This window comes from Caulobacter sp. Root1455 (assembly GCF_001426905.1).
In the GTDB taxonomy this organism is placed as follows: domain Bacteria; phylum Pseudomonadota; class Alphaproteobacteria; order Caulobacterales; family Caulobacteraceae; genus Caulobacter.
Genome location: NZ_LMFQ01000023.1, coordinates 166543 through 279519, shown reverse-complemented (window position 1 = coordinate 279519; position 112977 = coordinate 166543). Strand labels below are relative to the sequence as shown.

Sequence of the window (112977 nt, the reverse complement as noted above, 5' to 3'; positions counted from 1 at the left end):
CCGCCTGAAGGCCCAGGTGGCGGGCGCGGACGTCGTTCTGGCGCGTAATCTGGAATGCCTGGCCCTCGCCGCCTGGGCTCGCGAGCTCCACGCGCCGGGCGCGAGCCTGGTCTATGAATGCCTCGACATCCATCGGACCCTGTTGGGCGCCGGGTTCGCGTCGAGGTCCCTGCGCGCCGTCGAGCGGGGCCTGCTGGCTCGCTGCGCCCAGGTGATCGTCAGTTCTCCGGCCTTCGTCGAGCGCTATTTCGCGCCTCGGCAGGATTGTCGCGCCCCCGTCCTGCTGATCGAGAACAAGGTGCTGGCGGACGTGGCGGCCCCCGCGCGACCGGACCCGGACGCCGCGTCGTCCGGGCCGCCTTGGCGCATCGGATGGTTTGGCATGATCCGCTGCCGCAAGAGCCTGGACCTGCTGACCCGGCTGGTTGAACGCGGCGACGGGCTGATCGAGGTGGTGATCCGCGGGCGGCCGTCCTACGACGTCCTGAGCGACTTCGACGCGGTGATCGCCCGAACGCCGGGCCTGCGGTTTGGCGGGCCCTATCGGCCCGAGGCGCTTCCGGACCTCTATCGCGGGGTGCATTTCACCTGGGCGGTCGACTATTTCGAGGAGGGGCTCAACTCCTCGTGGCTGCTGCCCAATCGCCTCTATGAGGGCGGCCTGAACGGCGTGCCGGCCATCGCGCTGGACGAGGTCGAGACCGGCCGCTGGCTGGCGCGGCGCGGCGCCGGGGTGCTGATTTCCGATCCGGAGCGGGAGCTGCCGGCCTTCTTCGAGGGGCTGACCGAGCCCGACTATGTCCGTCGACGACGCGCGACCTGCGCCATTCCGCTCTCCGACCTGGTAGCCGATCGGGCCGATTGCCGCCGCCTGGCGACCAGCCTGGGAGGCGCGCGCTGATGGCCATCGGCGGACGCGACGTTCTGATCGTGGTCCCCTGCCTCAACGAGGCGGCGAACCTGGCGGGTCTCCTGGACCACCTGCTGGCGGACACGGCCGTCCGCGAGGCGCTGATCGTCGTGGCCGACGGCGGCAGCACGGACGCCAGCGTGTCGATCGTCGAGGCGATCGCCGCCCGGGAGCCGCGCGTGCGCCTGCTGGCCAATCCGGACCGCATCCAGAGCGCGGCGATCAACCTGGCCGTCGCGCGGTTCGGCGGGGACCGCCGCTGGCTGGCCCGCATCGACGCCCATGCCGGCTATCCGCCGGCCTATGTGTCACGCCTGGTCGCCGCGGCCGAGGCAACGGGCGCGGTCTCGGTGGTGACGCCCATGCGCACGGTGGGTCGCGGCTGCTTCCAGAAGGCCGCCGCCGCCGCCCAGAACTCCAGGCTCGGAACCGGCGGCGCGGCCCACCGCGGCGGCGCGGGCGGCGGCTGGGTGGATCACGGCCACCACGCCCTGATGGCGATCGAGGCTTTCCAAGGCGCCGGGGGCTATGACGAGGGCTTCAGCCATAACGAGGACGCCGAACTGGACTTGCGGCTGGCCCAAGGCGGCGGGCGGATCTGGATGGCGGCCGACCTGGCCATCGACTACCACCCCCGCTCGGACCCGGGGTCGCTGTTTCGGCAGTACCTCAACTACGGCCAGGGCCGGGCCAAGACCGTGGCGCGTCATCGGACCCCGCTGAAGATCCGCCAATTGGCTCCGCTGGCGGTCGCGCCCGCCGTATTGGCCGCGGTTCTGGCCGCGCCCCTGGCGGCGCTGACGCCGTGGGCGCTGGCGGCGGCGCTGCCGGCCCTGGCCTGGGCCGCCCTATGCCTGGCGGGCGGCGCGCTGGTCGGCTGGCGGACCAGGGAGCCCTGCGCTTTCGGCTCGGGCCTGGCGGCGATGATCATGCACCTGGGCTGGTCCGTCGGCTATTGGCGATGGCGGATCACGGGTCGGCCCCCGCCGCGTCGGCTGCCTTTCGCGGAAGTCGATGTCGCTGGCTGAACCGATTTGCCGCCGGCGCAAGAGCCGCGCGTTTGCAGCATTCCAGTGGACCATGGCTTCATGCCGCATCGCGTCCCGGCGTCCGTGGGGCGGACGATGGCGCATGAGATCCGGCGCGTCCTCAAGCCGGAGGGGCGCGCCTTGCTGGCGGACTTCGGTCCGCCCAAGGCCTCCGAGCGCGGCGTGTTCCTCCCCGGGGCGTCGTGACCAACGAGGGCGACTCGTGGAACTACGCCGCCTCGCCCCCCTCCAACGGCAACCTGCCGATCGGGACCAAGGTATGGAACACTGCGGTTGTAGCCGGCGGCGCTCCGGGCTGGGTGAGGGTGTCCGGAGCCTGGAAGGCTATGGCGAACGTCGCCGCTTAGTGCTTCGTCGCCCTGTAGGTGAAGTCCTGGCGGAAAGCCTTGGCTTCACCGCACAGGGCATAGTCAGACGTCACGGCGCATAGGGCCTCGGCCATGATCACCGCTCGCTCCTGGCCGTAGTCGGCCATCGCGGGAAAGTCGCGGGAGTAGCCGAAGTAGCCCTCGGGCCGACGCTGCAGCGGGAGCCAATGCGCCATTGTGGTGATCCCGGCCTCAATCGGGACGTCGTACCGGTTCGACTTGGTGATTCGACGATACTCCAGCATGGCGAACAGCGCCCCCATGTGGCCGTTGTAGACCCCCAGGGCCTTGGTGCCAGCGATGACCTCCTCGAACCACAGGTAGCCCCCTGAATCGACCGTGAAAAGCCTCTGGCTCCCGCTGGTGTCGGTGATCCCGTCCAGCATCTTCTGCGCCTTCAGCAGATAGGCGGGCTTCTGCGTCATCTCGTAGAAGTGCATGTAGCCAATCGCCGTCATGGCGTTGGCGAACGCCCCTCGGAACCCCGGCGGCATGGAGATCTCATCTCCGACGTCATAGCCGAACTTGTGGACGATCTGAGTGGCTCCCGATGGCAGGGTCTCGGTCCGCTCCGCGGCGACGGCGTCGAGGTTGAGCGCCATCCGCTCATAGACCGGTAGGACGCCCTTGCGGTGGCTCTCGCCCAGAATAACCCCTGCGTTCAGGGCGAAGGTGTACGGATTGAAGGACTGCCCCCTCTTCACCCAATCAGCCGGCCAGGGCACCGGGTAGTCGGTCGGACTCTGAGGGGTCCAGCCGTCGTTGGTCGAGGGGGCTAGGCTGATGGGCCCCGCTGCGTCAAAGCCAAGCTGCAAGGTGTAGTCGTAGCAATTGACCTTCACGCCGCCGACGAGGGTCACAGGACCGGCCGCAGCTGGGACGGCCACTACCAAGGCCAGAATAAACACAAACGCGCGCAAACGATCGTTTCCAAAATTACCAGGTTGACGAGACGCCGATCGGGGCGGTGTAGAACTGGACTGTGATTTGACCCAGCCTCGCTTCGGCGGGGCTGGGCTTTTCGCGTTTCACCCGCTCGTTCTGGATGGGGTGCGCCGCCGTATGCCGGACCTGTTCGTGTTAGGACTATCCACCCAACCCCTCCCGCGTCTCCATCTGCGAGGGCACCCGGGCGAGTATGAGGTCGACAGCTACCGAACGCGGGGTAGACGGCTGCGATCCCAACACTGCTGGCGTTCGAGCAAGATGGTAGACCGCCGCTCTCCGAAAAGTCGAGCTCCAATCAGGTGATCGATCACTGGCTGAATATGTCTCTTGGCTCGGGAAGTCGCGCACGAGCGCCCCTGGGTCGTCGACGGCGCCATCAGCCCCCGACCGGTGGTGACCATTACAATCGCCGCCGATCATCGCGTGAGCGACGGTCATCGGGGTGGGCTGTTCCTCGCTGAGATCGGCCGGATATCCCCGATACCGACGCCGCCGAGTTGGCGACGATCAATGGCGCGGTTGCCTACTTGACGCGCAAGCGCGGCGCTACGCTCTCAGGCTGAGGCGGCGGCAAGGCGCCGACCAGCCTCTGTTCGATTGATGAAGGACACGGGGACACCTCCTGAAGGCGGTGCGCAGTCCTGGTCCAGGCACGCCTTGAAGGCGATCAAGATCTCGCGGGACCGGCTGAGCCGAGCTCAGAGCGGCTTTGGCCGAAACCGCCGCCAAAGCTCGAGGCTTCCCAGCAGGTCCTGCAGGGCTACGACGCCGACCACCGATCCAAGATGCACCACCGGCATGCGCTGGACGCAAGGGACCAGGCGGTGACCAGCGCCATGATCACCCAGCTCATGTGGATCCGGGCCTGCATGCCGAGCACGGAGAACGGCGCGGGCGGCTTGGCGCGGGCCTTGGGCATGGGGTCAGGTTCCGACGGCTTTGGCGATCGAAGGACCTGGTGATGCGACGATCGAAACGGAATTTTCCGCATCGAACGCCACCGCGAGCGTTCGCGGCAGGCTCTGCGGATTGACGCTGATGGAATCGATGCCCAGGCCGATCAGGAAGGCCGCAACCTCTGGATAGGTGGCCGGCGCCTCCCCGCAGATGCCGACGTGGCGGCCGTTTCTGTGCGCGCCCACCACCGCCTGCCGAAGCATCTCCATGACACCGGGATCGCGTTCGTCGAAGTCGAAGGCGACGGTCTCGGAATCCCGGTCCACGCCGAGCACCAACTGGGTCAGGTCGTTCGAACCAATGGAGAAGCCGTCGAACAGTTCAGCGAAGGCGTCGATCTCGATGACATTGTTGGGGATCTCGCACATGACGTAGACTTCCAACCCGTCCTCGCCGCGCTTCAGACCGTTCACGGCCATCGCGCCGAGCACCCCGCGGGCCTCGTCCGTGCGCCGGCAGAAAGGAACCATGACCTTCAGGTTGGTCAGCCCCATCTCCGCGCGGACCCGCCGCAGCGCCTCGCACTCCAGCGCGAACCCCTCCGCGTACAGCGGATGGGCGTACCGCGCGGCGCCCCGAAAGCCCAGCATCGGGTTCTCCTCCACGGGCTCGAAGGCCTTGCCGCCCAACAGCCGGGCGTACTCGTTCGTCTTGAAGTCCGAGAGTCGAACGATCACCGGCCGCGGGTGGAAAGCGGCGGCGATGACGCCAACGCCTTCCGCAAGCCTTTCCACGAAGTAATGCCTTGGCGAGGCGTAGCCCTTGCTCAGTCGGCTGACAGCCGCGCGCTCGCGCGCCGAGACGACGCGATCCGGATGCGCCGCCGCCATCGGGTGCAGCCGGATCTGCTCGCCGATGATGAACTCCAGGCGCGCGAGACCGACGCCGGCGCTCGGCAATTGGGCGAACCGAAACGCCAGGTCCGGCTGCGCCAAGTTCAGCATGACAGGGGTCTTGGGCTGCTTGAAGTCCGAGGCCTTCAGACGCTGCACCTCGAAGGGCACGTCGCCCTGATAGACGCGGCCGGTGTCGCCCTCGGCGCAGGAAACGGTCACGCGAGCGCCGTCGACCAGACGTTCGGTGGCGTCGCCTGTTCCAACCACCGCCGGAACGCCCCGCTCACGCGCAACGATGGCGGCATGGCAGGTCCGCCCGCCGCGATCGGTCACCACGGCGCTCGCGCGCTTCATCACCGGCTCCCAGTCCGGGCTGGTGGCGGCCGCCACCAACACCTCGCCCGGCTGAAAGGCGGCCAGATCGGCCGGACCTCGAATGACCCGGATCACGCCGCTGGCGATCCGCTCTCCGACCGCCTTGCCGGAGGCCAGCACGACGCCGGAGCCCGTGAGCCGAAAGGTCTCCAGGCTCGCGCCGCGCTGCGAGGCCACCGTCTCCGGCCGCGCCTGCACGATGTAGAGCCGGCCATCGCCCTCGTCCTTGGCCCATTCGATGTCCATGGGCGTTGGTCGCCCGGCGCGCTGCGAGTAATGGTCCTCGATACGGATCGCGACGTCAGTGAGCGCCAGGACCTCCGCGTCGCTCAGGCAATAACGATCGCGCAGACGCCGCGCGACCGGGAGCGTCAACAGACCCGCGCCGTCACCCTTCGGATCACAGACCATGCGGCTCTGCTTGGCCCCGAGGCTGCGGCGCAGAACGGCACGGAATCCCTGCCGAAAGGTGGGCTTGTGGACATAGAACTCGTCGGGATCGACGCGCCCCTGGACGACGCTCTCCCCCAGGCCATAGGCGCCGGTGACGAACACCACGTCGCGGAAGCCGCTCTCGGTATCGAGGGTGAAGATCACGCCGCTCGCCGCATGATCGGACCGGACCATCCGCATCACCGCCACCGAGAGGAAGACCTTGAAATGGTCGAAGCCGTTGTTCACGCGATAGACAATCGCGCGGTCGGTGAAAATCGAGGCGAAGCAGCGGCGGCAGGCCTCCACAAGCGCGTCCTCGTCACGGATGTGCAGGAAACTCTCATGCTGGCCCGCGAAGCTGGCGGTCGGCAGGTCCTCGGCGGTGGCCGAGCTGCGCACGGCGACGTTGAGGTGGGGACCGGCGGCCTGCCGCAAGAGGCGGTAGGCGGCGATGATCTGAGCTCGCAGGGCCTGTCCGCCCGTGGCCTGGTAGACGATTTCGCGGGCCTGCGCCGCACGCCGGCCGAGCTCGGCCACGTCCTCGATGTCAAAGGCCAGCAGCGCCTGGAGTTTCGGCCAGGCGTGCGCCTCCGACAGCGCATCGCGATAGGCGGCGGCGGTGATCGCAAAGCCGTCCGGAACCCGAACTTCCCCGTCCCGGAGCAACTGGCAGAGTTCGCCCAACGAAGCCGTCTTGCCGCCTACGCGAGAGACGTCGCTCAGCGTGAGAGCGTCGAACGGCGCGATGTAGTCGGCACGAGGCATGTCCGTCTCCAGACTTGATCTGACGCCGCAGGATGGGCTTGGGAAATGCTCTCGCCTTGAGCAGGATCAACGCCGAACGGACCATCGCGCCATGACCTCGAGATCAACGGCGGGCCGGCGCCCGCGCGCGGTCGGGGCGCGGGATCACCTTTGGGGCCTATGGGGCGCCGCGGACCCAAAGCATCCGCCGGAGAGTATCGTCGCGGTTCAGCAGCAGGTGCTTGAGCGCACCGGCCACATGCAGGACGATAAGCGGCCAGAAGAGCTTGGTCACCGCGCCGTGGATTTCCTCGGCGGCTTCGTGCAACCCGTCTAGACGGGTTGCGAACGGGCTCGGGATCGCGAAGAGGTCGAACACCTCGATCGGCCGGCCGGCGGACCAGATCACCAGCGGGCCGGTGATTAGCAGCGCCGCGATCATCAGCAGGAACAGCCCCTGGACCACCTTGGCGGCGAGCCGCAGCGCCCGTTGGCGCTCCAGAGGGCGGGGCGCAGGTTGCGAGGCGCTCCACAAGAGCCGCGCCAGAAGGAAGGTGAACAACAGGACCGCCACCGAGACATGCAGGTGCTGCGCCTGGAGCTTCTCCGCCCGTCCCGCCGCGGCCTCCATCCGTTCGCCCAGGAGGTAGAGGCCGACGACGCCGACGGCGCTGATCCAGTGCAGGGCGATGGCGATCCAGCCGTAGGCGACGCGGGTGTTACGAATCTGCATGGGCGGCCTCCTGGCTCCGCGCCGAAGCGGATCACGGCTTCGCCACCGGAGCCTTGATCTGGCGCAAGCTGGAGCTTCAGGGTGTCCGCTGGCGCACGCGGACGCCGTCCGCGACCTTATCGGAGGGGAAGACCACCAGCCGTTCGCCGCCGCGGAGCCCCTTGCGGATCTCCGCCTCGCGGTCCGTCATCGCGCCGACCTCCACAGGCGTCAGGCGCGCCCGGCCATCGGCGACGCGGAATACGGCCCAGCCGCCGTCCGACCGTACGAGCGCGCCGAGCGGCGCCTTCACGGCGCTGGCTTCCCGGCGCAGGATCACACGTCCCCACAGGCGGTAGCCCGGCCCCAGCCGTGACCATCCGGCGGGCGGGCCTTCGAACCGCAACAGCACCAGCACCCGCTGCTCCTCTACGCCCAGGGCGGATACCTTGGTGAACCCTTGGGGCTCCACACGTCGAACGATCGCCGGAAGACTCCCCTCGCCGCCCCAGTCGAACACCTCCGCCCGCATTCCCTCGCGGATGCGCACCGCATCCTGGCTCAGGAACTCGACCGCGGCCTCCAACCCACTTTGATCGCCGATCTCGACGAGCGGCGTGCCCACCGCCATCGTGCGCTCACTTTCCTGCAGCACGCGGGTGACATAACCGGAAGCCGGGGCGAGCACGGGAACGGCCCGAGCGCGCTCGGCTTCTGGTCCCATCAAGGCCGACCGGGCGGCGGCCAGCTCTGATTGGCGCACGCTCAGTTGCGCGGTCGCCGCGCGCACCGCGGCCCGGGCGGCGCGCGCGCGGGCTTCCGCGGCGTCGAGAGCCTGTTGGGCGGCGAAGCCCTGGGCGGCCAGGGCCTGCGCGCGGGCAAGCTCGCCGTCGGCGCGGTGGCCTTCGGCCGCATAACGATCCAGATCGGCCCGCGCCGCGCCGACGGCCGCCTGAGCGGCCGAGACGCCCGCCTGCGCCTGGGCGCGTGACTTGGGATCCAGGAGGTCCGGGCTCGCCGGCTGGATGCGCGCCACCACCGTCGCGCCCGCCGTCACGCGGTCGCCGACGTGCAGGTCGACCCGCTCCAGCCGTCCCGAGACCGGCGCGGCGACCACATAGGCTTCGAGCACCCGCGCCGCGCCCTGATCCGCGATGCTGTCGGCGATCGGACCTAGGCGGACGGTCTCGATGTCGACGGCGACAGGCCGGGGGGCAAGCAGGAGCCCGAGCATCGCCGCGACGACGACCGCGACCGCCGCGCCCAGGCCCCACCGCACCCACTTGATCCTGGACATCGTCAGTCCCTCGTCTTCAGCACGGATACGAGGTCGAAACTCCAGATTCGACGCGCCACCAGGACGCCGGCTCCTGTGACGGCGGTCAGATAGGCCAGGAGCGAGATGCCGTAGCTGCGGGCGCCGATGATCGGCGGCAGCCGCACCTCGTCGCGCGAATAGGCCGCCACCAACCCGTGGGCGAGCGCCTGGCCGCCCAGCAGGCCGAGCGGGATCGCGACAAGCGCCAGCACCGCCAGTTCGCCAACCAGGATGTAGGCGCACTCACCCTGGCCGAAGCCTAGCACCCGAAGGGTGGCCAGGTCGCGCGCGCGCTCGGAGAGCGCGATGCGGCTGGTGTTGTAGGCAACCCCGAAGGCGATAGCGCCGGCGAAGCCCACATAGAAGCTGACGGTGACGCGGAACGCCTCGGCCATGGCCCGCCGCCAGTTCGCCACCGTCTCGTCTCGGGAGGACGAACCCACGATCTGCGGCGTCCGCGCGATGGCGCGGTAGAAGTCGGCGCGACGATCCTCCGCCACCTGCAGGTGCGCGCCGCTGGCCAGATCACCCTCACCCATCAGGTCGTTCAATCGCCGGCGGTCCATATAGGCGGAGAAGCCGCTGTAGTCTCGCGCCAGGCCGGTGATCGGCAGCACCGCCGCCGGGCCGCGTCCGTCGATCACCTCCACGCGGACGGAATCGCCGGGGCGCAGGCCGAGCCGGTCGGCGAGCGCCTCGCTCACGACCAGCCCACGGCCCTTGAACGGCGCCCGTCGGTCGTGGTCGTCCAGGGGCCGGTCAAGAACTCCGTCGGGTTCGAGACCGACGACGCGGGTGAGTTCCGCTCGGCCGTTGGCCTTCAATCGGGCGGCCACGACACGGACGGGTTCAGCCGCGAAAGCCCCCGGCAGGCGGGAGATCTCGCCGAGCGCCACGATGCTCCGCGCCTCCGCGAAGCTGATTGATTCACTCCAGCGCTGGGTGCGGTAGTAAGCTTGGTCGACCACCTTATCGAGGCTATCGAAGAGAAACTGGGTGCCCACCAGCAGGTTCAGACTCGCCGCCAAGCCGAGGGTCGCCAGCAGGCCGCGCACCGGGAAACGCTCAAGATTGCGGATAATCACTCGCGTCGCCTGGTCGACCGCTGGACCTCGGATCAGCCGGTCCAGGGGCCCCGCCCGGTAGGTCGCCGGCCGCAGGGGTTGCATGGCCACGGCGGGGGAGAGCGCGGCCGCGCGCCGCACGGCCGCGAGCGACCCGGCGAGCGTCGCCATCACGCCCACGGCCGACGCGCCGGCGAAAGCCAGCCCGTGAAAGCGCACAGCCAGGACCGGGAAGCGGAAGTACTCGCGATACTGGTCGACGATGGCCGCTCCCAGCGCCCCCCCGACCAGGCCGCCGGCGAGAGCGCCTAGCAGGCCGATCGCCGCCGCCATCCGCAAATAGGGCGCCGCGGCCTCTCCATCGCGATAGCCGAACGCCTTGAGCAGACCGATCTGCTCGCGTTCGGCGTCGACCAGCCGCGACACCGTCAGGTGAACGAGACCCGCGGCGATGATCAGAAAGATCGGCGGCAGGATGGAGGCGGAGGTCGAGAGTTCCTTGAGCTCGGCGGCCAGAAAGGCATGGGAAGCCTGGTCCTCGCGTGCGTAGGCCGCCCGACCGCCGTAGGGCGCCAGGATCCGGTCCACGTCCGCCAGCACAGCCGGGACCGAGGCGCCGGGCGCAAGCTTCAGCGCCACGGTGTTGAATGCGCCGTCCATGCCCGCCGCCCGTTCGACCGCCGGCCGGGGCGCCCACAGGACCGCTTGGTGAGCGTCGTCCGGCATGAACGACTCCGGTGCGGGGACGTAGACGTATTCTGGCGACAAGACCGCGCCGACGACGGTGAAGGTGAAGGCGCGGCCCTGCACTACGGCGGTGAGCCGGTCGCCCAGCTTCACTCCGGCGGCGTCCATGAAGGCCTTGAGGGCGACCGCCTCGTCGATTCGCCGCGGCTCCGGCATCCGGCCGCGGGTCAGGCGGACGCGGTTGAGGGCATGGTCCTCGTTCTCCGGGAGGGAGATGAGGCGCGCCACCACCGGCCGCGAAAGCCCTGGGACATTCATGAGCCCGGCTTCAAGGATGCGGACGTCCGCCGCCGTGACACCGTCGATCCCGGTCAAGTCCCGGAGGCGGGAGATCGGCGCGCGCTTGGTCTGAGCGAAGGCGTCGGCAAATCGGGTGTCCGAATAGAAGGCCGCCTGTGCGTCCATGAGCGCTCGTTGGGCGGAGAACGACATCACCGCCACCGAGACGCCGCAGGCGATCAGCAGCGCGATGGCCATCATCTGCCACTTGAGGCGCCACAGATCGCGCAAGAGCTTGCGGTCGAGCGGCTTCACCAGGTCATCTCCCGCGGAGCGCGCTTGTTTCTGTTGCGCTCGACCTCGGTGATCCGCCCGTCGCGGAAGCGGATCACGCGATCGGCCATGCCGGCGATGTCGGCGTTGTGGGAGACGATCATGGTCGTTGCGCCCACGTCCCGGGTCACCTCGGCGATCGCCTCCAGCACCCGCACCCCGCTCTCGCTGTCGAGCGACCCGGTGGGCTCGTCGCACAGCAGGAGCCGCGGCCGCTTGGCGATGGCGCGCGCCACCGCCACGCGCTGCTGTTGGCCGCCCGAGAGCTGTGCCGGGAAATGGTCGAGCCGGTCCGACAGCCCGACGCGCGCCAGGGCGTCCTCGGGGGTCATGGGATCGCGGGCGATCTCGGTGATCAGCGCCACGTTCTCCCGCGCGGTCAGGCTCGGCACGAGGTTGAAGAATTGGAAGATGAAGCCGACCGACGCGCGCCGGTAGCGGGTCAGCTCGCGATCACTGGCCTGGGTCAGCTCCAGGTCCTGAAAGCGTGCCGAGCCCGAGCTCGCGCGATCTAGGCCGCCCAGGATATTCAGAAGCGTCGACTTGCCCGATCCCGACGGCCCCAGCAGGACGAGCGTCTCGCCGTGGACGATTTTGAGGTCGACACCCCGCAAGGCGTGTACATCGCCGGCCGAGGTCGAATAGACCTTCGCCAGATCGCGCACGTCGAGAGCAGCTTCGATCATGCGGACACGGTCTCCGGAGCAGGGCGGCTGCCCCTGATCGCTACAGACCCGCCCTGGACCTGCCTTGACCTGACGCAAGTTCGACATCGGGGCCGTCGCGCAGCTTGCCCTTCATCAAGGAGCACCCCGCGCCCGCCGAGATTTGTCGGCATTGCGCCCCGCCATGCGGGACGGGCTCGTCGGCCAGGGCGCCGAAGGTCTCAAGGACCGCATCAGGGAGTTGGAGGCGATCAAGGTGGAGGCCAAGGCCGACGCCGATCGCGCCGAGGCCGCGATCGAGAAGCTCGGACCCATGATCACGCCCGAGAGCATCGAGCGCATGGCGACAGCGGCCCGCGAGGGCCTACGAGACGCGGACGGCAAGTATCGCCGCGCCCACGTGCGCTCGGCGCGTAGAGGTGCTGTCCACGGTCGAGATCAAGATCATGGGAGGTCGAACCGAACTGCTTCGCACCATGGCCGCCTCGGCAGGCGAGCACTCCGTGCTTGTCGAAGTTCGCAGTTCTAAACCGAAGTGGCGCACCCGACACGATTCGAACGTGTGACCTTTGCCTTCGGAGGGCAACGCTCTATCCAGCTGAGCTACGGGTGCTTCCGCCTTGCGGAAGCGCGGTCTTAGCCGAAAGGCCGCGCCTGCGCAAACGGGTCTTTATCAGCCTTTCGCCAGATAGACGAAGCGGACGACGAACAGCGCCGCCAGGATCAGCAGCAGCCAATCGCCCTTGCCGATCTTGCCGGTCAGCAGGCGCAGGACCGCGTAGCTGGTGATGCCGAACGCCAGGCCGTTGGCGATCGAGAAGGTCAGCGGAATGGTGATCAGGGTCAGGAAGGCCGGGATCGCCACGGTCGGGTCGGCCCAGTCGACGTCGACCAGGGCCCCGACCATCATCGCCCCGACCAGGATCAGGGCCGGCGCCGTGGCGGCGGCCGGAATGGCCTGGACCAGGGGCGCGAAGAACAGAGTGACCAGGAACAGAACCCCGACCACCACCGCCGTCAGGCCGGTGCGGCCGCCCGCCGTGACGCCCGCGGCGCTCTCGATATAGCTGGTCACCGTCGAGGTGCCCGCCGCCGCGCCGATCATGGTCGCCGCCGAGTCCGCGATCAGGATGCGGTTCAGGCGCGGGATCGAGCCGTCGGGGGCCTGCAGGCCGGCCTTCTTGGTCACCGCCACCAGGGTGCCGACATTGTCGAACAGGTCGACGAACAGGAAGACGAAGATGATCTCCAGCAGGGCCAGGCCGACCCCGCCCCGCAGATTGAAGGCGCCGACCACGTCCATCTTGAAGGCCGTGGCGGTCAGGTCGGCCAGGCTGGAGGTGGCCGGGGCGATCTTGGCCAGGCCCAGGGCCCAGCCGGCGGCGGTGGTCAAAAGTATCCCGATCAGGATCGCCCCCTTGACCCGCCAGGCCTGCAGCACGGCGATCAGCACCAGGCCCATGATGGCCACGGCGGCGGTCGGGGTGGTCAGATCGCCCAGGGCGACGGTGGTGGCCGGGTTGGCGACGATGATCCCCGCCTCCTTCAGGCCGATGAAGGCGATGAACAGCCCCACCCCGGCGGCGACGGCCGAGAACAGCGGCTTGGGGATGGCCGCGACGATCATCTGGCGCACGCCGACCAGGGTCAGGATCAGGAAGGCCACGCCCGACAGGAAGACGCAGCCCAGGGCCGTCTCCCACGGCACGCCCATGCCCTTGACCACGGTGTAGGTGAAATAGGCGTTCAGCCCCATGCCCGGCGCCAGGGCCAGCGGGTAGTTGGCGATCAGCCCCATCAGGATCGAGCCGAGGCCGGCGGCCAGGCAGGTGGCGGCGGCCACGGCGGCCACCGGCAGGCCGGCCTCGCCCAGGATCGCCGGATTGACCACGACGATATAGGCCATGGTCATGAAGGTGGTGACGCCGGCCAGCAGCTCGGTGCGGACGTCGGTTCCCTGGGCCTTGAGGCCGAAGAGGCGTTCGAGCATGGCTTAGCGGCTCCGGCCGGATTGGGGAGAAGAGGCGGCGGTGGGGATTTCGGACGCGTAGCGGTCCCAGTGAGCGGTCAGTTCGCGGACCACGACGCCGCCCACGCGGAACGCGGAGTCGAAGCTCGCCTTCAGACCGTCCTCATGGAACACGTGAGGCAGGCTGGTCTGGCCCAGCGGCGCGCGCGAATAGTTGCTGCCGGTGCGCAGCACCAGGACCCGCCGGCGGTCGATCTTTCCGGACGCGGCGTGGGCGTCGAGCACGTCGAGGATCCCCTGGTCTTCGCAGTCGGTCATGGTGAAGGTTCCGGCCCCGTCGGTCCAGAGCTTGACCCAGTCCTCCGCCCACTGGGTGCGCCGCGCGCCGTGCCAGAAACGCACCGTGCCCAGGGCGTCGCCCCGCAGCACGAACGGCGGCCGCTGGCCCTCGGGATCGCCCGCATAGGGGGCGCGCATCGCCCGCAGGCCCGGCGAGTCGGGCAGCTTGACGTCGCGGGTCAGGCCGTAGGCCCAGTCGACCAGGCCCCGGTCCAGCGTCCAGACCATGGCGCTGGAGCCCTCGGCCTTGCCCTTCACGTTGGGGCGCTCGGCGTCGTTCGAATAGAGGCCGTAGGGCCAGTCGGCCGGCATGTCGCGCTCGTCGACCTCGTAGATCGGGTCGGCGTCGACCACGTAGCGGGCCCAGGCGGCGCTGCCGACCGAGGCCGCCTTGGGATCGACCCCGGCGATGCCGCTGACGATCCAGTAGGCCTTGGAGAGGTCGAACTGGTCCGACAGGATCAGGGCCGCGACGCTCTCGCGGGTCCGGCCGCGCATGTCGCTGACGATGGCCAGCACGCCGTCGTCGGAATAGCGGGCCACGTGGCGGACGCCGGGGATGGCGATCTCGTGCGTCAGCGGCCAGCCCTCGACCCAGGGCTGGAACTCGCCGGCGAAGTCGCCGGTGTCGGCCCCGATCTCGAAGGTGGTGACGACGACGACCCTGATCGGCAGGCGATCCGCCGCCTGGGCGGAGGCCAGGCCCATGCCGAGCGCGATGGCCAGAGCCAGGACGATTCGAAACCACAAAGCACGCATGCGACGCCCCACCAGAAATCCGGCGGTGAACCTCCACCGATGCGGCCGGCGATGCAATCGGGGATCGGCGGGAGAGCTGGACCCGACTTCCGCTGCGCCTGAGCGAGGCGGCGGCGCCACGGCGGCGAACACTTCCCCCCTACGGACCGCTTCGCGGTCGTCTTCCCCCACAGGGGGAAGAGGGGCGTTGCGGCGCGTCCTCCGCCCCCTCGCCGCGACAGGCGGCGAAGCCGCCAGGTGGGGGCAAGTTCAGGTCCGCCCCTCAGGCCTTCAACGGATCCTTGGCGCTCGGATCGCCATAGGTCAGCGACACGAACACGTCCTCCAGGTCCGGGTCCTCGGTGGCGATGTCCTTGATCTTCAGGCCCTCGGCGCGGACCGCCGCCAGCACCTGCTCCACGCTGGACTGGCCGGTGCGGTAGGAGACCGAGAAGGCCCCGGCCCCGCGCAGCCTGGTCTCGAAGCCCGGCAGCAGCGGGGCGGCGGTCACCGGCTCCTCCGGCGTGACCACCACGTTGCGGATGTCCATCCGGCGCAGCAGGGTCGCCGTGGGCTCGCAGACCACCACCTCGCCGCGGTTGACGATGGCGATCTGGTCGCACAGCTCCTGGGCTTCTTCCAGATAGTGGGTGGTCAGCACGATGGTCACGCCCAGCTGGTTCAGCCCGGTCACATAGCTCCACAGCTGCCGGCGCAGCTCGACGTCGACGCCGGCGGTCGGCTCGTCGAGGATCAACACCGGGGGCTGGTGGACCATGGCCTTGGCCACCATCAGCCGGCGCTTCATGCCGCCCGACAGCTGGCGGACATAGGCGTTGGCCTTGTCGCCCAGGCCCAGGGCGTTGAGCAGTTCGTCGGTGCGGCGCTCGTTCTTGGGCACGCCGTAGAAGCCGGCCTGCACCTCCAGCGACTCGCGCGGGGTGAAGAACACGTCGGCGGCCAGCTCCTGCGGCACCACGCCGATGGCGGCGCGGGCGTCGCGCGGGCGCTCGTCGATGTCGCGGCCCCAGATCCGCACCGTGCCGCTCGTCTTGCGGGTCAGGCCGGCCAGGATGTTGATGAAGGTCGACTTGCCCGCGCCGTTCGGGCCCAGCAGGCCGAAGATCGAGCCGCGCGGCACCTTCAGGTCGATGCCGTTGAGCGCCCGCTTTTCCGGCGAGGTCTTGGAGGCGGGATAGGTCTTGAACAGGCCTTCGGCTTCGATCGCGTACGCGGGCAGGTCCATGGAACGTCCAGATGGGCAAAAGGAACACGCCGCGCGAATTGACGGCGCCGCGACAGGTCGCATAGGTATGCCTGCATCGCCGCCACGCCAAGGCCGCGTCTGGATTTCAAGGGTTTTACGAACATGGCGCGCAAGGCCAAGACCACCGCTCCCACCGCCATGGAGCCGACTGTCGTCGCGGTCGGCGCCGGTCCCGCGCCCGAAACCATCATGGTCCGCTCGCACCGCATCGCCTGCGACGGCGTCGGCGGCGCCCTGGGCCACCCGCGCGTCTGGCTGGAGATGGGCGCGGCCGGCTTCGTCGACTGCCCCTATTGCGACCGCCGCTTCGTGGCCTCGACCGCCGCCGGCCACGACGAGGACGAGCGTCTGGCCCCGGGGGTCTACGAAGGCTCCGGCGGCCACTAGGCTCCGCGCAGCGTGAGCGATCCCACGACCCAGCGCGCCGAATCCCTGGCCAAGGCCTGGGAGGCCGCCGAGTGGCCGCACGAGGCCCCGGTGCTGCGGGCCATCGCCATGCCGTCCGACACCAATCCCGAAGGCGACATCTTCGGCGGCTGGCTGCTGTCGCAGATGGACCTGGCGGCGGCCTCGATCGCCTTCCACCGCGCGGCCGGCCGCTGCGCCACCATCGCCATCGACGGCATGACCTTCATCAGCCCGGTGTTCGTCGGCGACGAGGTCAGCCTGTTCGCCAAGGTCGTCCACGTGGGCCGCACCTCGCTGAAGGTCGAAGTCGAGGCCTGGCGCCGCCGCCGCGACGGCGAGCAGGCCCACAAGGTGACCCAGGGCGTGTTCACCTTCGTGGCCATCGGCGAGGACCGCAAGCCGCGGCCGCTGCCTTAGGCGGCCCTCCGCCCCCTGTGGGGGCGGACAGACCGCGAAGCGGTCAGGTGGGGGCAAGTGTTCACCGGCACGGCGTTGCAAGCTCACGCGATCTCTCGCTGAGGAGTTGGAAAGGGTCGCGGAGCGCCGGACACCGTCCGGAGTGTTTGTAGTTGTTACCGTTTCGACGAAGCCCGATCGCTCCGCGCCATCGTTATCCGGAAGCCCGCGACGCTGAGCCNCAGGTGGGGGCAAGTGTTCACCGGCACGGCGTTGCAAGCTCACGCGATCTCTCGCTGAGGAGTTGGAAAGGGTCGCGGAGCGCCGGACACCGTCCGGAGTGTTTGTAGTTGTTACCGTTTCGACGAAGCCAGACGCTCCGCGCGGTCGTTATCCGGAAGCCCGCGACGCTGAGCCCTGTTAGGGCCTCGCCGCCTTGAAGCCTCCGACGGGCGGGCCAGGTCAACGAACCCAAGTCCCGGACCGCGAGCGCGTCACCGCCCGCCTGTTGCTAAGCCAGCCCTCACGCCACGCCGTTTTAGTGTTCCATGCCCGGCCGGCCCTGGAGACGTGAGGTTTGACGAGGTCCCTACGCACGCGAACCGCGCCGCCGACAGAGCTTCCCGCTCGATCGCCCCCCGCCGCCGCATCGGTCGCTGGCCNGGAGACGTGAGGTTTGACGAGGTCCCTACGCACGCGAACCGCGCCGCCGACAGAGCTTCCCGCTCGATCGCCCCCCGCCGCCGCATCGGTCGCTGGCCTTGCGCCCTTTCCCTGCGGCGAGGTGAGATAAGGATACGGGCGGTTTGGAGGGTGAGGACCAAATCGGGTCGAGAAAGTTTATCGCGTTGGAATCGCGGGGGTTTGTTGGCTATGCGCCGAGCGTAAGTGCCTTCCCTCCCCCTCGCGGGGAGGGTGGCCCTGGCAGCGCCAGGGTCGGGTGGGGGGCAGCTGAGTCAGCAGAACAACCCCCGTCCGACACCCTGCACCGATCCCCCACCCGTCGGCTTCGCCGCCACCCTCCCCGCAAGGGGGAGGGACTGGGTCCTTTCCGGCAAACACCCCTGACGTCCTCCGCCAGCGGCGAGGCCGCGCCTTGAAACCTTGATGGCGAGCCTGCTCTGGCGTCTGGCCGTGTCAAGGACCGCCTCCGGCGGCCGCGTCGCGGCTGGCCGCAGGCCAGTCCTTGACACGGCCAGACGCCAGAGCTCCGATCCACCAAGGCTTTAAGGCGTGGCCCCATCCGGAGCGGATGGGGGCCTGCGCCAAGCCGCCGTTTCAGAGGTCCGAGATGGGTGGCTGTCGGACCATCGCGGTCTTGGATCAGTCGTCCAGCGGGACAAATCTCAGATCCAGATATTGCTGGATCCAGTCCTTGAACGACGGCGCTACCACCACGATCTCACCCGTATCGTGGTCGAAGAACCACACTTGGGAACTTTGGTTTAGCGCGACGCTCCCAAAGGCGAACAAGTTACCCATGCAATCCGAGGCGAAAGCGATTTTGTCTTCCGGCAGTCCCATCTCTCGCCAAACCTGGGTGGATGAGATCATCTCGTCTGGTGAGAGAAAATCTGCCACATCAGCGAAATCGGCCTCCTCTTCGCAGACGCTATGCAGGAGCGCGCCTGTCGGCCGTGGCAGGCCAGTGCCGATTACCGCTTCGCGATAGTCAGCAGGTAAGCGGCCGCCGAGTTGCTCCTCCGCTCGCGCCAAATCGGCAACAAGGACGGGTTCCGGCTGGTATTCGGGATGCGACCATTTTGATGCAAAATCGACGAACGCGCGCATGTGATCCCCAGAGCGTTGCCGGCATGACCTGCCGGAGCGTGGCCGTACGCTAATCGACGTTGTGAAGGTCGCCTATGGGTCGCAAGCCGACATCAGCGTCTGACCCCCAAACCGGACACCACTCCGCAAACCGCCGCCCCTAGACACCACCGCCCCCCGCGCGCCATATCCGCCCATGCGCGACCACGACGCCGACGTCATCATCGCCGGAGCCGGCATGGCCGGAACCACCCTGGCGCTCGCCCTGGCCTCGGCCGGGGTCAAGGCCCTGCTGGTCGATCCCCAGCCGTTCGACGCCCAGCTGGCCGAGAGCTTCGACGGGCGCTCGTCGGCCATCGCCTATTCGTCGTTCCGCCAGTGGCGGGCGATCGGGGCCGGCGAGGCCCTGGCGCCCAACGCCCAGCGGATCGAGCAGATCCTGGTCACCGACGGCAAGACGCCGGGCCCGGCCTCGGGCGGACCCTCGCCGTTCTTCCTGCGCTTTGACAGCAGCGAGATCGCCGACCGGTCCGAGGGCGAGCCCCTGGGCTATCTGATCGAGAACCGCCAGATCCGCGCGGCCCTGGCCCGGACCGTGATCGACAAGGGGATCACCGTGCTGGCCCCGGTCGGCGCCCAGGCCCTGGACGTCACCCCGGCCGGCGCGACCCTGACGCTCACGGACGGCCGCACGCTGTCGGCCCCGCTGGTGGTCAGCGCCGAGGGCCGGGGCAGCGTGCTGCGCAAGGCCGCCGGCATCGGCGACATCGGCTGGAGCTACGGCCAGAGCGGGGTGGTGGCCACCGTCCGGATGGAGCATCCGCACCAGGGCGTGGCCCACGAATACTTCCTGCCCAGCGGGCCGTTCGCCATTCTTCCGCTGACGGATAATCGCGCCAGCCTGGTCTGGACCGAGAGCACCGACCGGGCCGAGGCCCTGCGCCACGCCTCGCCGGAAGCCTTCCACAGCCATTTGATGCGGCGGTTCGGCGAGTTCCTGGGCACGGTCGAGATGGCTGGCCCGACCTTCGTCTATCCGCTGTCGCTGTCGCTGGCCGAGCGGCTGGTCGCCCCGCGCCTGGCCCTGATCGGCGACGCCGCCCACGGCGTGCACCCGATCGCCGGCCAGGGGCTGAACCTGGGCCTGAAGGACGCCGCGGCCCTGGCCGAGGTGGTGGTCGAGGCCCTGCGCAACGGCGAGGACATCGGGGCCGAGGCGACCCTGGAGCGCTACGCCCGCTGGCGGCGGTTCGACAACGTCTCCAACGCCCTGGCCTTCGACGGCTTCGTGCGGCTGTTCTCCAACGACAATCCGCTGCTGCGCCTGGCGCGCGGGGTGGGCATGGCGGCGGTCAACCGCATCGCCCCGGCCCGGCGGTTCTTCATGCACGAGGCCGGCGGCGGGGTGGGCGACCTGCCGAAGTTGTTGCGGGGCGAGGGGATTTAGGAGCCGAAACCTTCCCTCCCCTTCATGGGGAGGGTGGCCCTGGCAGCGCCAGGGTCGGGTGGGGCTTGCTGAGCCAGCCGCCCTGCACCGATCCCCCACCCGTCGGCTTCGCCGACACCCTCCCCACAAGGGGGAGGGAAGAGATTTCACCTAGACCTTCACCACCCACCCGCGCTTGCGCATGTAGGCCACCACCATCCAGATCAGGCCGACGAAGATCGCCACCGGGATCAGGGCCGCCGCCCTGTCGCCGACGAAAGGCGTGGCCCAGACGTAGGGGATCTTCAGCAGGTGGGCGGTCAGCATGATCGAGGCCAGCATGTGCAGGCTGTAGGCGAAGATCGCGTTGATCCCGAAGTCGGTCAGGAAGCCTGATCCCGGAAGCCGCCGGCCCTCGACGTCCAGCGCCTGGTGCAGGCCGGCCAGCAGGACCAGGGCGACGCCGGTCGACAGCAGCACGAAGCTTGAGGTCCACAGTTCCTTGGAGATCGGGAACGCCAGGCCCCAGACCAGGCCGCCGGCGATGCAAGCCGTGCCCGCGATCAACAGGCCCAACGCGCCACGCCCATTTCTCGATTGGGGGGCCATGAGCCATTCGCCGGCCGCCACGCCCAGCAGGGCCTGGGCGACGGCCGGCAGGGTCGAGAGCAGGCCCTCGGGGTCATAGCCCAGCGGCCCCGGCACATAGACGTGGCCGCCCAGCACCAGGCGGTCGAACCAGCCGACGAAGTTGGCGCCGGGCTTGAGCAGGTCGGTCGCGCCGTCCGGGAACGGCAGGAGGGTCAGGGGCCAGTAGAGCGCCAGGATCGCCACGGCCAGGATCAGCCGGGCGCGGGGCCCGAGGGTCTTGTAAAGGACGGCGGCGGCCAGGAAGCACAGGGCCAGGCGCTGCAGCACGCCCATCGGCCGGAACGGCACGCTCTCGGGCGTCGCCATCCAGTAGAGGTTGGACAGGATCAGGCCCAGCAGGAACAGGCGTCCGGACCTGACCAGCAGCCGGCGCAGGGTCGGTCCGTCGAGACCGCCGATTCCCTGTTCAGGCGCGCCGCGCGCGGCCAGGGCCAGGGGGATCGAAGCCCCGGTCATGAACACGAAGGCCGGGAACACCGCGTCGGCGAGCGTGAAGCCACGCCAGGCGGCATGCTCCAGGCCGGCGAACTGGGCGTAGCCGCTGACATAATGCAGGTAGGAGGCGCTGTTGACGACGATCATGCCGACGATCGTCAGTCCACGGAGCACATCCAGTGAAGCCAGGCGGGGCGGCCGCTGATCCACCGCCTAGTCGTCCAGGCTGCGGGCTTCCTCGGGCAGCATGATCGGCACGCCGTCGCGGATCGGATAGGCCAGCTTGGCGGCGTTGCTGACCAGCTCGCCCCGGGCGCGGTCGTAGAACAGCGGCGCGCGGGTGACGGGACAGACCAGCACCTCCAGCAGGCGCGGGTCGAGATCGGCGGGCGGGGGAGGCGGTTGGGCGGTCATGGGTGCTTTGTAGGGGGTTTTCCAACTGATGAGAACTCCCTCCCCTTCATGGGGAGGGTGGCGGCGAAGCCGACGGGTGGGGCTCGCTGAGTCATCAAACCCCACCCGACCCGCTACGCGGGCCACCCTCCCCGCAAGGGGGAGGGAAAGACTGTCACTGGATCATCGTGGGGTCTTCATCGTCCCCCGCCGCGTCGATCTCCAGCAGGGCCACCAGGGTCTCGCGGCGTTCGACCAGGGTCGGGGCCTCGAGCAGGGCCTGCTTCTCGACCGGTTCGAACGGCAGGGCCATGGCCAGGCTGTTGATCAGGGCGTCGGACGGGGCGGCCTCGGCGCTGCTCCAGTCGATGGCCAGGCCGCGATGGTCGAGATAGCGGCGCAGGGCGTCCAGCAACGGCGAGGCGTCGCTCCCCGTGGCCGTGTGCGGCGAGGCTTCCCGCAGGTCGTCCTCGAAGGAGGTGAAATCGGCGCGCACCTGGCGGTAGGGCGAGCGGGTGGGAAGCTCGTCGCCGACCCGGAACCGGCAGACCCCGGTCAGGGTGACGAGGTAGCGGCCGTCGCTGGTCTCGGCGAAGCTGGTCACCCGGCCCGCGCAGCCCACCGGCGCCAGGTTGGGCCGCTCGTGATCGCCGCCCGGCCGGGTCTGGACCATGCCGATGATCCGCTCGCCCGACATGGCGTCGTCGAACATGTTCAGATAGCGCGGCTCGAAGATGTTCAGCGGCAGCTGGCCGCCGGGCAGCAGCAGGGCGCCGTCCAGCGGGAACACCGGGATCACCAGCGGCAGGTCGTCCGCCCTTCGATAGGATCCCGGCATGCGACGCTCCTCTTGAAGCCTAACTGAACAGGATGGCGGACAGCCGCTTGCGGCCGGCCTTGGCCACCTCGGACGCGTAGCCGGCGGCCTCGAACACGGTCAGCAGCTGCTTGCGGGCGGCCTCGTCGTTCCAGGCACGGTCGCGTTCGATGATGGTCAGAAGATGGTCCGACGCGGCCTGAAGATCGCCGGCGCCGGCCAGGGCCTTGGCCAGCTCGAGGCGGGCCTCGTGGTCGTCGGCGTCGGCGGCCAGGCGCCTTTCGAACGGCGCGGTTTCGGACGGGGCGTCCTCGGCCAGGGCCAGGGCCGCGCGGACGCTGTCCAGGTCCGGGTCCTTGGCGCCGGCCGGGGCCGTGGCCGCGACTTCCGCCGCGCCTTCCAGGTCGCCGCCGGCCAGGTAGCATTTGGCCAGGCCGCCGATAGCCTTCACGTTGACCGGATCCATCTGCAGCGCCTGGGCGAAGGCCTGGGCCGCGCCGCCGATGTCGCCCAGCTCGACCGACTCCTTGGCCAGGGCCAGCAGGGCGTCGATGTCGCTCTCGGGCGGCGGTCCGGCCAGGCGGTCGATGAACTGCTTGATCTGACTCTCGGGCACCGCGCCCTGGAAGCCGTCGACCGGCTGGCCGTTGACGAAGGCGTAGACGGTCGGGATCGACTGCACGCGCAGCTGGCCCGAATAGCCGGGGTTCTTGTCGACGTCGATCTTGACCAGCTTGACCGCGCCGCCGGCGGCGTTGACCGCCTTTTCCAGGGCCGGGGTCAGCTGGCGGCACGGGCCGCACCAGGTGGCCCAGAAGTCGACGATCACCGGCTGGACCTTGGAGGCCTCGATCACGTCGGCCATGAAGCTGGCGTCCGTGCCGTCCTTGATGTGCTCGCTCTTGGCGCCCCCTTGGCTATTGGGGCCGCCGGCTCGAATGGGAGGGGGAGTGTCGCCAATCAGGGCCATGGGGTCTCTCTAAATACGCGGGTCTTGAACGCTCGAAGCGCCGAAGGGATCGGCGGGGGAGGACTGGAGCGTCCGTCTTGGCGGCCAAGATGGTCTCTCGGCGCGCGGTTCGCAATCGGGCGAAGCGCTTATTGAACAACCCGCATGGCGGCGAAATCGACGATCATCGGCGTGATTTCCAGCGCCGCCAGGAACCGCCGAAGACCCTCCTGCGACACCGCCGTGGTGGCGTCGTTGGCCAGCGGGTGGAAATTGACCGGATCGGCTTTCGCCAGGTCCGCGTCGAGCACGAAGCGCACGCGATGCGTCGTGTCGTTGATCAGGCCGAAGGCGGTGACCGAGCCCGGGGTCACGCCCAGGGTCTGGGCCATCAGCTCGGCGCTGCCGAACGACAGCCGGGCCGAGCCTATCACCGTGTGCAGGCGCTTGAGGTCGATCGCCGTCTCGCCCAGGGCCGAGATCAGCCACAGCTGGCCCTTGGCGTCCTTGAGGAACAGGTTCTTGGTGTGGCCGCCGGGCAGGGCGGCCTTGATCTCCAACCCCTCCTCCACCCGGAACACCGGCGGGTGGTCGAGCGTGGAATGGGCGACGCCGTGGGCGTCGAGGAAGGAAAACAGGTCGGCGCGGCTCTTCATGGGGGACTTCCTAGCCGAGCCGTGGCCCGCTAGACCAGACTCAAGACCAGCTAGGGAAGAAGAGAGCCGGCATGGAACTGGAGTGCTACCCCACCGAGAACCGGCCGCCCGAGATCGTGCCAGGACGGCCGCAGCGGGCGTGGATGGACCACTTCGCCGACCGCCACCCCTATCGCTGCCTGCCCCTGACCATGGCCAACACCACCGGCTGGGAGATCCTGTGCCCGGTCGGCTTCACGGCCACCTGGGACGGCGGGGCGCACCAGAACTGCATCACCTTCAAGGCCGACCATCCGCATCCGGGCTTCGACGACTTCGTCAAGTCGCACTTCTCGCGCGGCACGGTCACCTTCCACACCGGCTACCTGTTCCGCACGCCGCCGGGCTGGTCGATCTGGACCATGGGTCCGCCCAACCACATCAAGGACGGCATCCAGCCGCTGGCCGGCCTGGTCGAGACCGACTGGCTGCCCTTCCCGTTCACGATGAACTGGCTGTTCACCCGCCCCGGCACGGTCCGCTTCGAGAAGGGCGAGCCGTTCTGCTTCTTCATGATGATCCAGGACAAGCCGCTGGAGCAGGTGCAGCCGGTGATCCGGTCGTTGAATTCCAATCCCGACCTGCGCAAGCAGTACGACGCCTGGGCCGCCCAGCGCGGCGAGTTCAACGCCCGGATCTTCAAGCGCGAGCCCGAGGCGATGAAGGAGGCGTGGCAGCGCTTCTACTTCAAGGGCGAGTATCCCGAGGAGGTCGAGGCCCCCGCCCCGGCGGCGCATGTGAACAAGCGCCGGCTGAAGGCGCCGAAGGTCGGGTGAGGACGCGATCACACCGCACGCCGCTGTCCATCTGGGTCGTGGTCGGAATCCTGGGCTTGCTGTTGGCCGGACATGCCGCCTCACTCTTGGCGTTTTTGCTCGGAAAGCCGCTCCCTCAGTCTTGGCCGGAGTTTCTTCTGGCGGTGTTTCTCGTGACGTTCCAGATCGTGGGCCTTGTCAGAATGAGCCGCTGGCCGGTCATCGTTCAGACCGTGATGGTGTTGGGCAACGTCGCCATCCAGTACGCGACCAATCCCCACTGGACGGACCGCTATCCAATCTTCGGCGTGTTCGCTGTGATCATTCCCTTGGTCGCCTACCTCGCTTGCACCCTGCCTCACTGGCGCAAGATGAACTGGGCTCTGTTGGGCCGGTCATACCGGCGAGCCGAGGATCAGGCCGAGATCTTCGCCTAAGCGCGACTTCCCAAACAGTTGTCATCCCGGGCGTAGCGAAGCGCAGACCCGGGACCGCCGGAAGCGCCGCGTTCACGCGTCGGTCCCGGATCGGCGCGCTGCGCGCTTGTCCGGGATGACAACGCGGGGAGATCACTTGAGCGCGTACGCGATCACCTGGTCCCCGATCGGGGTCTCCATGAAGTGGTGGCCGCCGGTCATGATGACCACGTACTGCTTGCCGCCGACCGCGTAGGTCATCGGCGTGGCCTGGCCGCCGGCCGGGAGCACGTCCTGCCAGACGGTCTTGCCGGTCTTCAGGTCGATGGCGCGGATCAGGTTGTCGGTGGCGGCCGCCACGAACACCAGCCCGCCGGCCGTGACCACCGCCCCGCCGTTGTTGGGCGTGCCGATGTTCAGCGGCAGGTGCGAGGGAACGCCGAACGGGCCGTTGGTGCGGGCCGTGCCCAGCGGGCGGTCCCACAGCGTCTTGCCGGTGCGCAGGTCGATGGCCCGGATGCCGCCGTAGGGGGGCTGCTTGCACAGCAGGCCCGTCAGCGGCAGGCGCCAGCCGGCGTTGACGTCGATGGCGTAGGGCGTGCCGACCTGCGGGTCGCCCGCCCCTTCCGCGCCCTTCTTCATCGAGCCGCCGCGGGCGTCGCCGCGCGGGGTCCAGCCCTTGGCGTCGGCCACCGCGCGGGGCACCAGGCGGTTGTAGTTGGGCATGTCGTTGTAGTTGGCGACGATCACGCCGCGGCTGGAGTCGACGGCCACGCCGCCCCAGTCGGAGCCGCCGTTGTAGCCGGGATATTCGACATAGCGGCGGTCGGCGACCGGCGCGGTGAAGAAGCCGTCGTACTTGGCCCGCTTGAACTGGATTCTGCAGATCATCTGGTCGATCGGCGACATGCCCCACATCTGCTTCTCGGTCAGGTCGGGCTTGCGCAGGGAGTGGTACAGCGAGAACGGCTGGGTGGGCGCGCGCTGCTGCGGCTCCAGGCCGCCTTGCGGCACGGCCCGCTCCTGCACGCCGGTCAGCGGCCGGCCCGTGCGCCGGTCCAGAATGAAGATGTCGCCGCGCTTGCTGGGCAGGACCACGGCCGGGACGGGACCGCCGGCGGTGGGGAAGTCGACCAGGGTCGCTTGCGAGCCCAGGTCGTAGTCCCAGACGTCGTTGCGCACGGTCTGGAAGCTCCAGCGGGGCTTGCCGGTGGTCACGTCCAGGGCGACCAGCGAGGTCGAATACTGCTTCTCCAGCGGCGAGCGGCTGGAGCTCCAGTAGTCGGCGGCGGAAACGCCCAGGGGCAGATAGACCAGGCCCAGGGCCTCGTCGCCGGTGGCCGTGGTCCACATGTTGGGCGTGCCCTTGGTGTAGGTCTGGCCCTGCGGCGGCAGGGTGGTGATGTCCGGACGGGCCATGTCCCAGGCCCAGCGCAGGGCGCCGGTGACGGCGTCAAAGCCCTGGATCGTCCCCGACGGCGCGTCGCGCCGCTGGCCGTCCAGCACCTGGTGGCCGGTGACGATCACCCCGCGCACGATGGTCGGGGCCGAGGTGATCGACAGCATGCCGGCGGCCGATGGGCCCATGCCGACGGCGGTCGAGACCTGGCCGTTGGTCCCGAAGTCGGCGCAGGGGACGCCGGTCGTGGCGTCCACGGCGATCAGACGGGCGTCCAGCGTGCCCTCGATGATCCGGGCCGCGCAGGCCTTGGCCGGATCGGCGCCGGGCGCGGCGTAGTAGGACACGCCCCGGCAGGCGGCGGTGTAGGGAATGGCCTCGTCCGGCACCTTGGGGTCGTAGCGCCAGCGGGTCTGGCCGGTGGCCGGGTCGATGGCGATCATGATGTTCTTGGGCGTGCAGACGTAGAGGGTGTTTCCCACCTTCAGCGGCGTGTTCTCGGCCCCGTACTTGCCCTCGGCGGCCGCGCTGGGCATGTCGCCGGTGCGGATCATCCAGACCCGGGCCAGGTTCCTGACATTGCCGGCGTTCAGCTGGGTCAGGGGCGAATAGCGCTGGCCGGCATAGGTGCCGCCATAGGCCGGCCAGTCGGCGCCGACCCGCATCAGCGAGGGGTCGTTGTCGGTCATGGCGGCGACGGCGGGCAGAGGCCCGTCGACCCTGGCCTTGTTGGCCCCGGCCACCACCACGCCGCCGACCAGCAGGAACACCGCCAGGGCCGCGAAGCCGATCAGCGACTTGCGCCGGCCCGGCGGACCGGGATCGACCACCGGCAGGGCGGCCAGCACCAGGACCAGAAGCACCGTCGGCGCGATCACGCGAGGGACCAGCGCCCAGCCGTTCAGCCCGACCTCCCACAGCGCCCACAGGACGGTCAGCATGAAGACGGCGATATAGATCCAGGCGCCCAGCGGCCGTCGCTGGACCAGCAGGACGCCGGCGACCAGCAGGCCCAGACCGGCGAGCACGTAATAGGCTGAGCCCCCCAATGCGGCCAGCCAGGCGCCGCCAATGGTCAAGGTCAGGCCGATCAGGGCCAGGACGAGGCCGAGCAGCATGACGGCCCAGCCGCCCACGCCCTTTCGGGAAGATGCCAGGGACGCCATCGCCGAGCTCCGAACTGAACTGTCGTACGCGGACTGAACCTGTTCGGCGATCGAACGGTTCCTCGCCGCCGAGCGCAAACCGGAGGAACCGCGGACGGTCGCAAGATACTCTGCTTGACAGAGTGACTGAATGCATTACTCTGAATGACAGAGCGCTCTGGGCGCTTAATTCATGGAGGGTGCGATGGGCATTTCCAAGAGCGAGGCGGCGTCCGCGCTGACCGATATCGAGAGCACGGCCGGCCGCAGCCGGCTGCTGAAGGGCTATCACGTGGCCGGGCCGATCCTGATGGTCTGGGGCGTGATCTGGGCCCTGGGCTATTCGGGCATGGGCCTGCTGCCCTCCGAGCAATGGGGCCTGATCTGGCTGGTGCTGGACGTGGCCGGCGTCGTGGCGACGATCCTGCTCAGCCGGGGCGGCAAGGGCGCGGCCAAGGCCGGACAGGGCTGGAAGATCGTCGCCGGCGTCCTGGCCATCCTGGCCTTCTACGCCGCCACCCTGACGCTCTTTCAACCGATCTCCATCGACGCCACGATCGCCTATCCGGGCGTGGTGACCGGCCTGGTCTATGCCGGGATCGGCATCGCCTTCGCCCCGCGCTACCTGTGGATCGGCGGGGCGGTGTTCGCCGCCAGCCTGGTCGGCTATTTCTTCTTCCAGCCCTGGCTGACCTTCTGGATGGCCGCGGTCGGGGGCGGCGGGCTGTTCGTGGCCGGCCTCTGGCTGCGGAGGGCGTGAGCGTGGCCGAGCTGGACGAGCTGATCCACCAGCCCCTGCGGCTGAAGATCATGGCCGCGCTGCACGCCGAGCGCGACGCCGACCCGCTGGAGTTCTCGCGCCTCAAGGCCGTGACCCAGGCGACCGACGGCAATCTGGGCAGCCACCTGACCACCCTGGAAAAGGCCGGCTACGTCGAGATCGCCAAGGACTTTGTCGGCAAGAAGCCCCGCACCCGCGTGGCCCTGACCCCGACCGGCCGCAAGGCCTTCCGCCGCCACGTCGACTATCTGCGCGCGGTGGTCGAGGGGGTGGACGGGGACTGACGGTAAGGGGATACGCAAACCCCCTTAGCGCGGAACCCCTTAGGGGCGGGCCCCGAATATTCGCCCGCCCCCGGCGGGGTTATTGAAACGGTCAGTCGAACCCGTTCCCGCGCCAGGCGGGCCTCGGGGACTTCAGGACCAAGACGATGACCCAACAGCCCATCGACCTCACCGTTCACCACCAGCCCAAGGGCGTGTCCGACGCCGTCGCCTACGGTTTCGTCAAGGCCTTGCGGTTCTGCGCCGACACCTTCTTCGCCAAGCGCTACGGCCACCGCGCGGTGGTGCTGGAAACCGTCGCCGCCGTGCCGGGCATGGTCGGCGCCACCCTGACCCACCTGAAGTGCCTGCGCCGGATGGAAAGCGACAAGGGTTGGATCAAGACCCTGATGGACGAGGCCGAGAACGAGCGCATGCACCTGATGACCTTCATCGAGGTCGCCAAGCCCACGCTGTTCGAACGCTTCGTGGTCGTCGCCGCCCAGTGGGTGTTCTACCTGTTCTTCTTCGGCCTCTATCTCGTCTCGTCCAAGACCGCCCACCGCGTGGTCGGCTATTTCGAGGAAGAGGCGGTGATCAGCTACACCCACTATCTGGCCGAGATCGACGAGGGCCGTTCCGAGAACGTGCCGGCGCCGCGGATCGCGCTGGACTACTGGAGCCTGCCCGCCGGCGCGACGCTGCGTGACGTGGTCGAGGTGGTCCGCGCCGACGAGGCCCACCACCGCGACGTCAACCACGGCTTCGCCAACGAACTGCGCGGCCTGCCGCAGGGCGCGATCGCCCCTTGCCCGCCGCACGTGGTGCTGGAGCCGAACTGGAAAGCGGCGGCCTGACGCCGCCACCCCGCTCAGGCCCGCACGCGCCCCGAGGTCCCCTCCTCGGGGCGTTGTGCTGTCAGACGAGGTCGACGGGGGCGGCCAGCATTCGGGATGCGTCCTCGTCCTTCGACAGGCTCAGGATGAGGACGAATTTCGCGGCCGTTCAGTAGAGATCCTCATCCTGAGCTTGTCGAAGGACGGGGATCTCTTCCCGCCGCCGTTTCGACCACCAGAATTCGAATGCCCCTAACGGGCAGCAAAAGCCGCCGCCCTCAGACCGCCTTCACCGCCGAGACGATCGACTTGACCACCTTCCTGACCAGGGCCGGGTCGTCGCCCTCGGCCATGATGCGGATCAGGGGCTCGGTGCCGGACGGGCGGACCACGATGCGGCCCGAGCCGTTCAGCTGGCTCTCGCCGTCGGCGATGGCCTCCATGACGGTCTTGTGCTCCAGCGGCTTGCCGCCGGCGAAGCGGACGTTTTCCAGCAGTTGCGGCACCGGCTCGAACTGCCGGCCCAGGGCGCTCATCGGCTTGCCGGTCTGGATCATCACCGCCAGCACCTGCAGGGCCGCGATCAGGCCGTCGCCGGTGGTCGAGAAGTCCGACAGAATCACGTGGCCCGACTGCTCGCCGCCGATGTTGAAGCCGCCCTCGCGCATGCGGGCCATCACGTAGCGGTCGCCGACGCTGGTGCGCTCCAGGGTCAGACCGTTGTCGGTCATCAGCCGTTCCAGGCCGAGGTTGGACATCACGGTGGCGACCACGCCGCCGGATTTCAGGGTTCCGGCCTTGGCGAAGGCCAGGGCGACGATGGCCATGATCTGGTCGCCGTCGACCACCACGCCCTTCTCGTCGCAGATCACCAACCGGTCGGCGTCGCCGTCGAGGGCGATGCCGATGTCGGCGCGGTATTCGCGCACCAGCTTGGCCATGGTCTCGGGATGGGTCGAGCCGCACTCGGCGTTGATGTTGGTGCCGTTGGGCTCGACGCCGATCGGGAAAACCTCGGCGCCCAGCTCGTAGAGGGCCTCGGGCGCGACCCTGTAGGCCGCGCCGTGGGCGCAATCGATGACGATGCGCAGGCCGGCAAGGCTCAGGTGACGCGGGAAGGTCGCCTTGACGATCTCGACATAGCGAGCCTGAGCGTCGTCGATGCGCTTGACCCGGCCCAACTCGCGCGGCTCGGCCAGGCGTTGCTGCAGGCCCTCGTCCATGAGGGCCTCGATCTTCAACTCCTGCTCGTCCGACAGCTTGTAGCCGTCCGGACCGAACAGCTTGATGCCGTTATCGGCGAAGTCGTTGTGGCTGGCGCTGATCATCACGCCCAGGTCGGCGCGCATCGAGCGGGTCATCATCGCCACGGCGGGGGTCGGCAGCGGGCCGAACAGGCGCACGTCCATGCCGACGCTGGTGAAGCCGGCGACCAGGGCGGGCTCGATCATGTAGCCAGACAGACGGGTGTCCTTGCCGATCACCACCAGGTGGCGGCGGTCGTCTTGGGAGCGGAACAGCTTGCCGGCCGCTAGGCCGACGCGCAGGGCGACCTCGGCGGTCATCGGGTGCTTGTTGGCCTGGCCGCGGATGCCGTCAGTGCCGAAATAGGCGCGCTTGCTCATGGTCGTCTTCTGGTCTCGTCTGTGAGCCTTTCGAATCACGCAACGATCCGAAATGCAGATTTACACAAAGAGGCTGATGCGAGTGCTAAAGCCCCGCCTCTACACACCTTGCGCCGGTAGCAATAGCCGCCGCCGCGATGTTCTTCAAAGGATCTCGGCCCATGTGCGGCATCATTGGCATCGTTGGAACCCAGTCGGTCTCGGAACGGCTGGTCGACAGCCTCAAGCGGCTTGAATACCGGGGCTATGATTCCGCGGGCGTCGCCGCCGTGGTCGGAGGCAAGGTCGAGCGTCGCCGCGCTCAGGGCAAGATCAAGAACCTGGAAGCCGTCCTGGCCGACGAACCCCTGGACGCCCAGAACGGCATCGGCCACGTACGCTGGGCCACGCACGGCGCCCCAAACGTCAAGAATGCTCACCCCCACACCGCCGGTCGCGTCACCCTGGTGCACAACGGCATCATCGAGAACTTCGCCGAACTGAAGGTCGAGCTGGCCGCCACGGGCCGCGTCTTCGAGAGCGACACCGACACCGAGGTCATCGCCCAGTTGATCGACGCCGAACTGGCCACCGGCCTTCCGCCGCTGGAGGCGTTCAAGGCCACGCTGGACCGCCTGACCGGGGCCTTCGCCCTGGCGGTGCTGATCGAGGGCGCCGACAACCTGATCCTGGGCGCCCGGCGCGGCAGCCCGTTGGTGGTCGGCGAGGGCCAGGGCGAGATGTTTCTGGGCTCCGACGCCCTGGCCGTCGGCCCGTTCACCAACCGGGTGATCTATCTGGAGGAGGGCGACTATGTCGCCATCGACCACGACAGCGCCCGGATCTTCGACGTCGCGGGCGCGCCGGTCGTCCGCCCCGTCAAGGTGGTCCCCGCCTCGGTGGTGATGATGGAGAAGGGCAACTACCGGCACTTCATGGAGAAGGAGATCCACGACCAGCCGGAAGGCTGCCAGCGCACGATCTCGGCCTATGTCGACGCCCTGACCGCCCGCGCGGCCATGCCGGGCGACCTGGACTTCAAGGCGCTGGAGCGCATCCAGATCGTCGCCTGCGGCACCTCCTACATCGCCGGGGTGATCGGCAAGTACCTGATCGAGCAGCTGGCCGACCTGCCGGTCGACGTCGAGATCGCTTCGGAGTTCCGCTACCGCCAGCCGGCCCTGCGCCCCGGCTCGCTGGTCATCGCCATGTCGCAGTCGGGCGAGACCGCCGACACCCTGGCCGCCCTGCGCTACTGCAAGGCCAAGGGCATGAAGAGCGCCGTGGTGGTCAACGCCCAGGAATCGACGATGGCCCGCGAGGTCGACGTGGTCTGGCCGATCCATTGCGGGCCCGAGATCGGCGTGGCCTCGACCAAGGCCTTCACCGCCCAGGTCAGCGTGATGATCGCCCTGGCCGTCGCCGCCGCCAAGGCGCGCGGAATGATCGACGCCGCCGAGGAGCAGCGGATGGTCAAGGTCATGCTGGAGGCGCCGCGCCTGATCGCCGAGGCCATCGGCCTGGAGGACGCCCTCAAGGACATCGCCGTCGACATCGCCAAGGCCCGCGACGTGCTGTTCCTGGGTCGCGGCCCGATGTCGGCCCTGGCCCTGGAAGGCGCGCTGAAGCTGAAGGAGATCAGCTACATCCACGCCGAGGGCTACGCCGCCGGCGAGCTGAAGCACGGACCGATCGCTCTGGTCGACGACCAGACCCCGATCATCATCCTGGCCCCGTATGACAGCTATTTCGAGAAGTCGGCCTCGAACATGAGCGAGGTGATGGCGCGCGGCGGCCAGGTGGTGTTCATCACCGACCCGCAAGGCGCCAAGCACGCCCCGGCCGGCGCCCGGGTGGTGGTCACCGCCCCGGCCAGCGACCCGCTGGTCTCGACCCTGGTGATGGCGGCCCCGATCCAGCTGTTGGCCTACCACGTCGCCGTGGTGAAGGGGGCGGACGTGGATCAGCCGCGGAATTTGGCCAAGTCGGTGACGGTGGAGTAGGGGGCCCGGACGCCCCCTCCGTCGGGCTTCGCCCGCCACCTCCCCCGCTTCGCAGGGGAGGAGAAGACCCGCGCTTACTCCTCACCCGCATCGCGGGGGAGGTGGCGCGATGCGACTACGCATCGTGACGGAGGGGGCGTTTCGCTGCTTACGTCGCCAGCTTCGAATTGCGCGCCGAATAGCCGAAGTACAGCACGCACGCCGCCGCCGCCCAGACCGCGAACAGGATCCAGGTGTCCAGCGGCAGGCCGACGATCAGGTAGCCGCAGAAAGCCACGCTGAGCAGCGGCACGACCGGATACAGCGGCACGCGGTAGCCGCGCGGCAGGTCCGGCTGGGTCCGCCGCAGGATGATCACGCCCAGCGAGACGATGGCGAAGGCGATCAGCGTGCCCATGCTGGTCAGGTTGACCAGGGTGTCCAGCGGCACGAAGGCGGCCAGCAGGGCGATGAAGGCCGCGACGATCCAGGTGTTGAGGTCCGGCGACTGGGTCTTGGCGTTCACCCGCTGGAACACCTTGGGCAGCAGGCCGTCGCGGCTCATGGCGTAGAGGATGCGGGTCTGGCCGTACATGACCACCAGGGTGATCGAGAAGATCGAGACGATGGCCCCGACGCAGAGGATCAGCGAGGTCCAGGCCTGGCCGGTCAGGTTGCGCAGGATCACCGCCAGCCCCGCCTCCTGGCCCGCGAAAGCGGTCCAGGGCTGGGCGCCGACGGCGGCCAGGGCCACCAGGATATAGACGCCGGTGACGATCAGCAGGGACAGGATGATGCCCAGAGGCAGGGTGCGGCGCGGGTCCTTGACCTCGTCGCCGGCCGTCGAGACCGCGTCGATGCCGATATAGGAGAAGAAGATCGACGAGGCCGCCGCCCCGATGCCGGCCATGCCCATCGGCGCGAACGGCGTCAGGTTGCCGGTGTGGAAGCCGCTGAAGGCGACGACCACGAAGAACAGCAGCACCAGGAGCTTCAGCACCACCAGCACGGCGTTGACCGTCACCGACTCCTTCACGCCGCGCAGCAGCAGGATCAGGCAGGCGCCGACCAGCACCACCGCCGGCAGGTTGAACACCCCGCCCGCCCCCGGGGCCTTGGCGATGGCGTCGGGCATGCGCCAGCCGATCAGGTCGGAGAACATCTCGTTCAGGTACTGCCCCCAGCCCACGGCGATGGCCGAGGCCGAGACGGCGTATTCCAGCAGCAGGCACGCCCCGACGATGAAGGCCACGAACTCGCCCAGGGTGGCGTAGGCGTAGGAATAGGACGAGCCCGACACCGGAATGGTCGAGGCCAGCTCGGCGTAGCACAGGGCCGTCAGGGCCGCGGTGATCCCGGCGATCACGAACGAGACGACGACGGCCGGCCCGGCGGCCGGCACGGCCGTGGTCAGGGCCACGAAGATGCCGGTGCCGATCGTGGCCCCGACCCCCAGCATGGTCAGCTGGAACAGGCCGATCGTTCGGTGCAGGCCCCCAATGGCGTGATCTTCCGGCAGGTGCTCGCCGCCCTCGGCGATGACCCGGCCCACGGGCTTGCGCCGAAACAGATCGGCGGCGCGAAACTGACCCATCGACGTCCTCGAGGTGCGGCCCTCCCCCCATGGGGGAGGTGTCGGCGAAGCCGACGGAGGGGGGAGTGCTCGGGCGCTGGTCGCACAGGTCCGACGGCCTGACAACTCCCCCACCGATCGCCGCCCCCACGGGGAAGACCCGCGAGCCCGATCTAGACGCCTCGCTCGCCCTCGAACATGTAGTCCCGAGTGATCGGCAGGGCGCCGACCTTCTTGGCGACCTGGATCTGGAAGACCATGTGGCCGCCGTAGCGGAAGCCCAGCTCGGCCCCGCACAGGTAGAACTCCCACATCCGCCGGAACCGTTCGTCGAACATCGCCGGGATGTCCGGATCGGCCAGGAAGCGCAGGCGCCAGTGCTTGCAGGTCTCGGCGTAGTGCAGGCGCAGGATCTCGATGTCGGTGATCCACAGGCCCGCCGCCTCGACGGCCCTGACGATCTCCGACAGGCCCGGGATGTAGCCCCCCGGGAAGATGTATTTGGCCGTGAAGGCGTTGGTCGCGCCGGGGCCGCTCATCCGGCCGATCGCGTGGATCACCGCGCTGCCGTCGTCGGCCAGCAGGCGTTTGACGGTGTCGAAATAGGTCTGGAAGTTCGGGGCGCCGACGTGTTCCAGCATGCCGACCGAGACGATGCGGTCGAAGGTCTCGTCCAGGTCGCGATAGTCGGTCAGGCGGAACTCGACCCGGTCGGACAGACCCGCCTTGTCGGCGCGTTCCCTGGCCAGGGCCAGCTGCTCGGTCGACAGGGTGACCCCGGTCATCCTGGCCCCGTGGTCGGCCGCCAGGGTCAGGGCCATGCCGCCCCAGCCCGAACCGATGTCCAGCACCTTCATGCCCGGCGTGATGTTCAGCTTGGCGCCGATATGGGCCTTCTTGGCGGCCTGGGCCTCCTCCAGCGTCATGTCGGGCCGCGCGAAATAGGCGCAGCTGTACTGCATGTCCTTGTCGAGGAAGCGCTCATAGAGCGCGTTGGACACGTCGTAGTGGTGGGCGACGTTGCGGCGCGAGGCGATGCGGTCGTTGACCGACTGCACCGTGCGCTTGATCGCCTTTTGGGCCCGCTTCAGCGGCGTGCCGCGCTTGGGCGTGCGCCCGCCGCTCTTGCCGACGATCTCCAGCAGATCCCACAGGGTCCCCTGCTCGATCTTCAGGTCGCCTTCCATATAGGCCTCGCCGAGGCCGAGGCTGGGATTGGCGACCAGGCGGCGCAGGCCGCGGCCGTTGACGCGCATCGTCACCGGCGGACCCGAGCCGTCGCCGGCCTTGGTGGTCGAGCCGTTGGGCAGGTGGATGGTCAGGTCGCCGACCTTGACCATCTTTTTCAGCAGAGCTTCGATCATGACCGCGAAGCTAAACCCAGCTTCGCGGCCTTTGACAGACCGAAATTTTCATCCGCCCACCCTTGAAAACCGGGCCGGAAAACCGGGGTGGGCCGAACCGGTCAGCGCTCGCTGTCGAGATGGGCCATCTGGGCTTCGGCGTAGCGCGCGCCGGCCGCCGCGCCCTTGGGCGCCGCCCGCTCGATCGCGGCCAGGTCGTCGGCCGACAGGGTGACGTCCAGGGATCCCAGCGATTCCGCGAGGCGGGCGCGGGTGCGGGCCCCGACCAGCGGCACGATGTCCGGCCCTTGCGCCGCCACCCAGGCGATGGCGATCTGGGCGACGCTGACGCCCTTGGCTTCGGCGACCTTCCGCAGCGCCTCGACCAGGGCCAGGTTCTTGTCGACATTGTCGCCCTGGAAGCGTGGGGAATAGGCGCGGAAGTCGCCCTTGGCCTTGCCCTGATCCTTGTCCCAGTGGCCGCTGATCAGGCCGCGCGACAGCACGCCATAGGCGGTCATGCCGATCCCCAGTTCGCGCAGGACCGGCAGGATCCTGTCCTCGACCCCGCGCGTGATCAGCGCGTATTCGATCTGCAGGTCGACGATCGGATGGACGGCGTGGGCCCTGCGGATCGTTTCGACGCCCACCTCCGACAGCCCGATGTGACGCACATAGCCGGCCTGGACCAGCTCGGCGATGGCCCCGACCGTGTCCTCGATCGGCACGTTGGGGTCCAGGCGCGCGGGCCGGTAGATGTCGATGTGGTCGACGCCCAGGCGCTGCAGCGTATAGGCCAGGGCGGTCTTCACCGCCGCCGGGCGGCCGTCGAAGCCGATCCAGCCGCCGGCCGGGTCGCGCTGGGCGCCGAACTTGACGCTAAGCAGCGCCTTGTCGCGCTTTCCGCCCTTGAGGGCCTCGCCGATCAGCATCTCGTTGCGGCCCATGCCGTAGAAGTCGCCGGTGTCGATCAGAGTGATTCCGGCCTCCAGGGCGGCGTCGATCGTGGCCAGGCTCTCGGCCCGATCGGAGGGGCCGTACATGCCCGACATGCCCATGGCGCCCAGGCCCAGGGCCGAGACGACGGGACCGGTCTTGCCGAGTTGACGGGTTTGCATGGGGAGTCTCCGAAAGCGTGCGTGTTCGATGGGGCGGACTATGCGCCGCCGCTTCGCGTGCGATAATCCGCTCATCACCGCACGAGCTGTTTGGATATCCGCACAATGGCCCAGCCCGATCTCGCCGATCTCGACGCCTTCACCGCCGTGGCCCGGACCCGCAGCTTCCGCGGCGCGGCGGCCTTGCGCGGGGTCTCGGCCTCGTCGCTGTCGGAAGCCCTGCGCCGGCTGGAGGCGGACCTGGGCGTGCGGCTGCTGAACCGCACCACCCGCAGCGTCACGCCCACCGAGGCCGGCGAGCGGCTGCTGGCCCGCCTGACCCCGGCCCTGGCCGACGTGACCCTGGCCCTGGACGAGATCAACGCCTTCCGCGACAGCCCGATCGGGGTGCTGAAGCTGAACGTGCCGGGCGCGGTGTCGCAGATCGTCTTCCCCGACCTGATCCCCCGCTTCCTGGCAGCCCACCCCGGGATCCGGGTCGAGGTCAGTGTCGAGGACGCCTTCGTCGACGTGCTGGCCGCCGGCTACGACGCGGGCGTGCGCTATGACGAGCGGCTGGAGAAGGACATGATCGCCGTGCCCCTGGCCGGACCGCAGCGGTTCGTGGTGGTCGCCTCACCCGCCTATTTCGCCAAGCACGGCCGGCCGACCCACCCGCGCGAGGTGCTGAACCATCCCTGCATCCGCCACCGCTTCGCCAGCGGGACCAGCTACGCCTGGGAGTTCGAGAAGGACGGCGAGGTGATCCGCGTCCAACCCGAGGGCCCCCTGATCACCAACAGCGGCGAGCTGGAGATCGCCGCCGCCGAGGCGGGGTTGGGCCTGCTGGCCAAGTTCGAGGGGATGGTCGCCTCGGCCATCGCCGCCGGCCGGCTGGAGACCGTGCTCGACGACTGGCTGCCGCCGTTCAGCGGGCCGTACCTCTATTATCCCAGCCGCAGGCACATGCCGGCGCCGCTGCGGGCGTTCGTGGATTTCGTGAAGGCGGAGCGGAAGTAGACGCTGCCGTGACGCCCCCTCCGTCACGATGCGTATCCGCATCGCGCCACCTCCCCCGCGATGCGGGTGAGGAGGATGCGAATCCGACCTTCTCCTCCCCCGTGCAACGGGGGAGGTGGCGCGTCGCGTAGCGGCGTGACGGAGGGGGCGTCACGCCGCTTCGTGCAGATCCCATCCAGTCCGGGTGAAATCTTCCCCCGACGCCTTGCGCTAAGCGTCGCATTAGAAAGCCTGTTCTTGCTTCCGGGCCTTACCGGGCGTAACGGGTCCGCTCCCGCCGTCGATGGGCGGGCTCAAGACATGAATTGGAGGCTGCGATGGGTTACCGGGTCGCCGTGGTCGGCGCCACGGGCAATGTGGGCCGTGAGATGTTCAATATCCTCGAGGAACTGAAGTTCCCCGTGGACAAGATGCATGCCATCGCCTCGCGTAAATCCATCGGCGTGGAAGTCTCGTTCGGCAGCCAGATTCTGCACTGCGAGGACCTGGAGCAGTTCGACTTCTCCAAGGTCGACATCGTGCTGATGAGCGCCGGCGGCGCCATCTCCAAGGCCTGGGGCGAGAAGATCGGCGCGGCCGGTCCGATCGTCATCGACAATTCCAGCCACTTCCGGATGGATCCGGACGTGCCGCTGGTGGTGCCGGAAGTGAACCCGGACGCCGTCAACAAGCTGCCCAAGAACATCATCGCCAACCCCAACTGCTCGACCGCGCAGCTGGTGGTGGTGCTGGCCCCCCTGCACGCAGAAGCCAAGATCAAGCGGGTGGTCGTGTCGACCTACCAGTCGGTCTCGGGCGCGGGCAAGGAAGGCATGGACGAGCTGTGGGAGCAGACCAAGGGCGTGTTCGTCCTGGGCGCCCCGGCCCCCAAGAAGTTCACCAAGCAGATCGCCTTCAACGTCATCCCCCACATCGACGTCTTCATGGAAGACGGCTTCACCAAGGAAGAGTGGAAGATGATGATGGAGACCAAGAAGATCCTGGATCCGTCGATCAAGCTGACCGCCACCTGCGTGCGCGTGCCGGTCATGGTCGGCCACGCCGAGTCGGTGAACATCGAGTTCGAGACCCCGCTGGACGAGGAGGACGTCCGCGAGATCCTGCGCGACGCCGACGGCGTGCAAGTCGTCGATAAGCGCGAGGACGGCGGCTACATGACGCCCAAGGAATCGGCCGGCGAGTTCCCGGTCTATGTCTCGCGCATCCGCACCGACCCCACGGTCGAGAACGGCATCGCGCTCTGGTGCGTGGCCGACAACCTCCGCAAGGGGGCGGCCCTGAACGCCGTGCAGATCGCCCAGCTGCTGCATGAAAAGGGCCTGATCAAGCAAAAGGCCCTGGCTTAAGACGACCCCATCGTCCCCCGCCAGAGGCGGGGGACGATGAAATTTCCACCTTCGGGACCGGATTTCGCGCCCTCCGCAAGAAGCGGATCGACGACGCGATTCCCATCTGTCACGTGATCCCGAAAGGTGACGCTCCATGGTTTCCAGTTCCGAGACGGCCAGTTCCTCGGCGGACAGCAAGTCCGCCTATATCGCCGGCGTGGCCTGTTACGGCCTGTGGGGCTTCCTGCCGCTCTATTTCCACCTGTTGCACCAGATGGGCGTCGGGTCGTGGGAGATGATCGCCCACCGCACGATGTGGTCGGTGCTGTGGGCCGGCGGCCTGGTGCTGCTGAGCAAGCAGGGCGGACAGGTGGCGGCGGTGCTGCGCCAGCCCCGCACCCTGGGCGTGCTGCTGCTGTCGACCGTGGCGATCTTCAGCAACTGGGCGATCTACATCTTCGCGATCAACGCCGGCCACCTGATCGAGGCCAGCCTCGGCTACTACATCAACCCGCTGATGAACATGGCCGCCGGGACACTGTTGTTCCGTGAACGGATGAGCATCGAGGGCAAGGTCGCCATCGGCCTGGCCGCGGTCGGGGTGGCGATCCAGACCCTGGCCCTGGGCCACCTGCCGATCGTCTCGCTGAGCCTGGCCTTGACCTTCTGCCTGTACGCCATTCTGCGGAAGCAGGTGAAGGCCGACGCCCAGACCGGCCTGTTCATCGAGTGCGTCTATCTGTCCGTTCCAGGCCTGCTGTACGTCTGGCATCTGCAGGCGTCCGGCGTGGGGCACTTCGGCGCCAACGCCCCGGTCAGCCTGCTGCTGATGCTGGCCGGACCGGCCACGGTCGTCCCCCTGGCCCTGTTCGCCTGGTCGGCCCGCCGCCTGCCGCTCAGCGCGGTCGGCTTCCTGCAGTTCATCGCCCCGACGATCCAGTTCCTGCTGGGCGTGGCGCTGGGCGAGGCCTTCACGCCGATGCGGGCCGCGTCGTTCGTGTTCATCTGGCTGGGCGTGGCCGCCTTCGCCTATGGGGCCTGGAAGCGGACGCGGGTGATCGCGGCGGTCTGATTTCCCTTCAAATCCGCTCATCCCGGCATTCGCCGGGATGAGCGGTTGAAATGGGATTGGCGACCCGGCTGCATTCACGCCATCCTCCCCGCCATGACCGGACCGGTGCATCCCCCCTGCGACGAAGGCGTGATCCGGGCCGGCCGCTCGGACACGCCCGCGCCCCGCAAGCGCCTGGCCCTGGCCGCCACGGTGCTGGGCTCGAGCATGGCCTTCATCGACGGCTCGGTGGTCAATGTCGCCCTGCCGGCCATGCGGACCGCCTTGAAGGCCGACGCCGCCCAGGTGCAGTGGATCGTCAACGCCTACCTGCTGCTGCTGGGCGCCCTGGTGCTGATCGGCGGCTCGGCCGGCGACCGCTACGGGCGGCGCAAGGTGTTCGTGATCGGCGTGTCGCTGTTCGCGGCGGCGTCGCTGGGCTGCGCCCTGGCCCCGGACGCCGATTGGCTGATCGCCGCCCGCGCCGTGCAGGGGATCGCCGCGGCCCTGCTGGTCCCCGCCAGCCTGGCCATCCTGGGCTCGACCTTCGACGACAGCGAGCGCGGCGCGGCGATCGGCGCGTGGGCCGGGTTCGGGGCGGTGACCACGGCGATCGGCCCGGTGCTGGGCGGCTGGCTGGTCGACCATGTCTCGTGGCGCGCCATCTTCCTGATCAACCTGCCCTTGGCGCTGGCCACCGTCTGGCTGGCCCTGGCGGCGGTGCGCGAGAGCCGCGATCCCGAGGTCGAGCACCTGGACTGGCGCGGGGCGGTCCTGGCCGCCGCCGGCCTGGGCGCGGTGACCTGGGGCCTGACGGCGGCCGGTCAGCGCGGCTGGGCCAGCCCGGCGGTCTGGACGGCCCTGGGCGTCGGCGCGGCTCTGCTGGCCGGCTTCCTGGTCAGCCAGGCCCGCGAGAAGCATCCGATGATGCCGCTGACGCTCTATCGCTCCCGGACCTTCAGCGGCGCCAACCTGCTGACCCTGGCGCTCTATTTCGGCCTGACCGGCGCCCTGTTCTTCCTGCCTTACGAGCTGATCGCCCGCCACGGCTATTCGGCCGCCAAGGCCGGGGCGACCCTGCTGCCGTTCTCGCTGATCATGGGGACGCTGTCGGGCGTGACGGGCAAGCTGGCCGACCGGTTCGGGGCCCGGCCGATGCTGACCCTCGGGCCGATCCTGGCCGGCGTCGGCTTCGGCCTGCTGGGCGCGCCCTGGATCGGTTCGGGCTTCTGGACCGGCGTGCTGCCCGGCGTGCTGGTGGTCGCCCTGGGCATGACCGTCGCGGTCGCGCCCCTGACCACCACGGTGATGAGCGCGGTGGCCGCCAGCCACGCCGGCGTCGCCTCGGGCGTCAACAACGCCGTCGCCCGGATCGCCGGCCTGCTGGCCGTGGCGGTGCTGGGCCTGATCTATTTCGCGCCCGGACCCCAGGGCTATCCCTGGGTCATGGGGATCAGCGCGGCGGCGGCGGTTGCGGCGGGGATCGTCGGGGCGGTGATGATCGAGGCAAAGCCGCGCGCCAAGGCCTAACCCCGGATTTTATTGGGACCTAGAACCGCTTGGCCACGCCCACCGCCAGTTCGAGGTCCGGCGTGTCGCGGTTCAGCCCGACATAGGCCGAGACGTCCAGCTGCAGGTCCTTGATCGAGGCCGGCGTCCAGGCGGCCGTCAGGTCGAGGCTGGCGGCGGTGACGGCGCCGGACGGATCCTCGTCGCGGTCGGCCCAGAGCTCCAGGCCCAGCGCCACCGGACCGACCGAGCGTCCCACGCCGACGGCGCCGCCGAAACCGAGGTGGCGGCCCGAGCCGTCGGCGTCGGGCCGCGCGCTCAGCTCGGGCGACAAGGCCAGCGACCAGTCGGCGTTCAACGGCGCGGAGATCGGCGCGATCACCCCGCCCAGCCACATCCCGTCGCCGATCCCGCCGGACCCCGCGGGCGCCGACACGAAGGGCTGCAGGGCGACCGAGACCCCGTCGCCGCCGGGGCTTCGCGGCGACCAGCGCAGGCTGAAGGTCACGTCGCCCGACCCCTCCGTCGTGGAGACCACGCCCGCCGCCCGATCCTCGTCGCGCACCCGCTCCCGGGCGGTCCACGCCACCTGCCCCTCGACGGTCGAGGTCAGGCCCAGCCGCAGCTCCAGTTCGCCGAAGGCCATATCGTCGGTCGAGACCCCGCCGCCCCGGCTCCAGGCGCCGTCGGCCACGCCCAGCTCGGCCTGGAAGCGTCCGGCGTCGAGCACGCAGGGCGGCGAGCCCTTGCCGGGGCGGTCGGCGCAGAAATCGCGAGCGGCGTCCTGGGCGTGGGCGGCGGAGACCCAGGCCAGGGCGGCCAGGCCGGCGATGCTCGCGATCCCGGCCTTGCTCATCTCCGCCTCCGAAGGTCGCTAGAGCGCCGAATAGGCCGCCTGGATCAAGCGCACGGCGCGCGGGTCGCCGATCAGCTCGGTCCCCTGCTTGTTCATCACATAGGCCCCCGACACGCCGCGCGACGGGTCGGCGAAGGCGCACGAACCGCCCCAGCCGCTGTGGCCGAAGGCTTCGGGCGTGGGGCCGTAGAAGAAGTTGGGCGTGTTGCGCATGAAGCCCGCGCCCCAGCTGATCACGAAGGGCAGGACCAGGTCCTGGCCGACGATCCGCTCGGCGCTGGCCTCGGCGATCAGGGCGGGCGACAGCACCTGGACGCCGTCCAGCGCGCCGCCCGAGGCCAGGGGCCCCATCAGACGGGCCAGGGCGGGGGCGGTGGCGTGACCGTTGGCCGACGGGATCTCGACCCGTCGCCAGTCGGCCGTGCCGCGTCCGCCCGGCGCGGCCCACCGGGTCATGAAAGCGGCCTTCACCGCCGCGTTCATCGCGCCGAACTTGGGCACGGCGCTCGGCCGCATCAGCTCGGCGCAGCGGGCGTGTTCGCTGTCGGGCAGGCCGATCCAGAGGTCCAGGCCCAGCGGCCGCGCCAGGTCCTCGCGCAGGGCCGCGCCCATCGTCCGGCCGTCGACCCGGCGGAAGATCTCGCCGGCGGTGAAGCCGAAGGTGATCGGGTGGTAGCCGCTGGCCGAGCCGATCGGCCACAGCGGGGCCATGGCCGCCAGCTTGGCGGTCGTGGCCTCCCAGTCGAACCAGATGGCCGGATCGGTCTCGTCGGGAAAGCCCGACAGGCCGTCCTGGTGCGACATCACCTGGCCGACCGTGACGTCCTGCTTGCCGGCTTGCGCGAACTCGGGCCAGACCGAGGCCACGGTCTGGTCGTAGGTCAGCCTGCCCTGGTCGACGAGCCGGGCGATCAGCAGGGCGGCCACGACCTTGGTGGTCGAGAACAGCGGGGTCAGGGTGTCGGGCCCGAACGCGACCTCGTGCTTGCGGTCCGCGTAGCCGCCCATCAGGTCGACGACGACCTCGCCGTGGACGGCCAGGCTGAAGCGCGCGCCCAGCTCGCCCCCGTTCTCGAAATTGGCGGCGAAGGCCTCACGCACGGCGGAGAAGCGGTCGGGGCAGAAGCCGGTGATGTCGACGGTCATGCGATTTCGTCTAGCCCAGGCCGGCCGGGTTTGCCATCCGAAGGATATCGTCGCGCCGCCGACCGGAGTCCGCCCATGACTATCGACCTCCTGCAGCTGCAGTCGTTCTCGCAAGACCTCGAGGCGGCGCTGGACGCCCGTTACCGGGTCCACCGTCCGCACCGCGCCGTCGATCCCGAGACCCTGGTGGCGGCGGTCGGCCCGAGGGTGCGCGGGATCGTGACCAGCGGTGGAACCGGCGTGCCCGCCGCCCTCTGGTCCCGCCTGCCGGCGCTGGAGATCGTGGCCGTGAACGGCGTGGGCCTGGACGCCGTGGATCTCGACATCGCCGCCGCGCGCGGGGTGTCCGTGACGACGACGCCCGGCGTGCTCACCGACGATGTCGCCGACCTGGCCGTCGGCCTCTGGCTGGCCCTGGCGCGGCGGATGCTGGTCGGCGACCGCTTCGTGCGCGCGGGCCGCTGGGAGCCGGGAACGGCCCCGCCCCTGGTCCCACGCGCCAGCGGCAAGCGCGTTGGCGTGCTGGGACTGGGCCAGATCGGCCGCGCCATCGCCGCGCGCGTCGCGCCCTTCGCCGCCCAGGTCGTCTATCACAGCCGCCGGCCCGTGGACGACGCGCCCTACGCCTACGCCGCCAGTCCCCTGGACCTGGCCCGGGAGGTGGAGGTGCTGTTCGTCGCCACGGCGGGCGGGGCGGGCACGCGGACCCTCGTCGACGCCGCCGTGCTCGAGGCGCTCGGCCCGCGCGGCCTGCTGATCAACGTCTCCCGGGGTTCGGTGGTCGACGAGACGGCCCTGATCGCGGCGCTGGAAGCCGGCGTCGTCGCCGGGGCGGGCCTGGACGTCTTCGCGGACGAACCCAACGTGCCCGCCGCCTTGCTCGATCGCGACGACGTGGTGCTGCAACCCCACTGCGGCAGCGCCACGGTCGAGGCCCGCGCGGCCATGGCCGACCTGGTTCTAGCAAGCCTGGCGGCGCACTTCGGCGGCTAGAGCACGCTCGTTTCCTACGGAATCGATCGAGCTCTAGATGTATCTATTTTACGCATTTTCTTCACGCGAACCGGTAGCCACTTCGCTCGAAAATGCTCTAGGCCAGCCGCTCGATCCGCACGGTCGGCGAGGTCTGCTTGATGCGCGCGGCCATGGCCACGATCGGCAGTTCCGGGGCGTTCCAGATGTTGGCGGCCGTCACCGTCTCGGCCACGCCGCCGACGGCGCGGGCCAGGCCGTACGAGATGGTCTGGCCTTCCAGGATCGAGGCGGCGTAGAGGGCGGTCAGCAGGTCGCCGGTGCCGCTGGGCGAGCGCTCGGCCTTGGCGTGGGCCGCCAGCCAGGCTTCCTTGCGGTCGACATAGACGACGCCGATCTCGCTTCCTCTTTGCACGGATGAAACCAGGGTCGGCTTGTTCAGCAGCCGGCCGGCGCGCACCGCCGCCTGGGGATCGCGGGAGTCCGTGCCGGTCAGGCGCTGCAGCTCCCACGCGTTGCAGGCCACGACGTCGGCGCGCGGGATCAGCTCGCTGGCGATGGCTTCAGCGACTTCGGCGGGCACGTACAGCCCCTTGCCGGCGTCGCCCATGGTCGGGTCGATGATCACGGTCGGCTTGCGCGCCGGCGCGCCCGGGGTCGCGCCCTCGCGCGGCGCGGCGCGGACGGCGTCGATGGTGCGGGCGGCGGCGCGCACCTGGGCGGCGCTGGCGAAATAGCCGGTGATGACCACGTCGGTCTGGCCGAACAGGCCGTTGGCCTCGATGCCGTCGAGCATGCCCTCCATCACCTCGATGGGGGCCGGCGCCCCGCCGGGAATGCCCCAGCCGGGATGGCGGCCGTAGAGCACGGTCGGCACGATCATCGAGTCGATGCGGAACTGCACGAGAGCGGCGGCCTGGGCCGACGCGCCGACCCGGCTGCCGGCGACATGGCTGGAGATGATCAGAGCGAGCGGCATGACTAGCGGCTTAGCTGAGCATTGAGGACTTGAATAGGGCGCGGTGAGACAGTCATCGTTTCGCGCCCGATGAGCGCCACCGTAGGATGCAATATGGCGCGAGAAATCTCCGCCCGGCGACAACCGCGTCGCCGGGCGATGGGGTGGTTTCTAGCGCTTGCTGGGAGTCGAGACGCCGAGCGCCTGAACACGCGTGTTGAACTTCAGCTCCATGGTGCTGGGGCTGAAGGTCAGCGCCCCCTCGGCTTGGGGCGAGTTCTCGATGCGTTGGGCAATCGCTTGCGTGAAGCGAAGAACGCTGGCGGCGATGGTAACCATCAAGCCACACAGGATGATCGTCGGATAGCGGCTATAGATATTCTTCGTCATGGGATGGGCCCCTTCTGTTGTTGATGTCTACATGGCAGTTCCTCCGTGGTTTGAGCGTACTCATGCCACGCAAGTTTGATCGGGGCCAATTCCCCAATCTATACCCATATATTACCAATAAATTTTGGTATGTCAAGATAAAATACGTATTCGCAAGAACAGATGCGAATTCACGAATATTTACCTTAATGTATACTCTTGAAGAGGCGGCGAGCCCTGAACCTCCAGGCCGATGCCAAGCCGCTTCCGGCAAGCCCGCCCAAAGCCGATCCGCCAGGCGGGCGGCCAAGAAAAAGGCCCGCCGCGTTTCCGCGACGGGCCCTTTCGGCTTGGCTGAAGGCGAAGCCTAGTAGCGGTAGTGGTCCGGCTTGAACGGACCCTTTTCCGGCACGCCGATGTACTCGGCCTGGTCGGGACGCAGCTTCGACAACTTGGCGCCCAGCTTCTCCAGGTGCAGCAGGGCGACCTTTTCGTCCAGGTGCTTGGGCAGGGTGTAGACGTCGTTCTTGTAGGCCGTCTTGTTGGTCCACAGTTCGATCTGGGCCAGGGTCTGGTTGGTGAAGCTGGCCGACATCACGAACGAGGGGTGGCCCGTCGCGTTGCCCAGGTTCACCAGGCGGCCTTCCGACAGCAGGATGATCTTCTTGCCGTCCGGGAACTCGATGTGGTGGACCTGCGGCTTGATCTCGTCCCACTTGAAGTTCTTCAGGCCGGCGACCTGAATTTCCGAGTCGAAGTGGCCGATGTTGCAGACGATGGCGTTGTTGCGCATCTGCCGCATGTGATCGACGGTGATGACGTCCTTGTTGCCCGTGGCGGTGACGAAGATGTCGGCGCGGCCGGCGCAGTCGTCCAGGGTCTGGACCTCATAGCCTTCCATCGCCGCCTGCAGGGCGCAGATCGGGTCGATCTCGGTGACGATCACCCGAGCGCCGCCCTGGCGCAGCGAGGCGGCCGAGCCCTTGCCGACGTCGCCGTAGCCGCAGACCACCGCGACCTTGCCCGACAGCATCACGTCGGTGCCGCGACGGATGGCGTCGACCAGCGATTCCCGGCAGCCGTACAGGTTGTCGAACTTGGACTTGGTGACGCTGTCGTTGACGTTGATGGCCGGGAACGGCAGTTCGCCCTTCTGGGCCATCTGGTACAGGCGGTGCACGCCCGTGGTGGTCTCTTCCGACACGCCGCCGATGGCCGCGCGGATCGCCGAATAGAAGCCCGGCTTTTCGACCAGGTAGCGCTTCATCACGGTGTAGAGCGCTTCTTCTTCCTCGTTCTGCGGATTGTTGAGGATCGAGGGATCCTTCTCGGCCTTCGGACCCAGCACGCAAAGCAGGGTGGCGTCGCCGCCGTCGTCGAGGATCAGGTTCGGATAGCCGCCGTCGGCCCATTCGAAGATCTTGTGGGCGTATTCCCAGTACTCGACCAGGTTCTCGCCCTTGAAGGCGAACACCGGCACGCCCGAGGCGGCGATGGCGGCCGCGGCGTGGTCCTGGGTCGAGAAGATGTTGCACGAGGCCCAGCGGACGTCGGCGCCCAGGGCGGTCAGGGTCTCGATCAGCACGGCGGTCTGGATGGTCATGTGCAGGCTGCCGGCGATGCGGGCGCCCTTCAGGACCTGGGCCGGGCCGTATTCGGCGCGGGTGGCCATCAGACCGGGCATTTCGGTCTCGGCGATGGCGATTTCCTTGCGGCCGAAATCGGCGAGCGAGATGTCCTTGACGATGTAGTCGGCCACGGTCGGGCTCCTGCGGTCGGGGGATGGTCTTGCGCGGTCTATACCGCGCTCCGCCCTTTCTCGCAATTAAGGCATAAGGATTTCTTTATATGCCGCTCGACTACCGGACCTCGGCGTGGAACGTGGTCGGCCAGTCGCCGCCGTAGCCGCGGCAGACCGGCATGACCGTCGCCTCCGACAGCGCGAAGGCCTCGCCGGTCCACACCCACTGGCTGGAATCGCCGCAGTCGCCGATCCCGCGCCCCTTGTTGTAGGCCGACAGCAGGCGGGTCTTGGGGTCGTACTCGGCATTGACGAGCACGCCGTCGCCCACGCCCTCCAGCGCCAGGCTCAGCCGGTCGGCCTTGTCGGCGATCACGAACAGCGAGCCGAAGTTGTAGGCCGCGCCCCAGCACGGAACCTGCCAGAGCACCTTGTCGGCCGACAGGCGAAAGGCTTCGGGCTTGTCGTCCCGGCCCGGTCCAAGGTCGCACTCGGCCTTGCTGAACAGGGCCTTGATCGCCGCCGGCGGCTTGGCGGGCAGCCCAGTCTGGGCGACCGCCGGGGCGGCGCGCAGGACCGGCGCGGGCGGCGGCGCGGGAACGCTAGCGGCCGGGGCCGCGCCCTTGGCGACCATGGCCGTGACCGTGCCGGCCCGCTTCTGCTGGTCATCGGCGTAGCGCAGGGCCGCGACCATGCCGGCCAGGGACACCCGGCCCAGTTCCTTGCCGCTGTCCTGGATCGACAGCAGCGTCCCGTTGCGGGCCGCGCCCAGCAGCGGCCCCACCTGGGCGTCGTCGAGCACGACGGTGAAGTCCGCGCTGTCGCGCGAACTCACCACCTTGGCCGTCATCACGACCCGCCCGTCGACGGCCAGGGCCGGGGCCTTGCCGCCGAGGCTGATCTCGCCCAGCAGGTCGATCTCGACCTTGGCCGGCGCGCTCGCCGCCGCGGCGCGGCTCAGCCGCAGCACCGCGGGCAGTTCGGTGTCGTCGGCCGCGAAGCCGGCGACCTGGCAGTTTCGCAGGTTGTCGCAGACGACCGTCCAGTCCTTGAAGCTTTCCACGCCGTCGGCCCCGGCCACCCCGGGCGCCAGCGCCAGAGCGGCCGCCAGGGCCAGGATCGAGATCTCGACTTTCATGCCGCGCATCCCAAAGAGGCGACGGTCACCAGAACCGTTTGGCCTCGATGAATGTGACATAAGCGCCCTGAGCCTCAACCAGAAGTTCGGCCTCTCGCTCCGCGCGACCCGCCGTCAGACGCCCGGCGGCGAAGGCCGCCTCCGGATTCTCGCAGGACAGCGCCACCTCGTGGGCCAGGGCCTCGCGAGCGGCCAGGTCGTTGAGCCGTCCCAGGGCGTCCTGCAGGGTCTTGGCCGCCTCGGCGAAGCGGGCCAGGCGCTTGGGATGGTCGGGGAACAGCCCGCCCAGGTCGTCGACGGCGTAGCGCAGCTTCTTGCCGCGAATGCGCAGGTGGTGGCGGTCCTCGGGGCTGAGCGCGGCCAGGTCGCGGCCGTCCTCGCGGATGCGGCGGCGGCGCTTGTCCAGGGCCTTGGCGGCGAAGCCGGCGGCGGGCTTGTCGCGGCGCTTTTGGAGGCGCTTGTCGGTCGTCCACGCTCCGGCCTCCAGCCAGGCGGCGGCGTCGATGGCCAGGGTCCGGAAGCGGGCGCTGTCCACGGCCTCGTCGGCCTTGGCGTAGGCTTGCGTCTGGGCGGTCAGCAACGCCTTGCCGAACGCCGCCAGGGCCCTGGTCTGGTTTTCGGCGGCCTCGTTCTGGACGGGGTCGGGCTGGTCTTGCCCGGCCGGGTCCAGCCCGACCTGATCCGGCGCGCTCTGGTTCTCGGCCGCGGGCCGCCAGACGTCGGCGATGAACACGTCCAGGTTCCGCGCCGCGCCCAGTTCGTCGGCCAGCCACTTCAGCTCGGCCTTGACATGGCGGGCGGCGGGATCATCGGCCAGGGCCTTGAAGGTCGACAGCAGGGCGCGGAACCGGCGGGCCGCCACCCGCAGCTTGTGCACCCGCTCGGGACCGGGACGGGTCCGCAGGCTCTCGGCGGCGGCGCACAGGCGGCACAGGGCCGCCCGGCCAAGCGCCTGCAGCGCCTCGCCGGTCGTCGATCCAGGATCCAAGGGGGTGTCGGGGCGCGGACCGTCCGCCTCGTTGAGCGCCAGGGCGTAGCCGCGTTCCGCCTTGCTCACCAGCGACAGCCGAAGCGGGGCGTGAGCGGCGACGTCGCGGGCCAGGTCGAACAGCGCCTGGGCCGGCCCGGTCTTCAGCTCCAGCTCCAGTTCGCTGACCGCCACGCGGCGATCGTCGGCCAGCAGCTCGCCCTGGTCCAGGGCCGCCTCGATGACAGCCCCGTCCCGTTCGATCAGCCGGGTCACGCGCTTGACGTTGGTGGTGAACACCGCAACTAGAGTGTCGCCGTTGACTGCCTTGGCGGCCGGGGTCTGGGCCAGAAGATCGCGGTCGGGCTCGGGGCCGGCCACCGCGTTCTCCCATTCGCCGCGGGCGAACACCCCGCCGGACGAGGCCGACTTCAGGGTCTGCTTGCGGCCGTTCTCGCCGTCGCGGATGCGCAGGCCGAAGCCCGCCTTGCGCAGCGCGTGGTCGATGGTGTCGAAATAGGTGGCGTCGAGCTGTCGAACCGCCTCCCGCCCTTCCAGCCGGGCCAGGATCGCGTTCGAAGCCTCCGGGGCGATCAGGAACTTCAGTTCGATTTCGTGATCCATGCGACAATCATAACTTGGCCGACGGGTTTTGGCTGCATCGGGTCTTGAAAGCCACGCACGCGGGACGTGCTTGCCAATCGAGGTGCCCGAGTCCAAACCTGCGCGCCATGAGCCAGATCAACTTCGCCCAGCCCCGCCACGATTGGACCCTCGACCAGGTCGAGGCCCTGTTCGACCTGCCGTTCATGGAGCTGGTCTTCCAGGCCGCGACCGTCCACCGGGCCGGGTTCGATCCGTCGGAGGTGCAGCTGTCGCAGCTGCTGTCGGTCAAGACCGGCGGCTGCGCCGAGAACTGCGGCTATTGCAGCCAGAGCGCCCACTTCAAGACCGGTCTGAAGGCCGAGAAGCTGATGGACGCCGACGTGGTGATCGCCAAGGCCCGCGAGGCCCGCGACGGCGGCGCCCAGCGCTTCTGCATGGGCGCGGCCTGGCGCGAGCTGAAGGACCGCGACCTGCCCAAGCTGGCGGCGATGATCGGCGGGGTGAAGGCGCTGGGCCTGGAGACCTGCGCGACGCTGGGCATGCTGACGCCCGAGCAGGCCAAGTCGCTCAAGGACGCGGGCCTGGACTACTACAACCACAACCTCGACACCGGCCCGGAATATTACGGCGACGTGGTGTCGACCCGCACCTACCAGGAGCGCCTCGACACCCTGGCGTACGTCCGCGACGCCGGCATGAGCACCTGCTGCGGCGGCATCGTCGGCATGGGCGAGCAGCGGCGCGACCGCGCCAGCCTGCTGCGCCAGTTGGCCACCCTGCCGGCCCATCCCGACAGCCTGCCGATCAACGGCCTGGTGCCGGTCAGCGGCACGCCGCTGGGCGACAAAGTGCTGAAGGAAGGCCAGATCGACTCGATCGAGTTCGTGCGCACGGTCGCCGTGGCCCGCATCGTCTGCCCCAAGTCGATGGTCCGCCTGTCGGCCGGCCGCGACGAGATGAGCCGTGAGCTGCAGGCGCTGTGCTTCCTGGCCGGCGCCAATTCGATCTTCGTCGGCGGCAAGCTCTTGACCACGCCCCTGCCCGGCCAGGACGAGGACAGCGCGTTGTTCCAGGACCTGGATTTGCGTCCGATGGGCGTGAAGGCGGCGGCGCCGGAAGCCGTGGCGGCGGAATAGTCGAGCCGTCTCCGAAGACCCTCTCCCCGTGGGGGAGGCGATCGCGCAGCGATCGGTGGGGGGGAGTTTTGGGGTTGTCGATCCTGCGGGCGGCGGCTGCCGATCGCTGCCCCCTCCGTCGGCTGCGCCGACACCTCCCCCACGGGGGGAGGACCTGGGACGAGCGCCTAGCGCTCCTCGTCGAACCTATTCGACACCAGCTCGGTCAACGCCTCGACCGCGGCGTCGGCCTCGGGGCCCTCGGCGGCGATGTCGATGGTCGAGCCGATGCCGGCGGCCAGCATCATCAGGCCCATGATCGAGCGGGCGTCGACGCTGGTCCCTTCGCGGGCGACGGTGACCTCGGCGTCGAAACCCGAGGCCAGCTTGACGAACTTGGCCGAGGCGCGGGCGTGCAGGCCCCGCTCATTGACGATCTCGACCGTGCGCGCCGCCATGCGACTCACTTTTCCCCAGCGAGCACGTAGGAGGCCACGGAGATATATTTGCGTCCAGCCTCTTGGGCGTGGGCGACGCAGGCCTGCAGGTTCTCGCGCTGGCGCACGCTGGCCAGCTTGATCAGCATCGGCAGGTTCAGACCGGCGATCACCTCGGCCTTGGTCTGCTCCATCACCGAGATGGCCAGGTTCGACGGCGTGCCGCCGAACATGTCGGTCAGCAGAATCACGCCGTCGCCCTCCTGGTCGACGGCGGCGCACGCCTTCAGAATGTCGGACCGGCGACGTTCCATGTCGTCTTCCGGGCCGATGCAGATGGCCTTCACCGCGCTCTGCGGTCCGACCACGTGCTCCATGGCGGAGACGAACTCCTCCGCCAGCCGCCCGTGCGTGACTATCACGAGCCCGATCATGCCTGATCTCTCAAACGGGATCCCCATAACCCGTGGCGGCCAGGGAGGGCCGCGCGGGCCGCCTTGATACGCTTGTTAGTCGGCGACTCCAAGATGCTCAAACATCCACCTGATTTTCGTCGGCGCGGCGGGTTCCAGAGGCCACAGGTCGAGCACGCGCGTGGAAACGCCTTCGATGACCTCGAACATGGGATCGGGCAGCCGCTCCACCGCCTGCGGCCGATCCACGCAGCGCACCAGAAGGTCGATCCGGCAGAACGGTCGATAGGGCTTGGGCAGCACGCCCAGGCCCCGCGCCTCGACCTGTCCGGCCAGGGCGTCGGGCGCGCGGCCGTAGAGCTTGCCGCCGGACAGGAACACCAGGGTGCGGTCGTCGGCGACCAGGACGAAGCCCTGGTCGAGGGCCCGCAGCGCCAGGTCGCTCTTGCCCACGCCCGACGGGCCTTCGATCAGCGCGCCACGCCAATCGCCGGCGATCCGGCGGGCGATCAGTCCCGCATGGCGGATCATTCGCGCGCGCCCCCATCGCGTTGGGCGTCGCGTTGGCCGCCGTGATGGGGATGTTGCGGTCCGGCCTCGGGCAGGTCGACCCAGAACCGCGCGCCGATCACCCGGCCCTGTGCGTCCTTGCGGTTCTCGGCCCGCATGGTTCCGCCGTGCGCCTCGACGATCTGGCGGGCGATCGACAGCCCCAGGCCCGAATTGCCGCCGAACGCCTTGCCCTTCGGCCGCGAGGTGTAGAACCGCTCGAAGATGGTCTCCAGGTTTTCGGTGGGAACCCCAGGACCGTCGTCGTCGACCGTGACGACCAGCCGGTTGTGATGGTCGCGCAGGCCGGGATCGCGCTTGAGGGTGACCCGCACCTCGCCGCCGGCGGCGCTGAACGAGCGGGCGTTGTCGATCAGGTTGCGGAACACCTGCCCCATCGGCGTCTCGCGGGCCATGACCCAAGCGTGCCGCGGGGCGGCCTTGGCGTCGAGGGTCACCCGCACGCTGCCGGGCGCCTCGCCCGGGCGCAGCTGGGCCTCGTAGAGATGGATCACCTCGGTCAGCAGCAGGTTCAGCTCGAAGGCCCGCGGCGCCTCGCGCGACAGCTCCGCGTCCAGCCTTGAGGCGTTGGAAATGTCGGTGACCAGCCGGTCCAGGCGGGTGACGTCCTGCTGCAATATGCCCAGCAGCCGGGCCCGGGCCGCCGGGTCGGTCACCAGGTCCAGGGTCTCGATCGCCGAGCGGATCGAGGTCAGGGGGTTCTTGATCTCGTGGGCCACGTCGGCCGCGAAGCGTTCGATGGCGTCCATCCGCTCGGACATCGAGTCGGTCATCTCCTCCAGGGCCCGCGACAGGTCGCCCAGCTCGTCCTTGCGGTCGGAGATGTCGGGCAGGGAGATGGCCCGGGCGCCCTCCAGCCGCACGCGGTCGGCGGCGCTGGCCATGCGCAGCACCGGCTGGGCGATCAGGCGGTTGAGCAGGAACGACGAGATCAGGGTGGTGGCGATCGCGATCAGGGCGAAGGGCAGCAGGGCCTTGCGCTCGGCGGCGATGATCTGGTCGATGTCGCCGGCCTCCAGGGTCAGCACCCCCAGCACGGCGCGCACGTGCTGGATGGGGATCGACACCGACACCACCCGCTCGCCCATCTCGTCGATGCGGGTGCCGGCCACGGGCTCGCCCAGCTTGGCCTGGGCGATCTCGGCGGCCAGGGCGGCCCGCGCCGCGCGCGCCACCTCCGGCTTGGCGTCGGAATCCTGGGTCGGCAGACCGAAGGACGGCTTGCCGGGCTTGCGGGCGGGCGGCAGGACCTTGGACTCCACCCGGTCGGCGACGACGTAGGAATCGGCCAGCTGATTGCCTTGGGCGTCGAACAGCCGCGCGCGCTGCGAGCGCGGGATGAACAGGCTCTGCAGGATGTCGCTGGCCAGCCCGGGCGACAGGCGCGGCTCGGGATTGCCCTCGGTGGCGGCCGCGTCGATCACGTTGGCGATCAGCTCGCCCTGGGTGGTCAGGCTGTCGATGCGGGTGTTGATCAGGCCGCTGCGCAGCTCGTTCAGCACCAGCGCCCCGCCCAGCAGCACCGCCAGGGCCAGCAGGTTGAGGCCGATGATCAGCCGGCCCAGGCGCGAGCCCTTGGGCCAGCCGAGCTTGGGCCAGGCGAACCCGGACCAGGTCAGTCGCCGCTTCCGCCTGCCCTCGGGTCCGGGGTCCCCGGCCATCTTGCGATCAGGATTCGCGATATCGGTAGCCGACGCCATACAGGGTTTCGATGGAATCGAACTCCGGATCGACCTGGCGGAACTTCTTGCGCATGCGCTTGATGTGGCTGTCGATGGTGCGGTCGTCGACATAGACCTGATCGTCGTAGGCGGCGTCCATCAGGTTGTCGCGGCTCTTCACGAAGCCCGGGCGCTGGGCCAGCGATTGCAGCAGCAGGAACTCGGTGACCGTCAGGCGCACCGGCTTGCCGTCCCACAGGCTGTCGTGGCGCGCCGAATCGAGCGTCAGCTTGCCGCGCTTCATGATCTTGGAATTGGCCGAGCCCGGCGCGGCGCCGGCGGCGTCTTCCTCCTCCGGACGGGCCCGGCGCAGCACGGCCTTGACCCGCTCCAGCAGCAGGCGCTGGCTGAACGGCTTGTGGATGTAGTCGTCGGCCCCGAGGTTGAAGCCGAGGATCTCGTCGATCTCGTCGTCCTTGGAGGTCAGCATGATCACCGGGATCTCGGTGGTCTGACGCAGGCGGCGCAGCACTTCCATGCCGTCCATGCGCGGCATCTTGACGTCCAGGATCACCAGGTCGGGCGCCTGGCTCTCGACCGCGTCGAGTCCCGACGCGCCGTCGTAGTAAGCCTTCACCACGTGGCCATGGCTTTCCAGCGCCAGCGAAACCGAGGCGACGATGTTTTCGTCGTCGTCGATGAGAGTAATATCGGCCATCGAGCCCTAAGGGTCCTTTCGAAGAGTGCCTGTCGATACTACCGACCGGCGACGCCCGCTACAACGCACCCCCCAACAACGCTTAGGGGCGGCTAAGCTTTCCCGATCTTTTGCGGCTCCAGCGTGGCGCGATTGCGGCGCGTCCCGACGAGCGTGTCCGGCGGCAACCTCACCTTAAGGTCTTGTATCCCATAACCGAGCCTCGGGGAGCGTTTTGCCGATGAGCGATCAAGTCCATTACGAGCTGTTCGTGCGCCGCAAGCCCGGCGCGCAGTGGACGCTCGACATGGCGACGGAGGTCCGCACCCACGCCCTGCAGACCGCCGAGGAGGCGCTGGAGCAGGGCCGAGCGATCGCCGTGCGGGTCAGCAAGGAGACCCTCGACCCCGAGACCCGCGAATACAAGTCGATCTCGATCTTCACCAAGGGCCAGGTCGACGGCGGCAAGCCCAAGAAGGTGCAGGAGGATCTCGAACCCCTCTGCGTCCAGCCGGCCGACCTCTACACCGCCCACGCGCGCGACCGCATCGGCCGGCTGCTGGAAGGCTTCCTGGAGCGTCACCACGCCACCCCGTTCGAGCTGCTGCACCGTCCCGACCTGGTCGAGAAGCTGGAAGCCTCCGGCACCGACCTGCAGCACGCCCTGCAGAAGATCGCCATCCCCGAGGCCGAGGCCCGGGGCATGTCGGTCCACGAGCTGATCCGCACCTTCCAGGGCCTGGTCGAGCGCACCGTCGCCAACCTGATGAAGGCGTTCAAGAAGGGCGACCTGCCCGACCTGGACAAGGAAGGCTTCGCCCGCGCCGCCGAACGGCTGGCCATCGATCCCGACCGCGCCTTCCTGCTGGGGGCCGGCGTCGCCGCCTCGATCGCGCCCGGCAAGAACTGGTCCGAGAAGCTGGCCCGCCTGCTCGACCTGGCCGACGCCGCCCCCACCGAACCCAAGGCCCGCGCCGCCGCCCTGGCCGCCATCGAGACGCCCCTGGCCGAGATCATCGGCTCCAAGGCCGGCATGGCCGACCTGCTGGGCGCTGACAGCGCCGGGGGCGACGCCGACCTGGGCACGACATTGGCGGCCATGACCCGCCTGGCGGGCGGCGCCCAGGTCGAAGGCCTGATCCGCGTCGAGGCCGGGGTGCGCAACTGCATGCCCGAGCTGAACGGCACGGCCAAGCGCCTGTGCGACTGGCTGAGCGGCGAGGAATTCCCCGCCGTGCGGATGTCGATCGCCCAGCGGGTGCTCAAGGAGCTGAACGGCGTGCGCCGCCTCAAGCCCGCCGACGCCGAGGCCGAGATCGAGTTCCTGCGCGCCCTGGCCATGAGCCTGACGGCCGCCGCGGGCCGCATCCTGCCGCCGGAAGACATCACCAGCGCCTTCACGACCCGGTCCAAGACCCTGCTGAACGGCGAGTTCATCGAAGCCCTGCTCGGCCGCGACCGCTCGTCGCGCGAGGAGGTGCAGATGCTGATCCGTCTGGCCGAGAACGTCATGGGCGCGGTCAACAAGCGCACGGCCGCCCGCTGGCTGTCGGCCAACGTCCTGGCGCTGCGCTTCGAGCGCGAGCTGCGCCAGGGACCGGACTCGGCGGCCGCCAAGCTGGCCGCCCTGGCCGCCCTGCAAAGGTCCCTGGTCCGTTCGGGCCTGGTGGTCGAGGACTACGAACCCCTGTGCGCCCGGCTGGGCGAGGTGGGCGGCATGATCGAGATCGACGCCCGCCTGGTCGCCATGCTGGTCCGCGCCCCCGCGCCCCTGCCCCAGAAGATCTCGGTGCTGATCAAGCTGGCCATGGGCGAGGCGGGCCCCACCGGCCCCGTCGCCGACAAGGCCAGGATCGAGGCCATGAAACTGGCCCGCGCGCCGGAAGCCCGGGAAGAACTGGCCAACTCGCCCGAGACCATGGAGCTGCTCAAGGGCATGTTCCAGCAGAAGGCGGCGGCTTAGGCGGCTCGCCCTCTCTCAAAGAGAGAGGGATTTGGCCAGCGCCTCGACCACGCGATCCACATCCCCATCCGCCATCGTCGGATACAGCGGCAGGGTCAGGCAGCGAGCGTACCAGGCCTCGGCGCCGGGCAGGTCCAGGGCGCCGTAGCGGGTCTGGTAGTAGGGCTGGGTGTGCACCGGGATGTAGTGGACCTGGCTGCCCACGCCGCGCGCCTTCAGCGCCTCGACCACCGCGCGGCGGCTCGTGCCGGCGGCTTCGAAGTCGATCAACACGGTCAGCAGGTGCAGGGCCGGGTCGGACCAGGCCGGGCTGGTCGCCAGGCGCGCGGTCGGGGCCAGGGCGGCCAGCTTCTCGGCATAGAGCGCCGTCAGGGCCCGGCGACGGGCCACGAAGCGGTCGAGCTTGGAAAGCTGCGAGATCCCCAGGGCGCAGAGCACGTCGGGGATGCGGTAGTTGAAGCCCAGCTCCGGCATCTCGTAGACCCAGGGCTCGGCGCCGGCCGGGCGGACCATGCCGTGGCCGCGCAAGGATCGGGCCCGGGCCGCCAGGGCCGCGTCATTGGTGGTCAGCATGCCGCCCTCGCCGGTGGCCAGGGTCTTGACCGGATGGAACGAGAAGCTGGCGAAGCTGGAAAAGGCGCCGTCGCCGACCGGGTGGGCGACGCCGTTGAAGGTCCCGACCGAACCCAGGGCGTGGGGCGCATCCTCGACCAGCACCGCCCCGGCCCCGGCCGCCAGCTCGCGCAGGGCCGGCAGGTCGCAGACGTCGCCGCGCAGGTGGACGGGCAGCACGGCCTTGATCCGACGGCCGCCGAACGGGCCTGAACCGGCGCGGTTCAGCGCCTCGGCCAGGGTCTCGGGCGTCATCAGGCCGCTGCCCGGATCGACATCGGCGAACACCACCTCGGCCCCGACATAGCGGGCGCAGTTGGCGGTGGCCAGGAAGGTGACCGAGGGCGCGATGCAGAGATCGCCCTCGCCGATCCCCAGGGCCAGCATGGCCAGGTGCAGGGTGGCGGTGCCGTTGGCCACGGCGATCGCGTGCTCGGCCCCGACCTTCCGCTTGAACGCCGCCTCGAAGGCCTCGACGGTGGGCCCCGTGGTCAGGAAGTCGGCGCGCAGGGCCGCCGCCACCGCCGCCACGTCGTCGTCCTCGATGGTCTGACGGCCGTAGGGCAGGAAGGGGAGCGGCGCCGCGCTGTCTCCCGCGGAGGGCGGCATCAGGCCTTCTCGGCCAGCATGGCGTTGAGGCCGTCCTCGCTGAGCCAGTCGTCGTTGTTGTCGCTGCTGTAGCTGAAGCCCTCGGCCACGTCCTTGGCCTCCGCTTCGCCCCGGAAGGCCTTGCGCGGATATTCCACGAAGGTCGGCTCGATCACATAGCGGTCGGAAAGCTCGACGGTGGCGCGGGCGTCGTCGGCGCTGATCATCATCTCGTGCAGCTTCTCGCCTGGGCGGATGCCGACGATCTTCATGCCGACGTCCGGCGACATGGCCTTGACCAGGTCGGGCATGGTCATGGACGGGATCTTGGGCACGAAGATCTCGCCGCCGCGCATGATCTCCAGCGACGACAGCACGAACTCCACGCCCTCGTTCAGGGTGATCCAGAACCGGGTCATCCGCGCGTCGGTGACCGGCAGCTCGGTCACGCCCTGGCCCAGCAGGCGCTTGTACAGCGGCACGACGCTGCCGCGCGAGCCGACCACGTTGCCGTATCGGACCACGGAGAAGCGGGTGCCGATGTCGCCCGACAGGTTGTTGGCCGCCACGAAGGTCTTGTCGGAGGCCAGCTTGGTCGCGCCGTACAGGTTGATCGGGTTGCAGGCCTTGTCGGTCGACAGGGCCACCACCTGCTTGACGTGGTTGTTGAGGCTGGCCCAGACCACGTTCTCGGCGCCCAGCACGTTGGTGTGGATGCATTCGGAAGGGTTGTATTCGGCGGCCGGCACCTGCTTCAGCGCCGCGGCGTGGATGACGATGTCGACGCCGCGCAGGGCCAGGGTCAGGCGCTCACGATCGCGCACGTCGCCCAGGAAGAAGCGCATCTTGCCATAGGTCGCTTCGTCGAACTGCTCGCGCAGCTCCAGCTGCATGTCGCTCTGCTTCAATTCGTCGCGGGAATAGACGATCACTTTGCGCGGGTCGGCGCGTCGCAGGACGGTCTCGATGAAACGACGGCCAAACGAACCGGTGCCGCCGGTCACCAGGATGACCTTGCCGTCCAGATCGAGGGTTTTCGGTGAAAAGCGCCCCAATTTCAGTCTCCTGCGCCCCCGCCGCGAGCTGTACGCGGTCTGCCGCGCGCGGGACGATTCATGGTTAACGCCCCTTTGTGCCCGTCAGACGTAAAGAGGACGTCAATCCCATCGTGCCATAAGGGCGCATGCGCCGCGCAATCGCCCTGTCCGTCTTGTCGCTGCTGGCCGCCGCCAGCCTGGCCGCCCCGCCCGCCTTCGCCGGTCACGGCAAGGCCGAGAAGGCCGCGCCCGTGACCTATTTCGCCCTGCAGCCCCTGACGGCGACCACGATCCGCCGCGACGGCCGCCGGGGCGTCATGACCCTCGAGACCGGGGTGCAGTCGCCGGATCCGGCCCTGATGGAGCGCGCCCAGCAGTCCGAGCCCCGCCTGCGCGCCGCCTTCGCCCAGGTGCTGATGACCTACACCGCCAACCTGCCGCGCGGCGCGGCGCCGGACCTGAACTATCTGGGCGGCCAGATGCAGGACGCCGCCGACAAGGTCCTGGGCCGCAAGGGCGCCAAGGTGCTGCTCGGCTCGGCGATGGTGAACTAACTCACCGTCATCCTCGGGCTTGTCCGACGATGACGGGCCTGGGGGCGTCACTTCTTCCGCCGTTCCCTGAAGAACCCCCGCAGCAGGTCCGCGCTCTCCTGGGCCATCACCCCGCCGACGACCTCGGGCCGCCAGTGGCAGGTGGGCTGGGCGAAGAACTTCGGGCCGTGGACCACCGCCCCGCCCTTGGGATCCTCGGCCCCGAACACCACCCGGCCGATCCGCGCGTGGCTGACCGCCCCGGCGCACATGGCGCAGGGCTCCAGGGTCACCACCAGGGTCAGGTCGGTCAGGCGGTAGTTGCCGAGCTTGGCGGCGGCGATCCGCATGGCCGCGATCTCGGCGTGAGCCGTAGGGTCGTGGGCGCCGATCGGACCGTTGCCGGCCTTGGCGATCACCTCGCCCGTCGCGGGGTTCAGGATCACCGCCCCCACCGGCGTCTCGCCGCGCGCCGCGGCGGCACGCGCCTCGTCCAGGGCCAGAACCATGGCGGCTTCGTCGGTGAGCGAGGGGGCGGTGATGGTCATGACTCCGGGGTCAAAAGGCGGACATGGCCGGCCAGGCCGACGTCGACCGCCCTTCTGGCAAGCCTCGCGTCGGCCGTGACGAGGGGAACATCGCGCAGCAGGGCGAGGGTCAGGTAGATGGCGTCGTAGGTGGAAAAGCTGTAACGGGCCGCAAGATCATAGGCCGACACAGCCAAATCGCTCAGAGGCGCGACCTCGTCCAGCAGATACGGCAGCTTCTCGATTGTCTCGCGAGCCGCCACCTTCGAAACCAAGCCGCGTCGAACCAGCCGGCTCGCGACAAACACAAACTCGGCGAAGATCAGGTCCGGCGCGCTGCGTCGCACCTCCGCACGGAAGAACGGCAGTGTCCCGCCCGGACGCGATCCCGAAAGCAGCCAGTTCACGGCGACCGAAGCGTCCAGCACCACTTCATCGCTCATAGCGCTCGTCGCGCTCATCACGGCCTTCTTGGATCAGGGCGACGATATCGACATCGTCCGTCAAGGGAGGCGACCGCTTCTGGAACCAGTCGACCATCGCCGCGAGCCGGTCATTGGCCAGTTGATCTAGCAGGGCGACACAGGCGCCGGACCGGTCGCCGCCATGCTCCTTCACATGCTCGTCGATCATACGCAGGGCACGCGTGTGGAGCGCCGCGATCGGCAGGACGATGGCTTCCGTATCCTGGTGTTGAAAGCTCGCCCCGTCCTCGGCCACGCCGAGCGCGGCGGCCTTTACGAAGCTCACCTGACGCGCCGCGAGGTCCAACGTGGCGGTCTTCCACCCGGCGTCCAGCCAGGCGGCCGCCTGTGAGTGGCCCGCGCGGGTGTTCGACCACCAGGGCTGAGCATCGTAGGCCGAGGGCGGCAATGAAAAGCCCAGGATCCTTTCGATCTCCGCGAAGGAGAGACGCACCTCGCCGTGCTGGAACATCCCCTCGAGGTGACGCTTCAGCGGTTCGTACTTCGTCGGCTTCATAGTATGTCTCCGCGATACACGAAGTATATACTATTCCTGATATGCGTCCACCTTGATCCCCGCCCGGTTCGGTGCGCATTAGAAAACCGCCCATCGTGAGATGCGCCCAGCCCTTGAAGGACCGACGCCGTGACCGAGAAATACCAGCCCCACCTGCATGACAACGCCATTCCGGGTCAGGACGACGACGGAGAGGGCGCGCGGGTCGCCAAGATGCTGGCCCGGGCCGGCGTGGCCTCGCGGCGCGCGGTCGAACGGCTGATCGAGGACGGCCGGGTGGCGCTGAACGGCGAGGTCCTGACCACCCCCGCCGTCAAGGTCCGCCCCGGCGACATCCTGACCGTCGACGGCAAGATGATCGACGAGCCCGAGGCGACGCGGGTGTTCCGCTATCACAAGCCCAGCGGCTTGATGACCACCCACAACGATCCCAAGCAGCGCCCGACGGTGTTCCAGGCCCTGCCGCGCGACCTGCCGCGCCTGATCTCGGTCGGACGCCTGGACCTCAACTCCGAGGGCCTGCTGCTGCTGACCAATGACGGCGCCCTGTCGCGGGCGCTGGAGATGCCGCAGAACGCCTGGGTGCGCCGCTATCGCGCTCGCGCCTTCGGCGACACCACCCAGGCCAAGCTGGACAAGCTGAAGGACGGGTGCACGGTCGAGGGCGTGCGCTACGGCCCGATCGAGGCCCGCCTGGACAAGGCCCAGGAAAAGGCCGGCGGTAAGAACATCTGGATCACCCTGTCGCTCAGCGAGGGCAAGAACCGCGAAGTGCGGCGGGTGCTGGAGTCCATCGGCCTGAAGGTCAACCGCCTGATCCGCCTGTCCTATGGCCCGTTCGCGCTGGGGACGCTGCTGCCGGGCCAGGTCGAGGAGGTCGGGCCCCGGGTGATCCGCGAACTGCTGGAAGGCATCGTCGCCGAAGAGAACATGCCCAAGGGCGACAAGCCGCAGTTCATCGGCGTGGCCGATCCGCTGAAGGCCGTCGGCACGGCGGGCGGCGGCGACATGCAGCGACGCGGCGTGCCCCGCACCAACAAGGCGGTTCAGACCTCGATCCTGATCCCCGACGAAAAGGTCGAGGAAGAGAAGTTCGTCCGCAAGCCGGGCTGGGCCAAGCCCAAGAAGAAGCCGTCGATCGTCGGCCGCGAGCCCGTGCGTCCGGCCAAGAAGTCGATCGAGAGCAAGATGATCGGCCCCAAGCCGCTGTCCTACCGCGACGCGGCCGCCAAGCGGATCCGCGACAAGGAGATGGCCGACAAGAACGCGGCCGACAAGCGCGCCGCCCAAGGCAAGGACGCCCGACCCTCGAAAGGGTCCGACAAGCCGAAGCTCGGCGCGCTGCGGGCCAATGGCTACAAGCCGCTGGGCGACGGTCCGGCTCAGAAGGACGGCAGGACGGGCGGCAAGCCCGGCACGGTCAAGGCGGCGGGCCCCAAGACCGCCGGCCCCAAGACCGCCGGCTCCAAGCCCGGCGAGGCGGGCAAGGTGTGGTCCAAGCCGGGCATGGCCAAGTCGGCCGGCGCTCGCCCCGACGGCCCCAAGGGCGCCCCGCGCGCAGACGCCCATAGGGGCGCTCCGCGCGCAGATGCCCACGGGGGCGCTCCGCGCCCGGGCGGCAAGCCCAGCGGTCCGCGTCCGGGCGGCTCGGGGGCTCCGCCGCGCGGCAAGCGGTGACGCTCTAGCTCAGGTGGCCGCCAGCCGGGTCCAGCGACGCAGCGGCGCCCACCGCGCGGCGATCTCGGCCAGGGCCACGTAGCCGGCCAGCATCAGGGGCGCGATGACCAGGGTCTCGGGCGGGAAGGCGTGCGGCGGCTCGGGCTTCAGCGCCATCGGCTGGATGAACAGCAGGATGACGATGTTGTTGGCCGCGTGAGCTCCGATGGCGAATTCGACGCCGCCCAGGCGCAGGGTCATCCAGGCCAGTCCCACGCCCATGGCCAGCCGCGTCAGGAAGGCGTCGAGATTGGGATCGAAATGGATCGCCGAGAACAGCAGGCCGCTCAGCACCAGCACGACGCGCGGATCGGGGAACCAGGCGCCGACCACCTTGATCAGCCAGCCCCGGAAGACCAGCTCCTCGGCGGCGGCGGCGATCAGCAGCAGGGACACGACCATCAGCGCATAGATCAGGCGTCCAGCCAGGTCCGGGCTGACCGCCAGGATCGGCGCGCCCGGCGCCTTGGGGTCCAGCGCCGCCGAGGCCAGCAGCAGCGGCCCGATCGTCACCGCGAACAGGCCCAGGCCCAGCAGCAGCAGCCGCCAGCGGAACCGGGGCGCGATCGTGAAATACGACGCCAGCCGGCGGCGGTGCAGCAGCGCGGCGACCCCCACGAAGGCGAGGGCCATGCCGCCGTTGGCGAAGGCCAGCAGGCTGAGCATGAAGGCGACCTGGGTGAAGCCGGTCGGCGTCTCGCCGCGGCCGATCGCGGCCATCATCCGCTCGGGCGCATCCACCCCGCCGCCACCGATCGCGAAGGCCACGAACACCGCGGCGCCGCAGATCACGGCCGCCAGCACGGCCGCGATCATGCCGATGGGCAGGGTCAGCAGAAGCGGAACGACGCGCCGGTCGGCCGGCGTCAGATCGTCCAGGAACGGCGACCGTCGAAGCTCTGCTAGCACCACTGTTTTCGATCCTGACCCAGGATCATCGCTAGGCGTTCGCCGCGCGCGGCGCAAGCCATGCGATACGCGACTTGCCGCGATGGCCGGCGCGCGGCACACATCCGGGCAGAAACGCGGCGGGACAGGAAGCGGGGCGCGCATGACCGATATCACCGACAAGGAAGCACAGCACCTGCACCGGCTGATCCTGTTCTCGGACGCGGTGTTCGCGATCGCCATCACCCTGCTGGCCATCGAGATCCATCCGCCCGAGGGCTGGCATGGCGACGTGGGATCGTTCTTTCACCTGATGGCCGCCAAGCTGCTGGCCTACGCGGTCAGCTTCGCCGCGATCGGCGTGCTGTGGATCAGCCATCGCCGCACCTATTCCCGCCTGGTGAAGGCCGACGGCGTGCTCGACGTGCTCAACTTCCTGATGCTGGGCCTGGTGGCGCTGCTGCCCCTGGGCACCCAGCTGCTGTGGGAAGCCAACAGCGCCGGCGCGCTGATCCTCTATGTCGGCCTGGTCGCCGGCGTCGGGATCGCCCAGGGCCTGGCCTGGGGCTACGCGGCCTTCATCGGCAAGCTGGTCGAGCCGATCGACCTGTCGACGCGGCTGTTCATCCTGGCGCGGGTCTCGCTGCTGCCCGGCCTGTTCTGCGGCCTGACGTTCGTCAGCGTGCTGACCGGCACGGTCTGGGGCTTCATCGCCATCGCGGTCGTCTCGGCGGCCCTCACCCTTATCGGTCGTCGCCTGCAGCCCAAGCCCGACGCGGCCGAGGCCGAGGCCTGAGCATGCGCGTCGTCTCGGGCCGGTATCGCGGCAAGGCCATCGCCACCCCGCCGGGCGACACCACCCGCCCGACCTCCGACCGGGCCCGGCAGGCGGTGTTCAACATCCTCGAGCACGCCGCCTGGGCGCCGGAGCTGCACGGCGCGCGGGTGATCGACCTGTTCGCCGGCTCCGGAGCCCTGGGCCTGGAGGCGATGTCGCGCGGCGCGGCCTTCTGCCTGTTCGTCGAGACCGACGACGCCGCGCGCGGCGCGATCCGCGAGAACATGGAAGCCTTCGGCCTGTTCGGCCAGGCCCGGGTGCACCGGCGCGACGCCACCGATCCGGGCCCGCGCCCCGGCAGCGTCGGCGCGCCGTTCGACATCGCCTTCCTCGACCCGCCCTACGCCAAGGGCCTGGGCGAAAAGGCCCTGGCCGCGCTGGTGGCCGGCGACTGGCTGGCGCCCGGCGCGATCGTGATGTTCGAACGCGGCCGCGACGAGCCCGATCCGGCGCCGGCGGGGTTCGAACGGCTCGACGCGCGCGACTATGGGGCCGCGCGCGTCTTCTTCTTCCGTCTCGCCTAGCATTCGAGCGAAGTGGATGCCGGTTCGCGTGAAGAAAATGCGCGAAAGCAAAGACCTAGCTACCAGCCCCGCGCCGTGACGCGGTTGTCCAGCTGACTGCGCAGGTTGGCCGCGCCTTGGCGGGTGATCCGGTAGGGCCCGCCGTCGGTACTGGCGATGAAACGTCGCCGCTTGAGGGTCTTGAAGACCCCCAGCGTGCAGTCGCTCAGGCGCCAGCCCTCGCCGGTGATGCAGTCGGCGCCGACGATGCGGCCTTTGTCGTCACGCAGGAGTTCGATGCGGGCGCCCTGCGCCAGCGCGTGCAGCGTGCGTTGCTGCGGCTTTGAAATGTTCAAGGAAGTGGTCCGAAGATCGAGGCGTGAGAACGCGTCCCTCGCGAGAGACGCGACGGATCGGGGCCTGATCAGCTTGCGAACGGGAGGTTCGGAGCCTTAGGCCCGGGCCTCGAACACAATCTCGGACATGAACCACACTGGATTTCGGACGGGCGGAGCCTAGCGCACGCCGCGCCGGACCGTCATCCCCCTAGGGGTCGAGAGACCAAGGCCGAGCCGGCCTGTGTCCGCGCGGCAACGCCGCCGGGTCTCGCATGACGGGCCTAGGCCTACTTCTTCTTCGCCTTGGCCGGCGTGGTCTGGGCCACCTTGACCGGCGCGCCGTCGCCGCGGGCCTCGGCGACCAGGCCGGCGCAGTCGGCGTCCTTGGCCTCGCCGCCGGTGACGAAGGGCAGGACGGCGGCCAGGGGCGTGACGAACAGACCCAGCGCCGCGGCCACGCCGCCTTGCGCCACCGCCCCGCCGGTCTCCAGACCGACCTTCGGCGCCATGAACGGCCCCTTGACGGTGATCGGGATGAACAGCCGCACCAGGCGCGGCTTCTTGCTGTCGCCGTTGATCCTCAGGTCCATGCGCTCGGTCCGCAGATCGATCGTTCCCTTGCCGCGCGCCAGCACCACGCCGGTGTCGGCGACGATGTGGTTGGAGGTCATGATCCCGTCCTTGACGCCGAAGTCGGCCACCGCGCAGCGGACGCTGGTCTCGCGGTTGTCCTTGCTCAGCAGCAGCAGCAGGCCCTTGGAGGCGTTGACGCCCAGCAGTTCGGCGAAGGCCTGGCGGATCTGGCCCTTGGGCGACACCAGCGTCACCTGGCCGCTGGCGCTCGAGGCGGCGCGGTGCACCGAATTGCCGTAGCCGGTGAGCTTGGCGCGCGCCATCACCCCGCCCTCGATGGCCGGCTTGCCGCCGCTCTGGATCGGGATGAAGTCCTCCAGCTTGGCGTTGGTCAGGCGCAGGTCGAGATCGGTGCGCGGCGTCTTGGGATTGGCGTCCAGCCGTATCTTGCCGGTCAGGTCGCCGCGCGAGAAGGTGAAGGCGATCGGATCCAGGGTCAGGACGCCCTTTTCCAGCGTCAGGTCGGCGCGGACCTTTTTCAGCGGCAGGCCTGGGGCGTTCACCGCCAGGGCGCGATACTTGACCTTGGCGTCCATGGCCTTGACGCGCTCGACCTGCAGGGTGGCGTCGGGCAGCAGCCGCTGGGTGGCGTCGCGCTGGGCGGCCTCGACCTTCTGACCGGCCGAGGCGGTCTCGCCCCTGCCGGTGGCGGGCGCGGCGCCCACCAGGCTGCCCATGTCGTCGAAGTCCAGGCGCTTGGACTGCAGGTCGGCTTCCAGATAGGGCCGCTCGCGCCCCATCAGCACGAACAGGTCGCCGGAAACGTCGCTGTCGCCCACTCGGCCGCTGAGCTTGTTGAAGTCGAACCGCTGGCCGTTGCGGGTCAGGTGGCCGCTGATCCTGTAGGGCGGGGTGTTGGGCAGGGCCAGGCCGGTCAGGCCGTAGAGGCGGTTCAGATCGGCGCCCGACACCGTCAGCTGGGTTTCGAACAGGCCCAGATTGAACGGCTTGGTCACCTGGCCCTTGGCCAGCACGTGGGTCGAGCCGGCGTCGACCTTGGCGTCGAACGGATAGGGGCGGTTGGGCGAGATGTTCAGCAGCGGCCCGCCGGTGACCAGGGCGGTGAACGGCGAACGGTTCAGCTGGCCCTTGCCCTCCAGCACGAACTTACCGCGTCCGTCGCCGGTGACCTCCTCGTTCGAGCTGACCGTGCCCAGGAAGAAGATGTCGCGCTGCTGGTCCTCGTAGCGCAGCTGGCCGTCCTTGATGATGAAGTGCTGGATGGCCGGCAGCTTGAGCGGTTTCTGGGGCGCGTTGGGGTCGCCGAACGTCCAGTTGGCGCGGCCCGAGCTCTCGCGCAGCAGGCGCACGTCGGGACGGTCCACGGCCAGCAGCGGCAGGATCACGTCGCCCTTCAGCAAGGGCAGCAGCTTGATCTGCACGGCGATGCGATCGACCTTGGCCATCGGCGTCCCGGCGGGCGAGCCCTTCGGATCGGCCTTGGCGGCCCAGTCGGGCTGGGCGACGCGGACGCCCAGCGCCTCGACCTTGGGCGAGAACGACCAGGGGTGGACGCGCAGGTCGCCGGTGATCACCACCTCGCGGTTCAGCTGGGCCGAGGCGAAGCGGCCCACCGGCCCCCGAAACCAGTTCCAGTCGAACAGCACCAGGAAGACGACGATCGCGACCGTCAGCAGGATGGCCCCGATCATCCCCCAGCGGGCGCGCGGCGGCAGGCCGCGCAGGCGCGCGGCCAGGCTGGGCCCTTGAGCAGATTGAGGATTGGGGGCGAGCGTTGTCAGGTCGGAACCTCCGGATACCCGTCCACAACGCGCGGACGGGGTCCTTATGTTCCGAAGTCGGCCAAACCCGGCGCTAAAGCGCTGGCGAGGCCTAGTAGACTAGTCTCAGGCTGCCGACCCCGATCGCGGCCAGCACGAAGGCGACGATCGCCACGATCTCATAGGTCTTGAAGAGCGGCTTGCTCGGTTGGCGCATGATGGAAGTTCCCCCGTCCCGATTTGATGCGTGCGGCTCTGCCTCACGCAAGCCCCGGGCCAAAAACCTGAGTCGTCACGGCGACTTGCCTGGCCAGACCAGGAAGCCGTCCGCGTCGCGGCCCGCGACGCGATAAGTTAGATGGCGCGCGCCCAAACGATCGTCCTCGAGGCGATCGTCCTGGGACGGTCGTTCCTCGTGACCCCGATAGCCATGGTCCGGAGCGACCTGGCTCCAGCCGCCGTAGCGATCGCCGCGCAGCGGCGCGTCCACCACATCGAGCGGTCGCTGATAACCCCAGCGGTCGAAATCGCTCCAGCCCGCCTGGACCTCGCACTCGACGCGATCGTAGCGATAGGCGCCGCCCGGACCGGTGACCCGCCGCGTGACGCACTCGCCAGGCCGTTCCTCGGCCGATGCGCCGCCCCACGCCGCGCAGGCGGCGGCGAGAACGAGCAGCGGAAGCAGGCGGCGGACCATGGCGAAAACTCCAGAAGGTTAACAAACCAGAGCCCCCACCCGGTTTCGCCCGCTTTCACCCTCAACGCGAGCTTGGCCATGAAGATTCATCAGGCGATTGCCACGGCCGTGTCGGCCGCATAGCGTGAGTCAAACAGTTGTTTGAGGCGAGCATGGCGATCGAGGCGGTGATCTGGGATTTCGGCGGCGTGTTCACCACCTCGCCGTTCGAGGCCTTCCGGCGGTTCGAGGCCCAGCGCGGCCTGCCCCGGGACTTCATCCGCCGGGTCAACGCCGCCGACCCCGACGCCAACGCCTGGGCGCTGTTCGAGCGTTCGGAAATCGACGCGGCGGCTTTCGATGCGATGTTCCTGGAGGAGGCCGTGCGGCTGGGTCACGCGGTGCGCGGCGCCGAGGTGCTGCCCCTGCTGTCGGGCGACGTGCGGCCGCGGGTCGTGGCGGCGCTGAAGACCTGCAAGGCGCGGTTCAAGGTCGGCTGCATCACCAACAACGTCGCCACCGGCCACGGCACGGGCATGGCGGGCTCGGCCGAGAAGGCGCAGGCCGTCGCCGACATCTTCGACCAGTTCGACGCGGTGATCGAAAGCTCCAAGGCGGGGGTGCGCAAGCCCGATCCGCGCATCTACGCGATGATGTGCGAGCAGTTGGCGGTCGAGCCCGCCGCTTGCGTCTATCTCGACGACCTGGGGGTCAACTGCAAGCCGGCGGCGGCCCTGGGCATGACCGCCATCAAGGTCGCCACCGAGGACCAGGCGCTGGAGGACCTTGCGGCGGCGACCGGTTTGGCGTTCTGAGGGTTCGACAAAGTCGAACGTCAGGAGCCGCCATGTCCCGCCCCGCCAAGATCGGCGCCGCCGCCGCCCTCTCCCAACTGGAAGGCTGGGCCGCCGTGTCCGAGAAGGACGCGATCGGCAAGACCTTCAAGTTCGCCGACTTCAACGCCGCCTTCGGCTTCATGACCCGCGTGGCCCTGAAGGCCGACCAGCTGGACCATCATCCGGAGTGGTTCAACGTCTACAACCGGGTCGAGGTGGTGCTGACCACCCACGACGCGGACGGCGTCAGCGACCTGGACGTGACGATGGCCAAGTTCATGGATTCCATCGCGTAAGGGCCGCGCTGGCCCCCTCCGTCACGCCGCGTATTCGCGGCGCGCCACCTCCCCCGTTGCACGGGGGAGGAGTACGGTTCAAACTAATGTTTGAATTATAATCGGGAGGACGTCGAAAATGGCGCAGAGCACGGGCCGGGTCGCCGGCAAGAAGGCCTTCATCACGGGCGGGGCCCAGGGCCTGGGCGCGGCGGCCGCGCGGCGGCTGGCGCAAGAGGGCGCCAAGGTCAGCCTCGCCGACATCAACTTCGCCGGGGCCCAGGCGGTGGCGGCCGAGATCAACGCCGCCCACGGCGCGGGCACGGCCTTCGCCTTCGCGCTGGACGTCACCCAGGAAGACCAGTGGATCGAGGCGCTGGAGAAGGCCGACGCGGCCATGGGCGGGATCTCGGTCCTGCTCAACAACGCCGGGGTCGCGGGCGACAGGCCGCTGGAGCAGATGGAGTTCGACCTCTGGAAGAAGATCATGTCGATCAATGTCGACAGCGTCTTCCTGGGCGCCAAGCACGCGCTGAAATACATGCGCGCCCATCAGCCGGGTTCGATCATCAACATCAGCTCGATCGCCGGCCTGATCGCCAACCACAATTCGCCGGCCTACAACGCCTCCAAGGCCGGCGTCTGGCTGCTGAGCAAGAACATCGCCCTCTACTGCGCCAAGATGGGGCTGGATATCCGCTCCAACTCGATCCATCCGACCTTCATCGACACCCCGATCCTGGATCCGCTGAGCCAGCGCCTGGGCAAGGAGGAGGCCCACGCCAAGCTGGGCCGGCAGATCCCGCTGGGCCACATCGGCGAGCCGAACGACATCGCCAACGCGGTGCTCTACCTGGCCAGCGACGAGAGCAAGTTCATGACCGGCGCCGAACTGAAGCTGGACGGCGGCATTTCGGCGATGTGAAACGAGCCGACCTCCCCCTGTGGGGGAGGTGTCGGCCGAAGGCCGACGGAGGGGGAGCGATCGGCAGTCGGCCAGGTCTCGGATCGACGATCCCAAAACTCCCCCACCGATCGCTGCGCGATCGCCTCCCCCACGGGGGGAGGCCCTAGGCGCTACCGCGGCGCCCGCTTGGCCAGGATCCGCTGCAACGTCCGTCGGTGCATGTTCAGCCGTCGGGCGGTCTCCGAAACATTGTGGCCGCACATCTCGTAGACCCGCTGGATGTGCTCCCAGCGGACCCGGTCGGCGCTCATCGGATTTTCGGGCGGGACCGGGGCGGCGTCCTTGGCGGCCAGCAGGGCGCGGGCCACGTCGTCGGCGTCGGCCGGTTTGGAGAGGTAGTCGATCACCCCGGCCTTCACCGCCGCGACGGCGGTGGCGATATTGCCGTAGCCGGTCAGCATGATGACCTTGGCGTCCGGGCGGACGTCGCGCACGGCCTCGACGACCTTCAGGCCCGTGCCGTCCTCCAGCCGCATGTCCAGCACCGCGTGGGCGGGCGCGGAGGTTCGCAGGGCGCTCATCGCCTCGGCGACCGACGCGCAGAGCGTCACCGCAAATCCGCGCTGTTCGAGCGCTCGACCCAGGCGCGTACGCAAGGGCGCGTCATCGTCGAGAAGCAGCAGGGACTTGTCGGGCAAAGCCGCGACCATCTCACTGATATCCGCCATAAAATTCAGCGCCTCCCAACGCCGACACTCAACCAGGCCACGAACAAGATATCTTGCTGCCCAATTCCCGAGTGTCGCAAGTGTTTCATTAAAGCTCGCTCGCCCCGATGATCGCCGGCGCCTCCAGCGCCGACCGCGGCCAACGCGCCGCGACCACCGCGCCGCCGCGCCGTCCGTTCTTGAAATCCACCGTGGCCCCGGTCCGTTCCAACAGGGTCTTGGCGATGAAGAAGCCCAGGCCCATGCCGATATGGCCGGTCCTGGAGCCCTCGGCCCCGGGACGCGAGGTGACGTAGGGCTCGCCCAGCTTGGCCAGGATCTCCGGCGAGAACCCCGGCCCGTCGTCGCGCACCTCGATCACCACGGCGCGGGCGTCGAAGCGGGCCACGACGATGACCTCGGCCCGGGCGAAGTCGACGGCGTTCTCGACGATCGTCGTCAGGGCGTGAAGAATCTCGGCGCGCCGCCAGATGTCGGGCGCGGAATCGCCGGGCGGTCCGTTGACCACCGCCTCGACCCGGACGCCGTGGATCATGTGCGGCTCGATCACCTCATGGACCAGCTGCACCAGGCTGATGCGTTCGTGGACGGCGTCCTTGGCCTCGGGCATCTCGGTCAGCCGGGCCAGGATCTCGCGGCAGCGCGCGGCCTGGCCGATCATCAGCTCGGCGTCCTCGCGGGTCTGCTCGTCGGGAGCGTTGCGGACCATCTCGCGCGCCACCACCGAGATGGTGGCCAGGGGCGTGCCCAGCTCGTGGGCGGCGGCGGCGGCCAGGGCGCCCAGGGCCGACAATCGCTGCTCGCGGGCCAGCACCGTCTCGGTGACGTTCAGCGCCAGCTCCATCCGCGCCGATTCCGTCGCCGCCTGCCAGGCATAGGCCCCGGTCACGGCGATGCCCAGGACCCGCGACAGGACGATGGTCATCAGGGTCAGCCCGCCAGGCACGGGTCCCGGCCCCGCCGCCGGCCGGTAGGGCAGGGGCAGATAGAAAAAGGCCAGGACCACGCAGGCCGCCACCGCCAGGGTCCCGATCCCCGCGGCGAACCGGGCCGGCAGGGTGGCGGCGGCCAGGGTGACCGGGGCGATCAGCAGCAGGGAGAACGGATTGATGATCCCGCCGGTCAGGTAAAGCATCCCCGCCAGCTGCAGGGTGTCGAAGGTGATCTGCAGCGTGGCCTCGCCCTCGCGCGCCATCCGCTGCCCGCCGAACGCCAGGCCGATCAGCACGTTCAGCCAGGCCGACATCGCGATCAGGGAAAAGCACAGGGCGTAGGGGATCTTCAGGTCCAGGAGCAGGCCGGCCACCAGCACGGCGGCCGTCTGGCCGATCACCATCACCCAGCGTTGGGCGATCAGGGTGCGGACCCTCAGGCGTCCCCGACGCAGCCCCGGCCCCGCCCAGGACCAGTCCTCGTCTTGCGCCGCCTCGACGTCAGGCTTATCGAGCCCCGATCGAGGCGAACTATGCGGCGCATTCTTGAGAGACGCGTCTGCCATGTCGCACCTTAAGGCCAGAAATTCTCGTCTGGCGAGAGCGAAAGGTTCAACGTCCATGCCGCGTCATCGGTTGTTCGCGATTCTGGCCGGTCTGCTGGCCGTGCTTGTGGCCGGCGGACTGATCTTCAGGGCGGGCGTCTTCGACAAGGCTCCACCGCCCTCCCTGGTCGGCGGACCCTTCCAGCTGGTCGACCAGAACGGCCATCCGACCACGGAGGCGACGCTGAAAGGCCAGTGGAACGCGGTGTTCTTCGGCTTCACCTACTGCCCGGACGTCTGCCCCGGCACCCTGCAGGCCCTGGCCGCCGCCAGCGACCGGCTGGGCCCCAAGGCCAAGGACCTGAAGATCGTCTTCATCTCGGTCGATCCCGGCCGCGACAATCCCGAGCAGCTGAAGACCTTCCTGTCGGGACCCACCCTGCCGAAAAACATCGTCGGCCTGACCGGCACGCCGGCCCAGGTGGCCGCCGCGGCCAAGGCCTATCGCGCCTATTACAAGCAGGTCGGCGACGGACCGGACTACAGCGTCGACCATTCGACCGCGATCTATCTGATGGATCCCAAGGGCCGGTTCGACAAGGTGATCGCCTACAACCTGCCGCCCGAGGAGATCGCCCGGCAGATCAAGGACGCCATGGAGGGTCGGTAGAACCGCGACACCGCACCGCTATCGGAAGTCTGTACTTTCTTAGGCTTCGGCGTGTTATGCTGCATCGCAACATACTGGATGCGCCATGCTGTACGCCCTGCATGAGGCAAGCTTCTATGCCTCGACCCCCCTGCGCCTCGCGGCCCGCGCGGCCCGCGACTTCTGGGGCTCGCCCCTGAATCCGGCGGCCGAGAGCGATCTTGGCCGGCGCATTCACGCGGGCGCCAACCTTTTCTCCAACGTCACCCGCCGCTACGGCAAACCGGACTGGCGCATCGACACGGTCAAGGTGGGGCAGATCGACGTGCGCGTGCGCCCGACCGTGGTCTGGGAAAGCCCCTGGGCGCGGGTGATCCAGTTCGACCGCGACATGGCCGACATGCGCCGGGCCGGCAAGTTCCAGCTGGACCCCGCCGTGCTGATCGTCGCGCCCCTTTCAGGTCACTACGCGACCTTGTTGCGGGGCACGGTCGAGGCCTTCCTGCCCGACCACGCCGTGTTCATCGTCGACTGGGTCAACGCCCGCGACGTCTCGGTCCTGCAGGGCCGCTTCGACTTCCACGACTATATCGACCACATCCGCGACATGCTGCGGGTGCTGGGTCCGCGCCCCAACGTCGTGGCCGTCTGCCAGCCCGGCCCGCCGGTCCTGGCCGCCGCCGCCCTGATGGCCGAGGACGGCGATCCGTCGCGGCCCGCCAGCATGACCTTCATGGGCTCGCCGATCGACGCGCGCCTGTCGCCGACCGTGACCAACAACCTGGCCGAGGAAAAGCCGTTCGCCTGGTTCCAGTCGAACATGATCTACACCGTGCCGCCGCCCTATCCGGGCATGGGCCGGCGCGTCTATCCGGGCTTCGTCCAGCTGGCCAGCTTCATGAGCATGAACGCCGAGAAGCACCAGCAGGCGCACCAGCGCTACTTCCAGGACCTGGTGAAGGGCGACGGCGACAGCGCCGACAAGCACCTGGAGTTCTACGACGAGTACCTGTCGGTGCTGGACCTGACCGAGGAATTCTATCTCCAGACCATCGACATCGTCTTCCAGCAACACCTGCTGCCCAAGGGCGAGCTTTCCCACCGCGGCCAGTTGGTCCGGCCGGACCTGATCACCGACATCGGCCTGATGACGGTCGAGGGCGAGAACGACGACATCTCCGGCATCGGCCAGACTCAGGCCGCCCACGCCCTGTGCTCGTCCCTGCCCGAGACGATGAAGGAAGACTACATCCAGCCGAACGTCGGCCACTACGGGGTGTTCAACGGCCGCCGGTTCCGCGAGGAGATCTATCCGCGGGTCCGCGACTTCATCCTCAAGAACGATCCGAACTTCGGGGGCTGAAGCCTGCGCGTCCAGGCCCTCCCCCTGTGGGGGAGGTGATCGCGCAGCGATCGGAGGGGGCGTTATCGGGTCGTCGATCCTGCCTGTGATGGTCGCCGTCGCATCCCCCCGCCGGCCTTCGGCCGCCTCCCCCACAGGGGGAGGGCCTGGCTCGGCCTTGCGCGACTCCCGGCCAAGAGCGATCTAGAGGGCATGAACCTCTTCCGCCCGCAGCGCTACGCCGACGGTGACCGGCTGGACGTGCGCGGCTGCGCGGTGCGGCTGAAGGTCGACGGCCGGGCCCGGCGGATCTCGCTGCGGGTCGACCGGGCCAAGTCCGAGGTGGTGGCCCTGGCGCCCACCCCGCGCCGGCTGTCCGAGGCCGTGGCCTTCGCCCACGAGAAGGCAGAGTGGATCGCCGGCCAACTGGCCGCCCTGCCCAACCGCCAGGTCATCGCCCCCGGCGGAATCCTGCGCCTGCTGGGCAAGCCCTATCGGCTGGAGGTCGGCCCCGGCCGGCCGAAGATGACCGACGACGCCCTGATCGCGCCGGACGACAGCGCCTGGGGCCTGCGGATCCTGCGCCTGGCCAAGCGCGAGGCCCTGACCCGCCTGACCGAGCGCACCGCCCACCACGCCGCGGCCCTGGGCCGTCCCATGCCCTCGGTGGCCATCGCCGACCCCAAGGCCCGCTGGGGCTCGTGCCGTCCCGCCCGTGCCGGCCATCCGGCGGCGATCCGCTACAGCTGGCGGCTGGTCCTGGCTCCGTTCGACGTGGCCGACTATGTCGTGGCCCACGAATGCGCCCACCTGATCGAGGCCAATCACGGCCCGCGGTTCTGGGCGCTGTGCGAGACGCTGTCGGGCGACCCCGCGCCGCACCGGCGCTGGCTGCGGGCTCACGCCGCGGAGCTGCACGCGATCTCGGCGTGAGGGGGAGCGCCTACCCGCCCAACACCTCGTCCACCCAGGCCGGCACGACCTCCGTCGCCGGGCCGTAGCGGCGCTCGTCGAAGGCGCGGGCGTTGTCCGAGGGCTCCAGGTTCAGCTCGCAGGCGCGGATCCCCAGCCGCCGCGCCCGGGCCACCAGGCCGGCGGCCGGATAGACCGCGCCCGAGGTGCCGATCGACACGAACAGGTCGCTGTCCTCCAGGGCGTCGTCGATCGCGTCCATGAACAGCGGGACCTCGCCGAACCACACCACGTGCGGCCGGGCCGTCCCGACGACGCCGCAGGCGGGGCAGGCGCTGTCGGCGCTCAGCGGCCCCGGGTCCGGCCAGGTCGCCTCGCAGCCGTGGCAGCGAGTGACCCGCAATTGCCCGTGCATGTGGACCACGTCGACGCAGCCGCCCTGCTCGTGCAGATCGTCGACGTTCTGGGTGCACAGGAACAATCGTCCGCCCCGCGCGGCCAGGCCGGCCTGCAGCCGGGCCAGGGCCAGATGCGCCGCATTGGGCGCCGCGCCCGCCAGATTGGCCCGGCGGGCGTTGTAGAAGGCCCGCACCTTGGCCGGATCACGGGCGAAGCCCTCGGGGGTGGCCACCTCCGACAGATCGTACCGGGTCCAGATCCCGCTGGCGTCTCGGAACGTGCCCAGGCCGCTCTCGGCCGAGATCCCGGCGCCGGTCAGGGCGAAGACGTTCAAGCCCATGGGCAGGCCCATTGTGGCGTTTCTCCCCGCCCCCTGGGCGCCTGCTGCGAACTTGACGCCATCGTCACTTTTAATTTGACCCCGTCGGCTCTTTGAGTTGACAGTGTTTAGATAGGAGAGAGACCCGCGTTAGACGGATCCTGTCCAGACCCATTGGCGAGGAGCCCCCCGTGACGGACAAGAACATCACCAAGGACGCCATGTACGATGCGGTGGCGCCGGACGACTTCGAGTCGATGCTCGAACTGGACCGCTACAACAACCGCTCCACGGCTTTCGACAAGATCATTTCGGCGACCCACGACCACTTCTGGGATCCGCTGGACAAGGCCTATATCGATTTCGACGAGCCGTTCGACATGGAGAACCAGGCCCTGGTGCCCGAGGATCTCGTGATCGCCCTGTCGACCGATTACGTCTCCAATCACCTCAGCGACCCCAAGCAGCGCATCCGCTTCATCAACCAGTCGGTGCTGCGCAGCTTCTCGTCGATCCTGCACGGCGAGCAAGGCGCGCTGAACTTGTCGGCGTCGCTCTGCCACGTGCTCAAGGACCAGGGCGCCCAGGAATACGCCGCCAACCAGACCCGCGAAGAGGCCCGCCACGTCACGGCCTTCGCCAAATACATCAAGGCCCGCTGGGGCAAGCCGGTCGAGTGCGGCCCGGCCCTGAAGACCCTGCTGGTCGAGATCATCGGCGCGCCGGAGGTCTACAAGAAGATCATCGGCATGCAGATGCTGGTCGAGGGCCTGGCCATGGGCGCCTTCGCCACCTTCTACACCCAGATCCACGACCCGCTGGGCAAGAAGATGCTGCAGCTGGTGATGACCGACGAGGCCTTCCACCACAAGTTCGGGAAGATCTGGGCCGACCGCACGGTGCCCAAGCTGAGCCCCGAGGAGCACGCGATCATCGAGGACTGGGCGGCGCACTGCTTCCAGACCCTGCTGTTCAACCTGGTCTCGCCCCACCAGCAGCTCGACCTGTACGCCGAGTTCGGCCTGGACCCCGACAAGGTGGTCGAGGAGTACGGGAAGATCATGACCGACGACCTGCGTCGGGAGAACATGAAGGAGCAGACCAACATCTTCCGGGTGCTGGTCAAGACGCTGCTCAACGCCGGCATCATCACCGACCGCACCAAGGCCTTCTACGCGATGTACGTCGACATCGAGGAGCTGAAGGGCGAGGGCGACCGGATGGTCGGCGACGACATCGCCGAGGAAGGCATCCGCCACCTGCAGGCCATCAACTTCAAGGACCGCGCCCACCCGGTGACCATCGCCGCCGAATAGGCCTGTCCGCCGCGCGAGATCAGCGCCCCGCCGGGAACTCCGGCGGGGCGCTTTGCGTTGTGCTCGACTTGTGGGGCAAGGTGGGCGTCATGCGCAGTCTTCTGATCTCGATCGCCGCGAGCCTGCTGGCCGCAACCGGCGCATTCGCCGCCGCCAAGCCGCCGGCCAGGCCGATCCCGGCCAGCTTCTATACGGGCAAGTGGTACGAGATCGCCCGCACGCCCAACGCCGGCCAGCGCGACTGCCAGGCCCCGACCACCGAGTTCACCGGCAAGGGCGCCAACGGCTTTTCCGTGCATCAGGTCTGCCGCAAGGGCTCGGCCAGCGGCGCGGCCAAGGTGTTCGACACCACCGGCAAGATCATCGGAGCCTCCCAGAACACCCGCTTCACCATGAGCTTCCTGGGCGGGCTGAAGAAGCAGGAATACTGGGTGCTGGACTGCGCCGACGACCATTCCTGGGCGATCATGGCCACCCCCGGCGGCAACTATGTCTGGCTGTTGTCGCGCAAGCCCGTGATGAGTCCGGCCGCCAAGGCCCAGGCCTTGGCCCGCGTGAAGACGCTCGGCTACGCCAAGCTGGAATACCCTCAGCAGCCGCCGGCCTAATGATGATGAACCGCCTTCCCGGACTGTTCGCCGCCGGCCTGCTGACCGCGGTCGCCCTCACCGCCTGCGTGGCGGGGCCGAGCGGCAACCCGCATCCGCCCCAGCCGGCCAAGGCCGTCGACCTCGATCGCTATGCCGGCCTCTGGTACGAGGCCGCGCGCTACGACATGCGGTTCGAGAAGGGCTGCGACGGCGTCACGGCCGAGTATTCCAAACGCCCCGACGGCCTGATCCGGGTGGTCAACACCTGCCGCCAGGGCGGGCCGACCGGACCGGTCAAGGTCAGCGAGGGCAAGGCCAAGGTCGCGGACTCCGCCACCGGGGACAAGCCGGGGGCCAAGCTCAAGGTTTCGTTCTTCGGCCCGTTCTTCGTCGGCGACTATTGGGTGCTGGACCACGCCGACGACTATGGCTGGTCGATCGTCGGCGAGGGTTCGGGCCGCTATCTGTGGCTCCTGACCCGCAAGCCGCCAACCCCGGCCGAGCTGAAGGCCCTGACCGACCGGGCCAAGGCCATGGGCTACGATACGTCAATGCTGCGGGTGACTCGACACGCCCCTTGATCTGTACAAATTACTGTACATATTGAGATCGTCGATCGAGGAAGAACGTGATGGACGTGCTCAGCTATTCCGACACTCGGGCCAACCTGAAAGAGGTCATGGACCGCGTGGTAGACGACCGCACGCCGGTGGTGATCACGCGCCAGAAGGCGGAGTCGGTGGTCATGGTCTCACTGTCGGACTGGCATGCCATGGAAGAGACGCTGCATCTCCTTTCGTCGCCGGCCAACGCCGATCGCCTGCGCAGGTCGATCGCGCAACTGGACGCCGGGCAGGGGTCGGAACGGACGCTGATCGAGCCGTGAAGCTCGTCTTCTCCGAACAGGCTTGGGAAGATTATCTGCACTGGCAGGCCGGCGATCAAACCACGCTGGATCGAGTGAACGCGCTAATCAAGGAATGCCTGCGCACGCCGTTCAAGGGCACGGGAAAACCCGAGCCGCTCAAAGGCGACCTGAAAGGCTGGTGGTCGCGGCGGATCACGCTCGAAGACCGGCTCGTCTACCGCGTGGCCGGTTCGGGCGATGAGCAACGGCTGGAAGTGGCTCAATGCCGCTACCGTTACTGACCTCTTGATCCACGAACAAAGCTGGAACAAAGTTCCGGCATGGACGTCGTCATCGATCTTCAGCCTTCACGGCCCGAGACCACCGACCTGGTGACCCGCGGGGCCGGGCGGTTCCTGGTCTCGCTGGGCTACGCGCCCCTGGCCGAGGTCACCCTGCCCAACGGCCGCCGGGCCGACCTGATGGCCCTGGGCCCCAAGGGCGACGTGCTGATCGTCGAGGTCAAGTCGGGGCTGGAGGACTTCCGGATCGATCGCAAGTGGCCGGAGTACGCGCCCTACTGCGACGGCTTCTATTTCGCCGTTTCGCCGAACTTTCCCGAGGGAATCCTGCCCGACGAGCCCGGCCTGATCGTCGCCGACGGCTTTGGCGGGGCGGTGGTGCGCGAGGCGCCGGTCGCGCCGCTGGCCCCGGCCCGGCGCAAGGCCCTGACCCTGGCCTTCGCCCGGCTGGCCGCCCTGCGGGCCGCCGGCGTCAACGCCGAGCGGCTCTCGCTCTAAATCTGGCGCTCTGAATCTGGCGCTCTAGATCTAGCGGTCGAAGTTGCGGGCCAGCAGGAAGCCGAACACCAGTCCGGCCACGAAGGTCCCGACCGCCAGGGCGACGGGACGCTCCTCGGCGACCACGTGGGCCGCCTTGGCCTTTTCGATGCTCCAGGTCTTGCCGACCTCGGCCTTTTCGGCGGCGTAGGCGCGGGCGACCTCGGTCTTCTCGGCCACGGTCTCGACCGCCTTCTCGACGGCGGCCTTGGCGCGCTTGACGCCTTCCTTGGCCGTGGTCTTGGCGGAGGCCTTGGGGGCCGGGGTCTTGATCGTGAAGTCGGTCATGCGAAATCCTGCGGATGGAGGCGCCAAGCATCGTAACACGCCGCGCCGCAAAACGTTTCCCTGATCAGCGGGCGGTTCAGTTGTCGCGCACCACCTTGAGCACCGCCTCGCCGTAGCGGTCGAGCTTGCCTTGGCCCACGCCCCCGGCCTTGGCCAGCGCGCCCAGGGCGGCCGGACGGGCGGCGGCGATCTCGGCCAGGGTGGCGTCGTGAAAGATCACGTAGGGCGGCACGTGCTGCAGCGCCGCCTCCTCGCGCCGCCAGCTCCGCAGGGCCTCGAACAGCGCCTGGTCCTCCAGAGGCACGGTCAGGGCCTGGCGCTTGCGGGCCGTCTTGCCGGCTCCGGAGCGGCCCGGGCTGTCGGCGGTTGCCGGCTGCTGGCGCAGCGAGACCGGCCGTTCGCCGCGATAGACCTGGCGCACGCCCTCGCCGTCGCCCAGGCCGATCAGCGGCCGGCCGTCATTGGGGTCCTCGCGCAGCAGGCCCTCGAACACCAGGGTGTCGATCAGGTCGCGCCAGCCCTGCGGGCTGAACTCCTTGCCGATGCCGAAGGTCGACATCTGGGCCTCGGCCTGGGTCACGTCCTTGGTCTTGCCCAGCAGGTGGTCGACCAAGCGGCCGCGGCCGAATCGCCCGCCCATCCGATGGGCGGCCGACAGGGCCTTCTGGGCGGCTTGCGTGGCGTCGACGCCGGTCGGCGGCGAAACACAGATGTCGCAGACCCCGCAGCGCTCGACCCCCTCCTCGCCGAAATAGCGCCGGACGGCGGCGGCGCGGCAGGTGACGCCTTCCAGCATGGCGTAGAACTGCCGCAGCTTGCGCAGCTGCACGGCCTTGACCTCGTCGGGCGCGCTCTGGGCCTCGATGCGGCGCACGGCCCAGGCCAGGTCGGCCGAGCTGTAGAGGGTGATGCCCTCGGCCGGCTGGCGGTCGCGGCCGGCCCGGCCGATCTCCTGCCAATAGGCCTCGATGGCGGCCGGCGGATCGGCGTGGATCACGAAGCGGACGTCGGGCTTGTCGACCCCCATGCCGAAGGCGATGGTCGCGACCATCACCGCCTCGTCGGCCTCGAGGAACTCTTCCAGCCGCCGGGCCCGCACGGCCTTGTCGAGGCCCGCGTGATAGGCCAGGGCCGGTATGCCCTCGGCGATCAGCTTCTCGGCCAGCTTCTCGGTGGAGTCGCGGCTGCCGGCATAGACCACGCCGGCCCGGTTCGGGCGCTCGGTGACCAGTTCGATGACCCGGTCGTGGCCCTTGCCCTTCTTGCGCTCGGCGTTCAGGGCCAGCTCGTGGCGGGCGAAGCTGTCGACGAATTCGGCCGCGCCCTGCAGACGCAGCTCCGAGCGGATGTCGTCGCGGGTCCGGGCGTCGGCGGTGGCGGTGACGGCCAGGCGCGGGGCGTGCGGGAACACCTCCGCCAAACGGCCCAGCATTCGGTATTCGGGGCGGAAGTCGTGGCCCCACTGGCTGACGCAGTGGGCCTCGTCGACGGCGACCAGCGACAGGGGCAGGCGCGACAGCCGCTCCAGCATCGACGGCTGCATCAGGCCTTCGGGCGACAGGTAGAGCAGGTCCAGCACCCCGGCGTCGATCCGCCGCCAGATCTCGGCCCGCTCGCCGGGCAGGGTGTTGCTGTCCAGCCGCTCGGCCGCGACGCCGGCCTGCTGCAGGCCCGCTACCTGGTCGGCCATCAGGGCGATCAGCGGCGAGACCACCAGGCCCAGGCCCGGGCGGACCAGGGCCGGGATCTGGTAGCACAGGCTCTTGCCGCCGCCGGTGGGCAGCACGGCCAGGGCGCTGCGCCCGGCCAGCAGTTCGCCGATCACCCCGGCCTGCAGCCCCCGGAAGTCCGAGTGGCCGAAGGTGCGGCGCAGCACCTCGCGCGCCGCGTCGAGCGAAGCGGGCGGCCGGTCTTGGACGGAATCAGGAAGGTCGTACACGGGCGTGTTTTGACAGCGCCCGGACCTCAGGCCAAGCGCGGCGCCACGATCTGGCCCCGGAATTCGGCTTGAAAGCGGACATCGGCTTCACGGGCTCTGCATCGAAGGCCGCCAGCGTGTTCGCGGCGCGACCGGAAAGTGAAACGAACCATGAACACGCGGGGCGTGCAAGGCCGATGAGGCGTCGTTCATCCCTCGTCAATCTTGTCGCGCGTTTTGTGAGCTTCAGCTAAACGGAATTCGGCGCGCGCCGGGATATTCGCGCCTTTCGGGATAAGGACGACATGGCCAACGGCACCTTCGGCGGGAACAAGCCGGCGAAGCCCCAGCGTACGCCGCTGCAGGCGTTGCTCTACTGGGCGGTCGTGCTCGGCGTCTGGGGCCTGATCTTCGTCGTCGCCTTCTTCGCGGTGTTCGCCAGCGATCTGCCCGACACCTCCAAGCTGTACGACGTCAAGCGCCAGCCCTCGATCAACTATCTGGACCGCTCCGGGGCCCTGCTGGCCGTGCGCGGCAGCCAGTACGCGCCGCCCGTCGACCTGGACGCCCTGCCCGAATACGTGCCGGCCGCCTTCGTGGCGATCGAGGACCGTCAGTTCTATCACCACATCGGCTTCAACCCCTGGGGCATCGCCCGCTCGCTGATCTGGAACCTGAGCCACGAGGGCGGACCCCAGCGCGGCGGCTCGACCATCACCCAGCAGCTGGCCAAGAACCTGTTCCTCAGCCCGGCCCAGAACTATCGCCGCAAGGCCCAGGAGCTGATCCTGGCCGTCTGGCTGGAGCTGAAGTTCAGCAAGAAGCAGATCCTGGCCCTGTACATGAACCGGGTCTATTTCGGGGCCGGCGCCTACGGCATCGAGGCCGCCTCGCAGCGCTATTTCAACAAGCCCGCCTCGCAGCTGACCGTCGGCGAGGCCGCCCTGCTGGCCGGACTGATGAAGGCCCCGGCCCGCTATTCGCCGGTCTCGGCCAGCGACCGCGCCGCCCGCCGCGCCACCATCGTGCTCGACGAGATGGTGCGGATGAAGGCCATCACCGCCGAGCAGCGCGACGAGGCCTTCCGCGAGCCGGTCCGCGTCTCGGCCACCCTGGCCAACCAGCGCGCCCAGTACTTCACCGACTATGTCGACGCCCAGGTGCGCTCGCTGGTCGGCGAACCGACCGAGGACCTCGTCGTCGAGACCACCCTGGACCTGCCGATCCAGGTGGCCGCCGAGCGCTCGGTGCAGGTCGGGGTCGAGGGCCACAAGGCCCAGGGCGTCCAGCAGGCGGCCCTGGTGGCCATCGACGGCGAAGGCCGCATCCGCGCCTATGTCGGCGGCGCCGACTATGGCGAGACCCAGTTCGACCGCGCCACCAGCGCCCGCCGCCAGGCCGGCTCGGCCTTCAAGCCGTTCGTCTACCTGACCGCCATGGACCAGGGCCGCAACCCCAGCGTCGTGGTCGTCGACGAGCCGGTGAAGATCGGCAACTGGGAGCCCAAGAACTACACCAACAAGTATCTGGGCCAGATGACCCTGCAGACGGCGCTCTCCCAGTCGATCAACACGGTCGCCGCGCGCCTGGCCAGCGAGGTCGGCACCAGCAACGTCGCCGCCACCGCCCGCCGCCTGGGGATCACCAGCAAGATCCAGCTGGACCCGTCGATGGCCCTGGGCGCGGTCGAGGTCTCGCCGATGGAGATGGCCCAGGCCTACGCCCCGTTCTCGAACGGCGGCTTCCTGGCCAAGGGCTACGGCATCGAGCGCATCCGCACGACCAGCGGCAAGGTCCTGTACGACCACAGCGTCGACCGCACCCAGCGCCCGGCGGTGATCGGCTCGCCGTCTCTGCAGTACATGAACCAGATGATGCGCCAGGTGGTGGCCGCCGGCACGGGCACGCGGGCCAAGGTCGCGGGCTACGACATCGCCGGCAAGACCGGCACCACCAGCGACTACCGCGACGCCTGGTTCGTCGGCTACACCGGCGGCTTCGTCGCCGCGGTGTGGACCGGCAAGGACGACAACACCTCGATGCGCAAGGTCACCGGCGGCGGCGCCCCGGCCGAGATCTGGCGCAACTTCATGGCCGCGGCCCTGCCGCGCCTGAAGGCCACCCCGATCCCCGGCGGCGTGATCGAACCCCCGCCCCCGGCCACCGACGACCCGATCGGCGACATCCTGACCGGCCCGGCGGGGCCCGAGGGCCCGGCGGCCGAGACGCCCGCGCCAGGGACGCCGGCGCCGGAGCAGCTGCCTTACTGAACTAGGCCCGGGCGGCGAACACTTGCCCCCTACGGGCCTTCGGCCGTCTTCCCCCACAGGGGGAAGAGGACGCCGCGCGAAACCTCCGCCCCCTATGGGGGCGGACAGGCGGCGAAGCCGCCAGGTGGGGGCAAGGGGGTGTGATCCCACGCCAAGACCGGCGCCCTACCTCTCCAGCCCCGCCAGCACCTTCGGATCCCGCTTCGCCAGCTCGACGATCCGCTCGATCAGCGCGTCCCTGCTCTCCAGCGCCAAGCCGTCGCGCAGCTTGGCCAACCGCTCGCGCACATAGCCCCGCCCGGTCGCGTCCAGCAGGTTGGCCGCCACCACGACCGCCGCCTGGTGCTTGCAGGCCCCGAACTTGTCGAAGCCCGGGCAGGTGCAGGCGCCTTCGCCGTCCGGGGCGCGCAGGCTGACGACATAGAGATCGCCGACGCTGCCGGTCACATGGGCGGTGACGGCGTCGTCCTCGATGGCCACCAGGTCGACCTTGCCCTCTTCGGCCAGCTGGGCGCCGCTCTCGAACCAGCGCTCGTCCATGCGCCCGCGCCAGGCGTCAGCGTCGAACAGGCTCATGCGTCGTCCTCGATGCGGTGGATGTCGTCGTCCGACAGGCCGAAATGGTGGCCGATCTCGTGGACCAGCACGTGGGTGATCAGCTCGCCCAGGGTGACGTCGCCGCGCTCGCACCATTCGTCGAGGATCGGCCGGCGATACAGGAACACCATCGAGGTCTGCGGCGAGGGGTCGAGGACCGAGCGGCGGCCCAGGTCGACGCCCTGGTAGAGGCCGGTCAGCTCGAACGGATCCTCGATGCCCAGGTCGTCGAGCACCTCGTCGGCGGCGAAATCGTCGATGCGGAACACCACGTCGCCGGTCTGGCGGCGGAAATCGGCGGGCAGGTCGTCGAAGGCTTTTCGCGCCAGGGCGGCGAAATCGTCCAGCGACGGGGCGAAACGGTCGGTCCAGGTCATGGTCGCTACATAGGCCGCGCCAGCCCATCGGGGAAGGCCGCGCCGGAAAGGGGTTCGAGCCTCCGCGACAGCGGCGCTCATCGCGCTCTGGTCACGCGCGGCCTAATCTGTGAATCTGATTCGCTAACCACGTCCGCAGCCCGGGGGCCGACGACAAGCCTGATGACCTCGTCCGACCTGATCTTGGCCGCGACGGCCGGCGCGGTCTGCCTCGCCCTTTGCGCCACGCTGTGGGCGATGTCCCAGCGACGGCGGTTCGAGGACCATCTGGCCCGCCTGAAGGCCCGCGCCACGAGCCTGGAAACCCGGCTGATGGACAGCCAGGGGGCGGCCGAGGCCTTCGAGAGCGCCCTGGTCGTCATCCACGACGGCGGCGTCGACCTGGTGTCCGGCGAGGACGCCCTGGCCGAATGCGCGCGGATTCTCGACGTCGACGCCGACGCCCAGGCCGTGGTGGTGGCCCTCACCGAGGCCGATCCGGCCCACGCCCACAAGCTGAAGGCCCTGTTCGAACAGGGCGAGGTCTGCGCCTTCGAGGCGCGCAGCCCGCGCGGCGGGGTGGTGGTCGAGGGCCGCGCGGCCGGGACCCGCGCCTGGCTGCGCCTGGCCGCGGCCGTCGACGACGAGAGCGGCCTGCCCGACGCCGGCCGCTTCGCCGCCTTCATGGACGGCCTGGTCGAGCCGGCCTGGATCTCCGGCGCCGACGGCGCGCCGGTCTGGGGCAACGCGGCCTATCTGCGCGTGGTCGGGGTCGAGACGGCCGCCGATGCGACGCGCGACAACAAGTCGATCGATCGGGCCGCCGACGCCCTGGCCGTCGAGGCCGCCAAGGCCGGCGAGCTGCGCGAACTGGTCCGCTGGGTGCCGCTGGACGGCCGCCGCCGCGCCCTGCGCTTCTCGGCCCAGCCGCTGGACGGCGGCGGGGTCGGGGTGTTCAGCAGCGACGTCACCGAGGTCGAGGACATGCGCGACGCGCTGAAGAAGCACGTCGCCGCCCACGACGAGACCCTGAACCACATCGCCGACGCGGTGGCGATCTTCAGCGCCGGCCGCCGCCTGGCCTTCCACAACACCGCCTTCGCCGAGCTTTGGGGGCTGGAGCCGGCCTGGCTGGCCGAACGCCCGACCCATGGCGAGGTGCTGGACCGCCTGCGCCAGCGTCGCCGCCTGCCCGAGACGGTCGACTACGCCAAATGGAAGGCGGCCGAGCTGGCGCGCTACGAGGACCTGGGACCCCAGGCCGACGAGCTGTGGGACCTGCCCGACGGCCGCACCCTGCGCGTCGTGCGCCAGCCCCACCCGCTGGGCGGCATGCTGCTGCTCTATTCCGACATCACCGGCGAGCTGCGCCTGAAGGCCCAGTACAACGCCCTGATCCAGGTGCAGCAGGCCACGCTGGACAAGCTGAACGACGCGGTGGCGGTGTTCGGCTCGGACGGCCGCCTGCGGCTGCACAACGAGGCCTTCGAGACCTTCTGGAACGTCTCGGCCCAGGCCCTGGAGGCGGCGGTCGACTTCGAGGGCGTGGTCGAGCTGTGCGTGCCGCGCCTGCACGACCTGTCGTTCTGGCGCGAGCTGAAGGGCCGGGTGGCCGATCCCGATCCCCAGATGCGCGCCCCGACCTCGGGCGAGACCCGCACCTCGGACAACCGGATCATCGTCTATCAGAGCCGTCCGTTGCCCGACGGCGCGACCCTGATCGCCTTCGCCGACGTCACCGACACCCGGCAGCTGGAAAGCGCCCTGGCCGACCGCTCCCAGGCCCTGACCGAGGCCGAGCGGCTCAAGCGCGACTTCGTCGGCAACGTCTCCTACGAGCTGCGCACGCCGCTGACGACGATCATCGGCTATTCGGAGCTGCTGGAGCGGGCCGACGGCCTGTCGGACCGCAGCCGGGGCCACGTGGCCTCGGTGCGCGCCGCCGCCACCCAGCTGGCCCGCTCGATCGACGACGTGCTGGACATGGCCCAGATCGACGCCGGCGAGATGGCGCTGGAGATCGAGGACATCCGCGTGGCCGGCCTGCTCAGCGACGCCCAGGAGCGTTCGCTGAAACTGGCCCAGATCGGCGGGGTCACCCTGTCGGTCGAGTGCGACAAGGACGTCGGCCTGATCCGCGGCGACCACAAGCGGCTGTCGCAGATCCTGGACCACCTGATCGAGAACGCCCTGCGCCAGACTCCGCCGGACGGGGTGGTCACCCTGTCGGCGCGACGGGCCCTGGGCGAGGTGCGGCTGGACGTCACCGACACCGGCCGGGGCGTGCCCTTCCACGTCCAGGCCCACATCTTCGACCGCTTCGTCGGCCGCGACCGCGGCGGCCCGGGCCTGGGCCTGGCCCTGGTCAAGGCGCTGGTCGAGCTGCACGGCGGCTGGGTGGCGCTGGAGAGCGAACCCGGCGCGGGCTCGATGTTCACCTGCCACCTGCCCGAGACGCAGCAGCCCGGGGCGGCGCAGCCGGAGTTCGGGTTCTAGGTCCTAGGTTTGTACGGCGACCGCTTGCCCCCTACGGATCGCTTCGCGATCGTCTTCCCCCAAAGGGGGAAGAGGGCTGTCCGCGCACCCTCCGCCCCCTATGGGGGCGGACAGACCGCGAAGCGGTCAGGTGGGGGCAAGTGGGTGAGCCACCGCCCCTGACACGAACCCTAGTGCTGGCTTTCCGGCAGCCGCACGACCAGCCCGTCCAGCGCGTCGCTGACCTTGATCTGGCACGACAGGCGCGAGTTCGGCTCGACGTTCTCGGCGAAGTCCAGCATCGATTCTTCCATGGCCGACTTCTCGCCGGTCTTCGAGATCCAGGCGTCGTCGACATAGACGTGGCAGGTGGCGCAGGCGCAGGCGCCGCCGCAGTCGGCGTCGATGCCCGGCACGTTGTTCTTCACCGCGCCTTCCATGACCGTCAGGCCCGGCTTGACGTCGATGACGTGGTCGGTGCCGTCGTGCTCGATGTAGGTGATCTTGGCCATGGGTCCCCTGAACTGGTTTTGCCTAATATACTTTCGAACGATCGTTTTACGCCGCTACTTCTTTCATGGAAATCGTCGGATCCGCCAGCTTCTCGATGCTGACGGGCGTGCGCTTGGCGATCAGCTGCTTGCCGGCCATGAACTCGGGCGGCGCGTTGACCGCCTCGACGGCCTGGACCAGGTCGCCCTTCAGGTGGAAGACGGCGAACTTGGCGGCGGCCACGTCGCCGCGCACCACCTGGCGGTCGGCGTCGAACGGCAGGCCGGCGATCTGCAGTTTCAGGTCGTACTGGTCGGACCAGAACCACGGAATCTCGTGCGGCGGCATGGCCTTGCCGGCGATGGCGGACGCGGCCTGCTTGGCCTGTTCCAGGGCGTTGGGCACGCTCTCCAGCCGGAACTGGCGGCCATAGATCGGCAGCGGCCGGTGGGTCAGGTCGCCGATGGCGAACACGAACGGATCGGCCGTGCGGGCCTCGATGTCGACCACCACGCCGTTGGCGCACTCCAGGCCGGCGTCGCGGGCCAGCTCCTCGTTGGGGATCGCCCCGACCCCGACCAGGGCGACGTCGCAGGCCACCACCCGGCCGTCGGTGAAGCGCACGCCGGTCACGTGGCCGTTCTCGCCCTCGAAGCCCGCCACCCCGGCGTCCAACTCGAAGGCCACGCCCCGGGCGCCGTGATAGTCCTGGAAGAAGGTCGACAGGGTCTCGCAGGCCACGCGGGCCAGCACGCGCGGCTCGCGCTCGATGATCATCACATGGCCGCCCAGGGCGCGGGCCGAGGCCGCCGCTTCCAGGCCCACATAGCCGCCGCCGATCACCGCCAGCCGCTTGCCGGGGCCGAGCGCGGCCTTCAGGGCCTCGGCGTCGGCCGCCGTGCGCAGCGACAACACGCCGGAGAGATCGGCGCCGGGGATCGGCAGGGCCCGGGCCCGGGCGCCGGTGGCCAGGATCAGATAGTCGTAGGGCAGGGTCTCGCCCGAGGCGAGGCTGACGGTCTTGGCGCCGCGATTGATCGACACCACGACGCCGCCCAGGCGCAGGGAGACCCCGGCCTCCTCGTACCAGCTGCTGGGCTTGAGCTGCAGGCTGTCGGCGTCGGCCTCGCCCTTCAGCCAGGCCTTGCTGAGCGGCGGGCGCTGATAGGGCAGCAGGGGCTCTTCGCCGATCAGCACGATCGGGCCGACATGGCCGTACTGGCGCAGGAAGGCCGCGGCCGAACCGCCGGCATGGCCGGCGCCCACGATCACGACGCGGGCGTTCAGGTCACCTGTTCCAGCTTCACTCAACGCCATCGTCCTCCCGTTCGAACAAAGATGACGAGGGCGTCACCTTTTTGCAAGCCGATCGGCCTGGGGTCCGAAGACCGCGATTGGAAGGGCGCTCGTCGCTAGACGACCCGCTCCACCAGCATCTTCTTGATCTCGGCGATCGCCTTGGCCGGGTTCAGGCCCTTGGGGCAGACCTGGGCGCAGTTCATGATCGTGTGGCAGCGATAGAGCTTGAACGGGTCCTCGAGGTTGTCGAGGCGGTCGCCCGTGGCTTCGTCGCGGCTGTCGATCAGCCAGCGGTAGGCGTGCAGCAGGGTGGCCGGGCCCAGGTACTTGTCGCCGTTCCACCAGTAGCTGGGGCACGAGGTCGAGCAGCAGGCGCACAGGATGCACTCGTAGAGGCCGTCCAGCTTGGAGCGGTCTTCCGGCGACTGCTTCCACTCGGTCTGCGGCTCGGGCGTGACGGTGTGCAGCCAGGGCTCGATCGAGGCGTACTGGGCGTAGAACAGCGTCAGGTCCGGGATCAGGTCCTTGACCACCGGCTGCGACGGCAGCGGGCTGATCTGCACGGCCTTGCCGGGGGTGTCGGCGTGGCCGTGGGTGCAGGCCAGGGTGTTGCGGCCGCCGATGTTCATCGCGCACGAGCCGCAGACGCCTTCGCGGCACGAGCGGCGGAAGGCCAGCGTCGGGTCGATGGTGTTCTTGATGTAGAGCAGGGCGTCCAGGACCATCGGGCCGCAGGCGTCGAGGTCCACCTCGTAGGTGTCCCAGCGCGGGTTGCGGCCGTCTTCCGGATCGTAGCGATAGATCTTGAACGACCGCGTGTTCTTGGCGCCGGCCGGAGCGGGCCAGGTCTTGCCGTGCTGGACGGTGGAGTTCTTGGGGAGGGTGAGCTGAACCATCGATCGTACCCTCAGTACACGCGCTGCTTGGGCGGGATGTAGTCGATGTCTTTCGACATGGTGTAGCTGTGCACCGGCCGGAAATCGATCTTCACCTTGCCGGTCGACGGGTCGAGCCAGGCCAGGGTGTGCTTCATCCAGTTGGCGTCGTCGCGCGTGGAGAAGTCCTCGCGGGCGTGGGCGCCGCGGCTTTCGGTGCGGTTGACCGCCCCGGCCACGGTGACCACGGCCTGGCCGATCAGGTTGTCGAACTCCAGGGTCTCCATCAGGTCGGTGTTCCACACCAGCCCCCGGTCGCTGACCTTGATGTCCTTGGCCTTGTCCCAGACCGCCTGCAGGCGCACGACGCCGCTTTCCAGGCTCTCGCCGGTGCGGAACACCGCGGCGTCCTCCTGCATGGCCTTCTGCATCTCCAGACGCAGGGCCGCCGTCGGCTGATTGCCGTTGGCGTGGCGGAAGCGGTCGAAGCGGGCCAGGTGGCCGTCGGTCATGCTGTCCTTCAGCTCCGGCTGGGTGGCCAGGGGCTTGAGGATCTCGGCGCAGCGCAGGGCGGCCGCGCGGCCGAACACCACCAGGTCGATCAGGCTGTTGGAGCCCAGGCGGTTGGCGCCGTGCACCGACACGCAGGCCGCCTCGCCCACGGCCATCAGGCCGGGGATCACCTGGTCGGGGTTGTCGCCCGACTTGGTGACGACCTCGCCGTGATAGTTCGTCGGGATGCCGCCCATGTTGTAGTGGACGGTCGGCAGGACCGGGATCGGGGCCTTGGTCACGTCGACGCCGGCGAAGACCTTGGCGGTCTCGGAGATGCCGGGCAGGCGCTCGTGCAGGATCTTCGGGTCCAGGTGGTCCAGGTGCAGGAAGATGTGGTCCTTGTTGGGGCCCACGCCGCGACCTTCGCGGATCTCGATGGTCATGGCCCGGCTGACCATGTCGCGCGGGGCCAGGTCCTTCACGGACGGGGCGTAGCGCTCCATGAAGCGCTCGCCTTCCGAGTTGGTCAGGTAGCCGCCCTCGCCGCGGGCGCCCTCGGTGATCAGGCAGCCGGCGCCGTAGATGCCGGTGGGGTGGAACTGCACGAACTCCATGTCCTGCAGCGGCAGGCCCGCGCGCAGCGCCATGGCGTTGCCGTCGCCCGTGCAGGTGTGGGCCGAGGTGGCCGAGAAGTAGGCGCGGCCGTAGCCGCCGGTGGCCAGGATGACCATCTGGGCCTGGAACCGGTGCAGGGTGCCGTCGTCCAGCTTCCAGGCGGTCAGGCCCCGGCAGACGCCGTCTTCCATGATCAGGTCGAGCGCGAAGTACTCGATGAAGAACTCGGTGTCGTGGGCCAGGGACTGGCCGTACATCGTGTGCAGCATGGCGTGACCGGTGCGGTCGGCCGCCGCGCAGGTGCGCTGGATCGGACCTTCGCCGAAGTTCTTGGTCATGCCGCCGAAGGCGCGCTGATAGATCTTGCCGTCCACGGTGCGCGAGAACGGCACGCCCCAGTGCTCCAGCTCGTAGACCGCCGCCGGGGCGTTGCGGGTCAGGTATTCGATGGCGTCCTGGTCGCCCAGCCAGTCCGAGCCCTTGACGGTGTCGAACATGTGCCAGCGCCAGTCGTCCTGGCCCATGTTGCCCAGCGAGGCCGAGATCCCGCCCTGGGCGGCGACCGTGTGGCTGCGGGTCGGGAACACCTTGGTGACGCAGGCGGTCTTCAGGCCGGCCTGGGCGCAGCCGAGCGCGGCCCGGAGGCCCGAACCGCCGGCGCCGACGACGACGACGTCGAACTTGTGGTCGATGAACTTGTAGGCCGACATCAGAGGGCTCCGGTGAAGGCGACCTTGAGGATCGCCACGACCCCAAGAGCGCCGCCGAGGACGCAAACGAAAAGATTGGCGAGGACCAGCACGGTCTTGGTCGTGAAGTCCGGGATGTAGTCCTCGATCACCACCTGCACCGCGCCCTTCAGATGGATCAGGGCGACGACGATCAGCAGGCAGAGCAGGACGGTGTTGTGCGGGATGGCCACCCATTCGGCGGCGCCGTCGAAGCCCAGGCCCGCCAGGCGCAGGCCGGCGAACAGGCCCCACAGGGCCAACGGGATCAGGGCGATGCCCGACACGCGCTCGGTGATGAAGTGACTGACGCCGTGCCGGGAGGCGCCCAGGCCGCGGGCCCGGGACATCGGCGTGCGGAAACGGTTGGCGGAGGAAGGACCGGCCATGTCAGAGCGCTCCGGTTTGGGCGGCGATGACCCAGACGACGATCGCGCCGACCACCGCGAAGGCGATGGCGCAGGCGCCGGACATGTCGGCGATCTTCGGCGTGAAGCCCTTGCCGGCGTCCCAGACGGTCTGACGCACGGTGTAGGCGATGTTGTAGAGCACCGCGACGGTCAGGCCGAACAGCACCAGCTTGCCGAACGGCGAGCCCAGGGCGCCGGTGTAGCAGGCGTAGGCTTCGGGACCCGAGGCCAGGGCCAGGGCCCAGCCGGCCAGCAGCAGGACGGCGACATAGAGCGCGAAGACGCAGGCTCGGTGCAGGATCGAGCAGGCCATGGTGATGTGCCAGCGCCAGACTTGCAGGTGCGGCGACAGAGGGCGCTCGGGGAGGCCCCCGCTGGTCTCGGTCATGGTTGTGTCCAACCCTTTGGCTTTGTGCGTTGCGGGATGCTTTTAAGCGCGACGTTGGGGGTGTCAACGCAGCCGCCCTTGTTGAGAAGCGTTCTCAGCATCGTGAGGGATAGGCGCGACGAAATCCCGAGGCCGAGGCTTCCGTCGCGGCGCCGCGAAGGCGATCGGCGTTCGCCGACCGCGTTCAACCTTTCGTTCAGCCCTGAAGGGTAAATGATCGGTTGACCGAGTTGGGGTGCGTTCAATGGCCGCAGGGATTTTGACGGATGCGCCGGCGGTCGCCAGTTGGCGACGCAGACTCGGCGCGGTGAGCGACGTGCTGCGGGTCTCGGGCGGCGACACCGGCGGGATGGGCGCGCGCCTGGTGTTCTCGGCCGTCGTCTTCTGCGCCACCCTGCCCTATTCCAACGATCCCGCGCCGTTCTTCTGGATGGCGGCGATGGCCGCCCTGGCCGTCGCCGAGGCGCGCACCTCGGAGGGCGCCGCCGACCTCTTCGCCTGGATGCAGAGCGCCGGCTACGCCCTGGCCGGCTTCTACCTGACCTTCTTCCAGATCGGCGCGGCCCAGACCTTCGGCGTGACCCTCTACGGCGTGGTCATGTTCGAGATCCTGGTGCGCGACTACGCCCGACCCAAGCGCCTGCTGACCAACCTGACGCCGATGCTGATCTCGATGGTCTTTGTCCAGCTGGGAGCCAGCGTGCGGCTGGTCCAGCGCGACCAGCCCTGGCGAATCGCCACGGTGCTGGCCACCACCTACCTGGTCTTCCGGGTCTTCCGGTCGCTTCAGATCGACCTGACGCGCGCCCGCCGCGAGGTGGCGGAGGCGCAGGACCGCGCCGAGGCCGACGCCCGCACCATCCGCGAGGCCCACCGCATCGCCCTGATGGCCGAGGACATGGCCGGGGTGGGTCACTGGCGCGTCCATCTGGCCAGCGGCGAGACCACCTGGTCCGAAGGGGTGTTCCGGATTTACGGGCGCGAGCCTTCGACCGGCGTCCCCGACCTGGAAACCCAGCTGGCCCATTTCGACGCCGCCGACCGCCCCCGCTGGCGGGCCGGGCTGAAGGCCGCCGCCGCGACGGGCGAGCCGTTCGAGTTCGAGGTTCGCCTGACCCGGACCGACGGCGCGGTGCGCCACGTCGTCTGCCACGCGGCGGTCGAGCCTGACGGCGAGGGCCAGGTCGCCACCCTGTTCGGCGCCCTGATGGACGTGACCGAGGCCCGCGCCCGCGAGGCCGCCCTGCTGGACGCCAAGCTGCGCGCCGAGGCCGCCGCCGAGGCCAAGGCCGAGTTCCTGGCCAATATGAGCCACGAGATCCGCACGCCGCTCACGGCGATCAACGGCTTTTCAAGCCTGCTCGCCGATCTCGACGACCTGACGCCCGACGCGAGCCTCTACGTGCGGCGGGTCAGGACGGCGGGCATGACCCTGCTGACCGTGGTCAACGACATCCTGGAATTCTCCAAGCTGGAGTCCGGCCACGTGGCCCTGGCGCCCCAGCCGTTCGCCCTGGCGCCGTTCCTGGACGACGTGATGGCCCTGTTCGCCGACCAGGCCGCCGCCAAGCACCTGGCGCTGTCGCTGGATCTCGACCCCGACGTCCCCGCGGCCCTGGAGGCCGACGCCGACCGGCTGCGCCAGGTGATCGTCAACCTGGTCGGCAACGCCATCAAGTTCACCGAGACCGGCGAGGTGCGCCTGAGCGTGCGCCATGCCGGCGGCGTGCTGCGGGTCTCGGTGCGCGACACCGGCTGCGGCGTGCCCGAGGACAAGCGCGACGGCCTCTTCCAGCGCTTCTTCCAGGCCGACGGCTCGATCAGCCGCCGCTACGGCGGCACGGGTCTGGGCCTGTCGATCTGCAAGGGCCTGGTCGAGCTGATGGGCGGCTCGATCGCCATGGAGCCCGCGCCGGACGGCGGCTCGATCTTCGCCTTCGAGGTCCGCGCCGAGGAAGCCGCGCCGGTTCCGGCGGGCGGGCGCGCCGAGCGCGCCAGGCCGGTCGTCCGCGCCCAGGTCCTGGTCGTCGACGACGTGGCGGTGAACCGCGAACTGGTGCGCGCCATGCTGCAGGCTGTCGGCCACGAGGTCTCCGAAGCCGGCAGCGCGTCCGAGGCCCTGCGCCTGACCGCCTGCGAGCGGTTCGACCTGATCCTGATGGACCTGCAGATGCCCGAGGTCGACGGCTTCGCCGCCGCCCGCGCCGTCCGCGCCCAGGACAGCGCCAACCGCGACACCCCGATCATCGCGCTGAGCGCCGACGTCCTGCCCGAACATGTGGAGGCCAGCGTCCAGGCCGGCATGAACGGCCACATCGGCAAGCCGATCTCGCCGTCGGAGCTGATCGACGCCATCGACCGCTGGGCGCGCGCGCGGGCGCCGGCCGACGCGGCGGACGAGGAATCCCTCTCTCTTTGAGAGAGGGATTTTCAATCCCGAAACAGCGTCAGCGCCGCATGCTGCAGCAGCATGATGGTCTTGGCGTCGCGGATGCGGCCGTCGGCGACCATGGCCAGGGCCTCGTCGATCGCCAGCTCCAGCACCTCGATGTCCTCGCCCTCGTCCGGATGCCCGCCGCCGTCGCCGATCCGCATCGCGGCGTCGTATTCGGCGACGAAGAAGTGCAGCACCTCGGTCACCGAGCCCGGGCTCATGAAGGCCTCGAAGACCTTGGTCACTTCGCCCAGGCGATAGCCCAGCTCCTCCTCGACCTCGGCGCGGATGCGGACCTCCGGCTCGGCGTCGTCCAGCAGGCCGGCGGCGGCCTCGACCAGCAGGTCGTCATAGCCGTTGACGAAGGCCGGATAGCGGAACTGCTTGACCAGCAGCACGGTGCGCTCAGCCAGGTTGTAGGGCAGCAGCACCGCTCCGTTGCCGCGGTCGTAGTGCTCGCGGGCTTGCGTCTGCCAGGTTCCGTCGCGGCGCTTCCAGTCGAAGGTGGTCGTCCTCAGGACGTACCAGTTGTCGGAGAGCAGGCGGGTTTCGTGGACGCGGACGCGGTCTTTGACGCTCATCTGGCGCTCCTGGTGTCGGTGGAATTTCGACGGCGAATGACCGCGGGACCGCCCTCGTCCTTCGACAGGCTCAGGATGAGGGCTACTTTCGGCGTCGGTTCAGTAGGAAACCTCATCCTGAGCTTGTCGAAGGACGAGGTTTTCGGACCAGGACCGTTCACGCTCCCCTAATCCCTCACCCGGGCCACATAGTCGGCCGAGCGCATTTCCTGCAGGCGCGACACCGTGCGCTCGAACTCGAACGACCCGTGGCCGGCCGGGTACAGGGCCTCGGGCTCGCCGTGGGCCAGGGCCACCAGCTTGGCGTCGGCCTCGTAGAGGGCGTCCACCAGGGTGTTGAACCGCTTGGCCGCGTCGCGCCGCTCGGGCGTCAGCAGCGGCACGTCCTCCAGGAACAGGGTGTGGAACCGCTCGGCGATCGCCAGATAGTCCTGCGGCCCCAGGGCCTGCTGGCAGAGACTGGCGAACGAGGCGCGCAGCAGGCCGCCGGCGGCGCGCGGGAAGCGCATCTTGCGGCCTAGAACTTCCAGAGTGGCGCCGGTCTCCTCGGCCCCGTCCAGCATGTCGGCCCACAGGCGGTCGAATTCGGCGAGGCTGGTCTTGTCGTCCGGGGCCAGCCAGGTGCGGGCGGCGCGCAGGCGGTCGAGCCGGAAGTCGACCGGGCCGCGCACGGCCACGACCTCCAGCCTCTCCTTCAGCATCTCGATGAACGGGACGAAGAGCTGGCGGTTGAGGCCGTCCTTGTAGAGCTCGTCGGGCGGGCGGTTGGACGTGGCCACCAGGGTCACGCCCTGGGCGAACAGCGCCTCGAACAGCCGGCCCAGGATCATGGCGTCGGCGATGTCGGTGACCTGCAACTCGTCGAAGCACAGCAGGCGGGCGTCCTCGGCGATCAGGTCGGCGGTGGGCGCGATCGGGTCGTCGCCCTTGTGCTGGCCGAAACGCGCCTTGCGCTCGGCCGCGTCACCCTTGCGCCAGGCGTTGATGTGCTCGTGGACCTCGGCCATGAAGGCGTGGAAGTGCGCCCGACGCTTCTTGGCGACCGGGGCGCTGTCGAAGAACAGGTCCATCAGCATGGACTTGCCGCGCCCGACCGGTCCCCACAGATATACGCCCCTCTGGGCCTTGGGCTTGCGGCCGAACAGCGAGAAGCCCGGCTCGCCGGCGTTGTCGAGATCGGCCTCCAGCCGCGACAGGGCGTCGACCGCGGCGGCCTGGGCGACGTCGGGCTTGATCTCGCCCTGGGCCAGGCGTTCTCGATAGGCGGTGCGGACGGAAGTGGGCATCGTCGACCCGGTTAGCGCGCCGTGGCCGGCGGGGAAAGGCCTAAGGCGCCTCTAGGCCCGGCCCGGGACGCGCAGGCGGCCGCGCATGAACTCGACGAAAGCCCGCAAGGGGGCCGAGGCGCCCAGGCGGCTGGGATAGTAGAGATGCCAGGCGGTCGGACCGGCCAGATAGGGGTCCAGCACCCGCTCCAGCCGTCCCGTCATCACGTGCGGCATGGCCAGGGGCTCGGGCTGATAGGTCAGGCCCAGGCCGTCGATCGCGCTCTTCAACAGGAAGTCGAAGTCGTTGACGCTGATCGCGCTGTCGACCGCCACCTCGAATTCGCGGCCGTCCTCCTCGAACTCCCAGCGATAGTTGTTGCGGCGGGTCGTCTGCAGGACGTTCAGGCAGGGGATGGCCTTCAGGTCGCGCGGATGCTCGGGCCGGCCCCAGCGCTGCAGCAGGGCCGGCGCCCCGACCACGCAGAACCGGAAGGGCTGCGACACCCGGACGGCCACCATGTCGGGCGCGATCATCTCGCCCATCCGCACGCCGACGTCGAAACCCTCCTCGATGATGCTGATCGAGGCGTCGTCGACGACGACCTCAAGCCGCACGTCCGGATAGGCGCGGGAAAAGTCGGTGATCACCGGGGCCAGCAGCATTCGCAAGGCCAGGCGCGAGGTGGTCAGGCGCACCGTGCCCGCCGGCCCCTCGCCCAGCGACCGCGCCGAGACCGTGGCGGCCTCCATCGCCTCGACCGCCGGCTGGGCGCCCTGCAGGTAGCGCCGCCCGGCCTCGGTCAGGCCGACCTCGCGGGTGGTGCGGGCGAACAGCACGACCCCCAGCCGGGCCTCCAACTGCTTGACCGCATGGCTGACCGCCGCCGGCGTGACGCCCAGGTCGGCCGCCGCCACGGTGAAGCTGCGTCGGCGGGCCACGGTGGTGAAGGCCACGACGCCGTCCAGCAGGTCGCGCTGCATTATCAAATCCTGTTTGAAACGACGTTCAAACTATCAAGGATTATCGCGAAGGGGTCGAGCCCTCATCTTCTGGCCACGGGCGAGGACGCCCACGAAACAAGGAGATCCGCCATGACCGCCATCGCTGACAACATTTCCGGCAAGGTCGTCGTCGTCACCGGGGCCAGCAGCGGCCTGGGCGAAGCGACCGCCCGCCACCTCGCCGCCAAGGGCGCCCGCCTGGTGCTGGCCGCCCGTCGCCTCGATCGTCTGCAAGCCCTGGTCGCCGAGATCACCGCCGCCGGCGGCCAGGCGATCGCCGTCCAGACGGACGTCACCGTCAAGGCCGACGCCGAGGCGATGATCGCCGCCGCCGTGAAGGCCTTCGGCCGCGTCGACGTGCTGGTCAACAACGCCGGCTACATGGCCATCGCCCCGATGTCGGCCCGCCTGACCGACGAGTGGGACAGGATGATCGACATCAACATCAAGGGCCTGCTGTACGGCGTCGCCGCCGCCCTGCCGGTGTTCGAGGCGCAAGGCTCGGGCCAGTTCGTCAACATCAGCTCGATCGCCGGCCGCAAGGTCTTCAGCCCGGGCGGCACGGTCTACAGCGGCACCAAGTTCGCCGTTCACGCCATCTCCGAAGGCCTGCGCCACGAGGTCGGTTCGAAGATCCGCGTGACGGTGATCTCGCCCGGCGGGGTCAACACCGAGCTCAAGCACGGCAGCTCCGACGCGGAGTCGCTGAAGGCCCTGGACGCCTTCTACGAGATCGCCATCGGCCCCGACGCCATCGCCCGCGCCGTCGCCTATGCGGTGGAGCAACCGGCCGACGTCGACGTCAGCGAGATCGCCGTCCGCCCGACGGCGCAGGACTTCTAGCGACCCACGATCCCCCGGCCATGAAACGTGGCCGGGGGCGACGTCGTTTGTTTCCCTGACACGTCAGAAGGAGACCGACATGGCCCGACCCGAAGACCGCGCGATTCCCTCCGACCTCGCCCCCGAAGGCGCCACCGCGGCGCTCTACGACGACGCCGACAACCTGAACCTCGACGCCGGCGCCGCGCCCCGCGACGGCGACCTCGACCACCGCCCCGGGACCAAGACCCGCCAGGCGCGGAAGGCCGAGATCAGCAACCGGCCGGTCTAGACCCCCAGATCCTTGCGCACGAACCGATAGGTCTCGCGCCGTTCGCAGGCGCAGGCCTTCATCTTGCCGTCCGGGGTCCACCAGACCAGCAGCGGATAGGCGAAGTTCACGCCGTTGGCCTTGAGCAGGGGCCGCAGGTCCTCGACGGACTTGCGGCCGGCCTCGATCACCGCGGTGCGGGCGACGTCGCCGTCGGCGGGGGCGATGCCGGCGGCCGTCCAGGCCTCGACCGGGGTGGCGTCCCACCTCTCCGACAGCGCCCAGCCGCGGTTGACCCACAGCTCGGCCACGGTCGCCCGCTCGGCCGGCGTCGACTTCGGCACGCCGTTGCGGTCGGCGCGGGCGATCTCGATCAGCCGGGTGTCGACCCCGGCCTTGTGCAGGACCGGATATTCCTCGGCCTTGAACCGCACGCAGTCGGGGCAGGTGCGGAAGCTGACCATGTAGAGCTTGGGGCCCTTCAGCCCGGGCGACACCCAGCCCGCGCCCTCCAGGATCTTGGCGATCTCGGCCTGGTTCCGGGTGATCGTCTTGGGTCGCCAGCGCAGGTCGTAGTTCCAATAGGCCCACGCGCCCGCCCCGACGGCGGCGATCACGACGACGGCGACCAGCCAGCGACCAAAACGCTTCATGCAAGAACTCCCTCTTCCCCAGCCTCTAACGTCCGACGTCGCGAGCGGTCCGTCAAATTCCCCGAGGCCCCGCCTTGGCCACGCTCTTGGAACTGCGCGGCGCGTTCTCTAGAGTCCGCGGATGACCAGCCCGCAGGCCCAGGACGCGGCCCGCCCCCACATCATCGACACCCTGATCGCCGAGCGGGCGCCGAAGCTGTGCGGCTCGCCGGCCTGGCCGCTGGCGCGCGGGCCGCTGCACGCCCTGCTGAGCTACGGCAAGGCCCGGGCCATGGTCGACGCCATCGCCCCGATGGGCGGCCGCGAGGCGCTGGACCACGTCTCGCGCCTGCTCAGCGTCGAGGTCGCCGTCCAGGGCCTGGAGAACCTGCCCGCCAAGGGCCGGGTGGTGGTGGTCTGCAACCATCCCACCGGCATCGCCGACGGCATGGCGGTGCATGACGCCCTCAGGGCGCGGCGGCCGGACATGCAATTCTACGCCAATTCCGACGCCCTGCGCGTCTGTCCCGGCCTCGACGAGGTGCTGATCCCGGTCGAATGGGTCGAGGCCAAGCGCACCCTGGGCGACACCCGCCGGGTGGTCGAGCGCACCCGGGCGGTGCTGAAGGCCGAGCAGGCCCTGATGATCTTCCCGGCCGGCAGACTGGCGACGAAGGTTCAGGGCCGGCTGACCGACAAGCCCTGGCAGCCCTCGGCCGTCTCGATCGCCCGGTGGAGCGACGCGCCGATCACCCCCATGCACCTGTCGGGGCCATGGTCCACCCTGTTCCACCTGTTCGACGGCCGTTTCCAGGAGCTGCGCGACATCACCCTATTCCACGAGATGCTCAACAAGCGCGGCCGGCGCTTCTCGCTGATCGTCGGCAAGCCGATCCCGGCCAAGGCGCTGGACCCCGACGCGGCCATGGCCGCCGGGGCGCTCAAGCACTTCGTCGAGCGGGTGCTGCCCTCGAACCCCGACGCGGTGCTGCGATGATCGAGATCTCCCTGCCCGACGAGGCGGCCACCCAGGCGCTGGGCGAAAAGCTGGCCTCGACCCTGCGTCCCGGCGACGCCGTCTGCCTGACCGGTCCGCTGGGGGCGGGCAAGTCGACCCTGGCCCGCGCCCTGGTCCGCGCCCTGACCTCGCCCGACGAGGAGGTCCCCAGCCCGACCTTCACCCTGGTGCAGTTCTATGACGGCCCCGACTTCCCGGTCGCCCATTTCGACCTCTACCGCCTGACCGATCCGGACGAGGCCTACGAGATCGGGCTGGAGGAGGCGCTGGAGGACGGCGCGGTCCTGATCGAATGGCCCCAGCGCTTGCAAGGCCGCCTGCCGGCTGACCGACTCGCTATAGACATCACCCCCATGGGCGAAGACGGATCGGCGCGCCGCGCCATCCTCGTCCCGCACGGAACCTTCGAAGGACGCAAGCTTGAGCTCTGATCGCGAAACCCTCAAGGCGGCCTTCCTGACGGCCCACGGCTTCGGCGACGCCCGCCGCGAACTGCTCAGCGGCGACGCCTCGACGCGCAGCTACGAGCGGCTGCACCGGGACGGCGACAGCTTCATCTTCATGGACCAGCCGCCGGCCCTGGAGAGCGTGGTCTGCCCGCCCGGAGCCAGCGACGCCGAGCGCGTGGCCCTGGGCTACAACGCCGCCGCCCGCCTGGCCGCCGGCTCGGTCGCCGCCTTCGTCGCCACCGCCGCCTACCTGCGCGAACGCGGCCTGTCGGCGCCCCGCATCCTGGCCCACGACGTCGAGGCCGGACTGGCGGTGCTGGAGGACCTGGGCGACGGCCTCTACGCCACCCTGATCGCCGAGGGCCAGGACGAGGTCCCGCTGTACGAGACCGCCGTCGACGTCCAGGTGGCCCTGCACGCCGAGACGCCGCCGGACGTCCTCACGGCCGAAGGCGGCGTGGCCTGGCCGCTGCTGACCTACGACACCCTGGCCTTGAAGATCGCCACCGACACCTTCCTGGAATTCTGGCCGAAGTTCTCGGGCCTGCCGGCGTTCGGCCCCGAGGCCGTGGCCGCGTGGGACGCCCTGTGGGCCCCGGTCTGGGTGCGTGGCGAGGCCGGCGCCTCGGTCTTCACCCACCGCGACTATCACGCCCAGAACCTGCTGTGGCTGCCCGAGCGCGACGGCGTGGCCCGGGTGGGCCTGCTGGACTTCCAGGACGCCCTGCGCGCCCACCCGGCCTGGGACCTGACCCACCTGCTGCAGGACGCCCGCCGCGACGTCTCGCCGGAGCTGGAGCAGGCCATGCTCGACCGTTACCTGACCGCCCGGCCGGGCGTGGATCGGGCGGCGTTCATCGCCGACTATCGCGCCCTGGCCGCCTCCAACGCCGCGCGGATCCTGGGCCGAGTGTTCGCCCGCCAGGCCCTGCTGGGCCGCCCGCAGTACGAGGCCTACATGCCGCGCACCTGGCGCTATCTGGAGCGCAATCTGAACGACCCGGCGATGACCGGCGTGAAGGCCTGGTTCGACGCCCACGTGCCGTCGGAGTTCCGTCGATGAGCGCGCCCCCGCAAGCGCCCAAGATCGCCATGGTCCTGGCCGCGGGCCTGGGCACCCGCATGCGCCCCCTGACCGACGACCGGCCCAAGGCCCTGGTCGAGGTCGGCGGCAAGGCGTTGATCGACCACATGCTGGACCGCCTGGCCGCCGCCGGGGTCGAGACCGCCGTGGTCAATGTCCACTATTTCGCCGACCGGCTGGAGGCGCACCTGGCCGCCCGGGCGGAGACCCATCCCCTGCCCCGCATCGTCATCTCCGACGAGCGTCCCCAGGCCCTGGAGACCGGCGGCGGCGTCAAGCACGCCCTGCCCTTGCTGGGCGACGATCCGATCTGGGTGGCCAATATCGACTCCGTCTGGATTGAACAGACCTCGGCCATCGAGGCCGTGGCCCGGGCCTGGGATCCGGCGACCATGGACGTCTGCCTGATGCTGGCCTCGACGACGCGGTCGCTGGGCTTCCACGACACCGGCGACGTGTTCCTAAGCGACGAGGGCGTCGTGCGGTTCAAGACCCCGGGCGAGACCGCGCCGCTGGTCTATGTCGGCGTCCATATCTGCAAGCCCCGGATCGTGGCCGACGGTCCCGAGGGCCCGTTCTCGCTGCTGCCGACCTGGAAGGCGCTGGCCGCCGACCACCGCGTGCACGGCGTCGCGCCGGACGGGGTCTGGATGCATGTCGGCGATCCCCAGGCGCGGGACGCCGCCGAGGCCCGGTTGGCGGGAAGCGCCTGACCATGGCCGGCCCCTTCGATCGTCCCCCCTTCGATCGTCTGGGGCCGCGCTGGTTCTCGATCCCCGCCCACCGGCCCTTCGTCGAGGACCTGGCGCGCGGGCTGCTGGACGCCCTGGCGCCGCTCGGCCCCGAGGCCCTGGCCGCCGCCACCGTCCTGACCCCGACCCGACGCGGGGCCCGCGCCCTGGCCGACGCCTTTGTCGCGGCCGGCGGCGGCAAGGCCCTGCTGCTGCCGCAGATCCGGCCGCTGGGCGACCTGGACGAGGGCGAGCCGCCGTTCGAACCCGGCGAGCTGTCGCTGAACGTCCCCCCCGCCGTGTCCTCGCGCCGCCGCCGGTTCGAGCTGGCCCGGCTGGTGGCCGACAACGCCCATCTGCTGTCGTTCCAGCCGCAAGCCGGCCAGGCGCTGGAGATGGCCAAGGCCTTGGCCGAGTTCCTCGACAGCTGCCAGATCGAGGAAGTGATCACCGACGACGGCCGCCTGGACGGCCTGGCCGAGGGGGATCTGGCCCAGCACTGGCAGGTCTCGGCCCGGTTCCTGAAGGCGGTGCTGACCGCCTGGCCCAAGCGCCTGGACGAGATGGGGCTGATCGACGTCAGCGACCGGCGGGTGCGGCTGCTGAACGCGCTTTCGGACCAGTGGGAGGCCAGCCCGCCGCAAGGCGTGCTGGTCGCCGCCGGCTCGACCGGCACGGCGCCCGCCACCGCCCGCCTGCTGCGGGTGATCGCCGGCCTGCCCCAGGGCGCGGTCGTGCTGCCGGGCCTGGACGACGGCCTGGCCGACGACGCCTGGGAGCAGATCGAGGGCGTCCAGGGCGAACAGCATCCGCAGGGGGCGATGAAACGCCTGCTGGACGGGGCCAAGGTCACCCGCGCCGACGTCCGCCCCTGGTGGCCCGAGGCCGACAGCCGGGGCCGCTGGCGTCGCCGCCTGATCAACGAGGCCCTGCGCCCGGCCCAGGCCACCGCCGACTGGCTGGCCCAGATCGACCGGCTGCGCGCCGAAGCGCCTGGGCTCGATCCGATCGAGGAGGGGCTGAAGGGCCTGTCCCTGGTCAACGCCCGCACCGAGGAGGAGGCGGCCGTCGCCTGCGCGCTTCTCTTGCGCGAAGCGCTGGAGGATCCGGGGCGGACCGCCGCCATGGTCACCCCCGACCAGGAGCTGGCCCGGCGGGTCAACGCCCGCCTGGTGCGCTGGGGCGTGATCCCCGACAGCTCGGCCGGCGCGCCCCTGGCCGCCAGCCCCGCGGCGATCCTCGCTCAGCACGTGGCGGGCCTGGCCGTGGATCCGCTGGATCCCGTGCGCCTGCTGGCCGTGTCCAAGCATCCGCTGCTGCGCGCCGACGCGTCGGTGACCCGCGACCTGGAGCTGAAGGGCCTGCGCGGTCCGGCTCCGCGCGACGCCGCCCAGCTGTTGGAACGGCTGAAGGACCATGCCGAGGCCAAGACCCTGGTCGAGCGCGTGCTGGCCGCCGCCCATCGGGTCGCCTTGCCCTATGTCGCCGATCCCAAGGCCGGCCAGCCGGCCGCCGCCGCCCGGGCCCTGGTCGAGGCGCTGGAGGCCCTGGCCGATCCCACGGATCTCTGGGCCGGGTCAGCGGGCGAGAGCCTGGCGGGCCTGTTGTCGTCGCTGATCACCGACGGCGTCGCCCTGCCGCCGGCCTCGGCCCAGGGCTTCGCCGACCTGTTCGACCGCCTGGTCAACGAGGAGACCCTGCGCACCGGCGGGGCCACCCACCCGCGCCTGCGGATCTTCGGGGCCATCGAGGCGCGGATGGTGCGGGCCGACCGGCTGATCCTGGCCGGGCTGGAGGAGGGGATCTGGCCGCGCGGCGCGCCGATCGACCCGTTCCTGTCGCGGCCCATGCGCGCCAAGCTGAACCTGCCGCCGCCCGAGCGCCGCATCGGCCTGACCGCCCACGACTTCGCCCAGGCCGCCTGCGCGCCCGACGTGATCCTGGTCCACAGCGAGCGGCGCGGCGGGGCGCCGGCCGTCGAGAGCCGCTGGCTGTGGCGGCTGAAGACCCTGGCGCGCGGCGCGGGCCTTTCCCTGACCGAGCGCCCCGACGTGCTGGCCTGGGCCCGCGATCTGGACGCGCCAGGTCCCTACGAGCCGATCAAGCGCCCGGCCCCGACCCCGCCGGTCGCCGACCGTCCGCGCCGGATGGCCGTCACCCGGATCGAGGCCCTGACCCGCGACCCCTACGCCGTCTGGGCCCGCGACATCCTCAAGCTGTTCCCGCTGGACCGCCCTGACGAGCCGGTCGAGGCCCGGGCGCGCGGCACGGCGATCCACGCGGCGTTCGAAACCTTCTCGCTGGAGCATCCCGGCCCCGTGCCGGCCGACGCCGCCGGGATCTTCGCCGGCCTCTATCTGGGCGAACTGGAAAAGGCCGGCATGCCGCCCGCCGCCCTGGCCCGCGAACGGGCCCTGGCCCGCGAGGCCGCCCTGTGGGTCGCCGATCTGGAAACCCGCCGCCGCGCGGGGGCCGAACGGATCGTGGTGGAAGCCGCCGGCGAGCTGACCTTCGACATCGGCGGCCGGCCGTTCACGGTCACCGCCAAGGCCGACCGCATCGAGCCGACGCCGGACGGCCTGGCCCACATCCTCGACTACAAGACCGGCGCCGCGCCGTCCAAGAAGCAGGTCGAGACCGGCTTCTCGCCCCAGCTGACCCTGACCGCCGCGATCCTGCGCGAGGGCGGGTTCAAGGACATCGGCCCGCGCGAGCCCGGCGACCTGACCTATCTGCGGGTCACGGGCCGCAAGCCGGCCGGCGTCGAGGAGGTGCGGGCCGCCGCCGGGGTCGACAGCCAGGAGGCGGCGATCAAGGCGCTGAACGGGCTGCGCGAACTGATCGAGCGCTACGACAATCCGCACCAGCCGTACCTGTCGCGCGTGGCGCCGCAGTTCGTGCACGATCACGCGGGCGACTACGGGCATCTGGCCCGGGTGTTCGAGTGGTCGACCAGCGGCGACGACGGGGAGGGTTCGGAGTGAGCTTCGCCCTCCCCCAAAAGTCCCTCCCCCTGTGGGGGAGGCGATCGCGAAGCGATCGGTGGGGGGATACCGCCGAGGTGGGACGACTCCCCCACGGGGGGAGGGCCTAGTTATGTCCGACGCCCTGACCCTGCCCCCGGACCCCCAGCGCATCGCCGCCGACCCGGCGATCTCGGCCTTCGTCACGGCCAATGCCGGCTCGGGCAAGACCAAGACCCTGATCGACCGGGTCGCGCGCCTGCTGCTGGCCGGCTCGACGCCCGAGGCGATCCTGTGCGTGACCTACACCAAGGCCGCCGCCGCCGAGATGCAGCGGCGGCTGTTCGAGCGGCTGGGCGAGTGGTGCGTGACCCCCGACGTCAAGCTGCGCGAGCAGCTCGGGGCGCTGGAGGGCCGTGATCCGGCCGGCTTCAGCCATAAGGACCTGTCCGAGGCGCGGGGCCTGTTCGCCAAGGCGCTGGAGACGCCGGGCGGGCTGAAGATCCAGACCATCCACGCCTTCTGCGAGAAGCTGCTGCGGCGTTTCCCGCTGGAGGCCGGGGTCTCGCCCGGCTTCCAGGTGATGGACGACAGCGCCTCGTCCGCCATCGCCCAGGGCGCGCTGCGCCAGGTGGCGACCTACGTCACCGACCACGACGACGCCTTCGCCCTGGCCTATGCCCGGTTCTCGGTGGCCCTGGACTTCGCCAGCTTCGAGGCGATGTTCGCCACCTTCGAGACCCAGCGCGGGGCGATCGGCGACTATCTGCAACGGGTCGGCGGCCTGCGGGGGGCGGTCGAGGACGTCTGGAAGGTCTGCGGCTTCCACTACGGGGCCAGCAGCGTCGAGGACGTCACGGCCGAGGCGATGGCCGAACTGGACCGCGACCTCTGGCGCTCGGTCGCCGACGTGCTGCTGAACGGGACCAAGACCGACATCAAGTGCGCCGGCCAACTTCGGGCGGTGGCCGCCGATCCCGACGCCGACCTCGACCAGGCCCTGGCGGCGCTGTTCACCGAGAAGGGGGCCGGCACGCCCGCCACCTGGCCGGCCAAGACCTCGGGCCTGAAGTCCCGCGAGGACCTGCGCACGCGCCTGCTGGCCGAGCAGGAGCGCCTCGAGGAAGCCCGCGAATGGCTGCGCGCCGCCCGGGTGGCCGAGGACAGCGCCGACGCCCTGCGCCTGGCGGCCCTCTACGTCACCTCGCACCAGATCGAGAAGGACGCCCGCGGCGCCCTGGACTTCGCCGACCTGATCGACCGCACCAAGGTGCTGCTGACCGAAAAGGTCGACGCGGCCTGGGTGCTGTACAAGCTGGACGGCGGCATCGACCACATCCTGCTGGACGAGGCCCAGGACACCGCCCCCGAGCAGTGGGCGATCCTGCGGGCCCTGACCTCGGACTTCTTCGCCGGGGCCGGCGCGGTGCGCTGGCGGGCCACCCATCAGGGGGAGGACGTCCGCACCCTGTTCGTGGTCGGCGACGAGAAACAGTCGATCTATTCGTTCCAGGGCGCGGATCCCCAGCGCCTGCTGGCCGAGACGCAAGGTTACATCGCCCAGATCACCGCCGCCGACCGGATCGGCAAGGCCGTGCCCCTGACCATGTCGTACCGTTCGACGGTCGAGGTGCTGAGCTTCGTCGACGCCCTGTTCTCGGCCCCGGAGACGCGGTCGGGCGTGCCCGCCCCGGCCGGCGAGGACCTAGTGCGCCACCAGCCGTTCCGCGTCGACCACAAGGGGTGCGTCGACCTGTGGCCGCTGGAGCGCGAGCTGCCCGGCGAGGAGCGCGAGGCCTGGGACGCGCCGCTGGACGCCGAGAGCGAGCACGGCGCCAACCGCCGCCTGGCCGAGAAGATCGCCGTCGAGATCCAGGCCCTGATCGCCCGCCGCGACGCGGTGTTCGACAAGGAGACGAAGCTGTGGCGGCCCGCCCACCCGGGCGACATCCTGGTGCTGGTCCGCCGGCGCAAGGCGCTGTTCGAGGAGGTGCTGCGGGCCCTGAAGCGGCGCGGCGTGCCGGTGGCCGGCGCCGACCGCCTGAGCCTGTCGGCCCACATCGTGTTCGACGACCTGCTGGCGCTTGGCCGGTTCTGCCTGTTCCCCGACGACGACCTGACCCTGGCGGCCCTGCTGAAGAGCCCGTTCTGCGGCCTGTCGGACGACGACCTCTACGCCCTGGCCAAGGGCCGGCCCGGCACGCTGTGGAAGGCCGTCAACGACCGCGCCGCCGAGCAGCCCAAATGGTCCGCCGCCCGCGACCTGCTGCGCTGGGCCCTGGCGGAGAGCCGCCGCAAGCAGCCGTTCGAGTTCTACGCCCTGCTGCTGGGCCGGGTGGACGACACCGTCCGCTCCAACCGCGCCAAGGTGCTGACCCGCCTGGGCGAGGAGGCCGCCGAGGCCCTGGACGAGTTCCTGGCCCAGATCCTGGCCGCCGAGCAGCGCGGGGTGCGCGACCTGGAGGCCCTGGTCGCCGACTTCGCCAGCCTCGACATCGTGGTCAAGCGCGAGATGGAGGGCGCGCGCCAGGAGGTGCGGGTGATGACCGCCCACGGCGCCAAGGGCCTGGAGGCGCCGATCGTCTTCCTGCCCGAGACCACCATGAAGGGCGGGGCGCGCGGCTCGCCGCTGATGCGGACGGAGGCCGGCGGCTTCCTGTGGTGCGCGTCCAAGGCCAACGACTGCGAGGCCAGCGCGAGCGCCCGCGAGCGCCGGGAGAAGAAGGACGCCGAGGAGGCCCTGCGCCTCTACTACGTGGCCCTGACGCGAGCCCGCGACCGCCTGATCCTGTGCGGCCGGATCGACGCGCGGACCAAGGACGAGAACGTCGGCGGCTGGTACGCCGCCGCCCAGGCCGCCTTCGCCCATCCCGATATCGAGCCGGGCGTGCGGGAGATCTCCGATGACGGCCGCAAGCGCTTCGGGCCCGACCCGATGCGCGCCGATGCCTCGGCGCCGCGCCCGGCGCCGGGCCCCGTCCCGACCCCCGCCTGGACCCTGGCCCCGGCCGCGCCCGAGACGCCCGCCGCCCGCTACGCCGCCCCCTCGACCCTGGAGGACGAGGCCCGGGGCAGCGCGCCGTCGCCCCTGGCGGCGGTGTCGGGCCTGGGCCGCTACCGGCGCGGCGAGATCATCCACCGGCTGCTGCAGCTTCTCCCCGACATCGAGCCGGTGGATCGCAGGACCGCCGCCGGCCGCCTGCTGGCCGCCGAGCGCGACCTGACCGACGACCAGCGCGCGGAAATGGCGTCCGCCGCCTTCGGCGTGCTGGAAGACCCCCGGTTCGCGGCGGTGTTCGGCCCCGGCTCGCGGGCCGAGGTCTCGGTGGCCGGCGGGGCGCGCGGCCTGCCGTCGGACCTGAAGATCTCGGGCCGGGTCGACCGGCTGGTGGTCATGCCCGGCCGCGTCCTGGTGGTCGACTACAAGACCAACCGCCCCTCGCCCGACCGCATCGAGAACGCCGATCCGGCCTATCTGTCCCAGATGGCGGTCTACGCCGCCGTGCTGGCCGAGGTGTTCCCGGACCGCCCGATCGAGGCCGCGATCGTGTGGACGGACGGCCCCAAACTCATGGCGGTTCCAGAAAAGGTGATGGCCGCCGCCCTGGCCCGGCTGTTCTAGATCATTGCCGAGGGGGGCGCGGGTCCCTAAATCTTGCTGCAAGACGGGGCGCGAATCCCCACCCAGGCAGTTTGGGCCACACAGTTTTCTAGCGCGCCCCGATCCTCCGGGCGCAGATGGAGCCAAAGAGATGAGCACCGTGACGGTGACCGACGCGTCCTTCGAAAAGGACGTCCTGCAGGCCGACAAGCCGGTCCTGGTCGACTTCTGGGCCGAGTGGTGCGGTCCGTGCAAGCAGATCGCCCCGGCCCTGGAGCAGATCTCCGAGGAGCTGGCCGACCAGGTCACCGTGGCCAAGGTCAATATCGAGGACAGCCCCACGACCCCGTCGCGCTACGGCGTGCGCGGCATCCCGACCATGATGCTGTTCCGCGGCGGCCAGATGGCCTCGATGAAGGTGGGCGCCATGCCCAAGGCCAAGATCCTGGAATGGCTGAACGAAGCCGGCGTGCACCAGCCCGCCTAGGCGTTCGCTGGTTCACAGCGCACAGCCGCCCGCCTCGCCGACGCGAGGCGGGCGGTTTGCGTTTGGGGGTCGATTTGCGGACAGAAGCCCGCCCTGGGATCGCTCCAGGAACCGGACCGTCTTCGGGCGACCGGACCCCGGCTGTCGCGCCGAACCGAGACGATGGTCGCGGTAGGCACGGGCGTTAAAATGTGAAGTCTGCGTCGCGAAGACAGGCCGCATGCGCGGTTCGGGAGGTTCGCAATGCTCGTCCGCGCCTTGGCTCTCGTGGCGTTTCTGGTCGGCACGCCGCGCGCGGTCGCCGGCGGTCCGGAGACGGTTTCGCTCTGGCCCCACGGGGCGCCGGGCGCCGAACGGCGGTCCGACGAGCCCGAGATCGTCGAGAACACCTATGTGCGCAACGTCCAGGATCCATCCCTGACGGTGTTCCCGGCCGATCCGCGCCACGCCAACGGCGCGGCCGTGATCGTCGTGCCCGGCGGCGGGCATCGCATGCTGGTCTTCGTCAACGAGGGCGTCGGGCCGGCCAAGGCGCTCAACCGCTACGGCGTCACCGCCTTCGTGCTGAAGTACCGTCTGGCGCGCGAGGCGGGATCGACCTACGCGATCGAACGCGACGCCGCCGCCGACCTGCGCCAGGCTGTCCGCTGGGTGCGGGCCAACGCCGCCCAATATGGCGTGGACCCGCGCCGGATCGGGGTGATGGGCTTTTCGGCGGGCGGCGAGCTGGTCTCGCTGGTCGCCGACAACCCCGCGCCGCCCCAGCCGCCCTCGGCCGATCCGCTCGACGCGGTCAGCGCCCGTCCCGACTTCCAGGTGCTGGTCTATCCCGGGCCCTTGGGCATCCCCGCCCAGGCCGCGGCCGGCGCCCCGCCGGCCTTCATCACCGCCGGCTCCCTGGACCAATGTTGCGCCGAACCGGCCGTGACCCTCTACAGCCAGCTTCGCAAGGCCGGCGTGTCGGCCGAGCTGCACCTGTTCGCCGACATGGACCACGGCTTCAACATCGCCGCCCACTCCGAGAGCCTGTCGATCCTGCACTGGCCCGACCGCCTGGCCGACTGGCTGAGCGACGGCGGCTGGCTGCACGAACGGCCCTTGGTGGACGCCAAACCCCTCAAGCCCTGAAACCGCCGCCAATCACCGGAACCACGACCATGGACATCGGACGCCGCGACCTTCTCCTCGCCGCCGCCTCTCTCGCCGTCGCCTCGGTCGCGGGAGGGGCCCGCGCCGCCGGCGATCGCAAGATCGGCTACGCGATCGTCGGCCTGGGCTATTACGGCCTCAACGTCATCCTGCCCCAGTTCGTCAACTGCCAGCACAGCCGGGTCACGGCCCTGGTCAGCGGGGATCCGGCCAAGGCCCGCGCGACCGCGGCGCGTTATGGCGTGCCGGAGCGCTCGATCTATTCCTATGAGACCTTCGACCAGATCCGCGACAATCCCGACGTCGATGTCGTCTACGTCATCCTGCCCAACTCCATGCACGCCGAGTACACGATCCGCGCCGCCAAGGCGGGCAAGCATGTGATGTGCGAGAAACCGATGGCGACCTCGGTCGCCGAGTGCGAGGCGATGATCGCCGCGTGCAAGGCGGCGGGCCGCAAGCTGATGATCGGCTACCGCTGCCATTTCGAGGCCACCAATCTGGAAGCCATGCGCCTGGCCCGCTCGGGCGCGGCCGGCCGCGTCCGCTATGTCCGCTCCGAGCACGGCTTCGTGCAGCGCGACCCGTCGAAGTGGCGGCTGAAGAAG

The 112977-nt window shown here is 69.6% G+C and carries 108 protein-coding genes and 1 tRNA gene (2 of these 109 cut by a window edge); 49 read left to right on the top strand and 60 right to left on the bottom strand.

The genetic code is table 11. The features are described from left to right. On the top strand, positions 1-901 hold the 3' portion of the coding sequence (locus tag ASD21_RS24060; RefSeq protein ID WP_056443906.1) for a glycosyltransferase. It extends 224 nt beyond the left edge of the window; 901 of the gene's 1125 nt are visible here — the last part of the coding sequence; its start codon lies beyond the left edge, outside the window; the stop codon is at positions 899-901. Beyond that, a complete protein-coding gene (locus ASD21_RS24055) occupies positions 901-1938 on the top strand; it encodes a glycosyltransferase family 2 protein (RefSeq protein WP_056443904.1) in 1038 nt (345 codons plus the stop codon). The genes ASD21_RS24060 and ASD21_RS24055 overlap by 1 nt, the downstream gene beginning before the upstream one ends. Positions 1939-2302: 364 nt before the next feature. On the opposite strand, the gene ASD21_RS17080 is transcribed toward ASD21_RS24055, so the two are convergent. Beyond that, positions 2303-3247: a D-glucuronyl C5-epimerase family protein gene (locus tag ASD21_RS17080; protein WP_056443901.1), complete on the bottom strand. Its 945-nt coding sequence runs from the start codon at positions 3245-3247 to the stop codon at positions 2303-2305. Positions 3248-3602: 355 nt separating this feature from the next. Between ASD21_RS17080 and ASD21_RS25260 the strand changes: the two genes are divergently transcribed. Then, the gene (locus ASD21_RS25260; protein ID WP_200941451.1) at positions 3603-3806 is read left to right on the top strand and encodes a 2-oxo acid dehydrogenase subunit E2; all 204 of its coding nucleotides are present in this window, start codon (positions 3603-3605) and stop codon (positions 3804-3806) included. A 229-nt stretch (positions 3807-4035) separates the two neighbouring features. On the opposite strand, the gene ASD21_RS24050 is transcribed toward ASD21_RS25260, so the two are convergent. The 10 genes from ASD21_RS24050 to ASD21_RS17030 all read right to left on the bottom strand — a co-directional run bounded on the left by ASD21_RS24050 (position 4036) and on the right by ASD21_RS17030 (position 15972). Further along, a complete protein-coding gene (locus ASD21_RS24050) occupies positions 4036-4194 on the bottom strand; it encodes a hypothetical protein (protein WP_156398413.1) in 159 nt (52 codons plus the stop codon). Positions 4195-4198: 4 nt separating this feature from the next. After that, positions 4199-6643 (bottom strand): phosphoenolpyruvate synthase, encoded by a 2445-nt coding sequence (gene ppsA, locus ASD21_RS17075; RefSeq protein WP_056443898.1) that lies wholly within the window; start codon positions 6641-6643, stop codon positions 4199-4201. 157 nt (positions 6644-6800) lie between these two features. Next, on the bottom strand, positions 6801-7355 hold the full coding sequence (locus tag ASD21_RS17070; protein ID WP_056443895.1) for a cytochrome b: 555 nt from the start codon (positions 7353-7355) through the stop codon (positions 6801-6803). Positions 7356-7431: 76 nt separating this feature from the next. Beyond that, positions 7432-8631 (bottom strand): efflux RND transporter periplasmic adaptor subunit, encoded by a 1200-nt coding sequence (locus ASD21_RS17065; protein WP_056443892.1) that lies wholly within the window; start codon positions 8629-8631, stop codon positions 7432-7434. 2 nt (positions 8632-8633) lie between these two features. Then, positions 8634-10997, bottom strand: coding sequence for an ABC transporter permease (locus tag ASD21_RS17060; RefSeq protein ID WP_235524906.1), 2364 nt, complete (start codon positions 10995-10997; stop codon positions 8634-8636). Continuing rightward, the gene (locus ASD21_RS17055) at positions 10994-11701 is read right to left on the bottom strand and encodes an ABC transporter ATP-binding protein (protein WP_056443889.1); all 708 of its coding nucleotides are present in this window, start codon (positions 11699-11701) and stop codon (positions 10994-10996) included. The genes ASD21_RS17060 and ASD21_RS17055 overlap by 4 nt, the downstream gene beginning before the upstream one ends. Before the next feature lie 515 nt (positions 11702-12216). Then, positions 12217-12293, bottom strand: a tRNA-Arg gene (locus ASD21_RS17045). 60 nt (positions 12294-12353) lie between these two features. Next, the gene (locus tag ASD21_RS17040; RefSeq protein WP_056443881.1) at positions 12354-13670 is read right to left on the bottom strand and encodes an NCS2 family permease; all 1317 of its coding nucleotides are present in this window, start codon (positions 13668-13670) and stop codon (positions 12354-12356) included. A gap of 3 nt (positions 13671-13673) precedes the next feature. Continuing rightward, complete coding sequence (locus ASD21_RS17035; protein ID WP_056443878.1) at positions 13674-14747, bottom strand: purine nucleoside permease; 1074 nt, start codon at positions 14745-14747, stop codon at positions 13674-13676. 262 nt (positions 14748-15009) lie between these two features. Next, positions 15010-15972, bottom strand: coding sequence for an ABC transporter ATP-binding protein (locus ASD21_RS17030; RefSeq protein ID WP_056443874.1), 963 nt, complete (start codon positions 15970-15972; stop codon positions 15010-15012). Positions 15973-16095: 123 nt separating this feature from the next. Here ASD21_RS17030 and ASD21_RS17025 point away from each other — a divergent pair, with 123 nt between their 5' ends. Both ASD21_RS17025 and ASD21_RS17020 read left to right on the top strand, forming a co-directional pair. Continuing rightward, positions 16096-16380 carry a zinc-finger domain-containing protein gene (locus ASD21_RS17025; RefSeq protein WP_082554818.1) on the top strand — a complete coding sequence of 95 codons (285 nt, stop codon included), beginning with the start codon at positions 16096-16098 and terminating at the stop codon, positions 16378-16380. A gap of 12 nt (positions 16381-16392) precedes the next feature. Further along, the gene (locus ASD21_RS17020) at positions 16393-16818 is read left to right on the top strand and encodes an acyl-CoA thioesterase (protein ID WP_056443871.1); all 426 of its coding nucleotides are present in this window, start codon (positions 16393-16395) and stop codon (positions 16816-16818) included. A 1302-nt stretch (positions 16819-18120) separates the two neighbouring features. On the opposite strand, the gene ASD21_RS23460 is transcribed toward ASD21_RS17020, so the two are convergent. Further along, on the bottom strand, positions 18121-18588 hold the full coding sequence (locus ASD21_RS23460; RefSeq protein ID WP_082554817.1) for an SMI1/KNR4 family protein: 468 nt from the start codon (positions 18586-18588) through the stop codon (positions 18121-18123). A 175-nt stretch (positions 18589-18763) separates the two neighbouring features. On the opposite strand from ASD21_RS23460, the gene ASD21_RS17010 reads away from it, so the two are divergent. Beyond that, the gene (locus ASD21_RS17010) at positions 18764-20014 is read left to right on the top strand and encodes a UbiH/UbiF/VisC/COQ6 family ubiquinone biosynthesis hydroxylase (RefSeq protein ID WP_056443865.1); all 1251 of its coding nucleotides are present in this window, start codon (positions 18764-18766) and stop codon (positions 20012-20014) included. 150 nt (positions 20015-20164) lie between these two features. Here the strand turns inward: ASD21_RS17010 and ASD21_RS17005 are convergent, their stop codons facing one another. The 5 genes from ASD21_RS17005 to ASD21_RS16985 form a co-directional block, all read right to left on the bottom strand. Beyond that, the gene (locus tag ASD21_RS17005) at positions 20165-21289 is read right to left on the bottom strand and encodes an acyltransferase family protein (protein WP_268761082.1); all 1125 of its coding nucleotides are present in this window, start codon (positions 21287-21289) and stop codon (positions 20165-20167) included. 3 nt (positions 21290-21292) lie between these two features. After that, on the bottom strand, positions 21293-21493 hold the full coding sequence (locus tag ASD21_RS17000) for a Trm112 family protein (protein ID WP_056443857.1): 201 nt from the start codon (positions 21491-21493) through the stop codon (positions 21293-21295). 154 nt (positions 21494-21647) lie between these two features. Continuing rightward, the gene (locus ASD21_RS16995) at positions 21648-22310 is read right to left on the bottom strand and encodes an LON peptidase substrate-binding domain-containing protein (RefSeq protein ID WP_056443854.1); all 663 of its coding nucleotides are present in this window, start codon (positions 22308-22310) and stop codon (positions 21648-21650) included. A gap of 19 nt (positions 22311-22329) precedes the next feature. Continuing rightward, positions 22330-23259: a thioredoxin family protein gene (locus ASD21_RS16990; protein ID WP_056443852.1), complete on the bottom strand. Its 930-nt coding sequence runs from the start codon at positions 23257-23259 to the stop codon at positions 22330-22332. 128 nt (positions 23260-23387) lie between these two features. After that, a complete protein-coding gene (locus ASD21_RS16985) occupies positions 23388-23894 on the bottom strand; it encodes a prolyl-tRNA synthetase associated domain-containing protein (RefSeq protein WP_056443849.1) in 507 nt (168 codons plus the stop codon). A 71-nt stretch (positions 23895-23965) separates the two neighbouring features. Here ASD21_RS16985 and ASD21_RS16980 point away from each other — a divergent pair, with 71 nt between their 5' ends. Next, on the top strand, positions 23966-24709 hold the full coding sequence (locus ASD21_RS16980) for a DUF6065 family protein (protein ID WP_056443845.1): 744 nt from the start codon (positions 23966-23968) through the stop codon (positions 24707-24709). Between the two features lie 56 nt (positions 24710-24765). After that, positions 24766-25125: a hypothetical protein gene (locus tag ASD21_RS16975; protein WP_156398412.1), complete on the top strand. Its 360-nt coding sequence runs from the start codon at positions 24766-24768 to the stop codon at positions 25123-25125. Between the two features lie 132 nt (positions 25126-25257). Here ASD21_RS16975 and ASD21_RS16970 read toward each other — a convergent pair whose 3' ends face one another. Next, positions 25258-27669, bottom strand: coding sequence for a membrane-bound PQQ-dependent dehydrogenase, glucose/quinate/shikimate family (locus ASD21_RS16970; RefSeq protein ID WP_056443840.1), 2412 nt, complete (start codon positions 27667-27669; stop codon positions 25258-25260). A 184-nt stretch (positions 27670-27853) separates the two neighbouring features. On the opposite strand from ASD21_RS16970, the gene ASD21_RS16965 reads away from it, so the two are divergent. The 3 genes from ASD21_RS16965 to ASD21_RS16955 all read left to right on the top strand — a co-directional run bounded on the left by ASD21_RS16965 (position 27854) and on the right by ASD21_RS16955 (position 29549). Then, positions 27854-28408 carry a hypothetical protein gene (locus ASD21_RS16965; RefSeq protein WP_056443837.1) on the top strand — a complete coding sequence of 185 codons (555 nt, stop codon included), beginning with the start codon at positions 27854-27856 and terminating at the stop codon, positions 28406-28408. A gap of 2 nt (positions 28409-28410) precedes the next feature. Then, complete coding sequence (locus ASD21_RS16960) at positions 28411-28713, top strand: winged helix-turn-helix domain-containing protein (RefSeq protein WP_056443834.1); 303 nt, start codon at positions 28411-28413, stop codon at positions 28711-28713. Positions 28714-28859: 146 nt separating this feature from the next. Next, on the top strand, positions 28860-29549 hold the full coding sequence (locus ASD21_RS16955; protein ID WP_056443831.1) for an alternative oxidase: 690 nt from the start codon (positions 28860-28862) through the stop codon (positions 29547-29549). 257 nt (positions 29550-29806) lie between these two features. Here ASD21_RS16955 and glmM read toward each other — a convergent pair whose 3' ends face one another. Beyond that, a complete protein-coding gene (gene glmM, locus ASD21_RS16950; protein WP_056443828.1) occupies positions 29807-31153 on the bottom strand; it encodes a phosphoglucosamine mutase in 1347 nt (448 codons plus the stop codon). Between the two features lie 161 nt (positions 31154-31314). Between glmM and glmS the strand changes: the two genes are divergently transcribed. Continuing rightward, positions 31315-33135: a glutamine--fructose-6-phosphate transaminase (isomerizing) gene (gene glmS, locus ASD21_RS16945; protein WP_056443825.1), complete on the top strand. Its 1821-nt coding sequence runs from the start codon at positions 31315-31317 to the stop codon at positions 33133-33135. Between the two features lie 148 nt (positions 33136-33283). Here the strand turns inward: glmS and ASD21_RS16940 are convergent, their stop codons facing one another. From ASD21_RS16940 to ASD21_RS16930, 3 genes are all read right to left on the bottom strand, one after another. Continuing rightward, complete coding sequence (locus ASD21_RS16940) at positions 33284-34708, bottom strand: APC family permease (RefSeq protein ID WP_156398411.1); 1425 nt, start codon at positions 34706-34708, stop codon at positions 33284-33286. Positions 34709-34860: 152 nt separating this feature from the next. Next, positions 34861-36051 carry an SAM-dependent methyltransferase gene (locus tag ASD21_RS16935; protein ID WP_056443823.1) on the bottom strand — a complete coding sequence of 397 codons (1191 nt, stop codon included), beginning with the start codon at positions 36049-36051 and terminating at the stop codon, positions 34861-34863. Positions 36052-36152: 101 nt separating this feature from the next. Beyond that, the gene (locus ASD21_RS16930; protein WP_056443820.1) at positions 36153-37148 is read right to left on the bottom strand and encodes an aldo/keto reductase; all 996 of its coding nucleotides are present in this window, start codon (positions 37146-37148) and stop codon (positions 36153-36155) included. Between the two features lie 105 nt (positions 37149-37253). On the opposite strand from ASD21_RS16930, the gene ASD21_RS16925 reads away from it, so the two are divergent. The 4 genes from ASD21_RS16925 to ASD21_RS16910 all read left to right on the top strand — a co-directional run bounded on the left by ASD21_RS16925 (position 37254) and on the right by ASD21_RS16910 (position 42056). Then, positions 37254-38147 carry a LysR family transcriptional regulator gene (locus ASD21_RS16925; protein ID WP_056443817.1) on the top strand — a complete coding sequence of 298 codons (894 nt, stop codon included), beginning with the start codon at positions 37254-37256 and terminating at the stop codon, positions 38145-38147. 317 nt (positions 38148-38464) lie between these two features. Continuing rightward, positions 38465-39493: an aspartate-semialdehyde dehydrogenase gene (locus ASD21_RS16920; RefSeq protein WP_056443814.1), complete on the top strand. Its 1029-nt coding sequence runs from the start codon at positions 38465-38467 to the stop codon at positions 39491-39493. Between the two features lie 136 nt (positions 39494-39629). Then, positions 39630-40547: an EamA family transporter RarD gene (gene rarD / locus ASD21_RS16915; RefSeq protein WP_056443811.1), complete on the top strand. Its 918-nt coding sequence runs from the start codon at positions 39630-39632 to the stop codon at positions 40545-40547. A gap of 45 nt (positions 40548-40592) precedes the next feature. After that, positions 40593-42056, top strand: coding sequence for an MFS transporter (locus tag ASD21_RS16910; protein ID WP_235524905.1), 1464 nt, complete (start codon positions 40593-40595; stop codon positions 42054-42056). Between the two features lie 19 nt (positions 42057-42075). Here the strand turns inward: ASD21_RS16910 and ASD21_RS16905 are convergent, their stop codons facing one another. Together ASD21_RS16905 and ASD21_RS16900 are read right to left on the bottom strand one after the other, a co-directional pair. Beyond that, positions 42076-42891 (bottom strand): transporter, encoded by an 816-nt coding sequence (locus ASD21_RS16905; protein WP_056443805.1) that lies wholly within the window; start codon positions 42889-42891, stop codon positions 42076-42078. An 18-nt stretch (positions 42892-42909) separates the two neighbouring features. Continuing rightward, positions 42910-44037: a serine hydrolase domain-containing protein gene (locus ASD21_RS16900; protein ID WP_056443802.1), complete on the bottom strand. Its 1128-nt coding sequence runs from the start codon at positions 44035-44037 to the stop codon at positions 42910-42912. Between the two features lie 75 nt (positions 44038-44112). On the opposite strand from ASD21_RS16900, the gene ASD21_RS16895 reads away from it, so the two are divergent. After that, complete coding sequence (locus ASD21_RS16895) at positions 44113-45030, top strand: 2-hydroxyacid dehydrogenase (protein ID WP_056443798.1); 918 nt, start codon at positions 44113-44115, stop codon at positions 45028-45030. A gap of 97 nt (positions 45031-45127) precedes the next feature. Here the strand turns inward: ASD21_RS16895 and ASD21_RS16890 are convergent, their stop codons facing one another. From ASD21_RS16890 to ASD21_RS16870, 5 genes are all read right to left on the bottom strand, one after another. Next, on the bottom strand, positions 45128-45988 hold the full coding sequence (locus tag ASD21_RS16890) for a bifunctional hydroxymethylpyrimidine kinase/phosphomethylpyrimidine kinase (protein ID WP_056443796.1): 861 nt from the start codon (positions 45986-45988) through the stop codon (positions 45128-45130). Positions 45989-46138: 150 nt separating this feature from the next. After that, on the bottom strand, positions 46139-46357 hold the full coding sequence (locus ASD21_RS16885) for a hypothetical protein (RefSeq protein WP_056443791.1): 219 nt from the start codon (positions 46355-46357) through the stop codon (positions 46139-46141). Positions 46358-46703: 346 nt separating this feature from the next. Further along, positions 46704-48095 (bottom strand): adenosylhomocysteinase, encoded by a 1392-nt coding sequence (gene ahcY, locus ASD21_RS16880; protein ID WP_056443788.1) that lies wholly within the window; start codon positions 48093-48095, stop codon positions 46704-46706. 100 nt (positions 48096-48195) lie between these two features. Beyond that, a complete protein-coding gene (locus ASD21_RS16875; protein WP_162250247.1) occupies positions 48196-49215 on the bottom strand; it encodes a DUF1176 domain-containing protein in 1020 nt (339 codons plus the stop codon). Positions 49216-49240: 25 nt separating this feature from the next. Then, positions 49241-50806: a CYTH and CHAD domain-containing protein gene (locus tag ASD21_RS16870; RefSeq protein ID WP_056443782.1), complete on the bottom strand. Its 1566-nt coding sequence runs from the start codon at positions 50804-50806 to the stop codon at positions 49241-49243. 107 nt (positions 50807-50913) lie between these two features. Between ASD21_RS16870 and bioB the strand changes: the two genes are divergently transcribed. After that, a complete protein-coding gene (gene bioB / locus ASD21_RS16865; protein ID WP_056443778.1) occupies positions 50914-51924 on the top strand; it encodes a biotin synthase BioB in 1011 nt (336 codons plus the stop codon). 167 nt (positions 51925-52091) lie between these two features. Here the strand turns inward: bioB and ASD21_RS16860 are convergent, their stop codons facing one another. From ASD21_RS16860 to ASD21_RS16840, 5 genes are all read right to left on the bottom strand, one after another. After that, positions 52092-52370, bottom strand: a complete 279-nt coding sequence (locus ASD21_RS16860) for an HPr family phosphocarrier protein (protein ID WP_035080715.1) — start codon at positions 52368-52370, stop codon at positions 52092-52094. Continuing rightward, the gene (locus ASD21_RS16855; RefSeq protein WP_056443774.1) at positions 52367-52774 is read right to left on the bottom strand and encodes a PTS sugar transporter subunit IIA; all 408 of its coding nucleotides are present in this window, start codon (positions 52772-52774) and stop codon (positions 52367-52369) included. The genes ASD21_RS16860 and ASD21_RS16855 overlap by 4 nt, the downstream gene beginning before the upstream one ends. Positions 52775-52849: 75 nt before the next feature. Then, a complete protein-coding gene (locus ASD21_RS16850; protein ID WP_056443772.1) occupies positions 52850-53284 on the bottom strand; it encodes an HPr kinase/phosphorylase in 435 nt (144 codons plus the stop codon). Further along, positions 53281-54984 carry a sensor histidine kinase gene (locus ASD21_RS16845; RefSeq protein WP_082554830.1) on the bottom strand — a complete coding sequence of 568 codons (1704 nt, stop codon included), beginning with the start codon at positions 54982-54984 and terminating at the stop codon, positions 53281-53283. The genes ASD21_RS16850 and ASD21_RS16845 overlap by 4 nt, the downstream gene beginning before the upstream one ends. 7 nt (positions 54985-54991) lie before the next feature. Beyond that, the gene (locus tag ASD21_RS16840) at positions 54992-55702 is read right to left on the bottom strand and encodes a response regulator transcription factor (RefSeq protein WP_056443770.1); all 711 of its coding nucleotides are present in this window, start codon (positions 55700-55702) and stop codon (positions 54992-54994) included. A gap of 220 nt (positions 55703-55922) precedes the next feature. Between ASD21_RS16840 and ASD21_RS16835 the strand changes: the two genes are divergently transcribed. Continuing rightward, positions 55923-57644, top strand: coding sequence for a hypothetical protein (locus ASD21_RS16835; protein ID WP_056443769.1), 1722 nt, complete (start codon positions 55923-55925; stop codon positions 57642-57644). A gap of 15 nt (positions 57645-57659) precedes the next feature. Here the strand turns inward: ASD21_RS16835 and pseC are convergent, their stop codons facing one another. Further along, the gene (gene pseC / locus ASD21_RS16830; protein WP_056443768.1) at positions 57660-58865 is read right to left on the bottom strand and encodes a UDP-4-amino-4,6-dideoxy-N-acetyl-beta-L-altrosamine transaminase; all 1206 of its coding nucleotides are present in this window, start codon (positions 58863-58865) and stop codon (positions 57660-57662) included. Further along, entirely contained in the window at positions 58865-59899 is a 1035-nt protein-coding gene (gene pseB, locus ASD21_RS16825) for a UDP-N-acetylglucosamine 4,6-dehydratase (inverting) (RefSeq protein ID WP_056443766.1), read from the bottom strand. The genes pseC and pseB overlap by 1 nt, the downstream gene beginning before the upstream one ends. A 128-nt stretch (positions 59900-60027) precedes the next feature. Between pseB and ASD21_RS16820 the strand changes: the two genes are divergently transcribed. Continuing rightward, positions 60028-60435 (top strand): hypothetical protein, encoded by a 408-nt coding sequence (locus ASD21_RS16820; RefSeq protein WP_056443763.1) that lies wholly within the window; start codon positions 60028-60030, stop codon positions 60433-60435. A gap of 47 nt (positions 60436-60482) precedes the next feature. Here ASD21_RS16820 and ASD21_RS16815 read toward each other — a convergent pair whose 3' ends face one another. The 3 genes from ASD21_RS16815 to ASD21_RS16805 are packed head-to-tail and all read right to left on the bottom strand — an operon-like array spanning position 60483 to position 61922. After that, entirely contained in the window at positions 60483-60962 is a 480-nt protein-coding gene (locus ASD21_RS16815; protein ID WP_156390526.1) for a nucleoside deaminase, read from the bottom strand. Beyond that, positions 60959-61402 (bottom strand): type II toxin-antitoxin system VapC family toxin, encoded by a 444-nt coding sequence (locus tag ASD21_RS16810; protein WP_082554815.1) that lies wholly within the window; start codon positions 61400-61402, stop codon positions 60959-60961. Before ASD21_RS16810 ends, ASD21_RS16815 begins: the two co-directional genes overlap by 4 nt. Then, entirely contained in the window at positions 61374-61922 is a 549-nt protein-coding gene (locus ASD21_RS16805) for a DUF7662 domain-containing protein (protein ID WP_056443761.1), read from the bottom strand. The genes ASD21_RS16810 and ASD21_RS16805 overlap by 29 nt, the downstream gene beginning before the upstream one ends. A 129-nt stretch (positions 61923-62051) precedes the next feature. On the opposite strand from ASD21_RS16805, the gene ASD21_RS16800 reads away from it, so the two are divergent. Beyond that, entirely contained in the window at positions 62052-63599 is a 1548-nt protein-coding gene (locus ASD21_RS16800) for a pseudouridine synthase (protein ID WP_056443756.1), read from the top strand. 9 nt (positions 63600-63608) lie between these two features. Here the strand turns inward: ASD21_RS16800 and ASD21_RS16795 are convergent, their stop codons facing one another. Then, entirely contained in the window at positions 63609-64547 is a 939-nt protein-coding gene (locus tag ASD21_RS16795; RefSeq protein WP_056443753.1) for a CPBP family intramembrane glutamic endopeptidase, read from the bottom strand. Positions 64548-64689: 142 nt separating this feature from the next. On the opposite strand from ASD21_RS16795, the gene ASD21_RS16790 reads away from it, so the two are divergent. After that, positions 64690-65322, top strand: coding sequence for a TMEM175 family protein (locus ASD21_RS16790; RefSeq protein WP_056443750.1), 633 nt, complete (start codon positions 64690-64692; stop codon positions 65320-65322). A 2-nt stretch (positions 65323-65324) separates the two neighbouring features. Continuing rightward, complete coding sequence (gene rsmD, locus ASD21_RS16785) at positions 65325-65888, top strand: 16S rRNA (guanine(966)-N(2))-methyltransferase RsmD (protein ID WP_056443746.1); 564 nt, start codon at positions 65325-65327, stop codon at positions 65886-65888. 59 nt (positions 65889-65947) lie between these two features. Here rsmD and ASD21_RS16780 read toward each other — a convergent pair whose 3' ends face one another. The 3 genes from ASD21_RS16780 to ASD21_RS16770 form a co-directional block, all read right to left on the bottom strand. Further along, positions 65948-66223: a YjhX family toxin gene (locus tag ASD21_RS16780; RefSeq protein WP_056443743.1), complete on the bottom strand. Its 276-nt coding sequence runs from the start codon at positions 66221-66223 to the stop codon at positions 65948-65950. Between the two features lie 269 nt (positions 66224-66492). Continuing rightward, positions 66493-68490: an AsmA family protein gene (locus ASD21_RS16775; RefSeq protein WP_056443740.1), complete on the bottom strand. Its 1998-nt coding sequence runs from the start codon at positions 68488-68490 to the stop codon at positions 66493-66495. Positions 68491-68851: 361 nt separating this feature from the next. Then, positions 68852-69256 carry a hypothetical protein gene (locus ASD21_RS16770; RefSeq protein WP_056443738.1) on the bottom strand — a complete coding sequence of 135 codons (405 nt, stop codon included), beginning with the start codon at positions 69254-69256 and terminating at the stop codon, positions 68852-68854. A 152-nt stretch (positions 69257-69408) separates the two neighbouring features. Between ASD21_RS16770 and ASD21_RS16765 the strand changes: the two genes are divergently transcribed. From ASD21_RS16765 to ASD21_RS16755, 3 genes are all read left to right on the top strand, one after another. Next, positions 69409-70050, top strand: a complete 642-nt coding sequence (locus ASD21_RS16765; RefSeq protein WP_056443736.1) for an HAD-IA family hydrolase — start codon at positions 69409-69411, stop codon at positions 70048-70050. 32 nt (positions 70051-70082) lie between these two features. Continuing rightward, on the top strand, positions 70083-70367 hold the full coding sequence (locus ASD21_RS16760) for a 4a-hydroxytetrahydrobiopterin dehydratase (RefSeq protein ID WP_056443733.1): 285 nt from the start codon (positions 70083-70085) through the stop codon (positions 70365-70367). A 118-nt stretch (positions 70368-70485) separates the two neighbouring features. Then, complete coding sequence (locus ASD21_RS16755; protein ID WP_056443728.1) at positions 70486-71271, top strand: SDR family oxidoreductase; 786 nt, start codon at positions 70486-70488, stop codon at positions 71269-71271. A gap of 152 nt (positions 71272-71423) precedes the next feature. On the opposite strand, the gene ASD21_RS16750 is transcribed toward ASD21_RS16755, so the two are convergent. Both ASD21_RS16750 and ASD21_RS16745 read right to left on the bottom strand, forming a co-directional pair. Continuing rightward, positions 71424-71981, bottom strand: a complete 558-nt coding sequence (locus ASD21_RS16750) for an ActR/PrrA/RegA family redox response regulator transcription factor (RefSeq protein ID WP_056443726.1) — start codon at positions 71979-71981, stop codon at positions 71424-71426. An 88-nt stretch (positions 71982-72069) separates the two neighbouring features. Beyond that, complete coding sequence (locus ASD21_RS16745; RefSeq protein WP_056443724.1) at positions 72070-73479, bottom strand: ActS/PrrB/RegB family redox-sensitive histidine kinase; 1410 nt, start codon at positions 73477-73479, stop codon at positions 72070-72072. 55 nt (positions 73480-73534) lie between these two features. Between ASD21_RS16745 and ASD21_RS16740 the strand changes: the two genes are divergently transcribed. The 3 genes from ASD21_RS16740 to ASD21_RS16730 all read left to right on the top strand — a co-directional run bounded on the left by ASD21_RS16740 (position 73535) and on the right by ASD21_RS16730 (position 76382). Further along, positions 73535-74128 carry an SCO family protein gene (locus tag ASD21_RS16740; protein ID WP_056443719.1) on the top strand — a complete coding sequence of 198 codons (594 nt, stop codon included), beginning with the start codon at positions 73535-73537 and terminating at the stop codon, positions 74126-74128. A gap of 85 nt (positions 74129-74213) precedes the next feature. Then, positions 74214-75470, top strand: a complete 1257-nt coding sequence (locus tag ASD21_RS16735) for a polyhydroxyalkanoate depolymerase (protein ID WP_056443716.1) — start codon at positions 74214-74216, stop codon at positions 75468-75470. Between the two features lie 192 nt (positions 75471-75662). Next, positions 75663-76382, top strand: a complete 720-nt coding sequence (locus ASD21_RS16730; protein WP_056443713.1) for a M48 family metallopeptidase — start codon at positions 75663-75665, stop codon at positions 76380-76382. A 10-nt stretch (positions 76383-76392) separates the two neighbouring features. Here the strand turns inward: ASD21_RS16730 and ASD21_RS16725 are convergent, their stop codons facing one another. Further along, complete coding sequence (locus tag ASD21_RS16725) at positions 76393-77100, bottom strand: NAD-dependent deacylase (protein WP_082554829.1); 708 nt, start codon at positions 77098-77100, stop codon at positions 76393-76395. Positions 77101-77270: 170 nt separating this feature from the next. Between ASD21_RS16725 and ASD21_RS16720 the strand changes: the two genes are divergently transcribed. From ASD21_RS16720 to mmcB, 6 genes are all read left to right on the top strand, one after another. Continuing rightward, positions 77271-78395, top strand: a complete 1125-nt coding sequence (locus ASD21_RS16720) for a ferritin-like domain-containing protein (RefSeq protein WP_056443702.1) — start codon at positions 77271-77273, stop codon at positions 78393-78395. An 89-nt stretch (positions 78396-78484) separates the two neighbouring features. Then, positions 78485-79003 (top strand): lipocalin family protein, encoded by a 519-nt coding sequence (locus ASD21_RS16715; RefSeq protein WP_056444180.1) that lies wholly within the window; start codon positions 78485-78487, stop codon positions 79001-79003. 5 nt (positions 79004-79008) lie between these two features. Then, the gene (locus ASD21_RS16710) at positions 79009-79566 is read left to right on the top strand and encodes a lipocalin family protein (RefSeq protein ID WP_156398410.1); all 558 of its coding nucleotides are present in this window, start codon (positions 79009-79011) and stop codon (positions 79564-79566) included. A 50-nt stretch (positions 79567-79616) separates the two neighbouring features. Continuing rightward, the gene (locus tag ASD21_RS16705; RefSeq protein WP_056443697.1) at positions 79617-79871 is read left to right on the top strand and encodes a type II toxin-antitoxin system Phd/YefM family antitoxin; all 255 of its coding nucleotides are present in this window, start codon (positions 79617-79619) and stop codon (positions 79869-79871) included. Continuing rightward, the gene (locus tag ASD21_RS16700; RefSeq protein ID WP_056443696.1) at positions 79868-80134 is read left to right on the top strand and encodes a Txe/YoeB family addiction module toxin; all 267 of its coding nucleotides are present in this window, start codon (positions 79868-79870) and stop codon (positions 80132-80134) included. Before ASD21_RS16705 ends, ASD21_RS16700 begins: the two co-directional genes overlap by 4 nt. A gap of 39 nt (positions 80135-80173) precedes the next feature. Beyond that, the gene (gene mmcB / locus ASD21_RS16695) at positions 80174-80632 is read left to right on the top strand and encodes a DNA repair putative endonuclease MmcB (RefSeq protein ID WP_056443695.1); all 459 of its coding nucleotides are present in this window, start codon (positions 80174-80176) and stop codon (positions 80630-80632) included. Between the two features lie 30 nt (positions 80633-80662). On the opposite strand, the gene ASD21_RS16690 is transcribed toward mmcB, so the two are convergent. Beyond that, on the bottom strand, positions 80663-80959 hold the full coding sequence (locus tag ASD21_RS16690; protein WP_056443692.1) for a hypothetical protein: 297 nt from the start codon (positions 80957-80959) through the stop codon (positions 80663-80665). A 76-nt stretch (positions 80960-81035) separates the two neighbouring features. Beyond that, positions 81036-82898 carry a DNA helicase RecQ gene (recQ, locus tag ASD21_RS16685; RefSeq protein WP_200941450.1) on the bottom strand — a complete coding sequence of 621 codons (1863 nt, stop codon included), beginning with the start codon at positions 82896-82898 and terminating at the stop codon, positions 81036-81038. A gap of 284 nt (positions 82899-83182) precedes the next feature. Here recQ and ASD21_RS16680 point away from each other — a divergent pair, with 284 nt between their 5' ends. After that, positions 83183-85147, top strand: coding sequence for a transglycosylase domain-containing protein (locus tag ASD21_RS16680; RefSeq protein ID WP_056443691.1), 1965 nt, complete (start codon positions 83183-83185; stop codon positions 85145-85147). A 165-nt stretch (positions 85148-85312) separates the two neighbouring features. Here the strand turns inward: ASD21_RS16680 and ASD21_RS16675 are convergent, their stop codons facing one another. Next, positions 85313-85723: an SWIM zinc finger family protein gene (locus ASD21_RS16675; RefSeq protein ID WP_056443690.1), complete on the bottom strand. Its 411-nt coding sequence runs from the start codon at positions 85721-85723 to the stop codon at positions 85313-85315. Further along, positions 85720-86121: a metallopeptidase family protein gene (locus ASD21_RS16670; RefSeq protein WP_056443689.1), complete on the bottom strand. Its 402-nt coding sequence runs from the start codon at positions 86119-86121 to the stop codon at positions 85720-85722. Before ASD21_RS16670 ends, ASD21_RS16675 begins: the two co-directional genes overlap by 4 nt. A 162-nt stretch (positions 86122-86283) precedes the next feature. On the opposite strand from ASD21_RS16670, the gene divL reads away from it, so the two are divergent. Beyond that, positions 86284-88596 carry a cell cycle protein kinase DivL gene (divL, locus tag ASD21_RS16665; RefSeq protein ID WP_056443688.1) on the top strand — a complete coding sequence of 771 codons (2313 nt, stop codon included), beginning with the start codon at positions 86284-86286 and terminating at the stop codon, positions 88594-88596. Between the two features lie 170 nt (positions 88597-88766). Here the strand turns inward: divL and ASD21_RS16660 are convergent, their stop codons facing one another. From ASD21_RS16660 to sdhC, 6 genes are all read right to left on the bottom strand, one after another. Further along, on the bottom strand, positions 88767-89087 hold the full coding sequence (locus ASD21_RS16660; protein ID WP_056443687.1) for a 2Fe-2S iron-sulfur cluster-binding protein: 321 nt from the start codon (positions 89085-89087) through the stop codon (positions 88767-88769). Between the two features lie 46 nt (positions 89088-89133). Beyond that, positions 89134-90384: an NAD(P)/FAD-dependent oxidoreductase gene (locus ASD21_RS16655; RefSeq protein WP_056443684.1), complete on the bottom strand. Its 1251-nt coding sequence runs from the start codon at positions 90382-90384 to the stop codon at positions 89134-89136. Between the two features lie 95 nt (positions 90385-90479). Next, positions 90480-91262: a succinate dehydrogenase iron-sulfur subunit gene (locus ASD21_RS16650; RefSeq protein ID WP_056443681.1), complete on the bottom strand. Its 783-nt coding sequence runs from the start codon at positions 91260-91262 to the stop codon at positions 90480-90482. Positions 91263-91273: 11 nt separating this feature from the next. Continuing rightward, positions 91274-93061 carry a succinate dehydrogenase flavoprotein subunit gene (gene sdhA, locus ASD21_RS16645; protein ID WP_056443679.1) on the bottom strand — a complete coding sequence of 596 codons (1788 nt, stop codon included), beginning with the start codon at positions 93059-93061 and terminating at the stop codon, positions 91274-91276. Continuing rightward, positions 93061-93468, bottom strand: a complete 408-nt coding sequence (gene sdhD / locus ASD21_RS16640; protein ID WP_056443674.1) for a succinate dehydrogenase, hydrophobic membrane anchor protein — start codon at positions 93466-93468, stop codon at positions 93061-93063. The genes sdhA and sdhD overlap by 1 nt, the downstream gene beginning before the upstream one ends. Position 93469: 1 nt before the next feature. Then, complete coding sequence (sdhC, locus tag ASD21_RS16635; protein ID WP_056443671.1) at positions 93470-93877, bottom strand: succinate dehydrogenase, cytochrome b556 subunit; 408 nt, start codon at positions 93875-93877, stop codon at positions 93470-93472. A gap of 307 nt (positions 93878-94184) precedes the next feature. Here sdhC and ASD21_RS16630 point away from each other — a divergent pair, with 307 nt between their 5' ends. After that, a complete protein-coding gene (locus ASD21_RS16630; protein ID WP_056443664.1) occupies positions 94185-96296 on the top strand; it encodes a hybrid sensor histidine kinase/response regulator in 2112 nt (703 codons plus the stop codon). An 11-nt stretch (positions 96297-96307) separates the two neighbouring features. Here ASD21_RS16630 and ASD21_RS16625 read toward each other — a convergent pair whose 3' ends face one another. From ASD21_RS16625 to ASD21_RS16615, 3 genes are all read right to left on the bottom strand, one after another. Continuing rightward, positions 96308-96892, bottom strand: coding sequence for an NUDIX domain-containing protein (locus ASD21_RS16625; RefSeq protein WP_056443662.1), 585 nt, complete (start codon positions 96890-96892; stop codon positions 96308-96310). A gap of 167 nt (positions 96893-97059) precedes the next feature. Beyond that, the gene (zapE, locus tag ASD21_RS16620; RefSeq protein WP_056443660.1) at positions 97060-98178 is read right to left on the bottom strand and encodes a cell division protein ZapE; all 1119 of its coding nucleotides are present in this window, start codon (positions 98176-98178) and stop codon (positions 97060-97062) included. A 51-nt stretch (positions 98179-98229) separates the two neighbouring features. Further along, entirely contained in the window at positions 98230-99141 is a 912-nt protein-coding gene (locus ASD21_RS16615) for a LysR family transcriptional regulator (RefSeq protein ID WP_056443659.1), read from the bottom strand. Between the two features lie 111 nt (positions 99142-99252). Between ASD21_RS16615 and ASD21_RS16610 the strand changes: the two genes are divergently transcribed. Beyond that, the gene (locus tag ASD21_RS16610; RefSeq protein ID WP_200941449.1) at positions 99253-100005 is read left to right on the top strand and encodes an SDR family oxidoreductase; all 753 of its coding nucleotides are present in this window, start codon (positions 99253-99255) and stop codon (positions 100003-100005) included. A gap of 79 nt (positions 100006-100084) precedes the next feature. Beyond that, entirely contained in the window at positions 100085-100276 is a 192-nt protein-coding gene (locus tag ASD21_RS16605; protein ID WP_056443658.1) for a hypothetical protein, read from the top strand. On the opposite strand, the gene ASD21_RS16600 is transcribed toward ASD21_RS16605, so the two are convergent. Further along, positions 100273-100908 (bottom strand): hypothetical protein, encoded by a 636-nt coding sequence (locus ASD21_RS16600; protein ID WP_056443655.1) that lies wholly within the window; start codon positions 100906-100908, stop codon positions 100273-100275. The two genes, ASD21_RS16605 and ASD21_RS16600, sit on opposite strands and share 4 nt — an antisense overlap. A 121-nt stretch (positions 100909-101029) precedes the next feature. On the opposite strand from ASD21_RS16600, the gene ASD21_RS16595 reads away from it, so the two are divergent. The 9 genes from ASD21_RS16595 to ASD21_RS16555 form a co-directional block, all read left to right on the top strand. Then, on the top strand, positions 101030-101884 hold the full coding sequence (locus ASD21_RS16595) for a 1-acyl-sn-glycerol-3-phosphate acyltransferase (RefSeq protein ID WP_156398409.1): 855 nt from the start codon (positions 101030-101032) through the stop codon (positions 101882-101884). After that, entirely contained in the window at positions 101881-102336 is a 456-nt protein-coding gene (gene tsaE / locus ASD21_RS16590) for a tRNA (adenosine(37)-N6)-threonylcarbamoyltransferase complex ATPase subunit type 1 TsaE (protein ID WP_056443653.1), read from the top strand. Before ASD21_RS16595 ends, tsaE begins: the two co-directional genes overlap by 4 nt. Continuing rightward, positions 102326-103417 carry an N-acetylmuramate/N-acetylglucosamine kinase AmgK gene (gene amgK / locus ASD21_RS16585; RefSeq protein ID WP_056443652.1) on the top strand — a complete coding sequence of 364 codons (1092 nt, stop codon included), beginning with the start codon at positions 102326-102328 and terminating at the stop codon, positions 103415-103417. Before tsaE ends, amgK begins: the two co-directional genes overlap by 11 nt. Beyond that, positions 103414-104151 carry an N-acetylmuramate alpha-1-phosphate uridylyltransferase MurU gene (gene murU / locus ASD21_RS16580; RefSeq protein WP_056443650.1) on the top strand — a complete coding sequence of 246 codons (738 nt, stop codon included), beginning with the start codon at positions 103414-103416 and terminating at the stop codon, positions 104149-104151. Before amgK ends, murU begins: the two co-directional genes overlap by 4 nt. 2 nt (positions 104152-104153) lie before the next feature. Continuing rightward, positions 104154-107153 (top strand): double-strand break repair protein AddB, encoded by a 3000-nt coding sequence (addB, locus tag ASD21_RS16575; RefSeq protein WP_056443645.1) that lies wholly within the window; start codon positions 104154-104156, stop codon positions 107151-107153. A gap of 112 nt (positions 107154-107265) precedes the next feature. After that, positions 107266-110754, top strand: a complete 3489-nt coding sequence (gene addA, locus ASD21_RS16570; protein WP_056443642.1) for a double-strand break repair helicase AddA — start codon at positions 107266-107268, stop codon at positions 110752-110754. A gap of 130 nt (positions 110755-110884) precedes the next feature. Next, a complete protein-coding gene (trxA, locus tag ASD21_RS16565) occupies positions 110885-111220 on the top strand; it encodes a thioredoxin (protein ID WP_056443639.1) in 336 nt (111 codons plus the stop codon). A gap of 243 nt (positions 111221-111463) precedes the next feature. Further along, entirely contained in the window at positions 111464-112348 is an 885-nt protein-coding gene (locus ASD21_RS16560) for an alpha/beta hydrolase (protein WP_056443635.1), read from the top strand. Positions 112349-112377: 29 nt separating this feature from the next. Then, positions 112378-112977, top strand: the 5' portion of a protein-coding gene (locus ASD21_RS16555) for a Gfo/Idh/MocA family protein (protein WP_056443633.1). 498 nt of this gene lie beyond the right edge of the window; only the first 600 of its 1098 coding nucleotides appear in the window; its start codon is at positions 112378-112380; the stop codon falls past the right edge of the window.

Coding starts and splice junctions, on each gene's coding strand:
- ASD21_RS16935 (WP_056443823.1), bottom strand. CDS start 36,051: ATGATCGAAGCTCTGCTGAAAAAGATGGTCAAGGTCGGCGACCTGACC.
- ASD21_RS16755 (WP_056443728.1), top strand. CDS start 70,486: ATGGCGCAGAGCACGGGCCGGGTCGCCGGCAAGAAGGCCTTCATCACG.
- ASD21_RS16725 (WP_082554829.1), bottom strand. CDS start 77,100: ATGGGCTTGAACGTCTTCGCCCTGACCGGCGCCGGGATCTCGGCCGAG.
- ASD21_RS16810 (WP_082554815.1), bottom strand. CDS start 61,402: ATGAGCGCGACGAGCGCTATGAGCGATGAAGTGGTGCTGGACGCTTCG.
- ASD21_RS17035 (WP_056443878.1), bottom strand. CDS start 14,747: ATGCGTGCTTTGTGGTTTCGAATCGTCCTGGCTCTGGCCATCGCGCTC.
- ASD21_RS16730 (WP_056443713.1), top strand. CDS start 75,663: ATGAACCTCTTCCGCCCGCAGCGCTACGCCGACGGTGACCGGCTGGAC.
- ASD21_RS16735 (WP_056443716.1), top strand. CDS start 74,214: ATGCTGTACGCCCTGCATGAGGCAAGCTTCTATGCCTCGACCCCCCTG.
- mmcB (WP_056443695.1), top strand. CDS start 80,174: ATGGACGTCGTCATCGATCTTCAGCCTTCACGGCCCGAGACCACCGAC.
- addB (WP_056443645.1), top strand. CDS start 104,154: ATGGCCGGCCCCTTCGATCGTCCCCCCTTCGATCGTCTGGGGCCGCGC.
- rarD (WP_056443811.1), top strand. CDS start 39,630: ATGGTTTCCAGTTCCGAGACGGCCAGTTCCTCGGCGGACAGCAAGTCC.
- ASD21_RS16775 (WP_056443740.1), bottom strand. CDS start 68,490: ATGATCGGGGCCATCCTGCTGACGGTCGCGATCGTCGTCTTCCTGGTG.
- ASD21_RS16965 (WP_056443837.1), top strand. CDS start 27,854: ATGGGCATTTCCAAGAGCGAGGCGGCGTCCGCGCTGACCGATATCGAG.
- ASD21_RS16715 (WP_056444180.1), top strand. CDS start 78,485: ATGCGCAGTCTTCTGATCTCGATCGCCGCGAGCCTGCTGGCCGCAACC.
- ASD21_RS16690 (WP_056443692.1), bottom strand. CDS start 80,959: ATGACCGACTTCACGATCAAGACCCCGGCCCCCAAGGCCTCCGCCAAG.
- ASD21_RS16930 (WP_056443820.1), bottom strand. CDS start 37,148: ATGCAAACCCGTCAACTCGGCAAGACCGGTCCCGTCGTCTCGGCCCTG.
- ASD21_RS16595 (WP_156398409.1), top strand. CDS start 101,030: ATGACCAGCCCGCAGGCCCAGGACGCGGCCCGCCCCCACATCATCGAC.
- ASD21_RS16760 (WP_056443733.1), top strand. CDS start 70,083: ATGTCCCGCCCCGCCAAGATCGGCGCCGCCGCCGCCCTCTCCCAACTG.
- ASD21_RS16650 (WP_056443681.1), bottom strand. CDS start 91,262: ATGGTTCAGCTCACCCTCCCCAAGAACTCCACCGTCCAGCACGGCAAG.
- ASD21_RS16870 (WP_056443782.1), bottom strand. CDS start 50,806: ATGGATCACGAAATCGAACTGAAGTTCCTGATCGCCCCGGAGGCTTCG.
- ASD21_RS16900 (WP_056443802.1), bottom strand. CDS start 44,037: ATGACCGTCGACATCACCGGCTTCTGCCCCGACCGCTTCTCCGCCGTG.
- ASD21_RS16855 (WP_056443774.1), bottom strand. CDS start 52,774: ATGATCGGGCTCGTGATAGTCACGCACGGGCGGCTGGCGGAGGAGTTC.
- ASD21_RS17000 (WP_056443857.1), bottom strand. CDS start 21,493: ATGACCGCCCAACCGCCTCCCCCGCCCGCCGATCTCGACCCGCGCCTG.
- ASD21_RS16875 (WP_162250247.1), bottom strand. CDS start 49,215: ATGAAAGTCGAGATCTCGATCCTGGCCCTGGCGGCCGCTCTGGCGCTG.
- ASD21_RS16820 (WP_056443763.1), top strand. CDS start 60,028: ATGCGCCGCGCAATCGCCCTGTCCGTCTTGTCGCTGCTGGCCGCCGCC.
- sdhC (WP_056443671.1), bottom strand. CDS start 93,877: ATGACCGAGACCAGCGGGGGCCTCCCCGAGCGCCCTCTGTCGCCGCAC.
- ASD21_RS16940 (WP_156398411.1), bottom strand. CDS start 34,708: ATGGGTCAGTTTCGCGCCGCCGATCTGTTTCGGCGCAAGCCCGTGGGC.
- addA (WP_056443642.1), top strand. CDS start 107,266: ATGTCCGACGCCCTGACCCTGCCCCCGGACCCCCAGCGCATCGCCGCC.
- ASD21_RS16655 (WP_056443684.1), bottom strand. CDS start 90,384: ATGGCGTTGAGTGAAGCTGGAACAGGTGACCTGAACGCCCGCGTCGTG.
- ASD21_RS16920 (WP_056443814.1), top strand. CDS start 38,465: ATGGGTTACCGGGTCGCCGTGGTCGGCGCCACGGGCAATGTGGGCCGT.
- ASD21_RS16745 (WP_056443724.1), bottom strand. CDS start 73,479: ATGGCAGACGCGTCTCTCAAGAATGCGCCGCATAGTTCGCCTCGATCG.
- ASD21_RS16805 (WP_056443761.1), bottom strand. CDS start 61,922: ATGAAGCCGACGAAGTACGAACCGCTGAAGCGTCACCTCGAGGGGATG.
- ppsA (WP_056443898.1), bottom strand. CDS start 6,643: ATGCCTCGTGCCGACTACATCGCGCCGTTCGACGCTCTCACGCTGAGC.
- ASD21_RS16925 (WP_056443817.1), top strand. CDS start 37,254: ATGGCCCAGCCCGATCTCGCCGATCTCGACGCCTTCACCGCCGTGGCC.
- ASD21_RS16625 (WP_056443662.1), bottom strand. CDS start 96,892: ATGAGCGTCAAAGACCGCGTCCGCGTCCACGAAACCCGCCTGCTCTCC.
- ASD21_RS16610 (WP_200941449.1), top strand. CDS start 99,253: ATGACCGCCATCGCTGACAACATTTCCGGCAAGGTCGTCGTCGTCACC.
- ASD21_RS16740 (WP_056443719.1), top strand. CDS start 73,535: ATGCCGCGTCATCGGTTGTTCGCGATTCTGGCCGGTCTGCTGGCCGTG.
- ASD21_RS16660 (WP_056443687.1), bottom strand. CDS start 89,087: ATGGCCAAGATCACCTACATCGAGCACGACGGCACCGACCACGTCATC.
- ASD21_RS16890 (WP_056443796.1), bottom strand. CDS start 45,988: ATGCCGCTCGCTCTGATCATCTCCAGCCATGTCGCCGGCAGCCGGGTC.
- ASD21_RS17040 (WP_056443881.1), bottom strand. CDS start 13,670: ATGCTCGAACGCCTCTTCGGCCTCAAGGCCCAGGGAACCGACGTCCGC.
- ASD21_RS16970 (WP_056443840.1), bottom strand. CDS start 27,669: ATGGCGTCCCTGGCATCTTCCCGAAAGGGCGTGGGCGGCTGGGCCGTC.
- ASD21_RS16850 (WP_056443772.1), bottom strand. CDS start 53,284: ATGATCCGCCATGCGGGACTGATCGCCCGCCGGATCGCCGGCGATTGG.
- ASD21_RS16705 (WP_056443697.1), top strand. CDS start 79,617: ATGGACGTGCTCAGCTATTCCGACACTCGGGCCAACCTGAAAGAGGTC.
- ASD21_RS16710 (WP_156398410.1), top strand. CDS start 79,009: ATGAACCGCCTTCCCGGACTGTTCGCCGCCGGCCTGCTGACCGCGGTC.
- ASD21_RS16905 (WP_056443805.1), bottom strand. CDS start 42,891: ATGAGCAAGGCCGGGATCGCGAGCATCGCCGGCCTGGCCGCCCTGGCC.
- ASD21_RS17025 (WP_082554818.1), top strand. CDS start 16,096: ATGGCGCGCAAGGCCAAGACCACCGCTCCCACCGCCATGGAGCCGACT.
- ASD21_RS16615 (WP_056443659.1), bottom strand. CDS start 99,141: ATGCAGCGCGACCTGCTGGACGGCGTCGTGGCCTTCACCACCGTGGCC.
- ASD21_RS16835 (WP_056443769.1), top strand. CDS start 55,923: ATGAGCGATCAAGTCCATTACGAGCTGTTCGTGCGCCGCAAGCCCGGC.
- bioB (WP_056443778.1), top strand. CDS start 50,914: ATGAGCCAGATCAACTTCGCCCAGCCCCGCCACGATTGGACCCTCGAC.
- ASD21_RS16995 (WP_056443854.1), bottom strand. CDS start 22,310: ATGCCGGGATCCTATCGAAGGGCGGACGACCTGCCGCTGGTGATCCCG.
- ASD21_RS16600 (WP_056443655.1), bottom strand. CDS start 100,908: ATGAAGCGTTTTGGTCGCTGGCTGGTCGCCGTCGTCGTGATCGCCGCC.
- sdhA (WP_056443679.1), bottom strand. CDS start 93,061: ATGTCGGCCTACAAGTTCATCGACCACAAGTTCGACGTCGTCGTCGTC.
- ASD21_RS17030 (WP_056443874.1), bottom strand. CDS start 15,972: ATGGACCTGCCCGCGTACGCGATCGAAGCCGAAGGCCTGTTCAAGACC.
- ASD21_RS16675 (WP_056443690.1), bottom strand. CDS start 85,723: ATGAGCCTGTTCGACGCTGACGCCTGGCGCGGGCGCATGGACGAGCGC.
- sdhD (WP_056443674.1), bottom strand. CDS start 93,468: ATGGCCGGTCCTTCCTCCGCCAACCGTTTCCGCACGCCGATGTCCCGG.
- ASD21_RS16790 (WP_056443750.1), top strand. CDS start 64,690: ATGACCGATATCACCGACAAGGAAGCACAGCACCTGCACCGGCTGATC.
- ASD21_RS17065 (WP_056443892.1), bottom strand. CDS start 8,631: ATGTCCAGGATCAAGTGGGTGCGGTGGGGCCTGGGCGCGGCGGTCGCG.
- ASD21_RS16990 (WP_056443852.1), bottom strand. CDS start 23,259: ATGGCCCTGATTGGCGACACTCCCCCTCCCATTCGAGCCGGCGGCCCC.
- ASD21_RS16670 (WP_056443689.1), bottom strand. CDS start 86,121: ATGACCTGGACCGACCGTTTCGCCCCGTCGCTGGACGATTTCGCCGCC.
- ASD21_RS17010 (WP_056443865.1), top strand. CDS start 18,764: ATGCGCGACCACGACGCCGACGTCATCATCGCCGGAGCCGGCATGGCC.
- glmM (WP_056443828.1), bottom strand. CDS start 31,153: ATGAGCAAGCGCGCCTATTTCGGCACTGACGGCATCCGCGGCCAGGCC.
- tsaE (WP_056443653.1), top strand. CDS start 101,881: ATGATCGAGATCTCCCTGCCCGACGAGGCGGCCACCCAGGCGCTGGGC.
- divL (WP_056443688.1), top strand. CDS start 86,284: ATGACCTCGTCCGACCTGATCTTGGCCGCGACGGCCGGCGCGGTCTGC.
- ASD21_RS16770 (WP_056443738.1), bottom strand. CDS start 69,256: ATGGTCCGCCGCCTGCTTCCGCTGCTCGTTCTCGCCGCCGCCTGCGCG.
- ASD21_RS16885 (WP_056443791.1), bottom strand. CDS start 46,357: ATGACGAAGAATATCTATAGCCGCTATCCGACGATCATCCTGTGTGGC.
- ASD21_RS16765 (WP_056443736.1), top strand. CDS start 69,409: ATGGCGATCGAGGCGGTGATCTGGGATTTCGGCGGCGTGTTCACCACC.
- ASD21_RS24050 (WP_156398413.1), bottom strand. CDS start 4,194: ATGCCCAAGGCCCGCGCCAAGCCGCCCGCGCCGTTCTCCGTGCTCGGC.
- ASD21_RS16680 (WP_056443691.1), top strand. CDS start 83,183: ATGGCCAACGGCACCTTCGGCGGGAACAAGCCGGCGAAGCCCCAGCGT.
- ASD21_RS24055 (WP_056443904.1), top strand. CDS start 901: ATGGCCATCGGCGGACGCGACGTTCTGATCGTGGTCCCCTGCCTCAAC.
- ASD21_RS16605 (WP_056443658.1), top strand. CDS start 100,085: ATGGCCCGACCCGAAGACCGCGCGATTCCCTCCGACCTCGCCCCCGAA.
- ASD21_RS16560 (WP_056443635.1), top strand. CDS start 111,464: ATGCTCGTCCGCGCCTTGGCTCTCGTGGCGTTTCTGGTCGGCACGCCG.
- ASD21_RS16750 (WP_056443726.1), bottom strand. CDS start 71,981: ATGGCGGATATCAGTGAGATGGTCGCGGCTTTGCCCGACAAGTCCCTG.
- ASD21_RS16845 (WP_082554830.1), bottom strand. CDS start 54,984: ATGGCCGGGGACCCCGGACCCGAGGGCAGGCGGAAGCGGCGACTGACC.
- pseC (WP_056443768.1), bottom strand. CDS start 58,865: ATGCCGCCCTCCGCGGGAGACAGCGCGGCGCCGCTCCCCTTCCTGCCC.
- ASD21_RS23460 (WP_082554817.1), bottom strand. CDS start 18,588: ATGCGCGCGTTCGTCGATTTTGCATCAAAATGGTCGCATCCCGAATAC.
- ASD21_RS16985 (WP_056443849.1), bottom strand. CDS start 23,894: ATGAAGAGCCGCGCCGACCTGTTTTCCTTCCTCGACGCCCACGGCGTC.
- ASD21_RS17055 (WP_056443889.1), bottom strand. CDS start 11,701: ATGATCGAAGCTGCTCTCGACGTGCGCGATCTGGCGAAGGTCTATTCG.
- ASD21_RS17070 (WP_056443895.1), bottom strand. CDS start 7,355: ATGCAGATTCGTAACACCCGCGTCGCCTACGGCTGGATCGCCATCGCC.
- ASD21_RS16815 (WP_156390526.1), bottom strand. CDS start 60,962: ATGACCATCACCGCCCCCTCGCTCACCGACGAAGCCGCCATGGTTCTG.
- murU (WP_056443650.1), top strand. CDS start 103,414: ATGAGCGCGCCCCCGCAAGCGCCCAAGATCGCCATGGTCCTGGCCGCG.
- trxA (WP_056443639.1), top strand. CDS start 110,885: ATGAGCACCGTGACGGTGACCGACGCGTCCTTCGAAAAGGACGTCCTG.
- ASD21_RS16955 (WP_056443831.1), top strand. CDS start 28,860: ATGACCCAACAGCCCATCGACCTCACCGTTCACCACCAGCCCAAGGGC.
- rsmD (WP_056443746.1), top strand. CDS start 65,325: ATGCGCGTCGTCTCGGGCCGGTATCGCGGCAAGGCCATCGCCACCCCG.
- zapE (WP_056443660.1), bottom strand. CDS start 98,178: ATGCCCACTTCCGTCCGCACCGCCTATCGAGAACGCCTGGCCCAGGGC.
- ASD21_RS16840 (WP_056443770.1), bottom strand. CDS start 55,702: ATGGCCGATATTACTCTCATCGACGACGACGAAAACATCGTCGCCTCG.
- ASD21_RS16895 (WP_056443798.1), top strand. CDS start 44,113: ATGACTATCGACCTCCTGCAGCTGCAGTCGTTCTCGCAAGACCTCGAG.
- glmS (WP_056443825.1), top strand. CDS start 31,315: ATGTGCGGCATCATTGGCATCGTTGGAACCCAGTCGGTCTCGGAACGG.
- ASD21_RS16980 (WP_056443845.1), top strand. CDS start 23,966: ATGGAACTGGAGTGCTACCCCACCGAGAACCGGCCGCCCGAGATCGTG.